The sequence below is a fragment of the Nonomuraea rubra genome (assembly GCF_014207985.1).
Taxonomy (GTDB): domain Bacteria; phylum Actinomycetota; class Actinomycetes; order Streptosporangiales; family Streptosporangiaceae; genus Nonomuraea; species Nonomuraea rubra.
Genome location: NZ_JACHMI010000001.1, coordinates 9,885,029 through 9,998,005, shown reverse-complemented (window position 1 = coordinate 9,998,005; position 112,977 = coordinate 9,885,029). Strand labels below are relative to the sequence as shown.

At 71.8% G+C, this 112,977-nt stretch carries 109 protein-coding genes (2 of these 109 only partly in view); 54 read left to right on the top strand and 55 right to left on the bottom strand.

Annotated features, from left to right (window positions below; translation table 11 throughout):
- The 10 genes from HD593_RS45515 to HD593_RS45470 all read left to right on the top strand — a co-directional run.
- Window positions 1-1,264 carry the 3' end of a 2Fe-2S iron-sulfur cluster-binding protein gene (locus tag HD593_RS45515; RefSeq protein ID WP_185109129.1) on the top strand. Its footprint begins 1,799 nt before the window's first position, so the window shows 1,264 of its 3,063 coding nt (coding positions 1,800-3,063); the start codon falls outside the window, past its left edge; it ends in the stop codon at window positions 1,262-1,264.
- Window positions 1,265-1,320: 56 nt separating this feature from the next.
- A complete protein-coding gene (locus tag HD593_RS45510) occupies window positions 1,321-1,998 on the top strand; it encodes an HNH endonuclease family protein (protein WP_312904195.1) in 678 nt (225 codons plus the stop codon).
- 33 nt (window positions 1,999-2,031) lie between these two features.
- Window positions 2,032-2,817 (top strand): endonuclease/exonuclease/phosphatase family protein, encoded by a 786-nt coding sequence (locus HD593_RS45505; RefSeq protein ID WP_185109128.1) that lies wholly within the window; start codon window positions 2,032-2,034, stop codon window positions 2,815-2,817.
- A gap of 115 nt (window positions 2,818-2,932) precedes the next feature.
- Window positions 2,933-5,101, top strand: a complete 2,169-nt coding sequence (locus HD593_RS45500; protein ID WP_185109127.1) for a septum formation family protein — start codon at window positions 2,933-2,935, stop codon at window positions 5,099-5,101.
- 61 nt (window positions 5,102-5,162) lie between these two features.
- Window positions 5,163-5,873 (top strand): FHA domain-containing protein, encoded by a 711-nt coding sequence (locus tag HD593_RS45495; protein WP_185109126.1) that lies wholly within the window; start codon window positions 5,163-5,165, stop codon window positions 5,871-5,873.
- On the top strand, window positions 5,870-6,562 hold the full coding sequence (locus HD593_RS45490) for a PP2C family protein-serine/threonine phosphatase (RefSeq protein WP_185109125.1): 693 nt from the start codon (window positions 5,870-5,872) through the stop codon (window positions 6,560-6,562). Before HD593_RS45495 ends, HD593_RS45490 begins: the two co-directional genes overlap by 4 nt.
- Window positions 6,540-7,568, top strand: coding sequence for a serine/threonine-protein kinase (locus HD593_RS45485; protein WP_185109124.1), 1,029 nt, complete (start codon window positions 6,540-6,542; stop codon window positions 7,566-7,568). Before HD593_RS45490 ends, HD593_RS45485 begins: the two co-directional genes overlap by 23 nt.
- A complete protein-coding gene (locus tag HD593_RS45480; protein WP_185109123.1) occupies window positions 7,565-8,062 on the top strand; it encodes a hypothetical protein in 498 nt (165 codons plus the stop codon). Before HD593_RS45485 ends, HD593_RS45480 begins: the two co-directional genes overlap by 4 nt.
- A complete protein-coding gene (locus tag HD593_RS45475; RefSeq protein ID WP_185109122.1) occupies window positions 8,055-10,517 on the top strand; it encodes an Hsp70 family protein in 2,463 nt (820 codons plus the stop codon). The genes HD593_RS45480 and HD593_RS45475 overlap by 8 nt, the downstream gene beginning before the upstream one ends.
- Window positions 10,514-11,530: a hypothetical protein gene (locus HD593_RS45470; protein WP_185109121.1), complete on the top strand. Its 1,017-nt coding sequence runs from the start codon at window positions 10,514-10,516 to the stop codon at window positions 11,528-11,530. The genes HD593_RS45475 and HD593_RS45470 overlap by 4 nt, the downstream gene beginning before the upstream one ends.
- A gap of 49 nt (window positions 11,531-11,579) precedes the next feature.
- Here HD593_RS45470 and HD593_RS45465 read toward each other — a convergent pair whose 3' ends face one another.
- From HD593_RS45465 to HD593_RS45455, 3 genes are read right to left on the bottom strand one after another with little or no spacing between them, the layout of a single operon-like run.
- Entirely contained in the window at window positions 11,580-11,945 is a 366-nt protein-coding gene (locus HD593_RS45465) for a PepSY domain-containing protein (RefSeq protein WP_185109120.1), read from the bottom strand.
- A gap of 46 nt (window positions 11,946-11,991) precedes the next feature.
- On the bottom strand, window positions 11,992-13,230 hold the full coding sequence (locus tag HD593_RS45460) for a sensor histidine kinase (RefSeq protein ID WP_185109119.1): 1,239 nt from the start codon (window positions 13,228-13,230) through the stop codon (window positions 11,992-11,994).
- The gene (locus HD593_RS45455; RefSeq protein WP_185109118.1) at window positions 13,227-13,907 is read right to left on the bottom strand and encodes a response regulator transcription factor; all 681 of its coding nucleotides are present in this window, start codon (window positions 13,905-13,907) and stop codon (window positions 13,227-13,229) included. Before HD593_RS45455 ends, HD593_RS45460 begins: the two co-directional genes overlap by 4 nt.
- Before the next feature lie 93 nt (window positions 13,908-14,000).
- Here HD593_RS45455 and HD593_RS45450 point away from each other — a divergent pair, with 93 nt between their 5' ends.
- Entirely contained in the window at window positions 14,001-14,423 is a 423-nt protein-coding gene (locus HD593_RS45450; protein ID WP_185109117.1) for a hypothetical protein, read from the top strand.
- Window position 14,424: 1 nt separating this feature from the next.
- Here the strand turns inward: HD593_RS45450 and HD593_RS45445 are convergent, their stop codons facing one another.
- The 8 genes from HD593_RS45445 to aceB form a co-directional block, all read right to left on the bottom strand.
- Complete coding sequence (locus HD593_RS45445) at window positions 14,425-16,329, bottom strand: hypothetical protein (protein WP_185109116.1); 1,905 nt, start codon at window positions 16,327-16,329, stop codon at window positions 14,425-14,427.
- Between the two features lie 63 nt (window positions 16,330-16,392).
- Window positions 16,393-16,605, bottom strand: a complete 213-nt coding sequence (locus HD593_RS45440) for a DUF2277 domain-containing protein (RefSeq protein ID WP_132596886.1) — start codon at window positions 16,603-16,605, stop codon at window positions 16,393-16,395.
- 4 nt (window positions 16,606-16,609) lie between these two features.
- Complete coding sequence (locus tag HD593_RS45435) at window positions 16,610-17,350, bottom strand: IclR family transcriptional regulator (protein WP_185109115.1); 741 nt, start codon at window positions 17,348-17,350, stop codon at window positions 16,610-16,612.
- Between the two features lie 42 nt (window positions 17,351-17,392).
- Window positions 17,393-18,133, bottom strand: a complete 741-nt coding sequence (locus tag HD593_RS64795) for an IclR family transcriptional regulator (protein ID WP_312904193.1) — start codon at window positions 18,131-18,133, stop codon at window positions 17,393-17,395.
- A gap of 64 nt (window positions 18,134-18,197) precedes the next feature.
- Window positions 18,198-19,400 carry a (Fe-S)-binding protein gene (locus HD593_RS45425; protein WP_185109114.1) on the bottom strand — a complete coding sequence of 401 codons (1,203 nt, stop codon included), beginning with the start codon at window positions 19,398-19,400 and terminating at the stop codon, window positions 18,198-18,200.
- The gene (locus HD593_RS45420; RefSeq protein WP_312904191.1) at window positions 19,400-20,551 is read right to left on the bottom strand and encodes an FAD-binding oxidoreductase; all 1,152 of its coding nucleotides are present in this window, start codon (window positions 20,549-20,551) and stop codon (window positions 19,400-19,402) included. The genes HD593_RS45425 and HD593_RS45420 overlap by 1 nt, the downstream gene beginning before the upstream one ends.
- An 8-nt stretch (window positions 20,552-20,559) precedes the next feature.
- Window positions 20,560-21,996 (bottom strand): FAD-linked oxidase C-terminal domain-containing protein, encoded by a 1,437-nt coding sequence (locus HD593_RS45415; RefSeq protein ID WP_185109112.1) that lies wholly within the window; start codon window positions 21,994-21,996, stop codon window positions 20,560-20,562.
- Between the two features lie 14 nt (window positions 21,997-22,010).
- The gene (gene aceB, locus HD593_RS45410) at window positions 22,011-23,588 is read right to left on the bottom strand and encodes a malate synthase A (RefSeq protein ID WP_185109111.1); all 1,578 of its coding nucleotides are present in this window, start codon (window positions 23,586-23,588) and stop codon (window positions 22,011-22,013) included.
- Window positions 23,589-23,731: 143 nt separating this feature from the next.
- Between aceB and HD593_RS45405 the strand changes: the two genes are divergently transcribed.
- The 6 genes from HD593_RS45405 (at window position 23,732) to HD593_RS45380 (ending at window position 32,811) form a co-directional block, all read left to right on the top strand.
- On the top strand, window positions 23,732-24,430 hold the full coding sequence (locus HD593_RS45405; protein ID WP_185109110.1) for a DUF4097 family beta strand repeat-containing protein: 699 nt from the start codon (window positions 23,732-23,734) through the stop codon (window positions 24,428-24,430).
- An 88-nt stretch (window positions 24,431-24,518) separates the two neighbouring features.
- Window positions 24,519-25,931 (top strand): GTPase HflX, encoded by a 1,413-nt coding sequence (hflX, locus tag HD593_RS45400; RefSeq protein WP_185109109.1) that lies wholly within the window; start codon window positions 24,519-24,521, stop codon window positions 25,929-25,931.
- 465 nt (window positions 25,932-26,396) lie between these two features.
- Complete coding sequence (gene hutI / locus HD593_RS45395; RefSeq protein WP_185109108.1) at window positions 26,397-27,605, top strand: imidazolonepropionase; 1,209 nt, start codon at window positions 26,397-26,399, stop codon at window positions 27,603-27,605.
- A gap of 82 nt (window positions 27,606-27,687) precedes the next feature.
- The gene (locus HD593_RS45390; protein ID WP_312904190.1) at window positions 27,688-28,545 is read left to right on the top strand and encodes a DegV family protein; all 858 of its coding nucleotides are present in this window, start codon (window positions 27,688-27,690) and stop codon (window positions 28,543-28,545) included.
- Window positions 28,546-29,366: 821 nt separating this feature from the next.
- The gene (locus tag HD593_RS45385) at window positions 29,367-29,912 is read left to right on the top strand and encodes a ComEA family DNA-binding protein (RefSeq protein ID WP_185109106.1); all 546 of its coding nucleotides are present in this window, start codon (window positions 29,367-29,369) and stop codon (window positions 29,910-29,912) included.
- Between the two features lie 244 nt (window positions 29,913-30,156).
- Complete coding sequence (locus tag HD593_RS45380; RefSeq protein WP_185109105.1) at window positions 30,157-32,811, top strand: ComEC/Rec2 family competence protein; 2,655 nt, start codon at window positions 30,157-30,159, stop codon at window positions 32,809-32,811.
- Between the two features lie 9 nt (window positions 32,812-32,820).
- Here HD593_RS45380 and HD593_RS45375 read toward each other — a convergent pair whose 3' ends face one another.
- Complete coding sequence (locus tag HD593_RS45375; RefSeq protein ID WP_185109104.1) at window positions 32,821-33,360, bottom strand: GNAT family N-acetyltransferase; 540 nt, start codon at window positions 33,358-33,360, stop codon at window positions 32,821-32,823.
- A 294-nt stretch (window positions 33,361-33,654) separates the two neighbouring features.
- On the opposite strand from HD593_RS45375, the gene holA reads away from it, so the two are divergent.
- Window positions 33,655-34,638, top strand: a complete 984-nt coding sequence (holA, locus tag HD593_RS45370; protein WP_185112524.1) for a DNA polymerase III subunit delta — start codon at window positions 33,655-33,657, stop codon at window positions 34,636-34,638.
- A 56-nt stretch (window positions 34,639-34,694) separates the two neighbouring features.
- Here the strand turns inward: holA and HD593_RS45365 are convergent, their stop codons facing one another.
- Window positions 34,695-35,180, bottom strand: a complete 486-nt coding sequence (locus HD593_RS45365; protein ID WP_185109103.1) for a MarR family winged helix-turn-helix transcriptional regulator — start codon at window positions 35,178-35,180, stop codon at window positions 34,695-34,697.
- A 67-nt stretch (window positions 35,181-35,247) separates the two neighbouring features.
- Between HD593_RS45365 and HD593_RS45360 the strand changes: the two genes are divergently transcribed.
- Window positions 35,248-36,678, top strand: coding sequence for an MFS transporter (locus HD593_RS45360; protein ID WP_185109102.1), 1,431 nt, complete (start codon window positions 35,248-35,250; stop codon window positions 36,676-36,678).
- A 12-nt stretch (window positions 36,679-36,690) separates the two neighbouring features.
- Here the strand turns inward: HD593_RS45360 and HD593_RS45355 are convergent, their stop codons facing one another.
- The 6 genes from HD593_RS45355 to HD593_RS45330 form a co-directional block, all read right to left on the bottom strand.
- Entirely contained in the window at window positions 36,691-37,383 is a 693-nt protein-coding gene (locus HD593_RS45355) for an ABC transporter ATP-binding protein (RefSeq protein ID WP_185109101.1), read from the bottom strand.
- Window positions 37,376-38,296, bottom strand: a complete 921-nt coding sequence (locus tag HD593_RS45350) for an ABC transporter ATP-binding protein (RefSeq protein WP_185109100.1) — start codon at window positions 38,294-38,296, stop codon at window positions 37,376-37,378. Before HD593_RS45350 ends, HD593_RS45355 begins: the two co-directional genes overlap by 8 nt.
- Window positions 38,293-40,869, bottom strand: coding sequence for an FtsX-like permease family protein (locus HD593_RS45345; protein WP_185109099.1), 2,577 nt, complete (start codon window positions 40,867-40,869; stop codon window positions 38,293-38,295). Before HD593_RS45345 ends, HD593_RS45350 begins: the two co-directional genes overlap by 4 nt.
- Window positions 40,866-43,919 carry an FtsX-like permease family protein gene (locus tag HD593_RS45340; RefSeq protein WP_185109098.1) on the bottom strand — a complete coding sequence of 1,018 codons (3,054 nt, stop codon included), beginning with the start codon at window positions 43,917-43,919 and terminating at the stop codon, window positions 40,866-40,868. The genes HD593_RS45345 and HD593_RS45340 overlap by 4 nt, the downstream gene beginning before the upstream one ends.
- A gap of 182 nt (window positions 43,920-44,101) precedes the next feature.
- Window positions 44,102-44,374, bottom strand: a complete 273-nt coding sequence (gene rpsT / locus HD593_RS45335) for a 30S ribosomal protein S20 (RefSeq protein WP_185109097.1) — start codon at window positions 44,372-44,374, stop codon at window positions 44,102-44,104.
- 109 nt (window positions 44,375-44,483) lie between these two features.
- Entirely contained in the window at window positions 44,484-45,470 is a 987-nt protein-coding gene (locus HD593_RS45330; RefSeq protein ID WP_185109096.1) for a glycoside hydrolase family 18 protein, read from the bottom strand.
- Window positions 45,471-45,484: 14 nt separating this feature from the next.
- On the opposite strand from HD593_RS45330, the gene lepA reads away from it, so the two are divergent.
- Together lepA and HD593_RS45320 are read left to right on the top strand one after the other, a co-directional pair.
- Window positions 45,485-47,356 carry a translation elongation factor 4 gene (gene lepA / locus HD593_RS45325; protein WP_185109095.1) on the top strand — a complete coding sequence of 624 codons (1,872 nt, stop codon included), beginning with the start codon at window positions 45,485-45,487 and terminating at the stop codon, window positions 47,354-47,356.
- Window positions 47,357-47,395: 39 nt separating this feature from the next.
- Entirely contained in the window at window positions 47,396-47,887 is a 492-nt protein-coding gene (locus tag HD593_RS45320) for a GNAT family N-acetyltransferase (protein WP_246547064.1), read from the top strand.
- Here HD593_RS45320 and HD593_RS45315 read toward each other — a convergent pair.
- A complete protein-coding gene (locus HD593_RS45315; protein ID WP_185109094.1) occupies window positions 47,875-49,431 on the bottom strand; it encodes a DUF6297 family protein in 1,557 nt (518 codons plus the stop codon). The two genes, HD593_RS45320 and HD593_RS45315, sit on opposite strands and share 13 nt — an antisense overlap.
- A gap of 124 nt (window positions 49,432-49,555) precedes the next feature.
- Window positions 49,556-50,179, bottom strand: coding sequence for a heme ABC exporter ATP-binding protein CcmA (ccmA, locus tag HD593_RS45310; RefSeq protein ID WP_185109093.1), 624 nt, complete (start codon window positions 50,177-50,179; stop codon window positions 49,556-49,558).
- Between ccmA and HD593_RS45305 the strand changes: the two genes are divergently transcribed.
- A complete protein-coding gene (locus tag HD593_RS45305; RefSeq protein ID WP_185109092.1) occupies window positions 50,163-50,627 on the top strand; it encodes a hypothetical protein in 465 nt (154 codons plus the stop codon). The two genes, ccmA and HD593_RS45305, sit on opposite strands and share 17 nt — an antisense overlap.
- Here the strand turns inward: HD593_RS45305 and HD593_RS45300 are convergent.
- The 3 genes from HD593_RS45300 to HD593_RS45290 all read right to left on the bottom strand — a co-directional run bounded on the left by HD593_RS45300 (window position 50,587) and on the right by HD593_RS45290 (window position 53,253).
- A complete protein-coding gene (locus HD593_RS45300) occupies window positions 50,587-51,324 on the bottom strand; it encodes a response regulator (protein ID WP_185109091.1) in 738 nt (245 codons plus the stop codon). The genes HD593_RS45305 and HD593_RS45300 overlap by 41 nt on opposite strands.
- A gap of 130 nt (window positions 51,325-51,454) precedes the next feature.
- Complete coding sequence (locus HD593_RS45295; protein ID WP_185109090.1) at window positions 51,455-52,714, bottom strand: sensor histidine kinase; 1,260 nt, start codon at window positions 52,712-52,714, stop codon at window positions 51,455-51,457.
- Between the two features lie 50 nt (window positions 52,715-52,764).
- Window positions 52,765-53,253, bottom strand: coding sequence for a hypothetical protein (locus HD593_RS45290; RefSeq protein ID WP_185109089.1), 489 nt, complete (start codon window positions 53,251-53,253; stop codon window positions 52,765-52,767).
- Between the two features lie 161 nt (window positions 53,254-53,414).
- On the opposite strand from HD593_RS45290, the gene HD593_RS45285 reads away from it, so the two are divergent.
- Complete coding sequence (locus tag HD593_RS45285) at window positions 53,415-54,038, top strand: MOSC domain-containing protein (RefSeq protein ID WP_185109088.1); 624 nt, start codon at window positions 53,415-53,417, stop codon at window positions 54,036-54,038.
- Between the two features lie 60 nt (window positions 54,039-54,098).
- On the opposite strand, the gene HD593_RS45280 is transcribed toward HD593_RS45285, so the two are convergent.
- Together HD593_RS45280 and HD593_RS45275 are read right to left on the bottom strand one after the other, a co-directional pair.
- The gene (locus HD593_RS45280; RefSeq protein WP_312904187.1) at window positions 54,099-55,346 is read right to left on the bottom strand and encodes a glycoside hydrolase family 18 protein; all 1,248 of its coding nucleotides are present in this window, start codon (window positions 55,344-55,346) and stop codon (window positions 54,099-54,101) included.
- An 80-nt stretch (window positions 55,347-55,426) separates the two neighbouring features.
- Complete coding sequence (locus HD593_RS45275; RefSeq protein ID WP_185109086.1) at window positions 55,427-56,239, bottom strand: styrene monooxygenase/indole monooxygenase family protein; 813 nt, start codon at window positions 56,237-56,239, stop codon at window positions 55,427-55,429.
- A gap of 87 nt (window positions 56,240-56,326) precedes the next feature.
- On the opposite strand from HD593_RS45275, the gene hemW reads away from it, so the two are divergent.
- Window positions 56,327-57,547: a radical SAM family heme chaperone HemW gene (gene hemW / locus HD593_RS45270; protein ID WP_185109085.1), complete on the top strand. Its 1,221-nt coding sequence runs from the start codon at window positions 56,327-56,329 to the stop codon at window positions 57,545-57,547.
- On the opposite strand, the gene HD593_RS45265 is transcribed toward hemW, so the two are convergent.
- Genes HD593_RS45265 through HD593_RS45255 form a run of 3 tightly spaced genes read right to left on the bottom strand, consistent with a single transcriptional unit; the run spans window position 57,544 to window position 59,707 of the window.
- The gene (locus HD593_RS45265; protein WP_185109084.1) at window positions 57,544-58,350 is read right to left on the bottom strand and encodes a DUF4870 domain-containing protein; all 807 of its coding nucleotides are present in this window, start codon (window positions 58,348-58,350) and stop codon (window positions 57,544-57,546) included. The genes hemW and HD593_RS45265 overlap by 4 nt on opposite strands.
- Entirely contained in the window at window positions 58,347-59,156 is an 810-nt protein-coding gene (locus HD593_RS45260; RefSeq protein WP_185109083.1) for a DUF3097 domain-containing protein, read from the bottom strand. The genes HD593_RS45265 and HD593_RS45260 overlap by 4 nt, the downstream gene beginning before the upstream one ends.
- 17 nt (window positions 59,157-59,173) lie before the next feature.
- Entirely contained in the window at window positions 59,174-59,707 is a 534-nt protein-coding gene (locus HD593_RS45255) for a hypothetical protein (protein ID WP_185109082.1), read from the bottom strand.
- A gap of 471 nt (window positions 59,708-60,178) precedes the next feature.
- On the opposite strand from HD593_RS45255, the gene hrcA reads away from it, so the two are divergent.
- The 3 genes from hrcA to HD593_RS45240 are packed head-to-tail and all read left to right on the top strand — an operon-like array spanning window position 60,179 to window position 63,065.
- A complete protein-coding gene (hrcA, locus tag HD593_RS45250) occupies window positions 60,179-61,192 on the top strand; it encodes a heat-inducible transcriptional repressor HrcA (protein WP_185109081.1) in 1,014 nt (337 codons plus the stop codon).
- Between the two features lie 11 nt (window positions 61,193-61,203).
- A complete protein-coding gene (gene dnaJ / locus HD593_RS45245) occupies window positions 61,204-62,343 on the top strand; it encodes a molecular chaperone DnaJ (RefSeq protein WP_185109080.1) in 1,140 nt (379 codons plus the stop codon).
- Window positions 62,340-63,065, top strand: coding sequence for a 16S rRNA (uracil(1498)-N(3))-methyltransferase (locus tag HD593_RS45240; protein WP_185109079.1), 726 nt, complete (start codon window positions 62,340-62,342; stop codon window positions 63,063-63,065). The genes dnaJ and HD593_RS45240 overlap by 4 nt, the downstream gene beginning before the upstream one ends.
- Window positions 63,066-63,074: 9 nt before the next feature.
- On the opposite strand, the gene HD593_RS45235 is transcribed toward HD593_RS45240, so the two are convergent.
- A complete protein-coding gene (locus HD593_RS45235) occupies window positions 63,075-63,728 on the bottom strand; it encodes a hypothetical protein (RefSeq protein WP_185109078.1) in 654 nt (217 codons plus the stop codon).
- Window positions 63,725-64,237 (bottom strand): SigE family RNA polymerase sigma factor, encoded by a 513-nt coding sequence (locus HD593_RS45230; RefSeq protein WP_185112522.1) that lies wholly within the window; start codon window positions 64,235-64,237, stop codon window positions 63,725-63,727. The genes HD593_RS45235 and HD593_RS45230 overlap by 4 nt, the downstream gene beginning before the upstream one ends.
- A 277-nt stretch (window positions 64,238-64,514) precedes the next feature.
- Between HD593_RS45230 and HD593_RS45225 the strand changes: the two genes are divergently transcribed.
- From HD593_RS45225 to HD593_RS45185, 9 genes are all read left to right on the top strand, one after another.
- A complete protein-coding gene (locus tag HD593_RS45225; protein ID WP_185109077.1) occupies window positions 64,515-64,859 on the top strand; it encodes a histidine triad nucleotide-binding protein in 345 nt (114 codons plus the stop codon).
- Window positions 64,860-64,976: 117 nt separating this feature from the next.
- On the top strand, window positions 64,977-66,020 hold the full coding sequence (locus tag HD593_RS45220) for a PhoH family protein (RefSeq protein WP_185109076.1): 1,044 nt from the start codon (window positions 64,977-64,979) through the stop codon (window positions 66,018-66,020).
- Window positions 66,017-66,493, top strand: coding sequence for an rRNA maturation RNase YbeY (gene ybeY, locus HD593_RS45215; RefSeq protein ID WP_185109075.1), 477 nt, complete (start codon window positions 66,017-66,019; stop codon window positions 66,491-66,493). Before HD593_RS45220 ends, ybeY begins: the two co-directional genes overlap by 4 nt.
- Window positions 66,490-67,785, top strand: coding sequence for a hemolysin family protein (locus HD593_RS45210; RefSeq protein WP_185109074.1), 1,296 nt, complete (start codon window positions 66,490-66,492; stop codon window positions 67,783-67,785). Before ybeY ends, HD593_RS45210 begins: the two co-directional genes overlap by 4 nt.
- A gap of 328 nt (window positions 67,786-68,113) precedes the next feature.
- Window positions 68,114-68,746, top strand: a complete 633-nt coding sequence (locus HD593_RS45205; RefSeq protein ID WP_185109073.1) for a hypothetical protein — start codon at window positions 68,114-68,116, stop codon at window positions 68,744-68,746.
- 9 nt (window positions 68,747-68,755) lie between these two features.
- A complete protein-coding gene (locus HD593_RS45200; protein ID WP_185109072.1) occupies window positions 68,756-69,067 on the top strand; it encodes a cytidine/deoxycytidylate deaminase family protein in 312 nt (103 codons plus the stop codon).
- Window positions 69,068-69,075: 8 nt separating this feature from the next.
- A complete protein-coding gene (locus HD593_RS45195) occupies window positions 69,076-69,552 on the top strand; it encodes an NUDIX domain-containing protein (RefSeq protein ID WP_185109071.1) in 477 nt (158 codons plus the stop codon).
- 17 nt (window positions 69,553-69,569) lie between these two features.
- The gene (gene era, locus HD593_RS45190) at window positions 69,570-70,478 is read left to right on the top strand and encodes a GTPase Era (protein ID WP_312904185.1); all 909 of its coding nucleotides are present in this window, start codon (window positions 69,570-69,572) and stop codon (window positions 70,476-70,478) included.
- Between the two features lie 64 nt (window positions 70,479-70,542).
- Window positions 70,543-72,285: a protein kinase domain-containing protein gene (locus HD593_RS45185; protein ID WP_185109070.1), complete on the top strand. Its 1,743-nt coding sequence runs from the start codon at window positions 70,543-70,545 to the stop codon at window positions 72,283-72,285.
- A 6-nt stretch (window positions 72,286-72,291) separates the two neighbouring features.
- Here the strand turns inward: HD593_RS45185 and HD593_RS45180 are convergent, their stop codons facing one another.
- The 7 genes from HD593_RS45180 to HD593_RS45150 are packed head-to-tail and all read right to left on the bottom strand — an operon-like array spanning window position 72,292 to window position 77,274.
- Entirely contained in the window at window positions 72,292-72,768 is a 477-nt protein-coding gene (locus HD593_RS45180; protein ID WP_185109069.1) for a hypothetical protein, read from the bottom strand.
- A gap of 4 nt (window positions 72,769-72,772) precedes the next feature.
- Window positions 72,773-73,570, bottom strand: a complete 798-nt coding sequence (locus tag HD593_RS45175; protein ID WP_185109068.1) for an urease accessory protein UreD — start codon at window positions 73,568-73,570, stop codon at window positions 72,773-72,775.
- The gene (ureG, locus tag HD593_RS45170) at window positions 73,570-74,244 is read right to left on the bottom strand and encodes an urease accessory protein UreG (protein WP_185109067.1); all 675 of its coding nucleotides are present in this window, start codon (window positions 74,242-74,244) and stop codon (window positions 73,570-73,572) included. Before ureG ends, HD593_RS45175 begins: the two co-directional genes overlap by 1 nt.
- 19 nt (window positions 74,245-74,263) lie before the next feature.
- Complete coding sequence (locus tag HD593_RS45165; protein ID WP_185109066.1) at window positions 74,264-74,962, bottom strand: urease accessory protein UreF; 699 nt, start codon at window positions 74,960-74,962, stop codon at window positions 74,264-74,266.
- Window positions 74,962-76,671, bottom strand: a complete 1,710-nt coding sequence (locus HD593_RS45160) for an urease subunit alpha (protein WP_185109065.1) — start codon at window positions 76,669-76,671, stop codon at window positions 74,962-74,964. The genes HD593_RS45165 and HD593_RS45160 overlap by 1 nt, the downstream gene beginning before the upstream one ends.
- Window positions 76,664-76,975 (bottom strand): urease subunit beta, encoded by a 312-nt coding sequence (locus HD593_RS45155; protein ID WP_185109064.1) that lies wholly within the window; start codon window positions 76,973-76,975, stop codon window positions 76,664-76,666. Before HD593_RS45155 ends, HD593_RS45160 begins: the two co-directional genes overlap by 8 nt.
- A complete protein-coding gene (locus HD593_RS45150; protein WP_185109063.1) occupies window positions 76,972-77,274 on the bottom strand; it encodes an urease subunit gamma in 303 nt (100 codons plus the stop codon). The genes HD593_RS45155 and HD593_RS45150 overlap by 4 nt, the downstream gene beginning before the upstream one ends.
- A 206-nt stretch (window positions 77,275-77,480) precedes the next feature.
- Between HD593_RS45150 and urtA the strand changes: the two genes are divergently transcribed.
- The 5 genes from urtA to urtE are packed head-to-tail and all read left to right on the top strand — an operon-like array spanning window position 77,481 to window position 81,941.
- Complete coding sequence (gene urtA / locus HD593_RS45145; RefSeq protein ID WP_185112520.1) at window positions 77,481-78,671, top strand: urea ABC transporter substrate-binding protein; 1,191 nt, start codon at window positions 77,481-77,483, stop codon at window positions 78,669-78,671.
- Complete coding sequence (urtB, locus tag HD593_RS45140; protein WP_185109062.1) at window positions 78,671-79,519, top strand: urea ABC transporter permease subunit UrtB; 849 nt, start codon at window positions 78,671-78,673, stop codon at window positions 79,517-79,519. The genes urtA and urtB overlap by 1 nt, the downstream gene beginning before the upstream one ends.
- On the top strand, window positions 79,516-80,538 hold the full coding sequence (urtC, locus tag HD593_RS45135) for an urea ABC transporter permease subunit UrtC (RefSeq protein ID WP_185109061.1): 1,023 nt from the start codon (window positions 79,516-79,518) through the stop codon (window positions 80,536-80,538). Before urtB ends, urtC begins: the two co-directional genes overlap by 4 nt.
- Window positions 80,522-81,274 carry an urea ABC transporter ATP-binding protein UrtD gene (gene urtD / locus HD593_RS45130; protein ID WP_185109060.1) on the top strand — a complete coding sequence of 251 codons (753 nt, stop codon included), beginning with the start codon at window positions 80,522-80,524 and terminating at the stop codon, window positions 81,272-81,274. Before urtC ends, urtD begins: the two co-directional genes overlap by 17 nt.
- The gene (gene urtE, locus HD593_RS45125) at window positions 81,252-81,941 is read left to right on the top strand and encodes an urea ABC transporter ATP-binding subunit UrtE (RefSeq protein ID WP_185109059.1); all 690 of its coding nucleotides are present in this window, start codon (window positions 81,252-81,254) and stop codon (window positions 81,939-81,941) included. The genes urtD and urtE overlap by 23 nt, the downstream gene beginning before the upstream one ends.
- 11 nt (window positions 81,942-81,952) lie before the next feature.
- On the opposite strand, the gene HD593_RS45120 is transcribed toward urtE, so the two are convergent.
- Both HD593_RS45120 and HD593_RS45115 read right to left on the bottom strand, forming a co-directional pair.
- Window positions 81,953-83,107: an NADH:flavin oxidoreductase gene (locus tag HD593_RS45120; protein ID WP_185109058.1), complete on the bottom strand. Its 1,155-nt coding sequence runs from the start codon at window positions 83,105-83,107 to the stop codon at window positions 81,953-81,955.
- 13 nt (window positions 83,108-83,120) lie between these two features.
- Complete coding sequence (locus tag HD593_RS45115) at window positions 83,121-83,840, bottom strand: Mut7-C RNAse domain-containing protein (RefSeq protein WP_379478775.1); 720 nt, start codon at window positions 83,838-83,840, stop codon at window positions 83,121-83,123.
- Window positions 83,841-83,875: 35 nt separating this feature from the next.
- On the opposite strand from HD593_RS45115, the gene HD593_RS45110 reads away from it, so the two are divergent.
- Entirely contained in the window at window positions 83,876-84,784 is a 909-nt protein-coding gene (locus HD593_RS45110; RefSeq protein ID WP_221525312.1) for a TAXI family TRAP transporter solute-binding subunit, read from the top strand.
- Here HD593_RS45110 and HD593_RS45105 read toward each other — a convergent pair.
- The 6 genes from HD593_RS45105 to HD593_RS45080 all read right to left on the bottom strand — a co-directional run bounded on the left by HD593_RS45105 (window position 84,775) and on the right by HD593_RS45080 (window position 91,737).
- A complete protein-coding gene (locus HD593_RS45105) occupies window positions 84,775-86,103 on the bottom strand; it encodes a sensor histidine kinase (RefSeq protein WP_185109056.1) in 1,329 nt (442 codons plus the stop codon). The two genes, HD593_RS45110 and HD593_RS45105, sit on opposite strands and share 10 nt — an antisense overlap.
- A complete protein-coding gene (locus HD593_RS45100; protein WP_185109055.1) occupies window positions 86,100-86,765 on the bottom strand; it encodes a response regulator transcription factor in 666 nt (221 codons plus the stop codon). The genes HD593_RS45105 and HD593_RS45100 overlap by 4 nt, the downstream gene beginning before the upstream one ends.
- 9 nt (window positions 86,766-86,774) lie before the next feature.
- A complete protein-coding gene (locus HD593_RS45095; RefSeq protein WP_185109054.1) occupies window positions 86,775-88,088 on the bottom strand; it encodes an MFS transporter in 1,314 nt (437 codons plus the stop codon).
- A 211-nt stretch (window positions 88,089-88,299) separates the two neighbouring features.
- Window positions 88,300-90,420 carry a glycoside hydrolase family 6 protein gene (locus tag HD593_RS45090; RefSeq protein WP_185109053.1) on the bottom strand — a complete coding sequence of 707 codons (2,121 nt, stop codon included), beginning with the start codon at window positions 90,418-90,420 and terminating at the stop codon, window positions 88,300-88,302.
- A 34-nt stretch (window positions 90,421-90,454) separates the two neighbouring features.
- Window positions 90,455-91,447 (bottom strand): GNAT family N-acetyltransferase, encoded by a 993-nt coding sequence (locus HD593_RS45085; RefSeq protein ID WP_185109052.1) that lies wholly within the window; start codon window positions 91,445-91,447, stop codon window positions 90,455-90,457.
- Between the two features lie 44 nt (window positions 91,448-91,491).
- On the bottom strand, window positions 91,492-91,737 hold the full coding sequence (locus HD593_RS45080) for a DUF2630 family protein (RefSeq protein WP_185109051.1): 246 nt from the start codon (window positions 91,735-91,737) through the stop codon (window positions 91,492-91,494).
- 38 nt (window positions 91,738-91,775) lie between these two features.
- On the opposite strand from HD593_RS45080, the gene ddaH reads away from it, so the two are divergent.
- From ddaH to HD593_RS45055, 5 genes are all read left to right on the top strand, one after another.
- Window positions 91,776-92,522 (top strand): dimethylargininase, encoded by a 747-nt coding sequence (gene ddaH, locus HD593_RS45075; RefSeq protein ID WP_185109050.1) that lies wholly within the window; start codon window positions 91,776-91,778, stop codon window positions 92,520-92,522.
- A gap of 182 nt (window positions 92,523-92,704) precedes the next feature.
- The gene (gene leuA, locus HD593_RS45070; RefSeq protein WP_185109049.1) at window positions 92,705-94,411 is read left to right on the top strand and encodes a 2-isopropylmalate synthase; all 1,707 of its coding nucleotides are present in this window, start codon (window positions 92,705-92,707) and stop codon (window positions 94,409-94,411) included.
- 175 nt (window positions 94,412-94,586) lie between these two features.
- Window positions 94,587-95,963, top strand: coding sequence for an MFS transporter (locus tag HD593_RS45065; RefSeq protein ID WP_312904180.1), 1,377 nt, complete (start codon window positions 94,587-94,589; stop codon window positions 95,961-95,963).
- Window positions 95,960-98,566: a PEP/pyruvate-binding domain-containing protein gene (locus tag HD593_RS45060; protein WP_185109048.1), complete on the top strand. Its 2,607-nt coding sequence runs from the start codon at window positions 95,960-95,962 to the stop codon at window positions 98,564-98,566. Before HD593_RS45065 ends, HD593_RS45060 begins: the two co-directional genes overlap by 4 nt.
- A 10-nt stretch (window positions 98,567-98,576) precedes the next feature.
- Complete coding sequence (locus HD593_RS45055; RefSeq protein ID WP_185109047.1) at window positions 98,577-99,176, top strand: TetR/AcrR family transcriptional regulator; 600 nt, start codon at window positions 98,577-98,579, stop codon at window positions 99,174-99,176.
- Between the two features lie 204 nt (window positions 99,177-99,380).
- Here the strand turns inward: HD593_RS45055 and HD593_RS45050 are convergent, their stop codons facing one another.
- From HD593_RS45050 to HD593_RS45040, 3 genes are read right to left on the bottom strand one after another with little or no spacing between them, the layout of a single operon-like run.
- The gene (locus tag HD593_RS45050; RefSeq protein WP_185109046.1) at window positions 99,381-100,271 is read right to left on the bottom strand and encodes a hypothetical protein; all 891 of its coding nucleotides are present in this window, start codon (window positions 100,269-100,271) and stop codon (window positions 99,381-99,383) included.
- Complete coding sequence (locus tag HD593_RS45045) at window positions 100,268-100,591, bottom strand: PadR family transcriptional regulator (protein WP_185109045.1); 324 nt, start codon at window positions 100,589-100,591, stop codon at window positions 100,268-100,270. Before HD593_RS45045 ends, HD593_RS45050 begins: the two co-directional genes overlap by 4 nt.
- Window positions 100,592-100,615: 24 nt before the next feature.
- Window positions 100,616-101,308, bottom strand: a complete 693-nt coding sequence (locus HD593_RS45040; RefSeq protein WP_185109044.1) for a TetR/AcrR family transcriptional regulator — start codon at window positions 101,306-101,308, stop codon at window positions 100,616-100,618.
- 115 nt (window positions 101,309-101,423) lie between these two features.
- Here HD593_RS45040 and HD593_RS45035 point away from each other — a divergent pair, with 115 nt between their 5' ends.
- The 3 genes from HD593_RS45035 to HD593_RS45025 are packed head-to-tail and all read left to right on the top strand — an operon-like array spanning window position 101,424 to window position 103,602.
- Window positions 101,424-101,777: a YrdB family protein gene (locus HD593_RS45035; RefSeq protein ID WP_185109043.1), complete on the top strand. Its 354-nt coding sequence runs from the start codon at window positions 101,424-101,426 to the stop codon at window positions 101,775-101,777.
- Between the two features lie 2 nt (window positions 101,778-101,779).
- On the top strand, window positions 101,780-102,691 hold the full coding sequence (locus tag HD593_RS45030) for an NAD-dependent epimerase/dehydratase family protein (RefSeq protein WP_185109042.1): 912 nt from the start codon (window positions 101,780-101,782) through the stop codon (window positions 102,689-102,691).
- A complete protein-coding gene (locus tag HD593_RS45025; RefSeq protein ID WP_185109041.1) occupies window positions 102,688-103,602 on the top strand; it encodes a Gfo/Idh/MocA family protein in 915 nt (304 codons plus the stop codon). The genes HD593_RS45030 and HD593_RS45025 overlap by 4 nt, the downstream gene beginning before the upstream one ends.
- A 46-nt stretch (window positions 103,603-103,648) precedes the next feature.
- Here HD593_RS45025 and HD593_RS45020 read toward each other — a convergent pair whose 3' ends face one another.
- The 4 genes from HD593_RS45020 to HD593_RS45005 are packed head-to-tail and all read right to left on the bottom strand — an operon-like array spanning window position 103,649 to window position 108,031.
- The gene (locus HD593_RS45020; RefSeq protein WP_185109040.1) at window positions 103,649-104,473 is read right to left on the bottom strand and encodes a trypsin-like serine peptidase; all 825 of its coding nucleotides are present in this window, start codon (window positions 104,471-104,473) and stop codon (window positions 103,649-103,651) included.
- A 55-nt stretch (window positions 104,474-104,528) separates the two neighbouring features.
- A complete protein-coding gene (locus HD593_RS45015; RefSeq protein WP_185109039.1) occupies window positions 104,529-105,536 on the bottom strand; it encodes an acetamidase/formamidase family protein in 1,008 nt (335 codons plus the stop codon).
- Complete coding sequence (locus HD593_RS45010; protein WP_185109038.1) at window positions 105,533-106,900, bottom strand: APC family permease; 1,368 nt, start codon at window positions 106,898-106,900, stop codon at window positions 105,533-105,535. The genes HD593_RS45015 and HD593_RS45010 overlap by 4 nt, the downstream gene beginning before the upstream one ends.
- 51 nt (window positions 106,901-106,951) lie before the next feature.
- On the bottom strand, window positions 106,952-108,031 hold the full coding sequence (locus HD593_RS45005) for a substrate-binding domain-containing protein (RefSeq protein ID WP_312904178.1): 1,080 nt from the start codon (window positions 108,029-108,031) through the stop codon (window positions 106,952-106,954).
- A 47-nt stretch (window positions 108,032-108,078) separates the two neighbouring features.
- Between HD593_RS45005 and HD593_RS45000 the strand changes: the two genes are divergently transcribed.
- The gene (locus HD593_RS45000; RefSeq protein ID WP_185109037.1) at window positions 108,079-108,525 is read left to right on the top strand and encodes a MarR family winged helix-turn-helix transcriptional regulator; all 447 of its coding nucleotides are present in this window, start codon (window positions 108,079-108,081) and stop codon (window positions 108,523-108,525) included.
- A 173-nt stretch (window positions 108,526-108,698) separates the two neighbouring features.
- On the opposite strand, the gene HD593_RS44995 is transcribed toward HD593_RS45000, so the two are convergent.
- Entirely contained in the window at window positions 108,699-108,902 is a 204-nt protein-coding gene (locus HD593_RS44995; protein WP_185109036.1) for a hypothetical protein, read from the bottom strand.
- Window positions 108,903-108,976: 74 nt separating this feature from the next.
- Window positions 108,977-110,254, bottom strand: coding sequence for a Glu/Leu/Phe/Val family dehydrogenase (locus HD593_RS44990; protein WP_185109035.1), 1,278 nt, complete (start codon window positions 110,252-110,254; stop codon window positions 108,977-108,979).
- A 216-nt stretch (window positions 110,255-110,470) separates the two neighbouring features.
- On the opposite strand from HD593_RS44990, the gene HD593_RS44985 reads away from it, so the two are divergent.
- The 3 genes from HD593_RS44985 to HD593_RS44975 all read left to right on the top strand — a co-directional run.
- Complete coding sequence (locus tag HD593_RS44985; protein ID WP_185109034.1) at window positions 110,471-112,018, top strand: alkaline phosphatase D family protein; 1,548 nt, start codon at window positions 110,471-110,473, stop codon at window positions 112,016-112,018.
- Window positions 112,019-112,022: 4 nt separating this feature from the next.
- Window positions 112,023-112,739: a class I SAM-dependent methyltransferase gene (locus HD593_RS44980; protein WP_185109033.1), complete on the top strand. Its 717-nt coding sequence runs from the start codon at window positions 112,023-112,025 to the stop codon at window positions 112,737-112,739.
- Window positions 112,740-112,819: 80 nt separating this feature from the next.
- Window positions 112,820-112,977 carry the beginning of an RNA polymerase sigma factor gene (locus HD593_RS44975; RefSeq protein ID WP_312904176.1) on the top strand. Its footprint extends 418 nt past the window's final position, so only the first 158 of its 576 coding nucleotides appear in the window; the start codon lies at window positions 112,820-112,822; its stop codon lies beyond the right edge, outside the window.

Here is a 112,977-nt window from a genome sequence, read left to right as displayed (position 1 = left end):
CGAGGACCACTTCCTCATGACCACCACCACGGGCAACGCCGCCATGGTGCTCGACTGGCTGGAGGAGTGGCACCAGACGGAGTGGCCCGGCCTGGACGTGTCGTTCACGTCGGTCACCGACCACTGGGCGACCGTGGTGGTGGCCGGGCCTCGCGCCAGGCAGGTGATCGCGGCCGTCGCGCCGGGGGCGCTCGACCTGGCGTTCATGCGGTACGCGGCCACTGACGTGCTGGGCGTGCCTGGCAGGGTGTTCAGGATCAGCTTCTCGGGGGAGCTGGCGTACGAGGTGAACGTGCCGTGGGCCTACGGGCGGGCGCTGTGGGAGGCGGTGCTGGAACTCGGGGCGGTGCCGTACGGGACCGAGACCATGCACGTGCTGCGGGCCGAGAAGGGGTTCGCGATCGTCGGGCAGGAGACCGACGGGACCGTCACGCCGCAGGACCTGGGCATGTCGTGGATCGTCTCCCGGCGCAAGCCCGACTACGTGGGCAAGCGCTCGCACGCCAGGCCCGACACCGCCAGGAGCGACCGCAAGCGCCTGGTCGGCCTGCTGCCCGACGACCCGGCGGCCCTGGTGGAGGAGGGTGCCCAGCTCGTCGCCACCGCCGGAGGCACTCCGATGCTCGGTCACGTGACGTCCAGCTACCGCAGTGCCGCGCTCGGCCGCACGTTCTGCCTGGCCCTGGCCAGGGAGGTGGCGCCCGGCGCCCGGCTCACCGCCGTGTCGGGGGAGGCGGCGCACCCGGTGACCGTCGTGGAGCCGGTCTTCTACGACCCGGGCAACGCCCGCCGTGACGGCGAGCCGCTGGCCGGGGCGCGGGTTCCGTGGGACCGGGAGGTGCGCGCCGAGAGCCCGGCCGCCGCGTTCGCGGCGCGGTTCGAGGCGGCGGGCGGTGCCGGGGTGCGGCTGCGCGAGGTGCCGTTCGAGCCCATGTGGGAGGTGCGGGGCGCGGATCCGGGCGTGGGGTTGCGGCTGGGGCCGTCCTGGTGGCTGGTGTCCGGAAATGTCGGGACGGTGCCGCCGGGCTGGGTGGACGTGTCGGGCCAGCGGACGATCCTGGAGCTGTCGGGGCCGGCGGCCGAGGACGTCCTGATCACCGGCTGCCCAATCGACCTGCACCCGGACGTCTTCCCCGGTCACGCCCAGACCCTGCTCGGCAAGACGGCGGTCATCCTGGAGCGGCGCGCCCCCGGCCTCTACCGCATCTACGTGCGCTCATCCTTCACCCGATACCTGGCCGAGTGGCTGCTTGACGCGATATAGGCCGATATTTGGGCATTACCTAGACTTTACGAAAAAACGGAAGTCTGGGGGCGGGCGTGCGGGTGCGGGCGTTCATGGCCGGTCTGGCCACGGTGGCGATGCTGACCGGTTGCGGCGGGCTCGATGTGGCACAGTCGTCGCGCGGCGACGGCGAGGCCGCCAAGCCGGATTCGGCGTCGATCTCCGACGCCAAGGAGAAGCTGGCGAAGCTCGCCGTCAAGGGCCGTGCCCCGAAGACCGGCTTCGACCGCGACAAGTTCGGCCCCGCCTGGTCGGACGTGGACCGCAACGGCTGCGACACCCGCAACGACATCCTCAAGCGCGACCTGGAGGACGAGACGTTCAGGCCCGGCACCCACGACTGCATCGTGCTGACCGGCACCCTGCACGACCCGTACAGCGGCAAGACCATCAGGTTCAAGCGCGGCCAGGACACCAGCACCGACGTGCAGATCGACCACCTCATCCCGCTCTCGGACGCCTGGCAGAAGGGCGCGCAGCAGTGGTCGGCCACCAAGCGGAAGGAGTTCGCCAACGACCCGATGAACCTCATGGCGGTGGACGGCCCGCTGAACGGCCAGAAGAGCGACTCCGACGCCGCCACCTGGCTGCCGCCCCGCAAGTCCTACCGCTGCACCTACATCGCCCGCCAGATCGACGTGAAGGCGAAGTACGGGGTGTGGGTGACGTCGGCGGAGAAGCAGGCAATGGAAGGCATCCTGGAGAACTGCTGACTATCACGTGATGTGCCCGTAAGATCACGGGTCATGCGAGTGACCAGGCGTAGTCAAGCGATCGCAGCGTTAGTCCTCCTCACCGCCGTCGCCTCGCCGCCACCGGCGCAAGCCCGAGCCGCCGACGTCGTGGTGCTCAGCTGGAACATCCACGGCGAGGACGCCGACATCGAGGCCATGGCCCAGGTCATCCGCGACAGCGGCGCCAACGTCGTCACGTTGCAGGAGATCCACCGCAGGCCGGACGCCGATCAGGTGCGCCTGCTCGCCGACGAGCTCGGCTGGGACATCACGGACAACGCCCACTTCGGAGCGGGTGATGACGTGGGGCCCTGCGACGATCCGCAGCCAGGCAAGGCGGGCAACGCGATCCTGTCCTCGTACAAGATCGTCGAGCGGGTGACGATCAAACTCACCGACTTCGCCACCTGCCCCGTCAACCGCTCCATGGCCGGGGTCAGGCTCGACCTCGGCGGCGGCGCCCAGGTCCGGGTGTTCACCACGCACCTGTCGCCCGGACTGTCGGCGACCTCGGTCAGCCGCCGCGAGGCCCAGGCCGCCAAGGTGCTCGACTACTTCGGCACCCGGACGGGGCTGATCCTCACCGGCGACTTCAACGCGCTGCCGACGGACGCGCTGTCGAGGCGGTTCGTCAGCGCGGGCTGGGCCGACACCGGTGCCCGGTACGCGAACAAGCCCACCCACGGTGACGCCCGCATCGACTACGTCTACACGCGCGGCATCACGACGACCAGCGGGTCCGTGCTCCCCACCACGCTGTCCGACCACCGGCCACTCGTCATGAGGATGGTGCGCTGAGCGTCCGGAGGGGCGCGCGTACGCCCATCTGGATTCCATCCACCTGCCATGGAGATCGGAACGGGCCTCGGCCAGGCTCGGACCAGGCGGATACCTCGGTCGTGATGGGGAGGAAATGTTCGGCGCAGGCGAGGCGAGCGGGCCGGGTGACGCGACGGGGCGGGCCTTGCAGGAGGTGGCCGGGGCCGAGCTCTACCGGCGCAACGCGTTCCGGATCACGGGGCTGTCGACGTACGCGGACCGGCGCGCCATCCGCGAGCGCAGGCAGAAGGTCAACACGGCGCTCCAGGTGGGAGCCGACGTCGATCTCGGTCACGACCTGCCCGTGGAGGCCGACGAGGTGCGCGCGGCCTTCGACCGCCTGCTCGACGACCCCCGCAGGCGGCTGGTCGACGAGCTGTTCTGGCTCTGGGACACCCCCGACGCCACGTGCCCCTGCGTACGGAGCCTGCACAAGGACCACGACGCGGCCGTACGCGCCCACAGCGCCGCGCTCGACCTGGAGGTCGGTGGGCCGTCCTCCGGCCGTCTGGAGCTGGAGAAGCTCTGGACCGAGGCGGCCGCGCAGTGGAAGGCGATCCTGCGCCGGGCCGCGTTCTGGGAGCACGTCAGGCACCGGCTGGCGGCGCTGGACGACCGGCAGCTCGACGAGTCAGCCGTGGACGTGCTCCGCAGGGAGCTGCCTTCTGCGCTGGTCAGGCCGCTGATCGAGCTGGCGGGCCGGCCCGGCGACCAGCAGGGCCGCCGGGCCGACCTGGCCCGCCGCTGGCCGGCCCCCGAGCTGGTCGTCGACGACCGGCTCGAGGAGCTCGCCGCGCCGATGTACGAGACGCTGCGCACGACGCTGAACGCCGCGGGCGGGTTGCTCGACGACGGCGAGCCGGAACGCGCGGCCGGGCGGGTGTACGGCAAGGTGCTGCCCGGCCTGAACCGGCTGAACGCGCTGGTGCCCCACGCCCGGCACCGCCGCACCCGCGCCCTGCGCGAGGACGTCGCCATCCTCCTCAACAACTGCGCCATGGCGCTGCTCGACAGCGAGGGCCCCGCGGCGGGCCAGCGAGGCCGCAGGTGGCTCGACACCGCCCGCGACCTGACCACCGACCCGGGCACGGTGGAGACCATCGAGCAGAACCGCAACGTGCTGAGCCAGGTCACCGAGACCTTCCAGACGATCAAGGATGAGGCGACCGCCCTGGTGAGGACGGGTAGGCCCGAGGTGGCCCGCGCCTACCTGGACTACATCGAGGAGCAGCTCGGCGACGTGCCGGGCATCGAGCGGGTCGCCCGGCTGCGCCTCGACCTGGGCCTCACCCGCGTCTCGCCCGGACCGGGCCCCCGGTACACCTCGAGCGTCCCGTACGTGCCGGCGCCGCGTCGCGGGCGCGGGCTCAGGGTGGCCTTCTGGGTGGCCGTCCTCGCCGGGGCCGGTCTCCTGCTGGGCCAGTGCTCCGGCACGTTCTCCGGCTGGTCTTCATCGGCGGCGAGCGAGAGCGGGCGGAGCACGGTGTTCGCGGACGCGGTGGCGGACAATGTCCCCGCAGGCTCCTGCGTGTCGAGCCAGGCGGGCTGGGAGTCGGGCGAGACCGGGATCCCGACCGTGCCCTGCGACGAGCCGCACTGGGGCGAGGTGCTGGGCTACGTGCCGCTGGGCGAGGCGGTCTCGCCGTACCCGGGCGGCGACCAGGTCCGCGCCACGGCCGAGCTGGAGTGCAGGAGGCTGCAACTGCGCCAGGAACGGCTCCCGCCGAACCAGTACAAGATCGGCTACCTGCTGCCCGGCGAGAAGCGCTGGAACAAGGGCGGGGGCCGGTACGAGAACTACGCGCCCTGCGTGGTGAGCCGCATCGGCGACGAGCCCTACGCGGACAGCCACGTGGAGGATCCGCCTCCCCTACCGCACGGGGTGGTGGTGTGGATGGATCTGTTCGGGGAGCGCATCGCGGACAACCCGCCGGTGGGCAGTTGCGTGCGGTCCAGGCGGACGTGGGGGGCTTCGCCGCAGAGCGTGGACATCGTGCGCTGCGAGGAGCCCCACTGGGCGGAAAACGGGGCCTACGTGAAGCTGTACGACCCGGAGGACCGGTGGCCGGGCGACGCGAGGGTGTTCTTCAAGGCCGAGGACGAGTGCGCCGAGGCGACGTCCGGCATCGCGCCCGTCGCCCTCTACCGGATCGACACCATCTGGCCCCGCAAGGACCGGTGGGAGAAGAAGAACGGGCAGATCTACGCCGTGTGCCTGGTCAGCCGTGCCGACGGCCAGGAGCTCACGGGCCGGCTGAGTTGAGCGGGAGGAACGGGAAGTGGTACGGGCGGTGACCCTGCGCATCAGCTCACCGGACGGAGTCATGACCGGCATCGAGCTGGGCGGCGGGCCGATCACGGTCGGGCGGGCCTCACCGGAGCACGCCCCGGACGTGGAGCTGGGCCCCGACCCGCAGCGCTGGGTGGGGCGGCTGCACTGCACGCTCGACTTCGCCGACGGCATGTGGTCGGTGACCGACAACGCCAGCGTGAACGGCACCCTGCTGCGCCACGGTGACGTCACCGAGCGGCTGCAGGGGCGCAAGCGCCTCCAGCACGGCGACACGCTGCTGATCCTCGGCGACATGACCGCCGGCGGCGAGCCGCTGTACTGGGAGCTGACCTTCCTCGACCCGCACACTACGCAGCCCGCGCCGTTCGGCCCGCCGACCCCGGTCCGCCACACCGGCCCCGCGCTGCGCTACGACTGGGTGGCCGCGCGCGCCTACCGGGTCGAGAACGGCGTGGAGACGCCCATCACGGGGCTGCGCCCGCAGGGCCACCAGCTCCTGCGCTACATGGCCGGGCGCAGCACGGGCGGGGCGTCCGTGGCCTGCGACCACCAGGCGCTGATCACGGCGTTGTGGGGGCCGCGGGAGGAGTGGGCGCCGCACCGCTCGTACACCAGGTCCGACCTGGCGGGCGTGGTACGCGCGGTGCGCCGCTGCATCGAGGTGGACCCGTCGCGCCCGAGCATCCTGGAGACGGTCACGGGCATCGGGTACCGGCTCAACGTCAGCGGGCCCGCCACATGATCACGTACGCGGCGGGCACCCGGACGGGCCTGCGCGGCGAGAACCAGGACCGGCTGGCGGCCGACCCGGGCAACGGCACGTTCGTCGTGGCCGACGGCATCGGCGGCCTGGCCGACGCCGCCGTCACCGCGCGGACGGTGGTCGAGCAGTTCCCCCGCAGGGTGCGCGAGCGCGTGGCCGCCCTCGCCGCCCCCGGCGTGGACCGCGCGGTCACCGTGGCGACGGCCCAGCTCAACGAGCAGATCAGGGACACGGCCAGGAACGGGCCTGGCACCACCGGTGCCGCCACGGCCCTGCTGCTGGTGCGCGCGGGACACGCGCTGGCGGTGCACCTGGGCGACAGCCGCATCTACCTCGCCCGCGCGGGCGGGCTCGCCCTGCTCACCCAGGACCACGTGCGCGAGGGGCGGCTGACCAGGTTCGTCGGCATGCCGGGGGAGGTGCTGCCGGGCGTGTCGGTGCACGAGCTGAGCGGCGGCGACCGGCTGCTGCTGTGCACCGACGGGCTCACCAGGGGCGTCGGCGAGGAGGAGCTGCGCACCGTCCTGAACGGCGCCGGCGAGATCGAGGGGGCGTGCGAGCTGCTGATCGGCTCGGCCGCCGCGAGCGGGGTCACCGACGACATCACGGTCATCGCGGTGCAGTACGGCGTGAGGGGGCGGGGCGATGGCGCTGCTCAACAGCGGTGACAAGGTCACCGACACGCTCGTGATCGACCGGCTGCTCGGCGAGGGCGCGTTCGCGGAGGTGCACCGGGTGCGGCACGCGTACCTGGGGCTGCAGGCGATGAAGCTGTTCAAGCGGGTCGCGTCGCTGGAGGAGACGGACGACATGCTGGGTGAGGCCCGGCTGCTGTCCACGCTCGGCCACGCCAACATCGTGCGGTTGTTCGACGCCGGGACCGTGCAGACGCCCGAGGGCCTGCGCGGCTTCTTCACCATGGAGTACGTCCCGGGCGGCAGCCTGGAGCGGCTCACCACGGCCTACCCGCGCGGCGTTCCGACGGACGTCGCGGTGGACGTGATGGAGCAGATCGCGGGCGGTCTGGCGGTGGCCCACGAGCAGGATCCGCCGATCGTGCACCGCGACGTCACGCTGGCCAACGTCCTGGTCGGTTACGACGGCAGCGTCATGCGGGTGCGGGTCAGCGACTTCGGCCTGGCCAAGCGGGCCGACCCGTTCACGCTCATGGCCAGCGCGCGGGGCACGCTGGTGTTCATGGCACCCGAGGTGCTGGGCAACCAGGGATACTCGTGCGCCAGCGACGTGTGGTCGGTGGGCACGATCGCGTACCTGCTGCTCACCAACCACTTCCCGTACGAGGACGGCGTCCGGTTCTCCTCCTACTCCTTCTCCCGCTTCAACCGGCCGCTGCTGCCGCCCAGCAGGTACAACGACGACGTCGATCCGCGCCTGGACGAGATCGTGATGGCCACGCTCGAACTCGACCCGCGCAACCGCCCCGCCACCGCCGGGGTGCTGGCCGGGGCGCTGCGCGGGCGGCGCGAGTCCGGCTCCAGGCCATCCGAGGAGCGGGCCCGGCGGCTGGCCGCCGAGGCGCTGCGCCTGCACCGTGTACCCGGCGAGCTGCCGCGCGCCACCGAGCTCATGGAGGAAGCCATCGACCTTTGGCCGCCACTGCGCGAACACCATCAGCCCAGGGTGCGGCTCTGGCGCCGGGGGGTGGTCATGTGAGCCTCCTCCCGTGGTTCCGCCAGCTCCGCCACCATCCCGCCTTCCGCGTCCCGCCGCCCGACTGGGCCGAGCCCGTCCAGGAGCAGCTCGCGGCCCTGCTCGCCGCCCTCGCCCCGTCACGGGACATCCCGGACGCCCCGGATGCTCCGGACGACAAGGCGCTCGCGACCGCCGCCACGAACCTGTGGCGGGCCGAGCGCAAGCTCGCCAAGCAGGGCAAGGACGCCACCAGCCGGCAGGCGGGCCGCTACCTGCGCACCACCCGCGACGCCCTGGCCGAGGCCGGGCTGGTCGTGCAGGACCACGACGGCGAGGAGTTCCACTCCGGCCGCTCCATCGAGGTCCTGCTGTTCCAGGACGACCCGTCCCTGACCGCGGAGACGGTCCTGGAGACCGTACGACCGTCGATCTACCTGCGGGACCGGCACATCCAGATGGGCCAGGTGATCGTCGGCTGCCCGCCCCGAGACCACGTGAGGAACGAGCATGCGTGACACCATCGATTTCGGCATCGACCTCGGCACGACGAACAGCGCGATCGCGGTGGCCGAGCACGACGGCGTCTCAGTGATCAAGAACAACGACGGCTGGGACGTCACGCCGTCCGCTGTGTGGCTGCCGAAGCCGGACCTCGTGCACGTCGGCCGGCGGGCCAAGGAGCGGGTCGAGACCGACCCGGAGAACGCCGCGTCGGAGTTCAAGCTGGAGATGGGGCTGGCCGACGCGCGCACGAGCTTCGCCAGGGCCGGGGTGGAGCTGTCGCCGCAGCAACTGTCGGCCGAGGTGCTCAAGTCGCTGCGGGCGGACGCCGCACACCACACCGGCACGCCGCCGGACGCCGCCGTGATCACCGTGCCGGCCGCGTTCACGCTGAACCAGAACAAGGCCACCACCGACGCCGCCGTGCTCGCCGGGTTCACCACTGCATGCCCGCTCGTGCAGGAGCCGACGGCGGCGGCGTTCGCGTACGGGTTCAACGACGCCGAGGATCGGGCGTACTGGATGGTGTTCGACTTCGGCGGCGGCACCTTCGACGCGGCCGTGGTCAGCAAGCACGACGGAGACCTGCGGGTGCTCAACCACGCGGGCGATCCGTACCTGGGCGGCAAGCTGATCGACTGGGCGCTGGTCGAGCGCGTTCTCGTGCCCGCCGTCAGCCGCGAGCTGGGGCTGAGCGACTTCCGCAGGGACAACCCGCGCTGGCGGTTCAACTTCGCCAAGCTGAAGGCCGCCGCCGAGGAGGCGAAGATCCAGCTCTCCCGGTCCGAGCGCGCCGACGTCACCGTGGATCTCCTGGGAGAGGACGGCGGCACCGAGACCTTCGAGTACCTGCTGACCCGCGGCGAGCTCGACTCGACCGCCGAGCCGTTCTACGCCCGCGCGATCAACCTGTGCCGGCGCGCACTTCAGGAGGCCTCGCTGGGCCCCGCCGACATCGACCGGCTGCTGCTGGTCGGCGGCGTCACGCTGTCGCCCGGGCTCAGGGAGCGGCTGTCCGACCCGCGCCACGGCCTGGGCATCGAGCTGGACCTCAGCCTCGACCCCACCACCGTCGTCGCGCGCGGGGCCGCCATCTTCGCCGGCACCCTGCGCCGGCCGCAGCCGGTCAGGAGGGCGGAGGGGGAGTTCGGGGTCGAGCTGGCCTACGAGCCCATCGTCACGACGACCACGCCCACCGTCGCGGGGCGGGTCAGCGGCCCGGCCACCGAATGGACCGGCTACTCGGTGATCCTGAGCAACCCGGCCGGCCGGCCGCCGTTCACCACCGGCCGGATCCCGTTGAACGCCTCCGGCTCCTTCGCCACCGAGGTGGACCTCGACAGGGGGCAGACCTCGCGGTTCACCGTCGAGCTGATCGACGACCAGGGCGCGCCCAGGCCGCTGACGCCCTCCACCCTGTCGATCAAGCACGGCGAGGTCGAGTTCGGCGGGGTGCGGCTGGCGCACTCGCTCGGGATCCAGCTCGCCGACCGGGCGTTCGCCCCGATGCTGCGCAAGGGGGTTACGCTGCCGACCTCCGTACGCGAGGTGTTCCACACCGCAGCCGCCCTGCGCCGCTCCGACGCCGAGGCCGCGATCCGCATCCCCGTCCTGCAGGGCGAGCGGAGCCGCGGCGACCGCAACCGGGAGGTCGGCATGCTGGAGATCAGGCCCGTCGACGTGACCATCGACCTGCCCGCGGGCACCGAGGTCGAGGTCACCTTCGAGGTGGACGAGTCCAGCCTGGTCACGGTGGTGGCGGACGTGCCGCTGGTGCAGACGCAGTTCGAGGCCGAGATCAACCTGAGCGACGTGCTCACGCCGGACCCGGAGAAGCTGCAGACGCTGCTGGCCGAGACCGAGCAGCGGCTGGACTCCCTGCGGGCGTCGGCCCAGGGCTCGTCCGACGCCTCCCGCCGCCTGGCCAAGATCGAGTCCGAGGGTACGGTCACCACCGCCCGCGAGCAGGTGCAGGCCGCCAGGGTGGACGGGGGCGCGGCGGCCACGGCCGAGGAGCGGCTGCGCGAGCTCGGGGCAGAGCTGGACGACGTCGAGGACGCCGTGAAACTGCCCGCCCTGGTGGAGGAGCTGGAAGGGCTGCTGGCCGAGACGGAGCGGCTGGTGAACGCGGTGGGCGACACGGCGGACCGGCAGGAGCTGGCCGGGCTGCGGCAGCGCTCGCGCGAGGCCATCCAGGCGCAGGACTCGGCGGCGGTGCGGGCTCAGATCGACCGGGCCTACCTGCTGCTGATGGAGCTGGAGCGGCGCGGCCCCGACTGGCCTGTCAAGCTGTTCCAGGCGCTGCGGGACGCGCTGGAGCCGGCGGGGCAGGCAGGCGCGCTCATCCGGGAGGGCATGCAGGCCATCGCCGATGGTGACCAGCGCGCGCTCGAGGGGGTCAACCAGCGGTTGATCCGGATGCTGCCCAAGAACGAGCAGGACAAGATCATCGGGCTGGTCAGGCGATGAGCGATCCGCTGCGGGTGCGGCTCGTCGTGAACGGGGCGCGGTCGGCCGCGCGGGCGGGCGACCTGGACGGGGCCGTACGCCTCCTGGACGAGCTGGAGCTGCCCGACCTCGCCGTCCGGGCCACGCCTGACACTTCCGGCACACCGGGCACCTCCAGCGCGCTCGACGCGGATGCGGCTGCCGTGGTGGCCGCGCTCGACCTGCGGGCCAGGGTGCACGCCCAGCGCGGGGAGCTGGAGGAGGCGGACCGGTGCTGGGCGGCCGTGCAGGAGGTGTCGCCCGACGACCAGGGAGCGGAGGCGGGGCGGCGCACGATCGAGGAGATTCGCCTCGGCCGTCGCCGCTCGAAGCCCCTGCTCCACACCGGCTGGCTCGGGGTGGCCGCGGCGGCGGTAGCCGTGGTCGCGCTGGCCGCAGGGATCGTCGTCCTGAGCCCGGACCCGGCCGCACAGGGACAGGTGGCCGCCGGAACGGCGCAGCCGGCCGGCCCCGCCGCCTCACGGCCCGGCTCCTCGGCCGAGGCCGACGCGCTGCGCGAGCACGTCGCGGCCGTGGAGGCCAGGAAGGCGGCGGAGTCGGAGCGCAAGGCCAGGCAGGCAGCCGATCGCAAGCGGGAGCTGGTCGTGATCGCACGGAGGCTGGCCATGCCGGGGCTGATCGTGCAGCGCCGGTCCCAGGACGTACGGGTGCGTTTCAAGACGGGGCTCTTCCCGGCCAGTGCGGACATCGGCGCCGCGGGCCCGCCCCTGCTGCGCGCGCTCGGCCGCCGGATCGCGGGCATGCAGGTGGACACCACCGTGGTGGGCCACGCGGTGCCCGTCCCCGGAGGGCGGACACGAGGCGGCTCCGTGGTCGCGCTGGGCCGTGCCCTCGTGGCGGCCCGCTACCTGGCGGAGGGCGGCAGGCTGCCGATCACCGCCTTCACCCTGGTCAGCGCCGACCAGTCGGACAACCCGTTCCGCGACCCCCGCCGCAACCGCACGGTGACCCTCCTGATCGCCCCCAGGACCTGAGAAGGCCGGCCCGCTGACCGCGGGCCGGCACCATCACCACGTCGCAGGATCAGTCGTCGTCGCCGTCGTCACCGTCGTCGTCCCGGTCGTCGTCGTCCTGGTCGGCCTGCTGCTTGGTGACCTTGCCCGAGGCGGCGTCCACGTCCACCTCGTGCCGCTCGGTGCCCTTGGTCAGCTCCAGCTCCCAGACGTCGGCCTGCTGGCCCCGGCTGTCGAAGTCCAGCTCGCTGACCCAGGAGCCCGGCACCTCCTTCAGGGCGATGCCGATGGCCTGCTCGGCCGTGACCTTGGGGGCGACGGCCGGAGCGGCGGTCCCGGCGGACTCCGCGGCGTAGGCGGCGGTGGCGTAGACGGCGCCGCCGGTGGCGGCGAGGGAGACGATTCCGGCAACGAGGAGCTTCTTCGTGATTCGCATGGGTCCAGGTAATCGCGATCTCCGGTAACCGGGCGCTAAAGGCCGGTTAAGGCGACGAGAAGGTGACGTCCACCCGGGCCCCGCCCTCCGCCGACCTGGAGACGGCCAGCCCGCCACCCGACGACTCGGCGGTACGCCGCGCGATGTCGAGCCCCAGCCCCGTCGAGCCGCCCCCGCTGGCCCCCCGCTCCAGCGCCGCGGCGTCGAACCCGGGCCCGGCGTCCTCCACGACCAGCAGGGCGCCCTGGGGGCGAGGCTGGAGCCGTACGGACATGGAGGCCCCTTCGGGGGTGTGCGCGAAGACGTTGCCGAGCAGCGCGTCCACGCACGCCGCCAGTTCCTCGACCCCCACCGCTACCGGCAGCGGCCCGTCGGGCACGGAGATCGACACCTCCCGCCCCTGGTCCTCGGCCAGCACCGACCAGAACCGCACGCGCTCGCGCACCACCGCCGCCGCGTCGCACGAGCCGCGCCCGGCCGAGCGCCGCCGCGCCTCCGTGATCACCGCGCTCACGGCCCGCTCCAGCGCGTCCACCCTGGCCTGCACGCGCGCCGCCTCCTCAGGGTCGCGCAGCGACTCGGCGTCCAGCCGCAGGCCCGTCAGCGGCGTGCGCAGGCGGTGAGAGAGGTCGGCCACGGACTCCCGCTCTGCCGCCAGCAGCTCGTCGATCCGCCCGGCCAGGTGGTTGAGCGCCAGCGCCACAGAACGCACCTCGGGCGGCCCGCCGGGCTCGGCCCTGGCCGTCAGGTCGCCTCCGGCCAGCCGGTGCGAGACCCGCGCCAGCCCGTCCACCGGCCGCGTCACCGCCAGCGCCAGCCGGTCCGCCAGCACGATGCCCAGTGCCACCAGCCCGATCCCTAGCAAGGCCAGCGCCAGCCACGCCTCCCTGACACCCCGCATGAGCTCGGCGTCCGGCACGAACACCCTGATCACGGCCGTCCCTCCGGGCGACTGCGCCGAGACCAGCACCTCCCTGCCCCCGTCGGCCTCGGCGGTGACGCTGCGCCCGGTGGCGGCCAGGCGTACGGCGTCGGACCGGGCGGCCCGGTCCCCGACCGTCCGCCCGTCCGGCAGGAACACCGTCACGGGCCGCGACACCTGCTCCACCGCCAGCCCCAGGTCGGGCGTGCCCACCGCGACCGCCACGGACTCCGCGGCGGCCGTGGCCCGGCTCATCGCCCCGTTCTCGGCCACCGCCCGGATCAGCAGCGCCATCGGCACCAGCAGCGCGATCAGCACCAGCGACGTCGTGGCCGCGACGAGCAGCGCCAGCCACCGCCTCACGACGGCTCGACCAGCTTCACCCCGACGCCGCGCACCGTGTGCAGGTACACGGGCTCGGCGGCCGTCTCGCCCAGCTTCCTGCGCAACCACGACAGGTGCACGTCCACGGTCTTGTCGGCACCCCCGTAGGGCAGCTGCCACACCTCGGTCAGCAGCTCCCGCTTGGTGACGACCTCGCCCGGCCGCGCCGCCAGGTAGTGCAGCACGTCGAACTCCCGCGGCGTCAGGTCCAGCGCGGCCCCGTCCAGCGTCGCGGTCCGCGCCCGCGGGTCCACCCGCAGCGCCCCCACCTTCAGCGGCTCCTCGGGCGCCGCGCCGCCGGCCCGCCGCAGCACGGCCCGCACCCGCGCGTCGAGCTGCGCCGCACTGTACGGCTTGACCACGTAGTCGTCGGCCCCCGCGTCCAGCACCGGCACCATCTCGGCGTCCCCGTCGCGGGCCGTCGCCACGATGACCGGCACCCGGCTGACCGCCCGCAACATCCGCAGCAGCTCCACCCCGTCGAGATCGGGCAGCCCCAGATCCAGCACGATCAGGTCCGGCCGGTCCTGTACGGCCAGCCGCAGCCCCTCCAGCGCCGTGGGCGAGGAGGAGACGGCGTGGCCGAGGTCCCGCAGCCCGCGGCTGAGCGCTGTACGGATCGCCACGTCGTCCTCGATGAGCAGGATGTCCGCCATATACAGAAACGTAGACGGTCATCGCCGCTGTCCAGGGCAGCCTTAGCGTCGCCTTAACCTGGCCTTAGCCGTACGTGGGGAAATCTGAGTGGCATGAAGAAGCTCGTCGTCGCCTGGGTGGTCACCGCGCTCGCGGCCACCGGCGCCGCGGTGGCGGTGCTCGGCCTGCTCGGCAACGGCCTGACCGGCACCGACAGCCACGTGCTCAGCCGTGACGACGTCCGCGCCGCCCTCGCCACCGCCACCACCCGCGCCGCCGTCACCGCGAGCGCGGCGCCGTCGGGGACCTCGCAGGGCAGGCTGATCCGCAGCGCGGGCGGCACGGTGATCGCCTCCTGCGACGGCGACCTGGTCACGCTGCGCTCCTGGAGCCCCGCCCAGGACTACTCGGTGGACGAGGTGGAGCCGGGGCCGGCGCGGGAGGCGAAGGTCGAGTTCGAGCCGGACGAGGGCGAGGAGCTCGAACTGAAGATCACCTGTGCCGGCGGCGTGCCGGTCTCCCGTACCGGCGGCTAGCTCAGGAGAGCTCGGCGCTGAGCGCGGACTTCGTCAGCTCGGCCTGGCGGCGGATCTGCCCCAGGACGATCTCGTTGACCCCCTTGGCCTCGAACGTGGCGACCATCTTGTCCATGACCGCGTTGGCCCGCACGATGTCCCCCTGCCGCGCCTCCGCCCGGGCCAGCCGCCGCATCGCCAGGTTCAGCGTGATGTTGTCGATGCCGGCGTCCCTGGCCACGGCCGTCAGGTGCTCGATGCCCTGCTTCGGGTCCGGCGGGCGGACGCGCAGCCGGTTGCCGGCCGTCAGCTCCTTGAACTCCCGTTCCGCGTTGAGCCCCTTGACCAGGCGGGCGTAGACGGCCAGCGGGTGGTCGCCGTAGCGGCCGATGACCTCGTCCAGCGCCTCGTTGCCCGCGCGCAGCGCCGGCGAGTCGGACCCCATCAGGGAGAACAGCTTGCCCTGGTCCTCGCCCAGCATCAGCTCGGCCACCAGGTGGTCGTCACGGCTGACCGGGAAGCGCACCCTGATCGGGCAGACGGGGGAGACGATGCGGGAGCCGTCGGCGGCGACGTACTGGGCGCGGATCTGGTACTCGCCGGGGAGCTGGAAGTAGTGGCCGTCCCGGCCGTGCCCGATGTACGCGCTGCGGTAGATGGCCGGGTTGCCCGGGTCCAGGCGGATCTCGGGGGAGGTGTCCACGCAGTGCCGCATCATCGGCCGGTACAGCACGGTCCTGCCGCCCGGCTGCGTGATCGACACCTGGGTGAACTCCGTGTCGGGGTGCAGGTGGCCGTGCGTCGTGCGCGGCTCGTCCACGTACGCGAGCTTGAGCTCCAGCACGACGGGCTCGCCCAGCTCGTACGAGTCCTTGGCCCGCAGCTCCAGCCGCAGCCCCGAGTGGTCCTCGACCGGCTGCTCGAAGGGGTCGATCTCGGCGGCGCCGGTGCCGAAGGCGTTGGCGCCCATGGCGACGTCGCGGTAGAAGCCGTGGCGTAGGTGGATCAGCTCGGCGTCGGTGAACTGGAAGGGGAAGGCGGCCCAGTAGCCCGGCTCGCCGCCGGGCTGGTAGTTCTGCACGTAGTTCATCCACGACAGGTCGCCGAAGCCGCCGTGGGGGCCGAGGGGCTGGGGCGGGGTGGCGAGGTTCTTCTGCCAGGAGTGGAGCAGGTTGAAGGCGTGGCCGAGCTCGTGCACGTACGTCCGTAACTGCGCCCGCTGGGCCTGCGGCGTGTCACCCTTGATCGCGTCGTAGAAGACCGCGGCGCCCTGCCGCTGGTGCGCGTCGTTGTAGTCGAACATGATCCCCCGGTAGCCGCCCACGTGCTTGCTGGCCACCAGCAGCCACAGCCGCCACGCCACCGCGTCCCCGAACGCGCCGAAGTGCCGCGTCATCGCGTGGTGCAGCTCGGCGTCGTCCCACGCCAGGTCCGTGCCCGACCCCTCGACGGGGATGACGCCCGGCTCTGCCAGGGTCAGCTCGATGCCCGCCTCCGCGTACGCCGACACCACGTTCAGCTCCCGGTCCGGCGACCCGGCGGGCCCGGGCAGCGACCCGGTGCGGTACGCCACGAACGGCGCCGTCCCCACCACGGAGTCCTGCTCCAGCAGCACGCTGCGGAAGTGCGGCGAGACGAACGACACCTGGTAGGTGCGCCCCGCGACCGCCGCCGTCACGGCGTCCCCGGTGATCGTGATGCTCACGTCGCGCGCCGGGGCGGCGAACGTGAAGTCTCCCCGCCCCTGGATCAGCCCGGCCCGCACGGCGGGGGCGTGGACCACGAACGAGCCGACGTAGGAGGTGGTCGCCCCGGCCACCGTGAACAGGTCGCCGCTCACCCGGCCCATGGGCCTGGCCCCGTCGACGTCGATGCGCAGCGCCAGCCGAGAGTCGCCGTCCTGTCCCTGGTACAACCCGCTGATCATGGGAGCTCCCTGGGGGATCGCTGGGGGTTACACCGGGGAGACTTCTCCGACGCGCAGGCCCTGTCAACGACTCCCGCGAACTTGGAGCGCCCCCAGCAGCTCCTCGGAGGCCCTGGTGATCGTCTCGACGGCCCGGTCGAACGCCTCCGCGTTGTGCGCCGCGGGCGCGCGGAAGCCGGAGATCTTCCTGACGTACTGCAGCGCCGCGGCCCGCACGTCCTCCTCGGTCACGCTCTCGGTGTACGGCGGGCGGAGGGTCTTGATGCTTCTACACATGCCACTAACCGTAATATCCGATGCGCTGGCTTATCTCCCTCGCGCCCGCGACCAGGGCCGCGCCCACCTCTGCCAGCCGGTCCGGCGTCAGCCGGTAGGAGGGCCCCGAGGCGCTGACGGCGGCCACCACCGACCCGTCGGCGCCCCTGATGGGCGCCGCCACCGCGTTCAGCCCGACCTCCAGCTCCTCCACCGTGGCCGCCCAGCCGCGCTCCCTGATCTCCTCCAGGCGCAGCTCCTCCGGCGCGGTGATGGTGTGCGGCGTGTAGCGCTCCAGCTCGGGGCCGAGCTGCAGCACGCCGTGCGCCAGCAGCACCTTGCCGCTGGAGGTGGCGTGGGAGGGGGTGCGCTGCCCGACCCAGTTGTGGCCGCTGATCGCCGCGGGGCCGCGTACCTGGCTGACGTTGACCGCGTCGCCGCCCCGGCCGACCGCGATGTTGACGGTCTCGCCGATCGCCTCCGCCAGCCGCAGGCACACCGGGCGGCTCTCGCGCGACAGGTCGAGCTGCGCGGTGGCGGCCCCGGCCAGCCGTACGACGCCGAAGCCGAGCCGGTAGCGCCCGCGCTCCCCGGTCTGCTCCACCAGCCCGCCCCGCTCCAGGGCCGCCAGCAGCCGGAACGCCGTGGACTTGTGCACGTCGAGCTCGGCCGCCAGGTCCGTCACGCGCGTGGCCCCGTCACGGGCCAGGATCTCCAGGATCGCGATGGCACGATCGACGGACTGAACCGACGTGCTGTTGCCCATAGCGCAACACAATAGCCTCAGCCCGCCGCCGCTCCGCCGGCCTCAGCCCGGAGCCAGCTCGCCGCCGAAGTCGAGCGCGATCTTGCGCATGCGCTCGGCCAGGTCGTCGCGGTCCAGCGCGTCGATCCGCTCGGCCGGCCCCGACACCGACATCGCGGCCACCACCCGGTCGCCGTCCCACACGGGCACGGCCAGGCAGTGCACGCCCAGCTCCTCCTCGCCCAGGTCCATGGCGTAGCCGCGGCTCCTGACCATCCCCAGCTCGGCGAGCATGGAGGACACGTCGGTGATCGTGTTGGGGGTGCGGCGCGGCATGCCGGTGCGCTCGAACACGGCGACCGCGTCCGAGGCGGGCCGCCCGGCCAGCAGCACCTTGCCCACCGCCGTGCTGTGCGGCAGCACCCGCCGCCCGACCTCGGCGAACATCCGCAGCCTGCGCGGCGAGGGCACCTGCGCCACGTAGACGACGAAGTCGCCTTCGAGCACGGCCAGGTTCGCGGTCTCGCCGGACAGCTCGACCATCTTGGTCAGGTACGGCTGCGCCCACACCCCGACCATGCTCTCCGCGATGCCGCCCAGCCGTACCAGGCCGCCGCCCAGGGCGTAGCGGCGGTCGGACTCCTGGCGTACGTAACCGCGGGCGAGCAGGGTCTGCAGCAGCCGGTGTATGGTCCCGTACGGCAGCCCGGTCCTGGCGGCGATCTCCGACAGCCCGGCCTCGCCGCCGTGCTCGGCCAGCGCTTCGAGCACGTCCAGCGCCCGCTCCACGGACTGGACACTCACCGACCCTCCTCCGTCGGGCCGGCGAGCAACTCGCTGCGTCTGATGGTTCGCTCCCTGCGGTCGCTCACAGCATCACTCCACGCAGGGAGGCGTCCAGGACCTCGGCCGTGTGCGCCACCCTGATGGTGCCGCCGGCGCGGCGCATGGCGGCGGCGATCTGCATCGTGCAGCCGGGGTTGGCGGAGACCAGCAGCTCGGCGCCGGTCGTGCCGACCGCCGAGGCCTTCCTGTCCCCGAGGTCGCGGGCGGCCTCGGGCTGCAGCAGGTTGTACGTGCCCGCCGACCCGCAGCAGATGGCCGACTCGGGGATCTCGCGCAGCACCAGCTCCGGGATCGCGCCCAGCAGCCCGCGCGGCTGCGCCCGCACCCCCTGGGCGTGGGCCAGGTGGCAGGCGTCGTGGTAGGCGACGGTGAGCGGCAGCGGATGCCGCTTGGCCACCGGCCCCAGCTCGGCCAGGTACTCCGACAGGTCCATGACCCGGAACCCGGGCTCGTACCCGAGCAACTCGGCGTACTCCTTCATGGAGGAGCCGCACCCGGCCGCGTTCACCACGACGGTCTCCACCCCGGCCCGCTCGAACGCCCTGACCGTCCGGCCCGCCAGCCGCCTGGCCTGCGCGTCGCGCCCGGAATGCACGCTGAGCGCCCCGCAGCAGCCCTGCTCGGGCGGGACGACCACGTCGCACCCCTCCAGCGCCAGCACCCGCGCGGTGGCCGCGTTGACCTGCGGGAAGAACTCCCGCTGCACGCAGCCGAGCAGCATCCCCACGGTGGCCCGGCGCTCCCCCCTGGCCCTGACCAGGCGCGGCAGGCGCTGCCGGTGCTCCACGCGCGGCGCGAGCGCGGCCATGGCGCCCAGGCTCGGGTTCGCGCGGGTGAGGAACGGCGCCATCCGCTCGGCCAGCCACATCGTCGGCCGCAGCAGCCGCAGCCGACGCGGGTAGGGGAACAGGTTGAACACGATCCCGCGCACGGCCCGGTCCTCAGGCTCGCGCACGTGCTGCCGCTCCACCTCGACCCTGGTCAGCTCGATCAGCCGGTCGTACTTCACCCCGGACGGGCAGGCCGTCACGCACGCCATGCAGCCCAGGCAGGCGTCGAAGTGCCCGGCCATCTCGGGCGTGATCGGGGTGCCCTCGACGTGCTGCTTCATCAGGTGGATGCGGCCGCGCGGCGAATCCATCTCCTCGCCCCACAGCGCGTACGTCGGGCAGGTCGGCAGGCAGAACCCGCAGTGCACGCAGTCGTTGATCAGTTTCGGGTCCATCAGATGCCTCCCACGAACCGTCCGGGAGACATCCTGCGCCCGGGGTCGAACCGTTCCTTGACCCGCCGCATCAGCGGCAGCCCGCTCACCCGCCCCCACCGGTCCAGCCCGTCGTACGGCGCGGCGAGCACGTGCGCCCGCGCCCGTTCCCTGAGCCGCGCCACGGCGGCGGCCAGCTCATCCTCTGTCAGGGCCCCGCGTGCCTCCAGCAGCACCCGCCCGCTCACGGCGGAGCCGCGCAGCGCCAGCCCGGTCCCGGCCACGGCGTCGAGCACGGCCGCGGTGTCCTTCGGGAGGAACCGCAGCTCGACCAGCACCTCGTCCCGCTCGATCAGCCCCCACCAGGAGGGCTGTTCCGTGGTCGGGGAGCCGCCGCCGATCAGCTCGCGCAGCGCCCCGGCCCTGGCCTCGGCCGCCGTGCCCTCCACCAGCGCCGCCAGCGTGAGGGGCCCGCCGGGATCCGGCCAGTCCACCTCCACCGCGCTCGGCTCGGCCTGCGAGGCCGCCAGCCGCGCGGCGACCGGCGCCACCTCGGCCCGATCCAGCTCGGCGACGACCCAGCGGCGGTCCGCGGGCAGCGGGTGCAGGCGGAACGTGGCCTCCGCGATGACGCCGAGCGTGCCGTACGAGCCGGTGAACAGCTTGCCCAGGTCGTAACCGGCGACGTTCTTGACCACCTTGCCGCCTGAGCAGGCGATCGTGCCGTCGGGCAGCACCACGGTGATGCCGATGAGCAGGTCGCGGGCGGTGCCGTAGCGGAAGGAGCGCGGGCCGGGCAGCGAGGCGGCCAGCGTGCCGCCGACCGTCGTGCCCTCGGTGAACGGCACGTCGAGCGCCAGCTCCTGCCCCTTGGCCGCGAGCATGCCCGCCAGCGCGTCCATGGTCACGCCGGCCTGGGCGCGCACCACCAGGTCGCCCGCGGCGTGCTCCAGGATCTCGTTCATGCAGCACAGGTCGAGCAGCACGTCGCACCGCTCGGGCGGCGGGCCCCAGTGCAGCTTCGTGCCGCCGCCGGTCGGCACCACCGCCAGGTCCTGTTCAGCGCCGGCGCGCAGCACGGCCGCGATCTCCCCGACCGTCTCGGGCAGCGCCACCCAGCGGGGCCGCACGCCGTTCACCGCGTCGCCGGGGCCGGCCTCCCTCACCGTCACGCCCGCGATCAAAACTGCTCCGCCTTCCCCGACTCGACCAGCGGATGCACGCCCTTGCGCACGCCGGGCACCTCGCCGCACAGGCGCGGGGTGGGGAACACCTTGCCCGGGTTCGCCAGCCCCTGGGGGTCGAACGCGCACCGGACGAGCTGCATGGTGTCCAGGTCGTCCTCGCTGAACATCTTCGGCATGTACCGGGACTTGTCCACGCCGACCCCGTGCTCGCCCGTGATCGAGCCGCCGTGCTCGATGCACAGGTCGAGGATCGCGCCCGACACCACCTCGGCCCGCTCACCGGCGCCCGGCTCCGCGTCGTCGAACAGCACCAGCGGATGCAGGTTGCCGTCACCGGCGTGGAAGACGTTGGCCACCCTGATGTCGTGCTCCGCCGACAGCCGGTCGATGGCGGCCAGCACGGCGGGCAGCGACGTGCGCGGCACCACGCCGTCCTGCACGATGTAGGCCGGGCTGATGCGCCCGACGGCCGCGAACGCCGACTTGCGGCCCTTCCAGATCGCCGCCCGCTCGGCCGGGTCGGCCGCCACGCGCAGCTCGAACGCGTTCGCGCAGATCTCCCGGAGCTGCGCGAACTGCCGCTCCACCTCGGCGGCGGGCCCGTCCAGCTCCACGATCAGCACCGCGCCCGCGCCCGCGGGGTAGGAGCAGGCCACCGCCGCCTCGGCAGCCTCGATGGCCAGCGCGTCCATCATCTCGATCGCGGCCGGCACGATGCCCGCGCCGATGATCGCCGAGACGGCCTGCCCGCCCTGCTCGATGCTCTCGAACGCGGCCAGCACCGTGGTCACGGCCTCGGGCGCGCGGCACAGCCGTACCGTGATCTTGGTGGCGATGCCCAGCGTGCCCTCCGAGCCGATGAACGCCCCCAGCAGGTCGTAACCCGGGTCCATGCGGTCGAGCGTGACCAGGTCGCCGTCCGGGGTGACGATCTCGCAGGCCTCCACGTGGTTGACGGTGAAGCCGTACTTGAGGCAGTGGGCGCCGCCGGAGTTCTCCGCGACGTTGCCGCCGATCGAGCAGACCTGCTGGCTGGAGGGGTCGGGGGCGTAGTAGTAGCCGCGGTCGCGGACCGCCTCGGTGATGGCCAGGTTCGTGACGCCGGGCTCCACGACCGCCCGGCGGTCGTCGAGGTCGATCTCCAGGATCGCGCGCATCTTCGAGGTGACGATCAGCACGCCGTCCTCGCGCGGGAGCGCGCCCCCCGACAGGCCGGTGCCCGAGCCCCTGGCCACGAACGGCACGCCGTGCTCGTTGCACAGCCGTACCACCTGGGCGACCTGCTCGGCCGTGCCGGGCAGGACGACCACGCCGGGAGTCGCCCGGTGGTAGGTGAGGCCGTCGCACTCGTACGTGCGCAATCGCACCGGATCGGTGATGACCGAATCGGCGGGCAGGAGCGAACGCAGAGCCGCGACCAGCGTGTCCATCATCATCAGAATATTTACGGCATCCGGGCGTAGGCGGGAAGGGTCAGGAACTCGGCGAAATCATCGTCCAGCGCCACTTCCTTGAACAGGGCCGTCGCCTGCGCGAAGAGCTTCTCGTCGTAGCCCGGCTCCGTGGCGATCTTCGCCACCTCCTCGGTGATGATCCGCTCGACCAGCTCCTTGGTCACCTGCTGGCCGGTGTCGGCGAGCGTGATGTCGTTGTGGATCCACTGCCAGATCTGAGACCGCGAGATCTCGGCCGTGGCGGCGTCCTCCATGAGGTTGTGGATGGCGACCGCGCCGAGCCCGCCCATCCAGGCGGCCAGGTACCGCAGCGCCACGTCCACGTTGTTGCGCAGCCCCGCCTCGGTGATGTCGCCCGGCGTCTCGGAGACGGCCAGCAGCTCGCCGGCCGTGACGCTGACGTCCTCGCGCAGCCGGTCGAGCTGGTTCGGCCGCGAGCCGAGCACGCCGTCGAACACCTCCCGGCAGATCGGCACCAGGTCAGGGTGCGCCACCCACGACCCGTCGAACCCGTCGCCGGACTCGCGCGTCTTGTCCGCCCGCACCTTCTCCAGCGCCACGGCGTTGACCTCGGGGTCCCTGCGCGAGGGGATGAACGCCGCCATCCCCCCGATGGCGTGCGCGCCGCGCTTGTGGCAGGTGCGCACGAGCAGCTCGGTGTACGCGCGCATGAACGGGGCCGTCATCGTGACCGCGTTCCGCTCGGGCAGCAGGAACTCACGGCCCCTCGTACGGAACTTCTTGATCACGCTGAACAGGTAGTCCCAGCGGCCCGCGTTCAGCCCGGCCGAGTGGTCGCGCAGCTCGTAGAGGATCTCCTCCATCTCGAACGCCGCCGGGTACGTCTCGATCAGCACCGTCGCCCTGATCGTGCCGTGCGGGATGCCGAGCAGTTCCTGGGCCCTGGTGAACACGTCGTTCCAGAGCCGCGCCTCCAGGTGCGACTCGATCTTGGGCAGGTAGAAGTACGGGCCCTTGCCCTTGTCGAGCTGCCGCTGGGCGCAGTGGAAGAAGTAGAGCCCGAAGTCGAACAGCGACCCCGAGACGGGCCGCCCGTCCACCTGGGCGTGCTTCTCGTCCAGGTGCCAGCCGCGCGGGCGCACGACCACGGTGGCCAGCTCGCCGTCGGGCTTGAGCGCGTACGCCTTGCCGCCGGTCTCGAAGTCGATCGTGCGGTCGAGCGCGTCGCGCAGGTTGAGGTGGCCGGACACGCAGTTCTCCCAGAGCGGGGAGTTGGCGTCCTCGAAGTCGGCCAGCCACACCTTGGCGCCGGAGTTGAGCGCGTTGATGGTCATCTTCTTGTCGACGGGGCCGGTGATCTCGACGCGGCGGTCCTCCAGGCCGGGCGCCGGGGGCGCGACCTGCCAGTCGCTCTCCCTGATCTCCTTCGTCTCGGGCAGGAAGTCGAGCATGCCGCCCGCCGACAGCTCCGCCTGGCGCGCCTGGCGGGCCTCCAGCAGCTCCAGCCGCCTGGCGCCGAACTCCCGCTGGAGAGCCGCCACGAAATCGAGCGCCTCCGGCGTGAGGATCTCGTCGAACCGGTCGAGCATCGGGCCGGTGATCTCCATGGGACCTCTTTCCGTATTGTGGAAAATGAGTTCTGGATTGTGGAAGTGAAGTTACCCCCCTGACCCTCAGGGGTCAAAGGTTGGGGTTCGCCTGGGGTCATCCCCGATGTGGGCCAGGGGGATCGCGCGACACCATCTCTTCCATGAAGACCATCGCGCTCGCGGCCGGACTGCTGGCCTCCGCCGCGCTGCTGACCGGCTGCGGGCTGGCCGACCTCGCCCAGCCGGGCACCTCGGAGTCGGCCTCGTACCAGGTGACGGAGAAGGTCACCAAGCTCCAGCTCAGGAGCAACTCGGGCGACGCCGTGATCACCGAGACCGGCGGCACCGCCGTACGCGTCGTCGAGACCCTGCACTGGCGCGGTGAAGGCAGCAAGCCCAAGCCCGAGCACAAGGTCGAGGGCGAGACGCTGCTCATGTCGTACACGTGCCCGTCGGACTGGGGCGGGGGCTGCAGCGTCGACTACAAGATCGAGATCCCCAAGGGTCTCTCGGTCGACCTGGAGACCGGCTCGGGCAACCTGACGCTCAGGAACCTCACCGGGCCGATCGACGTGAACGCCGGCTCCGGCGACGTGGACGCCGCCGGGCTGGCGGGCAAGCAGGTGTTCGCGGAGACGGGCTCGGGGAACCTCGAGCTCAAGTACGTCACCGCGCCCGACAGCGCCGAGCTGGAGGCCGGATCGGGCGACATCACGCTCAGCGTCCCCGACGGCGCCTACGACGTGAAGTCCGAGGTGGGCTCGGGTGACACCGCCGTGACGGTCAAGAACGACACCTCCTCCGCGCACAAGATCTCGCTGACCGCCGGTTCGGGGAACATCACCGTGAAGCCCGCTTGATTAACCAGATGATTGCGCCGCGGATGTCGTGCCACCATCGTGGGAAGACACCGAGGTGTCCAGACGTTCCCTCATAGAGATGACACGAATGCACGAATACTCCGAGCTCGACGCGTTCGAGACCGGCGACATGGACCTAGAGGATCGCCAGGCGCTCCGCCGCGTGGCGGGACTCTCCACCGAACTCCAGGATGTCTCCGAGGTCGAGTACCGTCAGCTGCGGCTCGAACGGGTCGTCCTGGTCGGCGTCTGGACCTCCGGCACCGCGGAGGACGCCGACAACTCCCTGCTCGAGCTGAAGCTCCTGGCCGAGACGGCCGGGTCGCAGGTGCTCGACGGGCTCATCCAGCGTCGCCAGAAGCCCGACCCGGCCACGTACATCGGCTCCGGCAAGGCGCTGGAGCTGCGCGACGTGGTCGAGTCCAGCGGCGCCGACACCGTGATCTGCGACGGTGAGCTGACCCCTGGCCAGCTCCGCCAGCTCGAGGACATCGTCAAGGTCAAGGTCATCGACCGGACCGCGCTGATCCTCGACATCTTCGCCCAGCACGCCAAGAGCCGCGAGGGCAAGGCCCAGGTCGAGCTGGCGCAGCTGTCGTACCTGCTGCCGCGCCTGCGAGGCTGGGGTGGCAACCTGTCCCGGCAGGTCGGCGGTCGCGCCGCGGGCGGCGTCGGCATCGGCGGCCGCGGCCCCGGTGAGACCAAGATCGAGCTGGACCGCCGGCGGATCCGCGAGCGCATGTCCAAGCTGCGCCGCCAGATCAGCGGCATGTCCACCTCGCGCGAGACCATGCGCTACCGGCGCCAGCGCCGTGAGGTGCCCGCCGTGGCCATCGCCGGCTACACCAACGCCGGCAAGTCCTCGCTGCTCAACCGCGTCACGGGCGCGGGCGTGCTGGTGGAGGACGCACTGTTCGCCACCCTCGACCCGACCGTGCGCCGCGCGCGCACGCCGGAGGGCAGGCTGTTCACGATCGCCGACACCGTCGGCTTCGTCCGGCACCTGCCGCACCAGCTCGTGGAGGCGTTCAGGTCCACGCTGGAGGAGGTCGCCGACTCCGACCTGATCCTGCACGTCGTGGACGGGTCGCACCCCGACCCCGAGGGTCAGCTCGCGGCCGTGCGTGAGGTGTTCGCCGACATCGAGGGCGCCTCCGAGATCCCCGAGATCGTGGTGATCAACAAGGCGGACGCGGCCGACCAGGAGGTGCTGGACCGGATCGCGCGGCGTGAGCGGGACAGCATCGTGGTGTCCGCCCGCACGGGCAAGGGCATCCCCGCGCTGATGCAGCTCATCGAGGAGCGGCTGCCGCGGCTCGATCACGAGGTGCATCTGCTGGTGCCGTACGAGCGGGGGGATCTCATCTCCCGGGCCCACCGGGAGGGCGAGGTGCTCTCCGTGGACCACGTGGGCGACGGGACGATCCTGCACGCCAGGGTCCTGCCCAGCCTGTCGCAGGAGCTGCTGCGCGTGGGCAAGCCGGTAGAGCGCGTCTCCTAGGAACCTGTCGGGTGGCCCGGCCGTCATGGCCGGGCCACTTCGCGCATTACTCGCCGCAAAGCGCGCACAGCTACCCAAAAGCGGCAGTGGTCCCAGAACCCTGGGATTGCTAGGATTGGCCAGACCTAACGTTGGTCTGGTTTTGGGTTTGGGTTCTGGTCTCATGGTGGCTGAGGGTGTGAACGTCGTCAGCGGTAACCATGGTGACAAGGTAGGGCTGCGTGATGGTTGGGATGAATGGTCTTTCTTCCGAATAACCCTGTACAGCAGCCCAACATGTGAAATAACGTAACTGAACTGAAATCGCCGGATCATGGCTCCGGCGATACGGTCACCGCACAACTCGATGCGGAAGAGCAGGAGACCCCCCATGTCGTCCGGACCCGGAGCGGACTCAGTGGGCGCGGCACAGGCCGTGCGCTGGGCTGCGCGCTCGTGCGGGGGGTCGTACGGGGTGGTGATGCGGTGACCGTCCGACTCCTGACCAACATCGGCCGCCTCTGGACCGGCAACGAGGTCCTCAGCAACGCCGCCATCCTGGTGCACAACGACCGCATCGCCTGGGTCGGCCGCGCGCCGGACCTTCCCCAGAGCGTGCCCGGCGTGGTCGATGACATCGTCGACGTCGACCACGTCGAGAACCTCGGCGGCGCACTCGTCACGCCCGGCCTCATCGACGCCCACACGCACCCCGTCTACGCCGGCAACCGCTACGCCGAGCTGGCCATCCGCACCGGCGGCTCCACCTCCGCCTCGATCACCGCGGCGGGCGGCGGCGTGGGCTCCACCGTCACCGTGACCCGCGGCACCGACCCGTGGACGCTCTGCAACGGCGTGCGCGAGCGGCTGCGCGGCTGGCTGCTCAGCGGCACCACGACCGTCGAGGCCAAGACCGGCTACCACCTCACCCGCGACGGCGAGCTCGCCGACGTGCGGCTCCTGCGCGAGCTGGAGAAGGAGCCGATGATGCCGCGGGTGCACGTCACGTTCCTGGCCGCGCACGTGGTGCCGCCGGAGTACTTCGGCAGGCAGCGCGAGTACGTCGAGGCCGTGGGCGCCTGGTGCGCCGACGCGGCCGCCGCCGGCGCCGACAGCGTGGACGTCTACTGCGACGAGGGCTACTTCACCACCGAGGAATCCCGCTGGGTCCTGGCCTCCGGCCGCAACGTGGGCCTGCTGCCGCGCATCCACGCCGGCATCTTCAGCCGCCGCGGCGCCGTCCAGCTCGCCGCAGAGCTCGGCTGCGCGTCGGCCGACGGGCTGCACCACATGTCCGACGAGGACATCGCGATCATGTCCCGCTACGGCGTGCCCGCCGTCGTCTGCCCCGCCACCGCCCTCCAGCGCGGCCACCTCCCGCCGGTCCGCCAGATGATCAAGCACGGCGTGCAGATCGCCCTCGGCAGCGACCACAACCCCGGCTACTGCGGCATCACCTCGATGTCCCTGGTCGTGGCCATGGCGGTGTCGGCGTTCGGGATGAGCGTCAACGACGCCCTGCGCGCGGCCACCCTCGGCGGCGCCACCGTACTCGGCGCGCCCGACCGCGGCGTGCTGGCTCCCGGCCGGCTGGCCGACATCGTCCAGTGGGACGCCGACCACGAGGGCGCCTTCGCCTGGTCGTTCGGGCTGAAGCCGCGGCGGGTGTGGCGGGGTGGAACGCCGGTTCAGTAGCTAATCTCGGGTTATGTCGCCATCGGTTGCCGTGGTTACGGATTCGACTGCTTATCTGGGGGCTGTGGCTGGGGTGGCGGTGGTGCCCGTACAGGTGATCGCCCAGGGTCCCGGCCCACGCGTCACCACGGCCGGCGGCGGCCCTTCAAGCGGGTCTTCAGGCGACTCTCCAAGCGGCCCTTCAGGTGGCCATACCTTCGACGAGGGGTCCTTCACCGGCGGTCGCACCTTCGACGAGGGATCCTTCACCGGAGACCTCGCCCACGCCACCACCTCCCGCCCCGCCCCCGCCCGCTTCGCCGCCTGCTACTCCGACCTGGCTGCCGGCGGGGCCACGGCCATCGTCTCGATCCACGTCTCGGGCGAACTGTCGGGCACCATCGAGTCCGCCAGGACCGCCGCCCGCGACGCCCCCGTACCGGTGGACGTGATCGACAGCCGCTCCATCGCGATGGGCCTGGGCTACCCCGTCCTGGCAGCCGCCCGCGCCGCCGCGTCCGGAGCCCCGCCGGACGAGGTCGCCGCCGCCGCCCGCCGCAGCATGCGCGGCACCCGGACGTTCTTCTACGTCGACACCCTCGACTACCTTCACCGCAGCGGCCGCATCGGCGCGGCAGCCTCCCTCTTCGGCTCCGCCCTCATGATCAAGCCGCTCCTGCACCTCGCCGACGGCCGCATCTCCCTCCTGGAGAAGGTCCGTACGTCGTCCCGCGCCATCGCCCGCCTGGAGGACCTGGCGGTGGAGGTGGCGGGGGAGAGGCGGGTAGAGGTGGCGGTGCAGCATCTGGCGGCGAGGGAACGAGCGGAGGCGTTGGCGGAGCGGTTGCGGAAGCGGGTGCCGGGGCTGAGGGATCTTCGGATGGTCGAGGTGGGGGCCGTGATCGGCGCCCACGTGGGCCCAGGCCTGCTCGGCCTGACCATCACCTCACCTGACCTCTAGCCACACCTTCCCCGACCCACCGACCCAGCCCTCTCCTCCGCCCACCTGGCTCTCCGCACTGTCCACAACCATCCACCCCGCTGCCTCCTCCATCCACAGAACCCCGCTCGGTCCCCGCCAGCCAAAGCTCAAGCCATACATTCTCCGCCGTGCGAACCCCCGACCCCACGGCAGAGCGCGCCATAGCCGAGTCCCGGCTACGGTCGATCACCACCCCTGCCCGCCGCCCCCGCCGCCTCCTCGGCCGCCCTCCGTGGGGCACGGCAGCCGTCCCGGCATACCCACCGAAGCGCCGCCCGACCTCGCCGCAGGAGCCACCGGAGCGCGCCCAAGCGGCCGACACCCCCTTCGGGCCACCACCTCAAACGCACACCTCTCGCGTCAGCGCTGCGATCACCGAGCACACCAGCGGGGACGGCACCGACTTCCTCCTGCATCAGCCCCTACCACCAGAGCGCCCGCATCCGGCTGGGCGGTCCCCAGCCAAGCAGGACAAGCCGTCGGTCGAGCGGCGGCCGACCGCCCCGTCCTGGTCGCCGGCTGACCAGGACGCCCCGCCGGCCCAGCGGTGGCCAACCACCCCACCACCCAGTCCCGCCTCCCCAAACACTGACCCCGCCCCCACCGCTACCTCCGCCCCCGCCTTCGTCAAGGCCCCCGCCTTCGTCAAGGCCCCCGTTGGCGTTCCTGCCCCCGGCCCGCCGCCCACTTCATCGCCATCACCATCGCCCGCCGCCCTCCAGGCACTACGCAAACTCGTGGCCACCCAGGGCGAGACGGCCCTCGACCCAGGCAAACCCGGCCTACGCGTCCTTCTCGCCGTGAGCGTGCTGGCAACCGCCGTGGCCATCTTCTTCATCTGGCAGTCGAAACCCTCATCACAACCCCTGCCACCACCCACTCCCATGAGCCCGATGGCACCCACGCCCCCAGCGACCACGTCAACCAAGGTCACCGTCCACGTGACCGGCAAGATCCGCCACCCCGGCGTCTACCGGCTCCCCACGGGCGCCCGGGTAGCGGACGCGGTGACAGCCGCGGGAGGCGTGTCCCGCAGAGCCTCCACAGGCTCACTCAACCTGGCCAGACGCCTGATCGACGGCGAGCAGATCGTGGTGGGCGCCACCTCCCCCGAAGCAGCCCAACCCGGCCTTCCAGCCACCGACCCCGCCGCCACGATCCTGGACCTCAACTCCGCCACCACCGACCAACTCGAACAACTCCCAGGCGTGGGAGAGGTCCTGGCAGCCCGCATCACCGAGTTCCGCACAACCCGCGGCGGCTTCACCAGCATCGAACAACTCCGCGAAGTCACTGGCATCGGCCCAAGAAAGTTCGAGGAAATCAAGCCGAAGGTCCGGGTCTGACATGCCCGACCCCCACCCCGGCAACAGCCGCCACCCCACGGCCCGGCCTCAACCTGCGCACCGCACCGGCGTACACACCAGTGAGCAGACCGACGCTGCACGGGCCTGCAGCGGCCCGAGGCCTGACCCTGCTCAGGAACACCAGCAAACCGCCAGGCAGGCGCATGCCTGGCCCCTGGTCCTCCCGGCCCTGACAGCGTGGGCCAGCGCCCTGATCCTCCTCGCCTGCCCACCCCTCATCGGCATGATCGTCGCCACCTCCGCAGCCCTCGCCGCCGCAGCCACAGCCTGGCTCACAAGAACACCCGCGACGTCCCGCCAACAATCACGCCCAACGCCATCCACCACACCACCCGGCCCCGCCCTCCCCTCCCCGCCACGCTTCGCATCCGACCCACCCTCGCCATCCGGGCGCGCCGGATGGCGCAACATCCTGCTGGCCACACTCATCTGCACAGCAGCGGCCTCAGCCTCGACAGCCCTTCGCATCCACGCCCTCACAACGGGCCCGACAGCAGACCTGGCCAGCAAAAACGCCTTCATCGCCGCCCACATCACCCTGACCGGCGACCCAAAGCGCAGATCCAACAGAAACGCCCGCTTCACCCAGGAGAGCTACGTAGTCTCCGCGAACCTCAAACTCATCCAAACCCCCACAACCAGACAAGCCGTCAACATCCCCATCACGGTCTTCGCCACAGGCCAAGCCTGGTCCACCCTCCTGCCCACCCAGGACGTAGAAGTCACCGGCCGCCTGGCGAGACCAACCCCCGGCACCCTGGAAGCGGCAACCCTGCTCGTCCGAAGCCCGCCGCGCGTCCTGACACGCCCATCCACCCTGCACACAGCGGCAGGCGCATTCAGATCGGGCCTCCGATCCGCCGCCGACGTCCTCCCTCCCGACCAGCGCGGCCTCCTCCCCGGCCTCGTCGTGGGCGACGTCTCCCGCATGGATCCCCAGGTGACCTCCGACCTCAGAGAAGCGGGTCTGAGCCACCTGAACGCCGTTTCAGGCGCCAATCTGGCGATCGTCGCAGGCGCGGTGCTCGCCCTCTCCCGCCTGATCGGCCTCTCCCTTCCCGTCAGGGCGGGCTTCGCCGCCGTAGCGATGCTCGCGTTCACGGTGGTCGCCCGGCCGTCCCCGAGCGTGCTCCGCGCTCTTCTCATGGGTCTCGCCGCAGCCATCGCCATGGGTACGGGCCGCTCGAAGGACGGCTTCGCAGCCCTGTCGGCCACGGTCCTCTTCCTCGTCCTGTTCGCCCCCGACCTGGCCCGCTCGTACGGCTTCGCCCTCTCGGTCACGGCCACCGCCGGCATCCTCCTCCTCGCCCCGCACTGGCGAGACAAGCTGTCAGGCACAAACCAGGAAACCGGCCTCCCGGAGAAGCCCGGCCACACCCCTGACCTGGAGCAACCCCGCCTGCCTGGTGTGGAGCACGAGCATGTGCCCATCTCCGAGCAAGTCCGCATACCCAGGCAGGAAGGAAACCGCATCCCCGGACACGCACAAGATCGCGAAAACTCCGAATTCTGCGACCAGCCTCCCCCCGACGAGCTTCCCCCCGACCGGCCGTCCCTCGACCGGCTCCCTCTCGGCCGAGAGTCTCTTGACCGGCTGCCCCGCGATGGGCCTTCCAGTGATCGGCTTCCCCGTTACCATCTTCCGCGTTTCCGGCTTCCTCGCTGGCTGGCTGAGGCCGTGGCCGTGCCGGCGGCTGCTCAGGTGGCCGTGACGCCTGTACTGGTGCTGATGGCGGGCCAGCTGACGCCCGTAGCGGTGATCACGAACCTGCTCGTCGCGCCGGCGGTGGCACCCGCGACCCTGCTCGGCTTCGGTGCCGCGCTGGTGGCGCCCGTGTGGCCGGACGCCGCCAGGCTCCTGGTGATCCCCGCAGGGTACGCGGTCGGCTGGATCATCATGGTCGCAGGCTGGGCGGTCAACCTGCCCTTCGCCACCATGCCCTGGCCTGCCGGCCTGCCAGGGCTCGGCCTGCTCCTGTTGACGGTGATCGTGGCGATCCCCGTCCTGAGACACCGTGCCTGGCGCGCCATCGCACTGACGGCCGCCGCAGCCGCTCTGGTGGCGGTCCTGGTGGTCCGGCCCATCGTCGGCCCGTGGCCGCCCAAGGGATGGCTGATGGTGATGTGCGACGTAGGGCAGGGCGATGGCCTCGTCGTCTCGGCCGGGCAGGGACGGGGAGTCGTGGTCGACGCAGGCCCGGACGCGGTCGCGATGGACCGCTGCCTGCGAAGAGTCGGCGTCCAGGACGTACCTCTGCTCGTCCTCACCCATCCCCACGCCGATCACGTGGACGGCCTGCCAGGTGTCCTCAGGGGCCGGCGGGTCGGGGCGGCGGTCATCAGCCCACACCGGCCGGGCTCGCGCTCCGAAGCCCGGATCTCGGCCACCCTGGCGCGCCACCGGATACCCGAATGGACGGCCCCGCCGGGCACCCGCTGGCGCTTCGGCCCATCAGAGCTGACCGTACTGGCTCCGGATCCTGCCGATGGTGACATGAACGGGCAGGGCGAGGGCAGCGCGATCAACAATTCGAGCGTGGTTCTGCACGTACGCTGGCGCTCCGGCTCGATCCTGCTCAGCGGCGACCTCGAAACGGAGGCACAGGATGACCTGCTGCGCCGGCTCCCCGTACGAGCCGACCTGCTGAAGACGCCGCACCACGGATCGAACAGGCAGTCGCCCGCCTTCCTGGCTTCGCTCGGCGCCCGAGCGGCGCTGATCAGCGTGGGAGCCGACAACGACTACGGCCATCCCGCCACGTCGACACTGGGTCTTCTCCGCAGCCTCGGACTCACCGTCTACCGGACGGACCAGTCAGGGGACCTCGCGGTCGTCGAACGTGAAGGAGGCATGGTGGTGGTCCCTCGCGGCCCCTGACGAGGCGGTTCAGCCAGGCAGGTTCTTCGCGAAGATCCAGTCCGGGCCGTCCTCGCCGGTGGTGTCGAGGTGTTGAGCCCGTACCAGGCCGGCGCGTACCGCCTCTCGTTGAGAGGCGGTGTTGGCCGGGCGCACGCGAGCGATGACGGGCAGATCGGGAACGCGTTCCGTTACCCACTCGACCACCGCGGTCGCGGCCTCGCCGGCCACTCCCTGGCCCCAGGATGAGGCTTCGAAGCGGTAGAAGAGATTGAGCACGCTCAGGTTGTTAAGGTTCATGACCTTGGTCCCGCAGAAGCCCAGCCTCCGGTATGAGTCATGGCGTCGCACCACCCAGTAGCCGTAGCCAAAGCGTTGCCAGTGATCATTCCAACGTTCGAAGAGCTCCACCGCCTCCTCACGCTTGGACAGGGCGTCGGAGGGGTTGTGCCGGCAGGTGGCGGGGTCGCTGTGGATGGCGAAGATCGCGTCGATGTCATCCGGCGCCGGGCGTCGCAGTGACAGTCGCGTGGTCAGCAGTTCTTCGATGCGACCGGTTCGATCAAGCATGCGGTGATCGTAGGGCGAAGCCTTCCGACTGTTTCGGTGGGGCCAGTGCCTGGCGGTTCATCGCTGTGCGTAACTGGATCGAGTAGATGGAGCGGGCTGGCGTGGCACGCGGTTCGGGGTGGGCTAGCGGGTGGTGCGGCTGGCGTGGCATGTGGCTCCGCCTGGGCGTGGCATGTGGCTCCGCCTGGGCTTGGTAGGTGGTGCGGGTTGGCGTGAGACGTGGCTCCGCCTGGGGTGGCGGGTGGCTGGTGAGGAGTCAGGGAGTTGAGTACCAGGTTGTCGGCGGCGCATGGCATGCTGCCTGACATGGCGGGAACCGATCCAGCACCTGTGACCTTGGTTGTCGGCGACGAGGAGTTGCTGGTTGAGCGGGCGGTGAGCGGTGTCGTGGCGGCGGCGCGGGCGGCCGATCCCAGCACCGAGGTGCATGACCTCCTCGGCAGCAAGGTCACGACCGGCGAGCTCACGCAGCTGACCTCGCCGTCGCTCTTCGGGGATCGTTCCGTGGTGGTGATCAGGTCCGCCCAGGATCTGCCCAAGGAGGTCATCACCGAGATCGTGACGTACGCCAAGCAGCCTTCCGAGGACACCGTGATGGTCCTGGCGCATCCGGGTGGGGTGAAGGGGAAGGCGCTGGTCGACGGGGTGAAGAAGGCCCGGGCCGCAGTGATCACGGTCAACAAGGTCACGAAGGCGGGGGAGCGGCTGGACTTCATCAAGGGGGAGTTCAAGCGGGCCGGGCGGAACATCTCCGGCGACGCGGCGCAGGCGTTGCTCGACGCCGTGGGGAACGATCTCCGCGAGCTGGCCGCCGCGTGTAACCAGCTGGCGTTCGACACAGAGGACAAGACGATCAGTGCGGCTGCGGTGGCCCGGTATCACAAGGGGCGGGCGGAGGTCACCGGGTTCAACGTCGCCGACTCGGCCGTCGAGGGGCGGCTGGCGGACGCACTGGAGCAGTTGCGGTGGGCGCTGGGCACGGGGGTTGCTCCGGTGCTGCTGGTGAGCGCGCTGGCCGGTGGGTTGCGGTCGCTGGCGAAGGTCGGCAGTGCGCCGCGCAATCTGCGGGGCGGGCAGCTGGCCAGTCATGTCGGGATGCCGCCATGGAAGGTGGATCGGGTGAAGCGCCAGCTCAACGGCTGGGGGCCGGAAGGGCTGGCGAGGGCGATCCAGGCTGTGGCCAGTGCGGATGAGCAGGTCAAGGGTGGGGGAGCGGACCCGGCGTACGCGTTGGAGCACACGGTGCAGGTCATCGTGGCCAGCCGCACCGGACGATAGCCGAGGCTGTCCGGCGGAGTAGGCGGGCTCTTCGGCTGTTGGTACGCCGGTGAGGGTCAGCGGGCTGTCTCTGCCTTCAGGAGGAGTTGTTTGAGGAGGGTGTCCAGGAGGGCCTGATCCGCTGGGGTCAGGGCGTTGACCATGGACGCCTCCACCTCGGCGCGGATGGTCATCGCCTCGAACCACAGGTTCTTGCCCTTCGAGGTGAGCTCGACGTCCACCCGGCGGCGGTCCTCGGTGCTCCGGACCCGGCGTACCAGACCCGTGCGCTCCAGCGTGTCCAGGCGTCCCGTCATGCCGGCCGGTGAGAGCAGCAGGTCGGCTGCCAGTTCGGACGGCGTCGCCGAGCCGCCGCGTGCCACCAGGCGGTGCAGCGTCTCGAACTCGTAGTCCTGCATGCCCACCTCCGCCAGAGCCGCCTCCTTGGTGTGGGACAGGTGCTTCACGAGGAACTGCATCCGCGTCACGATCGCCTCCACCCGCTCGTCGAAGGGCGCCTTGCCGCGCCAGCGGGCCAGGTGGCGATCGACCGAGTCCTCCATGCCACGGATCATACGGCAGCAAGTATTTTGTTGACGAAACATTCGCCAGCGAAATATCGTCTCGCCCATGATGCATCGGCTTCTGATCGGACGTTGCCTGTCGGCCCTGGCCACGGCACTCATCCCGACGACACTCACGCTGGCGGTCCTGCGGGTGGGCGGCGACGGCGGGGAGCTGGGGATCGTGCTGGCGAGCGAGCTGGTCCCGCTGCTGGTGCTGTTGCCCGTCGGCGGGGTGCTGGCCGACCGGGTCAGGCCGGGGCGGCTCGCCCTGGCCGCCGATCTGGTCCGATGCCTGTCGCAGGCGGCCATCGCCGTCGAGCTCCTGCTCGGCATGAATCGGCTGCTCGACCTGGCCCTGTTGTCTGCCGTGTCGGGGGCGGCCATCGCGTTCGGCAGCCCGGCCGTGCCGAGGCTGGTGATCGCGGTGGTGCCCGGGCCGGACCGGCTGCGGATGAACGCGCGCATCGGCGTGGCGACGAGCCTGTCCAGCGTCGCGGCCCCCGCCCTCGCCGGGACGGTCACCGTGGCCGCCGGGCCAGGGTGGGCGGCGGGGCTCACGGCGGTGCTGTTCGCCTGCTCGGCGTTGACGCTCGGTGGTGTCCGAACGCCAGCCGGCTACTCGGCGGCGGCCGGAGAACGGGGGTCCACACCTGCCCGGCGGGGGTCCGAGTCGGTTCGGCGGGGGTCCACACCGGCTCGCCGGGCGTCCGAGCCGGTTCCGGGCGGGGGCGGTACAGGCGGGGGCGGTGCGGGCGGTGCAAGCGGTCCAGGGCGAGGCGGGCGGCGCGGCGGTTGGGCGTCGTTCCGGGAAGACCTCGTACAGGGATGGCGGGAGATCAGGGTACGCCCCTGGTTCCTGGCGTGCGTGCTCGGCCACGGCGTCTGGCACTTCGTGGCCGGTCTGTTCCTAACACTCGCCCCCGTGACCGCCGTACACCACCTGGGCGGCGAGACCGGCTGGATGGTGATCGTGCAGAGCGGGACGGTGGGGATGGTACTGGGTGTGTTCGCCGCCCCCAGGCTGCCGATCCGGCGTCCGCTGGCCGTGGTCCAGGTCGGTGCCGCGAGTTACCTGCTGCCCATGGTGGCTCTGGCCGTTCCCGCGCCGGTCGCGGTGCTGGCGGGGGCGTACTTCGTGGCGATGTTCGGGCTGGGGCTGCTCAGCCCGCTGTGGGAGACGGTGGTGGCGGAGGAGGTTCCCGAGGGCGCGCTGGGGCGGGTGCGGTCGTTCGACCAGCTGATCTCGTTCGCGTCGCGGCCGTTCGGGCTGGCGGTGGCGGCGCCGCTGGCAGGGATGACCGGGGTGACGGCGCTGGCGGTGACGGGTGGCGTGCTGGTCGCCGCCGCCAATCTCGTGGCGATCGCCTGGCAGCCACGCGGCCGGCGCCAGGCTCAAGCGCCCGCAGCGCCCGCAGCGCCCGCAGCGCCCGCAGCGCCCGCGGCGGGCGCCGGGCCCAAGCGCCCGCGGCCGGCGCCGGGCTCAAACGCCCGCTAGCGCCGCGACGAACTAGGCGAGCGCGGCCTCCCGCACCACTCCGTCGCTGATCTCCAGCACCCGATCCGCCAGCGTCATCAGGCTGGGATCATGCGTCGCCACCAGCGCCGTAACCCCCTCACTCCGTACGAGCGCCCGCAACAACTCCATGATCTGCCGCCCCGTCTGCGAGTCGAGCTGCCCCGTGGGCTCGTCGGCCACCAGCAACCGAGGCCGGTTGGCCAGGGCCCTGGCGATGGCCACCCGCTGCCGCTGCCCCCCGGACAACTCGTACGGCCGCTGGTTGACATGCTGCTCCAGCCCCACGAGCGCGAGCAACATCCGGATCCGGGACTCCCGCTCCTCCACGGGCGTCCGCAGCAGCCGCATCGGTACCCCCACGTTCTCCGCCGCCGACAACACGGGGATCAGCCCGAACGACTGGAACACGAACCCGATCACGTCCCTGCGTACGGCCAGCAGCCCGTCCTCCGACAGGGACGTGATCTCCCGCCCGTCCACCACCACCCGCCCGGCGTCCGGCTTGTCGAGACCGCCGATCTGGTTGAGCAGCGTCGTCTTCCCCGACCCGGACCGGCCGCGGATGGCGACCAGCTCTCCGGGCAGCACGGAGAACGACACGTCCCGCAGCGCCACGACCTCCTTGGGCCCGGTCCGGTAGACCTTGCGCAGCCCTTCCACCACGACCAGGGGCGAGTCAGTCATTCGAGGGTTCCTCTCGGGCGGGCCACACGCCGATGTGGTCGGATTCGAGCTCCAGGCGCACCCGGCGTTCCATGTCGAGGGCGTTCATGAAGTCGCGTGGCAGTTGCAGGCGCCCCACGCGGTCGAGCACGGCGTACTCCTCGGCGATGATCTGCCCTTCCGCGCCCTCGCGCCGCAGCGTCTCGCTGCTGGTGCGCCCGTCGCGGATGCCCACCGTCCGGTCCACCTGCTCCGACACCAGCGGGTCGTGCGTCACGATGACCACGGTCACGCCCAGCTCCCTGTTGGCCTTGCGCAGCGCGTCGAACACCTGCTCCGACGTCTCGCTGTCCAGCTCGCCCGTCGGCTCGTCGGCCAGGATGAGCTGCGGGGAATTGGCCAGGGCGACGGCGATGGCCACGCGTTGCTGCTCGCCGCCGGACATCTCGGGCGTCCTGCGGTTGGCGCAGGAGCCGACGCCGAGCAGTTCCAGCAGCTCCAGGGCGCGTCCCTTGCGCGCGGAGCCGGCCAGCTTCATGGGCAGCTCGACGTTCTCCCGGCCGGTCAGGTACGGCAGCAGGTTCCGCGCCGTCTGCTGCCAGATGAACCCCACCACGGACCGCCGGTACCGCAGCCGGTCCTTGGCGCTCATCGACAGCAGGTCCATCCCGGCCACCCTGGCCACGCCGGCGGTCGGCACGTCCAGCCCGGACAGCACGTTGAGCAGCGTCGACTTGCCGGAGCCCGACGCCCCGACGATGGCCACCAGCTCGCCCTTGTCGATCACCAGGTCCAGGCCCTGCAGCGCGACGACCTCGACCCCCTCGGTCTTGTAGATGCGGACGAGGTTGTCGCAGACGATGTGCGCGTCGCCGCCGAACGCGGCGGCCGGCCGCCTGGCCTTGGCTTCCAGCTCTGACAGGGTCGGGTTCATGGGAGGTCTCCCACTCGGAGTACGGCGCCGAGGCTGCGGCGACGGCTGATGGCGGTGTGCGCGTACGCGCCGAGCACGGCGACGGCGGCCAGCCCGGCCGTCAGCGCGCTGGGCAGGAACAGATCGAGCGAGTAGTCGCCCACGGGCAGGTCGCCCGCGTACGACGACAGGTCCACGCCGGGCCCGAGCGCGGCGGGCAGGCCGAGGCCCAGGCCGAGCCCGACCAGCGCGGTGACGAGGATCATGGGCAGGATCTCCAGCACGGTCAGCCGCTGCGCCTGCCGCTCCGACAGGCCGAGCGTCCGCAGGAACGATACCGCCCGCGCCCGTTCGGCGGCCCCGATGACCAGTGACAGGACGACGGCGATCAGCGCGTACGCCGCCAGCGCGACCGTCACGACCACGAGCGTCCAGCGCACCGTGCTCGTCAGCGGATCGTCCTGGATGGCCCGCAGAGCGCTCTCCTGGGAGGTGACGACGGCGGACGGGACCAGCCGCGACAGCTCGGAGAGCGCGGCGTCGCCCTGGATCAGCAAGGTGTTCACGGCGGGCCTGACCTGCACGCCGATGGGCACGACCAGGAACTTGCCCTGGGTGTAGAAGCCGGGCACCGACTCGATCACGCCGCGCGTGGCCAGCTTCACCCGCGACTGCCACCCGATCTCGAACGTGCCCCGCCCGCGCAGTTCGGGCGAGACGAGCGCGCCGTCGGACAGCGGTGGCAGGCCGACGGGGGCGTCGCCGAGGATCTGCCGCCACTGGGCCACGTCCACGGCGATGGCCTCGGCCCGTTCGGCGCCGTACCCGACCTGGACCCGTCCCGTCTGGGCGAGCACCACCCGCTCGACCCCGGCCAGTCGGCGCACCCGCTCGATCACCGCGGCCGGGATCTCGCTCTCCGCGGTCACCCTGATCGGCGCGCCGACCTGCTGCCAGGACGCCGTCCGCTGCGTGGTCGCGATCCCGTCGGAGACCACCGCCGCGAACACCGACACCCCCAGCGCGGGCAGCAGGATCAGCACCGGCAGCAGGCTGCCGGAACGTGCCCTGGCCGCCCTGGTCAGCCCCAGGAACGCCACCGCCGCCCGGCCGCGCGAGGCCAGCCGGACGAACAGCCGCAGCGGGTACGGGTAGCAGCGCAACGTGATCAGCGCCGCCGCCGCGGTCAGCGCGATCGGCACCACGAGCAGGAACGGATCCTGCCCGCCGGACGCGCTCAGCCCCCGGGCCCGCAGCAGGTACGCCCCCGCCAGCGCGAGCACCACGACCAGCACCTCCAGCGTGATCCGCTTGGCGGAGGGCCGGGCGGTGGCCACGTCGTCCCGCGAGCCGTGCAGCGGCGTGCGGTGCACGAGCGCCAGCCGTACGGCGGCGAACCCGACGGCCACGACCACCACGATCGCCGGCCCGGCGTGCACGATCGGCAGCGCGGGCCCGCGCACGAGGAAGGACAGCGCGTACCCGAGCAGCGCCGCGGGGGCCACCGCCAGCCCGGTCAGGGCCGCGGCTGTGCCCGCCACCTGCGGCAGCGACCCGCCGCGGGCCCGCGCCAGGGTCAGCGTGTGGTCCAGCTTGTCGGCCAGGAGCTGCACGGCCAGCACGATCACGCCGAGCGCGACCGCCAGCAGCCCGCCGAGCACCAGGTACATCACGGTCTGCGCCGTGGACAGCGCGGCCAGGAAGTCGCCGAGCAGCTTGGCCAGCGCGGTCTCGACGCGGTACGGGCTGCCGGTGGTCTGCAGCCCCACGACCCGGTCGAACTCGGCGACCGCCGCCCGCAGGCCGGGCACGTCCAGGGCGCTGGCGGCCCGCGCGTCGAGGGGCAGGACCCAGCGGTAGGACAGGTTGCGCCCCTCGCCGCTGAGCGCGGTCAGCCCGGCGTCGGACATCAGCGTGGTGATGTGCTTGACGTGGTCCTGGCCGCCGGGTGGTTGCTGCTCGATGACGTGGAGGATGTCGGACTCGTGCGACCAGTAGCGGTCGCCGGGGTCCTTCGCGCGGAAGACGCCGACGATCTTCGCGGCGGCGTAGTCGTTCTCGCCGAGCATGATCGTCTGGCCCAGCTTCAGGCCCATCTCGGGCAGGGCCTCCTCGACGACCCCGACCTCGAAGACGGGGATCGTCTCGCCTTCGTAGCGGCTCGTGGCGGGCGCGCCGGGCGGCCGCCCCTGGACCCAGTCCACGCGCTGGTCCGCGTCGGAGAGCCAGCCCAGGTTGACGTACGCCCCGCCGCCGGTGCCCGTGATGGGCGTGAGCGACGTCTTGGCGCTCATGTGGCCGGCACCGGTGGTCAGCGGGCGCAGCGTGGCGGGCATGATCTCGCGCCAGAGGCGTTCGCGGGAGTCGAACTGGGCGCGTTCGCGCAGGTCCTCGGCCCGCCCGTGGGATTCCACGGCCACGGTGAGGTCGGCCTGCGCGGCGGGGGCGGTTGTCAGCGCGCGCTGCAGGGCCTCGTCGTACGAGGCCTGCATCGCCCTGGGCAGGCCCGCGACCAGCAGGCACGCGCTCAACGTGAGCACGAAGAGCACGGCCACCGTGCCCAGGTGCACCCGGGCGAGCAGCCAGGTCCTCACTGTTCCTCCCGAAGGCCGTGCCCCTGACGGCGGACGTTGCGTGCCAGCCCGGCGACGATCGCGAACAGCAACGCGGCCACCAGCGCCAGCATCAGCCCGGTGGCCGCCCACGGGATGTCGAGCACCACCCCCGGCGTGACGGCCGCCGCCTGCCCGGTCAGCACGATGTGCGGCACCACCAGCACGCCGACGACGACCGCCAGCCCGGTGCCCGCCGCCAGCGACAGCCCCACCACGAACGCCTGCTCCACGGCCAGCATCCCGAGCACCTGCCTGGAGCTCACCCCGAGCGCCCGCAGGATCGCGAACTCCGCCAGCCGTTCCCGCGCCGCGACCGTCGCGTTGACCAGGAACCCGAGCGCCGCGAACACCAGCGCGGCCATGAACCCCAGCATCAGCGCCCCCTGCAGCCCGCTGGCCAGCGGGTCGTCGCGCAGCGTGGCCGCCAGCGCCCGCTGGTCGAGCGCGGTGACGTCCCACTCGGGATGGCCGCCGAGCGTGGCCGCGGCGCCGGAGGTGTCTCCGGCGGCCAGCCACCACTCGGTGGCGGGCCGGGGGAGCCGCGCCGCGGCCAGCTCGTGCGCCTGCATGGTCGCCCAGTCGACGAGTACGGCCTGCTGCCCGGCGGCGGTCGTCGGCATCGTCTCCACCACGCCGACGACCTTGACCGGCATGACGCGGCGGTCGATGGACGCCTTCCCGGTCTGCCCGACGCCCAGCTTGAGCGAGGCGGCCAGGTCGGTGGTGAGCACCACGGGCATCGGGCCGGGCTCCGCCCGCCGGACGAAGGGAGCCGTCGTGTCGCCGCTGACGCTCATCGTGAGCGGGGGCGCCGGCACCTGCCGCCCGTCGGCGGTGACCGCTTCGAGCGTCAGGCTCGCGGGGCTGTCCTGGGCGCCGGCGACCAGGCCGAGCAGCGACACCGGGTACGTGATCGTCCCGCTGCGTCCCGCCAGCGCCCGCAGGTCCACCTCGACCCGGTTCGTGCCCTTCTTGAGCAGGCCGAGCGACACGTCGCGCCAGACGCCGAGCCCGTCGGACAGCACCAGCCGCAGCGGCAGGTCCGCGCTCGCCTCGGCGGTCAGAGTGAGCGTGGCCGGCCGTCCCGGCAGGGCCAGCCCCTCCGCCCGGTCGCCGGCCAGCGCCCGCGACAGCTCGCCGACGCTCTGCGCCGACAGGTCGGGACGCAGGTGGAACAGCTCGTTCAGCTTGCCGGCGTCGAGCGCGAGCAGCATCGCGTTCTCGCCGCCCACGTCGGTCTGGCCGCGGAAGCCGGGCGAGGCCGCGGTGACGCCCGGCAGCGCGGCGAACGCGGTGCCGCGCCCGAGCGCTCCCAGCTCGGGTCCCTCCGCGGGCCCCGACAGCCGGAGGTCGGCCCCTGCCTGGTGGCGGGCCTGGTCGAGCTGCGAGGAACGCCAGGTCGAGGCGGTGGCCAGGGAGACGATGCCGATCGCGATCGCCATCGTGAGCAGCAGCGCGGGCCCGGCGTACTTGAGCGGCCGCCTGCTCACCTGCCACGCCCCGAGCGCGGGGGCGAGCGTGGGCCGCCTGGAGGTCACCCGCTCGGCCAGCCGCGACAGGCGCGGCACCAGCCGCAGCCCCAGCATGCCGCCCGTGAGCAGGGCCAGCGCGGGCCCGGAGATGATCAGGGGGTCGATGCCGAGCCCGCCGGCCGCCGTCACGGTCACGGGCGCGCCGTACCGCTGGAGCTGCCAGATGGCCAGCCCGGCCACGACCAGCAGCGCCAGGTCCGCGCCCGCCCGCTCGATCAGGCCGCGCCCGCCGCCGCGCCCGCGCGCCGACTGCTCCTCCACGTACGTACGCCGCGCCCCCGCCAGCGCGGGCAGCACCAGCAGCACGGCCGCGGCCAGCGCCACCCCGAACGAGACGAGGAACGTCCCCGCGTCCGCCACCGGTGCCAGCCGCACCCCAGAAGCCCTGATCCACGGAAGCCGGCTGACCAGCGCGAGCAGCGGCGGCCCCAGGAACGGCGCCACGACCGCGCACGGCAGCGCCACCAGCAGCGCCTCGCCGCCCGCCAGCGCCGCCAGCCGGATCGTGCCCGCGCCGCGCGAGCGCAGCAGGGCCACCTCCATGCGCCGGTGGTCGGCCAGCAGCCGCGCGGTGAGCATCAGCGCGTACGCGGCCAGCAGCAGCAGTTGCAGCACCGGGATCAGCATGGTGGAGCGTGCCACCAGCGAGGCGGTGTCGAGCTGGGTGAGCATCTCGGGCAGGTGGCTCGTGGCCACGCAGCTCGCGCAGCCGCCGGCCTTCAGCCGCTCCTCCACCCGCGCGATCGCGCCGGCCAGCGGGCGCAGCTGCTCGGGGGTGAGCGCGCGCAGGTCGGGCACGGCGGTCCAGGTGGCGTTGACGTTCGTGGCGAAGCGGGCCAGGAAGGTCTCGCGGGGCACCATGAGCGGCCCGTACGTGGTGAAGTCGCCGCGCTCCACGCCCCTGCTGAGCAGCTGCTCGCCGGCCCAGCGCTCGCCGAACGGGTCGTTGAGCTGGAAGACGCCGGCCACGCGCACCCTGACCGGGCGGGGGTCGAGCCGCCCCCGCGTGGTGAACTCCTGCCCCGTCTCCAACCCGGCCGCCGAGGCCGCCGACAGCGAGATCGCCACCTCGACCGGGTCGTTCCCGGGTTTCGGCCAGGCCCCCGAGATCAGCTTCGCGTGCCGGTCGAGCCCGTCGTAGCTGCCGAACCTGAGCAGCTCGGGCCGCTGCTCCTTCTCCTGGCCCGGCATGGTGTAGGAGTCGGAGCGGAAGCTGGTGGTCAGGGCCGGCTCGCCGGCGTAGGCGCGGGTGAGCTCGGCGCGTACGGACCGGTCGAAGCCGGGGAACGTCTCGGCCGTCACGGGGGCGCTGATGGTGGCGGCGGTCTGCGCGTACGAGGCCGTCTCCATCGTCCGCCGGACTCCGGCGTCGGCGATGGAGGAGGCGTACATGGTCAGCGCGACCAGCGTGGTGGTCGCCAGCAGGATCGAGCCGAGGGCGGCCAGGAGGAGCAGCGGCTCGCTGAACGCCCTCTTGACGACCAACGGCCCCCGCATGTGTCCCCCTTCACCCGTTTAGTGCACCTTCGGGCAGGTGGCGGAGCGGGAGCAAGGGATCTTTGGAACGGTGACGCACCCGATACGGCCGTGTGATATCGAAACTGTGACAAACTTCGGCAAAAAACAACGCCGCACCTCCGTAGGGAGGCACGGCGTTTCGGGCAGCCGAAATTACCGGCTTACTTGGCGCCCGCGAGGGCCGCAGCCTGCTTGGCGATCGCGGACTTGCGGTTGGCGGCCTGGTTCTTGTGGATGACGCCCTTGCTGACGGCCTTGTCGAGCTGACGGGCGGCGGCGCGCTGCAGCGCGGTGGCCTGCTCGACGTCACCCTGCTCGGCGGCCTCACGGAACTTGCGGACAGCCGTCTTCAGCGAGGACTTGACTGCCTTGTTGCGCAGACGAGCCTTCTCGTTCTGCTTGTTGCGCTTGATCTGGGACTTGATGTTCGCCACGAAGAAGCCTCGGTGAAAGTCTGAAGTGATGGACGGGGCGCGCGGGCTCGAGAGAGGGCGCGCCACACGCAGTTGCCCAGGTTACCAATAACTCAGGCGGCTGCTCAAATCAACGCCACCGCGTCATGTACTCGTGCCAATCCTCTTCGGTGGCCGCGAAGTCGACGTAGAGGGCCAGCCCGAACCGCTCGCGGCGGCCGTGGTCCGACAGCGCCAGCCTGGCGCCCTCGGCGGCCATCGCGACGCTCTCCGCCTGATCCAGCCATGGTAGCCCGTGGTCATGGTAGGCCGGGGCGCCGATGAACAGCGCCTTGGAGCCGGGGACCAGGTCCAGCGCGAGACCGGCCTGACGGGCCACGTGACCGCCGTAGAGGGACTGCGCCGGGGTGCCCGAGTCGTACGTCATGATCGCCACCTGGTCGACGCGGTCCACGACCTGGCGGAAATAGCCCTCCGACCAGTACTTGTCGTGGCCCAGCAGGGCCCTGGCGGTCAGGCGCATGCCCAGGTACGGCTCGATCTGCGGGGTGGAGGTGGACAGGAGCCTCGTGTGCTGCCGGGTCCTCTCCAGGAGGTCGAGGAACTCGGTGTCGCCGTCGCCGATGGGCTCGAAGTTGTAGTGGATGCCGTCGTAGCCCTGCTTCATGATGGCGGCGACGCCTGCCAGGACGTTCTCGCGGGAGCGGGGGTCGTCGAGGTCCAGGCCGTTCTTGACGGCCTGGCCGAGCCAGGCGGAGATGCGGACGTCTGGGAGGTGCTTCCGCATCCATTGCACGAAATTTCCGGCGCTGGGGTATTTAGCGGGATCTAGGCGGCCGTCCCACTCGAAGGGGCCGGAGTGGACGTACACGTCCTTGATGCCCGTGGTACGCAGCCGTACCGCCAGCTTCTCGACGTCCTGCTCCGTACGGCGGCCGTCCACCCAGGCGTGGCCCAGCCACATGGCGTCGTTGCCGGTGCTCTTCGCCCAGGCCGCCGGGGCACCGGTAAACTGGATACGGAGCGCCGCGGCGAGGAGGCCGCACAGCGCGACCACGACGGCCAAGGCAAGCGCGAGCACGCGCAGGCCGCGGCGGATGACGGTTCGGGCAATCACCCGGGCATGTCACCATGGAAGACTGCTTGTCCTCAACCCTGTCGAAACGGACTTCGGTGCGCACTCAGCCTGGCCAGACCGACCCCGCGTTGATCCGCAACTTCTGCATCATCGCGCACATCGACCATGGCAAGTCGACCCTTGCCGACCGGATGCTGCAGATCACCGGCGTGGTCGACGACCGCTCCATGCGCGCCCAGTACCTCGACAGGATGGACATCGAGCGGGAGCGCGGCATCACCATCAAGTCCCAGGCGGTGCGCCTGCCGTGGGACGGCCACGTGCTCAACATGATCGACACCCCCGGGCACGTCGACTTCACCTACGAGGTGTCCCGGTCGCTGCAGGCGTGCGAGGGCGCGATCCTGCTGGTCGACGCCGCGCAGGGCATCGAGGCGCAGACGCTGGCCAACCTCTACCTGGCCATGAACGCCGACCTGCACATCATCCCGGTCCTCAACAAGATCGACCTGCCGGCGGCGCAGCCGGAGAAGTTCGCCGAGGAGCTGGCGGGGCTGATCGGCTGCGACCCGTCCGACGTGCTCAAGGTGTCGGGCAAGACCGGCGAGGGCGTGCGCGAGCTGCTCGACCACGTCGTGCAGACGATCCCGGCCCCCGTGGGCGTCGCCGACGCCGCCGCCCGCGCGCTGATCTTCGACTCCGTCTACGACACCTACCGCGGTGTGGTCACCTACGTCCGCGTCGTGGACGGCCACCTCGGCAAGCGTGAGCGCATCCTCATGATGTCCACCAACGCCACCCACGAGACGCTGGAGATCGGCGTCATCTCGCCCGAGCCGAAGACGTCCGAGCTGGGCCTCGGCGTCGGCGAGGTGGGCTACCTCATCACCGGCGTGAAGGACGTGCGCCAGTCGCGGGTGGGTGACACGGTCACCTCGGCGGCCAAGGGCGCCCAGGAGATGCTGGCCGGCTACGAGCACCCGAAGCCCATGGTGTTCTCGGGGCTCTACCCGATCGACGGCGACGAGTATCCGGAGCTGCGCGAGGCGCTCGACAAGCTGCAGCTCAACGACGCCGCGCTGATCTACGAGCCGGAGACCTCGGCGGCGCTCGGGTTCGGGTTCCGCGTCGGATTCCTCGGCCTGCTGCACATGGAGATCGTGCGGGAGCGGCTGGAACGCGAGTTCGGGCTGTCGCTGATCTCCACGGCGCCCAACGTGGTCTACCGCGTGATCATGGAGGACGGCAAGGAGCTGACCGTCACCAACCCGTCGGAGTTCCCCACCGGGGGCAAGATCGCGCAGGTCTTCGAGCCGGTGACGAAGTCCACGATCCTGGCGCCGGCGGAGTTCATCGGCGCGATCATGGAGATCTGCCAGGGGCGGCGCGGCCAGCTCCTCGGCATGGACTACCTGTCGGAGGACCGGGTCGAGATCCGCTACACGCTGCCGCTCGGCGAGATCATCTTCGACTTCTTCGACCAGCTCAAGTCCCGCACCCGCGGCTACGCCTCGCTCGACTACGAGCCGGCGGGCGAGCAGGAGGCCGACCTGGTCAAGGTCGACATCCTGCTGCAGGGCGAGGCGGTCGACGCCTTCAGCGCCATCGTGCACAAGGACAAGGCCTACGGCTACGGCGTCGACATGGCCAAGAAGCTGCGCGAGCTGATCCCCAGGCAGCAGTTCGAGGTGCCGATCCAGGCCGCCATCGGCGCCAGGGTCATCGCCCGCGAGAACATCCGCGCCATCCGCAAGGACGTGCTGGCCAAGTGCTACGGCGGTGACATCTCCCGTAAGCGGAAGCTGCTGGAGAAGCAGAAGGAAGGCAAGAAGCGGATGAAGATGGTCGGCCGGGTCGAGGTGCCGCAGGAGGCCTTCGTCGCCGCGCTGTCCACGGACTCCAGCGCCGACAAGGCCAAGAAGTAGCCGCTTTCCGGGGCGGGGGCGCCTGAATACCCTGAAAGCATGGAAGTGGTGCAGACGGCGCGGCTGGTCCTATCTCGGGTGATGCCGGACGATCTGGACGCCGTTCACGAGATCCATTCCGATCCGCGCACCAGCGTGTACCACCCGGACGGCCCCGTCACCGACCTGGAGGCCAGCCGGGCCATGCTCGACCTGTGGCTGGCCGACTGGGACGAACGCGGGCTCGGCTACTGGGCCGCGCGCCTGCCGGGCGACCCGCGCGTCCTCGGCTTCGGCGGCCTGCGCCACGCGGTCGTGGACGGAGCCGAGGTGCTGAACCTGTACTACCGCTTCCGGCCGTCGGCGTGGGGCCACGGGTACGCGGTTGAGCTCGCCAGGGCGGCGCTGCGGGTGGGCAGGAGGCTGGGCACCGTGGTCGCCGTGATCAGGGACGTCAACCTGCCGTCGCATCGGGTGGCGGAGCGCGCCGGGATGCACAAGGACCGGACGATTCCGTACGGCGGGGTGCCCAGCGACGTCTACGTCGCCTGACGTGCCTTTGTGAGGCTCGCCCGCCACAGGAACCCCGCCAGCACCGCCACGCTCATCACTCCCTGAGCCACCAGGAAGGGGGCCAGGGGCGCCGGCTGGGAGGCCAGCGCGGCCGCGGTGGGGAGGCAGCCGAGCAGGGCCAGGTCCGGGCCGGTGGCCGCCCAGAACAGCGGCCCGGTCGGGATGGCGCCGCCCGGGGTGTCGATGACCGGCATCGAATGGTCGACCGGAGCGCGCCTGGCCATCCGCAGGGCGGCGGCGGCCAGCGCCGGCGCGGCCAGCGGCCCGAACAACCACCACCACGCCCCACCGGCCTGGGCCGTCGCGACGGCCTGGGCCATGGCACTACCGGCCTGTGCCATGGCACCGCCGGCTGCCAGGCCGGTGAGTGCCAGGGCCGTCCAGGCGCCCGCCAGCAGTCCAGGCAGGACCGCACGGGCCGCCAGGGCCTTCCGGTGGCTCACCCCGATGAGCCGGGCCAGGGAGGGGTTGTCGGCGTCCCTGCGCGCTCCTGACGTGCTGATGGACGCCACGGCCAGCGCACCCCCCAGCACGGCCAGCCCCAGAGCCACCGGCGAGCCCCCGGCCTGCGCCAGGACGGCGGGCAGCGCGGCCGTCGCCGTCACGCCTGCCAGCCGCCCGCGACGGCGGCCCAGCCGCCGCCAGTCCTGCCAGGCCGCCGCGAACGACGCGGGCAGCGCCGGCCAGCGCCGGGAGGTGAGCTTCCTGGCCCGCCAGTGGTTGTCCTCGGCGATCCAGGTGAGCGCGCCGGGGTCGAGGGACACGGCCGCGCCGGCCACGTGCCCGGCCCGGGTGGAGGAGGTCACGAGCGTACGGGTGGGGATGCGTTCGAGCGAGACCCACGCCTGCCGTACGAGCAGGGCGGAGACCACGGCGGCGCAGGAGACGGCGGCGGTGAGTGCGGGCAGGGGTGCGCTCGCCGCGATGGCCAGCACCGTACGGAGGCGGCCGGTCACCGCCACCACCGCCAGCACGAGCAGCACGGCCATCGCGCCGGTCAGCCACAGCTTCCACGACGTGGACGCCTGCCCCAGCACGGCCAGCGCCATCCCGCCCACCGCCGCGGCCACCCCCACAACCAGCGCACCCAGCACCCGCCACACGAGCTGGTCCGGCGCGCCCAGCACGGCGAGCAACCCCACCCCGAGCACCACACCCGCCACCGCCGCGATGCCGAGCAGCAGGCGAGCCGCCCGGCCCAGCACGTGCCGCCGGTTGAGCGGGGAGAGCAGCAGCCAGGAGGCGTCGGCTCCGGGCAGCAGAACGGGCCCGGCAGCGCGGGCCGCGGCCAGGAACCCCGCCAGGCCGAGCGCGAGCAGCGCCACCCCCGCTCCCATGCGCGCGGGCTCACCCGGCACGGCCAGGCCGGCGAGCACGTCGGACAGCGGCTTGCCCGTCACGGCGATGAACATGGCCAGGCAGAAGAGGGAGACGTAGCGGTCCATCACGCTAGCGGGGGTACGCCTGCGCGACCGCAGGTACGCCCGCACCGTCCGCACACCGGCTCCCGACTCCCCGCTCATCCGGCCACCTCCAGACGCTCCGGCCGTGCGACCCGCGCCCGGCTCATCCGGTCACCTCCTGGCGACCCGGCTGTACGACCCGCGCCCGGCTCATGCGGCGGCCTCCACGCGTTCCGCGCGCGGCTCATGCGGTCACCCCTGAAGGGGTGACCTGGCGGCCGGTCGTGGCCAGGTCCTGGTCGTGGGTGGCCATGACGACGGTGCCGCCCTCGTCGGCGTACTCGGTGAGGAGGCCCGCGAGTGCGGCGCGGAAGTCCTGGTCCAGGCCGCGTTCCGGCTCGTCGAGCAGGAGCAGCGTGCTCGGTCGCAGCAGCGTGGCGGCCAGGGAGAGGCGCTGGCGCTGACCCGTGGACAGGTTCAGCGGCGGCGCGTCCGCCCGCTCCTCCAGCGCGAACAGCTCCAGCGCCGCGTCCACCGTCATCCTGGCCTCGGTGTGCACGGCTCCCATCAGTTCCAGATGCTCGCGTGCCGTGAGCCCCGGGTACCAGGCCGGCTCGTCGCCCAGCAGCGCCACGCGGCCCCAGAACCCGGCGTCGTCGGCCGGGGGCCGCCCGAACACGCGTACCTCGCCGGAGGTCACTGGCTGCAGACCGGCCAGGCAGCGCAGCAGGGTGGACTTGCCCGAGCCGTTCGGGCCGACCACGGCCACGATCTCACCCGGCGCCACGGTCAGGTCGAGGTCCCGGAGCACGGGGTTGCCGCCGAGCTCCACGGTGAGGGCGTCAACGTCGATGATCGAGTCGTACACCGTTCGAGCGTATCCGCGGCCGGCCGTGAACGCGTACCCCGCCGAGCCTGCATGCCCGACGGCGCAAGGGATTCTGTCGGTGCCACCGTCTACCTTCTATACCCGAACACCTGTGCGACTGGAGGGTGACGTGATTGCTTCTGAGCGATTCGAGCGTGCCGCGGTGCTGGGGGTGGCTGTGGCTGAGGAGACTCGGCGGTTGCTGAGGCGCCACTTGGAGGAAGGGGAGGAGGGGGCCGACGGCACCGTCCTGGTGGATGTGCCCTACCCCGACGCGGCCGTCGTGACGGCGCTGCTCGACGTGGCGGCCGAGTGTTTCGGCGAGCGCGGGAGCTCGGTGGAGGAGGCCCGGCAGGCGGCGCTGGAGACGTTGTTACAGCTCGCGGGCTTCGATGAGGAGTCGCAGCTCAACCGGGGTGCGCCAGGCCGTGACGATAGGCGTAGGTGACGGCCTGGGCGCGGTCACGCAGGTGCGCCTTGGCGAAGAGGTTGTTGATGTGGGTCTTGACGGTCGCCTCGGTGATGTAGAGGCGGGTGGCGATCTCCGCGTTCGACAGGCCCTCGGCGATCAGGCGCAGCACCTCGGTCTCACGCGGGGTCAGACCGTCGGGTGACCGGCTGTCGCCGCCGGCCGGCCGGTGAAGCCCGGCGGGCGGCTGGTCGCGCCTGGCGGGCTCGCGGTGCTGGGTGTGGGGCGGGGCCGGCTGAGCGGGCGCCGGCGGGGGTGGAGGGGGCATGGTGTCGAGGAGGAGGCGTTGCACCGTGGGGTCGAGCTGGGCGTCACCGCGCATCACCGTGGCCACGGCCGAGGCGAGGTCGTCGGCGTCGGCGTCCTTGGTGAGGAAGCCGCGCGCGCCCGCGCGCAGTGCGGCGAGGACCGACTCGTCGTCCGAGTACGTGGTGAGCACGACGACCTGGGTGCCCGGGTACGCGGCGCGGATGCGGGCGGTGGCCTCCACGCCGTCCATGCGGGGCATGCGCAGGTCCATGAGCACCACGTCCGGCCGCTCGGCCTCGACCACGCGCAGCGCCGCCTCCCCGTCGCCCGCCGAGCCGACCACCTCGATCCCCGGCAGCAGGCCGAGCAGCAGCACCAGCCCCTCACGCACCACGGCCTGGTCATCCACCACGACCACCCTGGTCATCCGGGCAACCTCCTGGGCTTCGAGCGGGCCTCGCCGCTGTTCATGCGGGAAGGCGTCACCGACGGCTCGCGGCCGGCGTGGTGCGGTGGTGTGCGGCCTGTTCCCGGGTATGCGGCCGGCGGGTGCGGGGTCATGCCGGGACCCTCAGATGGACGAGGAAGCCGCCGTCGTCCCGCTCTCCGGCGGTCAGCGTGCCACCGAGGAGTTCGGCGCGTTCCCGCATCCCCATGAGGCCGTATCCGCCACCAGCCGCGCCCTTGAGGCCGTGAGTGTCTGCCCGCGTGTCCGTGAGGTCGCGAGCGGCCGACGACGTGTCCGTGAGGTCGGGAGCGTGCCCGGACATGCCATCGAGGTCGTGAAGGTCTCCAGAGGTGTCATCCACGCGGATGGTGGGGTTCGTGATGCGTAGGTCGCAGTGGCCGGGGGTGAAGGTCAGGGCGACATGGGCGGGGCTGCCGGGGGCGTGGCGGCGGATGTTCGTGAGGGCCTCCTGGGCGGTGCGCAGGAGGGCGAGCTCCGTTTCCGGGGTTAGGCGCTGCTCGGGGCCCGAAATGCGGAGCGTGCAGGGCTGGTGGGTGGTGGTCTCGAAGTCGGCGGCGAGCGTGCGGAGGGCCACGGGGAGGGCGGGCGGGTCCTCGCGGAGGGCCGAGACCGCGCGTCTGGCCTCCTCCAGGCCCGACTTGGCCAGGTTGCGGGCGTGGGTGACGCGGTCGAGGGCCTCGGCCGTACGTTCGGCGCGCAGCAGCAGCTTGGCGCCCTCCAGGTGGACGAGCTGGGCGGAGAGCGAGTGGGCGAGGATGTCGTGGATCTCCCTGGCGATCCTGGCCCGCTCCGCCAGCACGGCCTCCCTCGCCTCGGCGGCCCTGGCGGCCTTGCGTTGCTTCGCCGCGTACGTGATCAGGAAGATCAGGCAGACGCTGAGGACGAGAGGGAGGACGTCGGCGGGGCCGCCGGCGAGCTCGCCCGCCACGACGAGCCCCGCGACGGCCAGGAGCCCGACGGCGCTCGCCTGCCGCAACGGCAGGCGGCTCACCGCCAGGCTGACGCAGACGAGCAGGATGCCGATCGTCACCCCGCTGCGCGTGATCGAGTTGAGAGCGATGGACAGGACCACCGCCGGCCCGAGGGAGATCAGCATGACGGGCTGCGGCACCCTGCCCAGCGCCCCGATCCCCTTCCACCAGGCGGTCCCCCGGCGCGGGGTGGCCCCGCCGGGGGAGTGCGGGTGCGCGGTTCCGCTGCCGGAGCCCGGCGGCCTCTTACGGAGCGGCGGGAGCAGGGGGACGAGCAGGGCGAGGGACAGCGCGACGGTGAGGATGGTGACAGCCAGGGCGGCGCCGGTGAGGCCGGGTGCGGGGGTGGCCCGCACCTGGGTCACGACCAGCAGCACGACCACTCCCAGCCGCAGGGCATGGGGAACGAATCTGGGCAGGCCACGCATCACTCCACGAAAGTATCCGGTTGCCTGCCGGCGCCGGTAAGCGCACGGCCCCTGCGGGCGACGAGGTACGACTGGATGCCGATCGTGAGGCCGAGGAACAGCAGGACGCTGCCGGCGGAGACGGTCAGGCCGGCGGCGGCGCCGGCGAAGTAGAGGCCGGCGCGGGCCGCCACCGAGGCCAGCCATGCCAGCAGGGTCCAGCCCGTGGCCTTCGACCAGGCGACGCCGGCGGAGTCGACCCAGATGCGTACGGTTCGGGCGCGCCAGGCGCCGAGCGCCAGGGCGGCCACGGCCTCCACGGCGAAGAGGACCACGCTGAGGGCGAGGTGATCGGGGTCGAAGAGGCCGCCCGTGACGAGGCCGAGCAGCACCATGGCGGCGGCCGTGTAGAGGGTCCAGGTCCCTTCGGCGGGGCGGGTGCGGAGTTGCCGATAGATGACGAACGCGACGGCAAGGAGGACGAGAAGGGAGGTTTGCAGAGTTTCCACGGGGCTCGACCGTAGGGAGACGGTCGCCGTACTGGATCGGCCTGCGGGTTGAGGTGGTGAAATGTCCACCAGTGTGTGGATTCTCCACCCTGGGGTGGAGATGGGGGAGCCTCTCGATATCGGTTCGCTTCTGTAAAGAATGTTCGGTTATCGTCCCATTTATGCGCATTCTCTCCGTGAACGTGGGTACCGCGTGCGACGCCGAGTGGGCGGGGAGCCTGAAACGTACGGCGATCGACAAGCGTGCGGTGGGGCATCGGGTCGCCGTGCGGGCCAACGGGCTGGACGGAGACGAGCGGGCCGACCGGAAGCACCACGGGTCGCCGGATTCCGCCGTCTACTCCTATGCCAGGGAGGACTACGACTGGTGGGAGCGGGAGCTGGGGAGGGAACTGCGTGACGGCCGGTTCGGGGAGAACCTGACCACTTCGGGGATCGACGTCAACGGCGCGCTGGTCGGCGAGCGGTGGCGGGTGGGCAGCGCCCTGCTGGAGGTGACCAAGCCGAGGACGCCGTGTGTGGTGTTCCGCAACTGGATGGACGAGCCCGGCTGGGTCAAGCGGTTCACGCACGCGGAGCGGCCGGGGGCGTACCTGAGGGTGGTCGAGCTCGGCGAGCTGGGGGCGGGGGACGAGGTGGAGGTCGTCTCGCGGCCCGAGGTGGGCGTGAGCGTCGCCGACTGGTTCAGGGCCCGCAACGGGGACCGGGACGCGCTGCGCCGCATCCTGGACGTGCCCGGACATGACGCCAAATGGGATGCGATGGCCGAGCGGGTCTTCGGCTGAGGCGGGGCGTTCGACCGAGTGGCCGGGCGGGTGGGATGCGCCGCGCCCGGCCACAGGTGGTCAGCGCAGGATCGAGTACAGCGCCGAGGTGAGTGAGGCCTTGGCGTCGTCCTGGTCGATCGACCACATCATGGAGCCGCCGAGCCCCTTGAGCCGGATGTAGGCCGCCTTCTGCACCAGCACCGCCGGATCGTCGTACGACCAGAACTCGTTCCCGTCGTACAACCACATGGCGCCGGTCCGCAGGTCGCGGTACCGCTTCCCGGGCTTGGACACCAGGTCCTTGTAGTCCTCGGCCCCCGGCGCCCACTTACCGGGCGCGGGGCCCGTGGCCGGCTTGTAGAGGCCGTCCCCGCCGCCGGTCACGCCCGTCCAGCCCTGGCCGTACGCGGGCACGCCGACCACGAGCTTGCGGGCGGGCGCGCCGCGCGAGAGGTAGTCGCGCACGGTCTGGTCCACGCTGTAGCGGACCGGGTTCGGGTCGCGGCGGTCGGTGAAGAGGTTGCCGTTGTGCCCGGTCTGCGGCTCCCACGTGCCGTGCAGGTCGTAGCCCTGCACGGTGGCGAAGTCGAGCTGCCTGAAGACGTCCCGTACCTCGAACCCGGCGTCGATCTTGGCGGCGGCGGCCGGGAGAAACGCGGTGAGCTGCGCCGAGGAGGAGAAGGCCCGCAGTTGCGCGCGCAGCTCGCGCACGAACAGCGTGAAGTTCCGCTTGTCCTCGGGCCGGATGACGTTGCCCTCGGCCCCGGACGAGCCCGGCCACTCCCAGTCCAGGTCGATCCCGTCGAACACGCCCGCGCCCGCACCCGGCTCCAGGCCCGGCAGGTTGCCGCGCAGCCACAGGTCGATGCAGGAGCTAGCTAGCGCGGCCCGGGACTCGGGGGTGAGGACGGCGTCGGAGAAGTACTTGGAGCCGGTCCAGCCGCCCAGCGAGATCATCACCTTGAGGCCGGGGTGCTTGGCCTTGAGCTTGCGGAGCTGGTTGAGGTTGCCGTTGAGCGCCTGCCCCGGCGCGTCGGCGACCCCGTCCACGCTCTGCTCCGCCGGCACCGGGCGCTGCCAGTCGGCCCACGGGTCGGAGGAGTAGCAGCCGCCCTCCGCGTTGACGAACCCGAACGCGTAGTTGAGGTGCGTGAGCTTGGCCGCGGCACCGGTGACGTCCACGTCCTTGACGTGGTAGTCGCGGCCGTAGACGCCCCACTGGATGAAGTACGCGACCCGCTTGAAGCCGGTGCGGGCCTCGGCGGGCACGGCGAACGCGGTGAGGCCGAGTAAGAGCGACAGTGCGATCAGGATCTTCTTCTTCACGAGCGGCTCCCGGAACGCGCACATTTATAGGAAACTTTCCTATAAATTAGTCGCGATCGTAGAGCGGCTGCCCGCCCCCGTCAACGATCCGGGCGATCTCCTCGGGGCTCGACAGCAACCTCCACGCGTACGGCGGATCGGAGAACAGCGACAACACCAGATCGGCGACGTCCTGCCTGCCGGCGGCGGCCACGAGCAGCTTCACGACGTGCTCGGGCGGCGGCTGCAGGAACGCGTTCGTCCAGTCGGTGACCGGCCTGCCGGGCCTCCCACATCCGATCCGCCGTGGCCCTGGCGAAGGCGGCGTCGTACGGGCCGCCCGCCGCGATGGCCTCGGCAGCGATCCACGCGCATCTGGAGCCCAGGTTCGCGCCCTGGCCGGTGATCGGGTCGTTGACGATCCAGGCGTCGCCGACGGCCAGCGCGATCCGCCCGCTCGGCAGCTCCGCCACCGGCCGCCGTACGGTCGGGGTGACCGCGCCCTGCAGCAGGTCGTCCGGCCCGAGCAGTTCGAACGCCGCCGGATCCGCCACCTCGGCCAGGCGCGGCGCGTGCTCGCGCAGCAGCCCGAGCAGCGTGGCGCCGACCTCGTGCCACGGCACGCGGGTGACCGGCTCCAGCGGCCCGCCCGGGATCGCCTCGACGAGCAGGGCCGGCACGATGGCCTCGCGCGTCATCATCGGCGCGCAGAAGATCTCTCCCGCGCCGCCGGAGATGTTGTACGAGAAGAGCGTCCCGAGGTCGAGCCCCCGATACAGCCCGGCGGCCAGGAGGCGCTGCGGCCGGTCGTACGGGGAACGCCCGGCATCGCGCGGGAACGGCTCGGTCACCGACCGCCTGCCCGCCGCCACCACCATCAGCTCGTGCTGCGCGGACCAGCGATCGACCTGCACCGCGTTTGTGGCCGGTAGGCCTTCAGTGGAACCCGCTGGACTTGTGGGTGGATTGGAGCACCCTTGGGAGCCGGGCAAACTGGAAGCGTGCCATCCACCCTGCCTGACGGCGATCCCGCGCCCATCTCGGGCGAGCTGCCCGACAGCGCCCTGAGCGGCCTCGGCGAGCGCCCGTTCGGCTTCTACGTGCACGTGCCGTTCTGCGTGACCCGCTGCGGCTACTGCGACTTCAACACCTACACCGCCTCCGAGCTGGGGCCGGGCGCCTCGCACCGCGACTACGCCGACACGGTGGTGGAGGAGATCCGGCTGGCGCGCCGCGTCCTGGGCGAGGCGGACCTGCCGGTGGAGACGGTGTTCTTCGGGGGCGGCACACCCACGCTGCTGCCGCCGGAGGACCTGGCGAGGATCCTGGCCGCGATCGGCTCGGAGTTCGGCCTGCGGCCGGGGGCCGAGGTCACCACGGAGGCCAACCCCGAGTCCGTCGACCCCTCCTACCTGGAGAAACTCCGTCACGGCGGCTTCAACAGGATCAGCTTCGGCATGCAGAGCGTGCGCGAGCACGTGCTGCGGGTGCTCGACCGCCGGCACACGCCGGGCCGGGCCGCGGCGGCCGTACGCGAGGCCAGGCAGGCCGGGTTCGAGCACGTCAACCTCGACCTGATCTACAGCACGCCGGGCGAGACCGACGACGACTGGCGGGCCTCCCTGACCGCGGCGATCGAGGCGGGGCCCGACCACGTGTCGGCGTACTCGCTGATCGTCGAGGACGGCACCAGGCTGGCGGCCCGCATCCGCCGCGGCGAGCTGCCCATGCCCGACGACGACGTGGCCGCCGACCGCTACCTGATCGCCGACGAGCTGCTGGCCGAGGCCGGGTTCCGCTGGTACGAGGTGTCCAACTGGGCTGTCTCCGACGAGGCCCGCTGCCTGCACAACCTGCTCTACTGGACCGGCGGCGACTGGTGGGCGGCCGGCCCCGGCGCCCACAGCCACGTCGGCGGCACCCGCTGGTGGAACGTCAAGCACCCCGCCGCCTACGCCCAGCGGCTGGCCGCCGGCGCCTCGCCCGCCCATGCCCGCGAGGTGCTCGGCCAGGACGACCGCGACGCCGAGCGGCTGATGCTGGAGCTCCGGCTCGACTCCGGCTACCCGCTGGCCGATGTGGCCCCGGCCGCGCGCACCACCGTGGCCGGCGCGCTGGCTCGCGGGCTGCTGGAGCCGGAGGCGTTCAAGCGCGGGCGGCTGGTGCTGACCCTGCGGGGGCGGCTGCTGGCGGACGCGCTCATCCGCGACCTGCTGGTCTAGGTGATCATCCGGATGGAGAACGGGTAGCGGTAGCGGGCGCCCTTGTTGGTGGCCATCGCCGCCTGGATGTGGAAGATCAGCGACAGGATCCAGATGATCGGCAGCAGCACGATGCCGACGATCACGATGGTCAGGATGCCCGAGATGAGGTAGCCGATGAACATCGTGATCTGGAAGTTGAGCGCCTCGGCCGCCTGGTCCCTGACGTAGGGGGACTCGTCCTTCTTCATCAGGTAGATGATCAGCGGGCCGATCCACGAGACCAGCAGGCCCAGGAGGTGGGACAGCATGGCCATCTGGGTGTCGTCGGTGCCGGGGCGGGGGCCGAACCTGCCTGGGACGTACGGCTCACCCCGGCCGGGGGCGTAACCGTAGCCGGGCGGCTGGTTCGGCGGCGGCGGGTAACCCCCGGGCGGGGCGTATCCCCCAGGCTGGGCGTAACCGCCGCCAGGAGGGGCGTAACCGCCGCCGGGCGGGGGGTACCCGCCGGACGGGGAGTAGCCGCCGGGCTGGCCGAAGTTCGGCGCGGAGCCGGGCTGCTGCCCGTACGGGGTCTGCTGGCCGTAGCTCGGCGCCGAGCCGGGCTGCTGTCCGTAACCGGGCAGTGAGCCGGGCTGCTGTCCGTAACCGGGCAGTGAGCCGGGCTGCTGTCCGTAACCGGGCTGTGGGCCGGGCTGCTGTCCGTAACCCGGTTGTTGCCCGTAACCCTGGGGACCGGAGCCCTGGGCCGGTGGCAGGTCCTCGGGTGTGACCCTGCGCGTGGCGTCGTCGTCGGGCGGTGGCTGGGACGGGTCCTGGCTCATGGTGCCTCCGTAACGAAGTCGATCAGTTCCTCGACCCGGCCGAGCAGCTCCGGCTCCAGGTCCGTGTACGTCGAGACGGCGCCGAGAATCCGCCGCCACGCCTCCGCCGGCTCCATCCGCCAGCCCAGCGCGGCGATGACGCCTTCCTTCCACGGCACCCCGCGCGGCACCTCGGGCCAGGCGGGGATGCGCAGCACGGACGGCTTGACCGCCTGCCAGATGTCGATGTACGGGTGCCCCACCACGAGCACGTCCGGCGAGGTGATCCCGGCGGCGATCCTGCTCTCCTTGGACCCGGGCACCAGATGGTCGACCAGCACGCCCAGCCGGCGCCCGGGCTCGGGGCCGAACTCGGCCACGATGGCCGGCAGGTCGTCCACGCCCTCCAGGTACTCGACCACGACCCCCTCGACCCGCAGGTCATGGCCCCAGATCTTCTCCACGAGGGCGGCGTCGTGCACGCCCTCCACGTAGATCCGGCTCTGCCTGGCGACCCTGGCGCGCAATCCCTCCACGGCGATCGAGCCGGACGCGCTGCGCCTGGGCCCGGAGGCGGGGGCCGCCGCCGGCCGTACCAGCGTCACGGGCTTGCCGTCCAGCAGGAAGGCGGCGGGCGCGAGCGGGAACAGGCGGCGCTTGCCGAACCGGTCTTCCAGCGTGACGGCCTCCTTGTCGCAGGCCACCACGGCGCCGCAGAAGCCGCTGTCGGCGTCCTCGACGACGAGGTCCGGCTCGGCGGGCACTTTCGGGATCTTCCCCTTGCCCGGCCGCCGCCAATTTCCCGCCAGTACATCGCCCTCGTACACACGGGGACCGTAGCAAATCACCCGCCGACCGCAAGGCGCTTGCGCGCACCGCTGCGCCGGACCAGGACGGTGATGGTGCCGCCGATCGCGAGGAGCAGCCCGGCTCCCGGGACCAGGAACAGGGCGGCGAGCCCGCCGGTGATGCCGCCCACGGCGGAGAAGGCGTCGCGGCCCACGCCGTACCTGACGGTGGCCTGTTCCTGGTTGGTGCAGGTGAGCTGGTAGTCGCCCTTGGCGGGCGCGTTGATCACGAGGAACTGCTCCCACACGGCGCCTCCCACCGTGACCTTCTGGGATCCCGTGGTCTTGGCGAGCCTCGCCTGCCCGGGGCCGCCGGTAATGGCGCAGTCGTAGCTGACCTGGGTGTCGCTGGCGATGTACACGCCGGGCTTCTCGGCCGGGTCGATCGGCACCGTGACACTTTCGCCGGACGCGAACGTCCTGGTCGGGGCCAGGTCGGACACGCTGCTCACCACGCCGCCGGTGAACATGAGCGCCCCGGCCACCCCGCACGCCAGAAACACGCCCCAGACCGCCGCGAGCCACCACAAACTGGGCTTTATGGCTTTGGGGTTGATTCGTGGAGGAAATTGGGCTTGTTGGCCGTATTGTCCGTACTGAGGTGGCGGGCCGAACTGGGTGGCTCCGCCGTACTGCGGCGGGACCGGCCCGGGCTGCGGCCCGGACGGCGGCTGCCAGTGCGGAGGAGGCGCCTGGCCCGGGCCGGGCTGCGAGCCGGGTTGGGGACCGTAACCCGGCTGGGACCCCGGCTGCGGGCCGTACTGGGGAGGCTGCGGCTGACCGTGGTAGGGACCCTGCCCAGGCGGGGGGCCGTACGACGGGGGCCGGGATTCGTCGGTCATATGGGCAAGTGTGAGGCCTGTCGCTTCCAAGAAGCTAGAAGCAGGATGTGGGACGCGGTGTTATCGCACCTTGTGGGCGAGAGCCGTACACTTGGCACTCGGGAACACAGAGTGCTAGACCTCGCGTTCCTGATATGGACAGAGGCAGGAGGTGAGCACGTGCTCGACGATAGGAAACTGGCGGTGCTCCGCGCCATTGTCGAAGACTACGTGTCCACCAACGAACCGGTGGGCTCCAAGGCACTCGCCGAGCGCCACAATCTGAAGGTCTCCCCGGCGACGGTCAGGAACGACATGGCCGCGCTGGAGGAGGAAGGCTACATCACCCAGCCGCACACCAGCGCGGGCCGCGTGCCGACGGACAAGGGATACCGCTTGTTCGTCGACCGGCTCTCGCAGGTCAAGCCGCTGTCGGGAGCCGAGCGCAGGGCGATCGAGACCTTCCTGGCCGGCGCGGTCGACCTCGACGACGTGGTGACCCGCACCGTCCGGCTGCTCGCGCAGCTGACCAGGCAGGTGGCGGTCGTGCAGTACCCGACGCTGACCCGTTCCACCGTGAGGCACGTCGAGCTGGTCCCGCTCAGCGACCGGCGGGTCATGCTCGTGCTGATCACCAACACCGGCCGCGTCGAGCAGCGCGTGGTCGAGCTGCCGGAGGCGATCGACGACGCCCGGATCGCGCACCTGCGCGCCGTGCTCAACGCCTGCCTCGACGGCTGCGGCCTGAGCAACGTGCCCGAGCTGGTCGCCGATCTGCCCGAGCGGCTGGCTCACGAAGACCGGCCCGCCGCCGCGACGATCCTGTCCGTGCTGCTGGAGACGCTGGTCGAGCGGCACGACGAGAAGATCGTGTTCGCCGGCGCGGCCAACCTCGCCGGCGCCGACTTCGCCACCGGCCTGCGCGACGTGCTGGAGGCGCTGGAGGAGCAGGTCGTGCTCATGCGGCTGCTCGGCGAGACGACCAACGACACCCCGTCCGCGCTCACCGTGCGCATCGGCTCGGAAAACCCGTACCTGCGGGGGACATCCATCGTCGCGACCGGATACGGTTCTGGCGACAACCAACTGGCCCGGCTCGGTGTGCTGGGGCCGACCAGGATGGACTATCCCGTGACGATGGGCGCCGTACGCGCGGTGGCACGCTACGTCAGCCAGATCCTGGCTGCATCATAAGAGGTCGATAAGTGGCAAACAGCGACTACTACGCCACCCTCGGGGTGCGCCGTGACGCAAGTCAGGATGAGATCAAGAAGGCTTACCGCCGACTCGCCCGCGAGCTGCACCCCGACGTGAACCCCGATCCTGAGACCCAGGAGCGGTTCAAGGAGATCACGCAGGCCTACGAGGTGCTGTCCGACCCGAACAAGCGCCAGATGTACGACCTGGGTGGCGACCCCTTCGGCGGCGCGGGAGCGGCGGCCGGCGCCGGCGGCTTCGGCGCGGGCTTCCCGTTCAGCGACATCATGGACGCCTTCTTCGGCACCGCGACCGGCGCCAGAGGGCCGCGCTCGCGGGCCCGCAGGGGCCGCAACGCGACCATCCGGGTGGAGCTCGACCTGCGCGAGACCGCGTTCGGCACCACCCGCGAGCTGGTCGTCGACACGGCCGTGCTGTGCGAGGTCTGCCACGGCGCGGGCGCCGCGCCCGGCACCCACCCCGACACCTGTGACATGTGCAACGGGCGCGGCGAGATCTCCCAGGTCACCCGCTCGTTCCTGGGCCAGGTCATGACCTCGCGCCCGTGCCCGCAGTGCGGGGGCTTCGGCACGATCATCCGCCACCCCTGCCAGGAGTGCTCCGGCGACGGCCGCGTCCGCACCCGCCGTACGATCAAGGTCCGCATCCCGGCGGGCGTCGAGGACGGCACGCACATCCAGCTCGCCGGCGAGGGCGAGGTCGGCCCGGGTGGTGGCCCGCCCGGAGACCTGTTCCTCGAGATCGTCGAGCGCAACCACGAGATCTTCGAACGGCGCGGCGACGACCTCCACTGCACCGTCCAGATCCCGATGACGGCCGCCGCTCTCGGCACCATCCTCACGGTCGAGACCCTCGACGGCGCCGAAGAGGTGGACGTCCGCCCCGGCACGCAGTCCGGCCAGGTCATCACCATGTACGGCCGCGGCGTCCAGCGCCTCAACGAGTCCGGCAGGGGCGACCTGCTGATCCACGTCAACGTCGAGACCCCGACCCGCCTCGACACCGCGCAGGAGGACCTGCTGCGCGAGCTGGCCAAGCAGCGGGGCGAGGAGCGGCCGCCGGGCAAGTTCGCGCCGGGGCAGCAGGGCTTCTTCTCGCGGTTGCGCGACGCCTTCAACGGCCGGTGACGGTCCCGGTCTTCCTCGCTCAGGGTCTCGACGGCCCTGAGCTGACCCTCGACGGCCCCGAGGGGCGGCACGCGGCCTCCGTGCGCCGCCTGCGGCCCGGAGAGCGGGTCGACCTGACCGACGGCGCCGGCGCGGTGGCCGAGTGCGTCGTGCGCGAGACGCTGAAGGACGCGCTCCGCCTCGACGTGCTGCGCCGCTACGACGTCGAGGCGTCCAGGCCCAGGCTCGTCGTCGTCCAGGGGCTGCCCAAGGGCGACAGGGGCGAGCTGGCGGTCGAGATGATGACCGAGGCCGGCGTGGACGTCATCGTCCCGTGGGCCGCCGCGCGCAGCATCACGCAGTGGAAGGGCGACAAGGTCGCCAAGGCGCTGGGCCGCTGGCGTTCCACCGCCCGCGAGGCGGGCAAGCAGGCCCGCCGCTTCCACCTGCTCGAGGTGGCCGACCTGGCCTCCACCAGGCAGGTCGAACGGCTCCTGTCGGAGGCCGCGCTGGGGCTGGTGCTGCACGAGGAGGCGGCGGAGCCGCTGTCCGGCGTGCCGCTGCCCGCGGGCGGCGACATCGTGGTGGTCGTGGGGCCGGAGGGCGGCGTCTCGGAGGAGGAGCTGGCCGGGTTCAGGGCCGCGAAGGCGACGTCGGTGCTGCTCGGGCCGACGGTGCTGCGTACGTCCACGGCCGGGGTGGCCGCGGCGGCCGTGCTGCTCAGCCGTACGGGACGCTGGTAGGAGCCCGGCTCAGGGAGTGGTCTGGGAGTTGTCCAGCAGGGGGCTGGCCAGCTCGGTGGGCGTCTCCGTCACCTCGTCGGGAGGCGGGCACTCCTCGGGCGGGCACGCCGAGGGCTGCCCCGTGGCCGGCTCCTCCGCGGTCGGCGTGGGCGTGGGCGAGGCTTCGGGGCAGTCGGCGGGCGGCTCGGTCTGCTCGGCGAGCGGCGAGGGGCAGTCGGTCGGCGTCGGGCTGGGGGAGGGCGACGGCCTGCTGGTCGAGCCGGCCTTCCGCGTGGGCTTGGGGGAGGGTGGTGCCGACGATTCGGGGACCACGACGACCGGCTGCGACTGCTGGGGAGCCGGTTCCTTCTCCGGCGGCTGGTGGGAGCGCGTGGTGGAGGAGTTGGACGGGGCCTCGGAAGACGTCGAGACGTCTATGGGGGTGACGGTCTGCTCGATGATCTGGGAGCGCAGGTTGGGGATCGCCATCACGATCGCACCGGCCACCAGGACCGCGCCGACCCCGGCCGCACCGGCGCGCCACCAGAACAGGTTGCGTACGCCGCGCCGCGAGATGCGGGCACGGATGATCTCCAGTCCTTCCGGCGAGGGCACGACCGCGTCCGCCTCCGCGCGGAGCGCACGGCGCAGGAGGTCGCCGTACTCGTCGGGGGGCTGGGTCATGACATCTTCTCCAGGACCGATCGCAGGGCGGCCATGCCACGTGCGGTGTGGCTCTTGACCGCGCCCTTGCTGATCCCCATGGCGTGGGCTATCTCAGCTTCGGACAAATCACCGTAATAGCGTAGGACCAGGGCTTCTCTCTGTCGGGTCGGCAGGGCGCGTAACGCCTCGATGACGGCGGAGCGTTCCAGCTCGCCGATCGCGCCGTTCTCGGCGCTCGGGGCGTCAGGCAAGCCCTTGGGGGCGTACTTCTCGACGACCGCGCGGTGACGCAGCACGGACCGGGACCTGTTGACGACAGATTGACGTAGGTAGGCAAGTGCTTTGTCGGGGTCACGCAGCCTACGCCAGGCACCATGGATGGCGACGAACGCATCCTGCACGACTTCCTCAGCTGTTGCAATGTCGCGCACCAGCAACACAGCGAGACGCACCAACGACCGAAAGTGCGCGCTGTACAGCGCGGTCACGGCCATGTCGGCATCCCACCCGACCGGCACCCCGCCCATCGACCTGTCGGCCAGAAGGGTTTCGGTGGTCACATCAGTGGGACGCGCGGCCTTCCCAGAGGGTTTACGCTCTTCCGGTTCTTGAGGTTTCCCCGGTTCGTTAGGGTGCATTACCCAGTCGTGTCCTCGCCAGGTGGCGCTCGCCCGACCCTGAATCGTCTTTTTAGCTGAAGTGTCGCACACTCACCCTAACCGTGTGGATCATCCTGCGCACGACACAGGTGATTACCGATTCGCAACGGACTTGCTAACGGCAGGGGCTCGATAGGGTGATCGGGTGAGCGAATGTCTCTTCTGCCAAATCGTCGCCAAGGAGATTCCCGCCGAGATCGTTTATGAAACCGGCAGGACCCTGGCGTTCCGCGACATCAACCCGCAGGCGCCCACCCACGTGCTCGTCATCCCGAAGGGGCACCACGCCGACGCCGCGGCCCTCGCCCGGGCCGACGACGGCCTCGCCGACGAGGTGCTCAAGGCCGCCCACGAGGTGGCGGTCATGGACGGCGTGGCCGAAGGCGGCTACCGGATCGTGTTCAACACCGGCGCCGGCGCCGGGCAGACCGTCTTCCACGTGCACGCCCACATCCTCGGCGGGCGCGACCTGACCTGGCCGCCCGGCTAGAACAGGGGGACGAGGGACGCGGGTGATATTGGCGAGAGCAATCGGCCTGCTCCCGGATACGATGGGCGGAGAAGAACTCCGAAAGAGACCGGGAGGCATCAGGCCGCTGGCCTGCCCATGTCCGAACTACACGAAACCCGACGCACGGCACCTCCCTCGCGGACTCAAGCGAAGGTGCTGATACCGGACGAATACCCGATGGTCAGCCTCCTGGGCTCCCGCGACGAGCTGCTGCGTGTCATCGAGGGCGCCTTCAGGGCCGACATCCACGTGCGCGGTAACGAGATCACCGTCACCGGCAGCCCCGACGAGAGCGGCACCGTCGTGCGGCTCTTCGAAGAGCTCGTCGAGGTCCTGCGCAGCGGCGGCGAGCTCACCCCCGACGCGGTCGAGCGCAGCATCGCCATGCTCCGCATGACCTCCGACCGCCCCGCCGAGGTGCTGTCGCTCGACATCCTCTCCTCACGGGGCCGGACCATCCGGCCCAAGACCGTCAACCAGAAGCGTTACGTCGACGCGATCGACAAGCACACGATCGTGTTCGGCATCGGCCCCGCGGGCACCGGCAAGACGTACCTCGCGATGGCCAAGGCCGTGCGCGCGCTGCAGGAGAAGCGGGTCAACCGCATCATCCTGACCCGCCCGGCGGTCGAGGCGGGCGAGCGGCTCGGCTTCCTGCCCGGCACGCTGTACGAGAAGATCGACCCCTACCTGCGGCCGCTCTACGACGCGCTGCACGACATGGTCGACCCCGACTCGATCCCCAAGCTCATGGCGGCGGGCACGATCGAGGTCGCGCCCCTCGCGTACATGCGCGGCCGTACGCTGAACGACGCCTTCATCATCCTCGACGAGGCCCAGAACTCCTCGGCCGAGCAGATGAAGATGTTCCTGACCAGGCTCGGCTTCAACTCCAAGATCGTGGTGACCGGTGACGTCACGCAGGTGGACCTGCCGTCCGGCACGGTGAGCGGGCTGAGGGTGGTGCAGGAGATCCTCGACGGCATCCCCGACATCCACTTCTCCCGGCTGACCAGCTCCGACGTCGTACGTCACAAGCTCGTCAGCGAGATCGTCGACGCCTACGGCCGCTACGACGCCACGCAGCAGGCCGGTCAGGAGCCGAAGGCCATTCAGCATCGGGGGAAGCGCCGGCCATGAGCATCGAGATCAACAACGAGTCCGGCGTGGGGGTCGACGAGGAGAGCATCGTCGCCCTGGCCGCTCACGTGCTCGGCGAGATGGGCATCAACCCGCTCGCCGAGCTGTCCATCGTGGTCGTCGACGAGGACGCCATGGCGGAGCTGCACGAGAAGTGGATGGGCGAGCCGGGCCCGACCGACGTGCTGGCGTTCCCGATGGACGAGCTGCGTCCCGGCGGCGGCGCGCGCGGCGAGTCCGACGGGCCCGCCGATCCGGCGCTGCTCGGCGACGTCGTGCTCTGCCCGCAGGTCGCGGCCAGGCAGGCGGAGGAGGCGGGCCACAGCACGGCCGACGAGCTCGAGCTGCTGTGCACGCACGGCATCCTGCACCTGCTCGGTTACGACCATGCCGAGCCGGAGGAGCACAAGGAGATGTTCGGCTTGCAGTCCCGGCTCCTCGAGTCGTGGCAGGAGGTGCGCAACCCGCGGTGAACGCCTGGTTGCCGTTGGCCATCGTCCTAGTCGTCATCGGTGGCCTGATCGCCAGCGCGGAAACGGCGCTGACGCGGATCTCCAGGGTGCGCGCCGAGGAGTACGCGCGTGACGGCCGCCGCGGTTCGGCGCGGCTGCAGGCGATCGTGAACGATCCGCCGCGCTACCTGAACCTGCTGCTGCTGCTGCGGCTGAGCTGCGAGCTGGTCGCGACGGTGATCGCGACGCTGCTGTTCATCGATCTCCTGCACGACCAGGGCTGGGCCTACGTGTGGGCGGCGGTCGTGATGATCGTGATCAGTTACGTGGTGGTCGGGGTCATGCCGCGCACGCTGGGCCGCCAGCACGCCGAGCCGGTGGCGCTGGCCAGCGCCCCCATCGTGTACGGCCTGACGCGCATCTTCGGCCCCCTGCCCAAGCTGCTCATCCTCCTCGGCAACGCGCTCACGCCCGGCAAGGGTTTCCGCGACGGCCCGTTCACCTCGGAGGCCGAGCTGCGTGACCTGGTCGACCTGGCCGAGGAGCGCCGGGTGATCGAGCCGGACGAGCGCGAGATGATCCACTCGGTGTTCGAGCTGGGCGACACGCTGGTGCGCGAGGTCATGGTGCCGCGTACCGACATGGTCTACATCGAGCGCGGCAAGACGATCAGCCAGGCGCTGTCGCTGGCGCTGCGCAGCGGCTTCTCCCGCATCCCGGTCGTGGGCGAGAACGAGGACGACGTCATCGGCATCGCCTACCTCAAGGACATCGCCCGCAAGATCCACGAGTCGGGCGAGGGCGGGGGCAAGGGAACGGTCGAGTCGATCATGCGGCCGGCCGCGTACGTGCCGGAGAGCAAGCCGATCGACCAGCTCATGCGGGAGATGCAGGCCCGCCAGATCCACATGGCCATCGTCATCGACGAGTACGGCGGCACCGCCGGTCTGGTCACGATCGAGGACGTGCTGGAGGAGATCGTCGGCGAGATCACCGACGAGTACGACCAGGAGGCGCCCCGCGTGGAGCCGGTGCCCGACGGCGGGCTGCGGGTCACGGCCCGCATGCCGGTGGACGAGCTCGGCGAGCTGTTCGACACCGAGATCGAGGTGGACGACGTCGAGACCGTGGGCGGGCTGCTGGCGCACGCGCTGGGGCGGGTGCCGATCGCCGGGTCGCAGGCGGAGGTGGCAGGGCTGTCACTGACGGCGGAGACGCTGGCGGGGCGGCGCAACCGGATCAGCACGGTGGTGGTGCGGCGGGTCACGCCTCCCGAGGACGAGGTGGTCCCGGCCGCCGCGGAGCGTGACTGATTCCCCCTGGGGGACGAATGCGGTCGCAAGCCGCAAGCGTTCTACAAGTCTTCTGCAAGCCCCGTCCGGCACTCTCTAATCACGACATCCAGTGCGGTGGGTGTCACAAGGGGAGGCATCCGAAGGCCGGGTGGGGTTCGCGGCCGGAGGATGGCGTTCCTGGGGGGACGACAGCGTCTCGGCCTGCTGAGCCGGTCGCGACGCTGATCGGCGTAAAGGGTGTTCTCGTCCGGAAAACCGGATGGGGGCACCCTTTTTGCGTGTTGGTGGACACTCCGGTGGATTGCCGCATTCGTCGGTTGGGGAGGCTGCGATCCAAGGGGGGATCATGAAACGACAACCATGGATCATCGCTTCCGTGCTGGTGACGGGCCTCCTGGCGGGATGCGGCGGAGAGGGAGCCGAGAGCTTCATCGACGCGCAGGCCATGGCGCAGTTGCGCGAAGTGCTCAGCAAGGAGCCGCCCTTGCCCGACGGCTTCACGGTCAGGCCGGAGCAGGCGTGGCGGATGCCGTTCGGGCAGGCGGACAGGAACTGCAGGGCCGTGCTGGAGCCGGCCGGCGGGCGGGCGCCCGGGCAGGCGCTGACCGCGCAGGCCGCCGTCAGCTACCACGGCGACGGGCTCGGCGAGCAGGCCGGGGTGGGTCTGGCCAGGTACGCCAACGAGGAGGCCGAGGGGCACCTCGACGCCCTGGCTGAGGCGATGGGGGCCTGTCATGCCGTACGCACCTCCAGCGGCACCGATCTGCGGCTGCAGGAGCTGCCCGTGCGGGGCGCGGGGGACGAGGCCGTGGGCGCGACGCTGCGCGGGCGGCTCAACGGCTACCCGTACGCGATGGACGTCGTGCTGTCCCGCGTCGGGGACACGCTGGTGTCCGTGGTGCACACGGGCATGAACGACGTGGATCCCGCCCGGACCAGGAAGGTGGTCGAGGCGGCGATCTCCATGGTCAGCGCCTAACCTGGTTGGGTGAATCCTGAAGACAGCAAGATCATCACCCTGGCCCGCGCCGCCAGGGCGCGCAACGGCTCCGCCGAGGGGGCGGCCGTGCGTGACGAGACCGGCCGTACCTACTCCGCGACGAACGTGAGCCTGTCCGCGCTGACGCTGTCGGCCGTGCAGGTGGCCGCGGCGATGGCGATCTCCAGTGGCGCGCAGTCCCTGGAGGCCGTGGCGCTGGTGAGCGAGGGCGACCCGAGCCCCGCCGACGAGGCCGTGGCGGCCGAGCTGGGCGCCGGCAAGCTGCTCGTGGCCGGCCCCGACGGCACCCTGCGAGGCTGACCATGCCGATGTCGCCGTTTCTGGCGAAAATTCGGGAGAAGATCGGCGGCGATCTGATCATGCTGCCGTCCGTGTCGGGGTTCGTGTTCGACGACGAGGGCCGGCTGCTGCTGGCCCGGCACGGCGACGTGGGGCTGTGGGCGGCCCCCGGCGGCGGCGTGGACCCTGACGAGCGGCCCGAGGACGCCGTGGTCAGGGAGCTGCAGGAGGAGCTCGGCATCGACATCGAGGTGCGCGGCCTGATCGGCGTCTACGGCGGGCCCGAGTTCCGCACCCGCTACCCGAACGGGCACGAGGTCGGTTACGTCATCGCCGCCTACGGCTGCGCCCTCGCCCCCGGCTCGGGCCTGCCCAGGCCCGACGGGGTGGAGATCAGCGACTTCCGCTGGGTGCCGGAGGCGGACCTGCCCGAGCTGGACACGACACCCTGGACACCCGGCGTGGCGCCCCTGGCGTTCGCGTGGTGGCGTGAACACGCTCGATGATGGGACACAATGCACATGTGACTTCGCCAGACAACCATCGCGCCGGATTCGCCTGTTTCGTGGGGAGGCCGAACGTCGGCAAGTCCACGCTGATGAACGCCCTGGTCGGTACGAAAGTGGCGATCACCTCGTCCAAGCCGCAGACGACCAGGCGCGTCATCAGAGGCATCGTGCACCGCCCCGACGCCCAGCTCATCATCGTCGACACTCCCGGCCTGCACCGCCCGCGTACGCTGCTGGGCGAGCGGCTCGACAGCCTCGTGCTGTCCACGCTGACCGAGGTCGACGCGATCGGCTTCTGCGTGCCGGCCAACGAGCCCATCGGCAAGGGCGACCGGTTCATCGCCGACAAGCTGGCGGCGGTGAGGAAGACGCCCGTCATCGCCGTGGTGACCAAGTGCGACCTGGCGAGCAAGGAGCAGGTCGCCGAGCAGTTGCTGGCGGTGTCGCAGGTGGCGGAGTTCGCCGCGATCGTGCCGGTGTCGGCGCAGTCGGGCGACCAGCTCGACGTGCTCGCCGACGTGCTGATCGAGCACCTGCCCGAGTCGCCGCCGCTCTACGAGGGCGGCCAGCTCACCGACGAGCCGGAGCAGGTGCTGGTGGGCGAGCTGATCAGGGAGGCGGCGCTGGAGGGCGTACGCGACGAGCTGCCCCACTCCATCGCCGTGGTCGTGGACGAGATGCTGCCCCGCGAGGGGCGCGACGACCTGCTCGACATCTACGCCCACATGTTCGTGGAGCGGCCGTCGCAGAAGGCGATCGTCATCGGGCACAAGGGGGAGCGGCTGCGCGAGGTGGGCACCAAGGCCCGCAAGCAGATCGAGGCGCTGATGGGCACCCGGGTCTACCTCGACCTGCGGATCAGCGTGGCCAAGGACTGGCAGCGCGATCCCAAACAACTGCGTCGGCTCGGGTTCTACGACTGAGCACGCCCTCTTTTTGAGATCATCGACACCGACCGGCGAAGACCCCCCACGCGGAAGCGGTGCCATGGCCAACCCCCTACGCGACGGCGACCCCACCCACCTCGGCCCCTACCGGCTGCACGCCCGGCTGGGCGAGGGCGGCATGGGGCAGGTGTTCCTGGCCCGCTCCCCCGGCGGGCGCCTGGTCGCGGTGAAGGTGGTGCGGCCCCAGCTCGCCGACGACACGCAGTTCCGGCGCCGCTTCGCCGCCGAGGTGGACGCGGCGCGCAAGGTCGGCGGGTTCTACACCGCGCAGGTCGTGGACGCCGACACCGACGCCGACCCGCCGTGGCTGGCCAGCGCCTACATCCCCGGCCCCTCCCTGTACCAGGCCGTCCACGACCACGGGCCGCTCCCGCCGGAGTCGGTCGCGGTGCTGGGAGCCGGGCTGGCCGAAGGGCTGGCCGCCGTGCACGCCTGCGAGGTGGTGCACCGCGACCTCAAACCCGCCAACGTCATCCTCGCCGAGGACGGCCCCCGCCTGATCGACTTCGGCATCGCCCGCGCCCTGGACGCCACCAGCCACACCCAGACCTCCGCCGTGCTCGGCACCGCCGCGTACATGTCGCCGGAACAGGCCGCGGGGCAGCGGGTCGGCCCGGCCTCGGACGTGTTCTCGCTCGGCTGCGTGCTGGCCTTCGCCGCGACCGGCCGCAGCCCCTTCGGCGAGGGGCCCGTCCACGCGGTCGTCTTCCGCGTCGTGCACGCTGAGCCCGACCTGAACGGGCTGCCCGCCCCGCTGGCCGGCCTGGTGGCGGCCTGCCTGGCCAAGGACCCCGCCGCGCGGCCCGGCCTGGAGCAGGTGCTGGCCCACCTCACCGGGCTCGCCTCGCCCGGCGGAGTCCCCGGCCAGGGGTCGTGGCTGCCCGAGGCGCTCACCCACGTCATCGCCCAGCGCCGCACCCTGGCACTGACCGCCCTCGAACAATCGCCGGGGGGCCCGGACGGCGGCGGCCTCCGAACGACGCCGCCGGCACCGCTCGGCGGTGACCCGCGCACGACGGCGCCGTCACAGCCCGGCGGTCCGCGAAGCGCGGAGCCGTCACGGCCCGGGGCAGCGCAGCCCCTGCTGGCCGACGAGCGCCGGCGCATGCGCGGCGCCGGCCCGCTGCACCCGGCCGCCGCCTACCAGATCGCCGTCTACGTGATGCTCGCCCTCTTCGGGCTGATCTCCATGGGTGTCGTGGTCCACCAGCTCGCAGCCTTCGACGACGTGGGGCAGATGCGACCGAGCGATACGTACTGGGACATCGACGACTCCAACGAGGAGAGCAGCCTCATCATGCTGGTGGCCCAGATCGTCTCCGGCGTGGGGCTGGTGCTGTGCTGGCTGCTCTGGTTCCACCGCGTGCGGGCCGTCGCCGAACGGCTCGCGCCCGGCCGGCTGCGCTATCGCCCCTCCATGGCGGTGTACGGCTGGTTCATCCCGATCGCGAACTTCTGGCTGCCCAAGCAGATCGCCGACGACGTCTGGCACGCCTCCAGCCCACCCGGTCGCGGCGGCGCGATGGCGCCGGCCGGTCTCCTGCACACGTGGTGGGTCCTGTGGCTGGTCACCCTCCTGACCTGGCCCCTCTTCTGGCTCGACTGGACGGAGTTTCTCAGCACGGAGAGCGAGGAGATCGACGGGGAGACGTATCGGGCGTACGAGTACACGACAGAGATCTGGGGCATCCTGGCCGTGCACGTCCTGGCCGTACCGGTGGTGATCGTCACCGCCTGGTACGTGCGGCGGCTGAGCGCCATGCAGGCGGCCAAGCTCGGCTGATCGCCGTCACGACCCGCGGAACAGGGTCAGGACCGACAGCACGACGAGCACCAGCGCGCAGCCCAGCGCGGCGAACCAGCCGAACCTGATCACCGGCTCGATCGACAGCAGGCCGCCGAGGTCGAAAGAGATCCGGTCGCGCAGGTTGCCACCACCGGCGATCACGAACCTCACCAGCACCACCAGGGCCACGCCGCCCGGGACGGCGGCCAGGGCGGCGAGCCTGGGGTGGGACGACAGCAGACCCGCCAGCCCGCACCCCAGCGCGACCAGCCCGGCCACCAGCGTGTAGACGCCGAGGGGGTCGTCGATGCCGCGGATGTCGCTGACCACCCCGCCGGCGATGAGGCTGCTCGTCGCCTGGACCGCGGCCCACGGCAGCACGGCGCAGAACACGAGCAGGGCGCCGGCGGCGGCCACGGCCAGCGGGTAACCGCGGCGCACTCTCCGGCCGGCGGGCGTGGGCTTGAGGTCGTCGGCCACACGATCACTGTATGCCGGGGACGGGAGACTCACCACCGTACGCAACGGAGTCGTCACCAAGGCGGGGAGCGGCCATGGCGGTGCGCTCACCCCATTCCAGGCGGGCGCGGAGCTGGACGGCGTCGGCGGCCAGCGCCGACACCAGCGTGCCGGGGGCGGCCAGCGGGAGCACCGCGACCCCCTCGGCCACCGCCGCCTCCTTCGCCGCCGCCGTCAGGAACGTGGTGCCGGCGCAGCGGGCCGGGCCGTACACGGCGGGGGAGGTGTCCAGCTCCGGGTCGCCCACGGTGAACTCCTGCCTGAGCAGCGGCAGGCCGTCGCGGGTGGCGTCGAAGCGGGCGTGGCAGCGGCCCGGGGCCTCGCCGTGGCGGCCGAAGACGAGCTCCTCGCGCCAGAGCACGTTCGCGTCCGCCTCCAGCGCGAGGCGTACCAGGAGGCGGTGGTCGCAGCCGGCGGCCAGCACCGTCGGCTCCGGCGCGAAACGCAGCGTGGCGCCCGCGCCGACGCGCGCGGTGACCAGCAACTCGGACACGCCCTCGCCGGGCAGGACCAGCGTGGCCGCCACCGAGCCCAGCTCCAGCGTGGTGCGCGGGGCGACGTCCAGGTCGAGGGCCAGGCGGTCGCCGCCGAGCGGGCCCGCGGCGGTGGAGACGAGATGGACGGTGTGCGGGCCCGTCTGCCGCAGCGTCAGCGGCGGCGCCGAGGCCAGGCGGCTGACCACGGTACGGCCGTCCGCGGCGAGGCTGGTCGCGACGGCGGCGCAGGCCCGCATGGCCCGGCGGCCGTCCGCGCGGGCGGGCATTACGAGACGGGGGTCGCGTGGGTGTGGGACCAGGTGTGCACCTGCTCGGAGACCCAGGTCGCGACCGTGGCGGCGGTGGGCTCATGGCGGATCGAGGTGAACAGGACCGGGCGCTCGCCGCGTACGGCCGCCGCGTCGCGCGCCATCACGTCGAGGTCGGCGCCGACCATCGGGGCCAGGTCGGTCTTGTTGATCACCAGCAGGTCCGCCGTCGTGACGCCGGGGCCGCCCTTGCGCGGCACCTTGTCGCCGCCCGACACGTCCAGCACGAAGATCTGCCGGTCCGCCAGCCCCCGGCTGAACGTGGCCGTCAGGTTGTCGCCGCCGCTCTCCACGATCACCAGGTCCAGCGGGCCGAACCGGTACTCCAGGGTCTCCACGGCGTCGAGGTTCGCGGCGATGTCGTCGCGGATGGCGGTGTGGGGGCAGCAGCCGGTCTCGACGGCCAGGATGCGCTCCTGGTCCAGCACGCCGGCGCGGCGCAGGAAGTCGGCGTCCTCGGTGGTGTAGATGTCGTTCGTCACCACGCCCAGGGACAGCGACGGGCCCAGCGTGCGGCACAGGGCGGCCACCAGGGCCGTCTTGCCGCTGCCCACCGGGCCGCCGACGCCGAGGCGCAGCGCCCGGCCGCGGCCGTCGGGGGCGTGGTGGTGGTCGTCGTGAACGGCTCCCATGTCGGGGTCCTTCCTTCGTTCATGAGATGAACAGCCGGACCTCGGCTCGCGCGTGCTGCTCGGCCAGGAGGTCCAGGGCTGGTGACGAGAAGGCGGGCAGTGCCTCCCAGCCAGGGGAGGCGCCGGCCCGGCAGGCTTGGGCGGTGAGGGCGGGGGTGAGGGTGGCGAGCAGGGCGTGCACGGCCACCGGGTCCAGGCCCAGGAGCCTGACCGCCGCCGTGGCCGGGCCCGTGATCGCGTGGTAGGCCGCTGCCAGGGCCGCCTCCTCGGGGGTGGCGCCGGCTGCGTGGGCGGCTGCGCCCAGGGCCATGGGGTGGTGCGGGTTCGGGGTGATGGTGGCCAGGTCGTCCAGGACGGAGGACGGCCAGACGCGGCGGGCGACCCGGAGGAGGAGGCGTCCCTGGGTGCGGGAGGCGTCGCGCTGGGCCGGGGAGGCGGTCCTTGCGTCCACCTCGGCGTCCAGCACCAGCCAGCGGTGTGGCTCCGGCTCGTCCTCAGCGGCGGAGGGGGTGGCGAGGCGGGCCGCCTCCGCGCAGGCCGCGGCGGTGAGGGCCGCTGACTGGGCGCCGGCGGTGTGGAGGCGGCCGTGGAGGAAGGAGGACAGGGAGGGGACGTCGTGGACCGCACCCGACGCGACGGCGCGTTCGATGCCGCCCGAGTGGGCGTGGCCGCCGGCCGGGAGGCGGGAGTCGGTGAGGAGCAGCAGGGAGGGGTGCATCAGAAGAGGAAGTAACGCTGGGCGAGGGGGAGGGTGGTGGCGGGGGCGGGCTCGACGAGGTCGCCGTCGATGCGGACCTCGAACGTGTCCGGCGCCACCTCGATCCGCGGCAGCGCGTCGTTGAGGGGCATCGACGACTTGCCCCGGCGCCGTACGTCGGCCACGGGCGCGAGCCGGCGGCGTACGGACAGCCGGTCGGCGAGCCCGGAGTCCAGGGCGAGCGGCGAGACGAAGTGCAGCGAGGTGGCCGCGGCGGTGACCGGTGAGGCGCCGAACATGGGGCGGGGCAGCACCGGCTGCGGGGTCGGGATGGAGGCGTTGGCGTCGCCCATCTGCGCCCAGGCGACCACGCCGCCCTTGAGCACGAGGTCGGGCTTGACGCCGAAGAAGGCCGGGTCCCACAGGACGAGGTCGGCGAGCTTGCCGCGCTCGACCGAGCCGAGCTCGGCGTCCAGGCCGTGCGCGATGGCGGGACAGATGGTGTATTTCGCGATGTAGCGGCGGGCGCGGAGGTTGTCGGCGGGGCCGGGGCCCAGCTCGCCGCGGCGGGCCTTCATGACGTGCGCCGTCTGCCACGTACGGATGATCGTCTCCCCGATCCGCCCCATGGCCTGCGAGTCCGAGCCGATCATCGAGATCGCGCCCAGGTCGTGCAGCACGTCCTCGGCCGCCATGGTCGTCGGCCGGATGCGCGACTCGGCGAAGGCCAGGTCCTCGGGGATCGACGGGTTGAGGTGGTGGCAGACCATCAGCATGTCGAGGTGCTCGTCGAGCGTGTTGACGGTGTGCGGCCTGGTCGGGTTGGTGGAGGAGGGCAGGATGTTGGGGTAGGAGGCCACGCGGATGATGTCGGGCGCGTGCCCGCCGCCCGCCCCCTCCGTGTGGTACGCGTGGATCGTCCGGTCGCCGATCGCCTTGAGCGTCGACTCGACGAAGCCGGCCTCGTTCAGCGTGTCGGTGTGGATCGTGACCTGCACGCCGGCGGCGTCGGCCACGCTGAGGCAGGCGTCGATCGCGGCCGGGGTGGTGCCCCAGTCCTCGTGCAGCTTGAAGCCGGAGGCCCCGGCGCGCAGCTGCTCCATGAGCCCGTCGGTGCTGACCGTGTTGCCCTTGCCGAGCAGGGCGAAGTTCAGCGGGTACGCGTCGAGCGACTCCAGCATCCTGCCGAGGTACCAGGTGCCGGTGACGGTGGTGGCCTTGGTGCCCTCGACGGGCCCGGTGCCGCCCCCGACCACCGTGGTGACACCGGACCCGATGGCCTCGTCGAGGAGCTGCGGGCAGATCAGGTGGACGTGCGAGTCGACGGCCCCGGCGGTGAGGATCTTGCCGTTGCCGGAGAGCACCTCGGTGGACGGGCCGATGACGATGTCCACGCCGTCCATCGTGTCGGGGTTGCCCGCCTTGCCGATGACCGAGATGCGGCCGTCGCGGACGCCGACGTCGGCCTTGACCACGCCCCAGTGGTCGAGGATCACGGCGCCGGTGATGACCAGGTCGGCGGCCCCTTCCGCGCGGGTGGTCCTGGCCTGGCCCATGGACTCGCGGATGACCTTGCCGCCGCCGAAGACGGCCTCGTCGCCGGGGCCCGCCGGGCCCATGGACCGGTCCTCGGTGACCTCGATGAACAGGTCGGTGTCGGCCAGGCGGATCCGGTCGCCGGTCGTGGGGCCGTACAGGGCGGCATATCGGGCGCGCGAGATGTCAGCCATCGAGCGGACCCGCCCACTCCGGCCGCAGGCCGGGCACCACGCGCAGGCCGGCCAGCGGCACCAGCGTCACGTCACGCTCGACCCCCGGCTCGAACCTGATCGCGGTCCCCGCGGGCACGTCCAGCCGCATCCCCCAGGCGGCCTTCCTGTCGAAGTCCAGCCCCGGATTGGCGGCGGCGAAGTGGTAGTGCGAGCCCACCTGCACCGGCCGGTCGGCCGTGTTGACCACGCGCACGGTGACCCGCTCGCGCCCGGGGTTGAGCGTGATCGTGCCCTCGGGGTGCGCGTACTCGCCGGGGATCACGGGATGGGCCTGTGGACGGTGACCAGCTTCGTGCCGTCGGGGAACGTGGCCTCGATCTGCACGCTCTCCAGCATCTCCGGCACGCCCTCCATGACGTCGGCCCGGCCGAGCACCGACCGCCCCGCCTCCATCAGGTCGGAGACGGTGCGCCCGTCCCTGGCCCCCTCCATGAGGAACGAGGCGATGATGGCGGTAGCCTCTGGGTGGTTGAGTCGCAGGCCCCTGGCCTGCCGCTCGCGCGCCACACCGGCGGCGACGTGGATGAGCAGCCGCTCCTGCTCGTGTGAGGTAAGCCGCATGGCCGGACCCTAGGAACCGGCCGTTTCCACGCTGTTGCGGGCGGATGTCGTGTTGGTTTCGCGCCGCGCGGATGAATTTCCCGTGTCTCTGTGAACGTCCGGCAATCGCCAATTAACAAACGGGATCTTCAAGTGAAATGTCCCGGAGTCACCTTTCTCGCAGAACCGGTCGGCAGGAAGGAACTCCTGTGCGCATCTCCCGCCCGATGGTGTCCGCGATACTCGTCCTGGCCCTGGCGGCCTGCGGATCCGACGCCGAACCCGCCGCCTCCTCCAACGAGATCAAGGTCGGCCTCCTGCACTCGCTCAGCGGCACGATGGCGATCAGCGAGGTCACCGTGCGCGACGCCGAACTGCTCGCCATCGACGAGATCAACAAGGCCGGGGGCGTGCTCGGCAAGAAACTCGTGCCGGTCGTGGAGGACGGCGCCTCCGACTGGCCCACGTTCGCCGAGAAGGCCACGAAGCTGATCAGGCAGGACAAGGTCGCCACCGTCTTCGGCGGCTGGACCTCGGCCAGCAGGAAGGCGATGCTGCCGGTCTTCGAACGCTACAAGGCGCTGCTGTGGTACCCGGTGCAGTACGAGGGGCTGGAGAGCTCGCCGTACATCTTCTACACCGGCGCGACCACCAACCAGCAGATCATCCCCGGCCTCGACTACCTCAAGGAGCAGGGCAAGAAGCGGCTGTTCCTGGTGGGCAGCGACTACGTCTTCCCGCGGACCGCGAACAAGATCATCAAGGCGTACGCGGCGGCGAACGGCATGGAGATCCTCGGCGAGGAGTACACCCCGCTCGGCCACACCGAGTACTCCACGCTGGTCAACAAGGTCGTGCAGGCCAAGCCCGACGCGGTCTTCAACACGCTCAACGGGGACTCCAACGTGGCGTTCTTCAAGCAGCTCAAGAGCGCCGGAGCGACGGCCGAGGCCATGCCGGTGCTGTCGGTGAGCGTCGCCGAGGAGGAGGTCACCGGCATCGGCGTGGACAACATCGCCGGTCACCCGGTCGCCTGGAACTACTACCAGACCACCGAGACGCCGGCCAACGAGGCGTTCGTGAAGGCGTACAAGGCCAAGTACGGCGCGACCAAGGTCACCTCCGACCCCATGGAGGCCGGCTACAACGCCGTCTACCTGTGGGCCGAGGCCGTCAAGAAGGCAGGCACGACCGAGGTCGAGGCGGTCAAGAAGGCCGCGCCCGGCATCGCGCTCGAACGCCCCGAGGGCCTGGTCACCATCGACGGCGAGAACCAGCACCTGTACAAGACCGCCCGCATCGGCATCATCCAGCCGGACGGCCTGATCAAGCAGGTGTGGGACTCGGGACAGCCGATCAAGCCGGACCCGTACCTCAAGGGGTACCCGTGGGCGGCCGGCCTGGCGGCGGGGCAGTGATGTCGGCCTTCGTCAACCAGCTCCCCATCGGCCTGTCGATCGGGGCGGTGCTGCTGCTGATCGCGCTCGGGCTGACGTTCACGTTCGGGCAGATGGGCGTGATCAACATGGCGCACGGCGAGTTCATCATGGCCGGGGCCTACACGGCGTTCCTGCTGCAGGACCTGGTGCTGGCGCTGCCGGTGGCGTTCCTGGTGGCCGGGGTGATGGGGCTGATCCTGGAGCGGGGCGCGATCCGGCACTTCTACGGCCGGCCGCTGGACACGCTGCTGCTCACCTGGGGCGTCAGCCTGGTGCTGCAGCAGCTGGCCCGCGACCTGTTCGGGGCGCCCAACGTGCAGGTGCCCGCGCCGTCCTGGCTGGCGGGCGGGGTGGGCATCCTGCCCTACAACCGGCTGTTCATCATGGGGCTCGCGGTGGCGGGCGTGGTCGCGGTCTGGGTGTACCTCACGCGGACCGGGCTGGGGCGCCGGACGCAGGCCGTGGTGCAGAACCGGCAGCTCGCCGCCACCAGCGGGATCGACACCGGCCGGGTGGACATGCTGACGTTCTTCATCGGCTCCGGGCTGGCGGGCGTGGCCGGGGTGGCGCTGACGCTCATCGGGCCCGTCGGGCCGGCGCTCGGCACGTACTACATCGTGGACGCCTTCCTCGTCGTCGTGGCCGGCGGGCTCGGGCAGCTGCGCGGCGCGGTGCTCGCCGCGATCGGGCTGGGGCTGCTCAACTCCTACGCGGAGTTCTGGTCGGACGCCTCGCTGGCCAAGGTGATCGTCTTCGCCGTCGTCATCGCGTTCCTGCAGATCCGGCCGCAGGGGCTGTTCGTGCTGAGGTCGAGGGTGCTGACGTGATCAAACGGAACCTGCCCTTCGCGGCCGTGGCGGTGATCGCGCTGGTCGCGGCGCCGCTGCTGCTGGAGCCGTTCCGGCTGGGGCTGCTGGCCAAGTACCTCTGCTACGCGATCGTCGCGCTCGGGATCGGGCTGGCCTGGGGGAAGGGCGGCATGCTCACCCTCGGGCAGGGCGTCTTCTTCGGGCTCGGCGGCTACTCCATGGCGATGTACCTCAAGCTGCAGGAGGCCGGGCCCGGCGGGCTGCCGGACTTCATGGTGTGGAGCGGGGTGGAGAGCCTGCCCGCGCTGTGGACGCCGTTCGCCAACCCGGTCTTCGCGGTGGGCATGGCGGTGCTCGGGCCCGCGCTGCTCGCGGTGATCCTGGGCACGCTGGTGTTCCGGCAGCGGGTGCGCGGGGCGTACTTCGCGATCCTCACCCAGGCGCTGGCCGCCGCGATGGTGATCCTGTTGGTCGGGCAGCAGGGGCTGACCGGCGGCACCAACGGCATGACGAACTTCTTCGAGCTGTTCGGCCAGGACCTCGCCGACGACTCCACGCAGCGCGGGCTCTACATCGTCGTGGCGTCCGTGCTCGGAATCCTGTACCTGGCCACCCGCCAGCTCGTCGGCAGCCGGTACGGCCGGCTGCTCGTCGCCGTCCGCGACGGCGAGGACCGGGTGCGCTTCCTCGGCTACGACCCGGCCCTGGTCAAGACCGTCACCTTCGCCGCCTCGGCGGGCATGGCCGGGCTGGCGGGCGCGCTGTTCGTGCCGGTCGTCGGCATCATCTCGCCCGCGCTGCTCGGCGTCGTGCCGTCGCTGGAGCTGGTCGTCGCGGTGGCCGTCGGCGGGCGGCACGCGCTGGCGGGGGCCGTGCTCGGCGCGGTCGTCATGGGGTACGCCAAGACGGCGTTCAGCGAGCAGTTCGCCGACGGCTGGCTCTACCTGCAAGGAGCCCTGTTCATCCTGGTCATGACGCTGGCCCCGAAGGGGATCGTCGGGATCGTGGGGAGGTTGCGCCGTGCTCGAACTGCGTGACGTACAGGTGGTGTTCGACGGCTTCCGCGCGCTCGACGGCGTGGACCTCACCGTGCCCGAGGGCGAGCTGCGCTTCCTCATCGGGCCCAACGGCGCCGGCAAGACCACCCTCATCGACGTGATCACCGGGCTGACCAGGCCGGCCGCGGGCACCGTACGCTTCGGCGGCCTCGACCTGGTCGGCAGGAAGGAGCACCAGATCGTCCGGCTGGGCGTGGGCCGCACGTTCCAGACCTCGGTGGTGTTCGAGGAGCTCACCGTGGTCGAGAACCTCGACCTGGCCGCCAGCTTCCGCAAGCCGCTGTGGTCGCTGGCCAGGCGGCGCAGGGGCGTCTCGGAAGCGGTCGAGGAGGCCCTGGCCAGGACGGGGCTCGAAGAGCTCGCCGAGCGTTCAGCGGGCGTTCTCTCGCACGGCCAGCGCCAGTGGCTGGAGATCGGCATGCTGCTGGCGCAGCGCCCGAGGCTGCTGCTCCTGGACGAGCCGGTGGCGGGCATGTCCAAGGACGAACGCGAGCGTACGGGCGAGCTGCTCACCCAGATCGCCGACGACCACACGGTGATCGTGGTGGAGCACGACATGGAGTTCCTGCGGCGGCACGCCTCGACGGTGACCGTGCTGCACGAGGGCAAGGTGCTCGTGGAGGGGTCGGTCGAGCAGGTCAGCGCCGACCCGCGGGTGCAGGAGGTCTACCTGGGGAGGAGGAAGGCCGAGGATGCTGTCGGTAACCGGCCTTGAGTCAGGGTACGGGCGGGCACGCGTGCTGTTCGGGGTCTCGCTGGAGGTCGGGCCCGGCCGGCTCGTGTGCGTCATGGGACGCAACGGGGTCGGCAAGACCACGCTGCTCAACACCGTCATGGGGGTGCTGCCCGCCACCGCGGGCACGGTCACGTTCGACGGCCGGGACGTCACCCGGCTCAAACCGCACGAGCGTGTACGGCTCGGCATGGGCTACGTCCCCCAGGGCCACCAGTGCTTCCCGCAACTCTCGGTCCTGGGGAACCTGCTGGTGACCGTGGAGGCCGCCAAGCAGCCCGGGGAGGCCATCGACGAGGCCCTCGACCTCTTCCCGGCGCTCAAGCCGCTGCTCAAGCGGAGCGCCGGGCACCTGTCGGGCGGCCAGCAGCAGCAGCTCGCCATGGCGCGTGCCCTGGTGACGCGGCCCAGGATGCTCATCCTCGACGAGCCGACCGAGGGCATCCAGCCGTCGATCATCCTGGAGATCGAGGCGGCCATCGAGCGGCTGCACGCGGCCGGGCTGGCCGTGCTGCTGGTCGAGCAGTACCTGGACATCGCGCTGCGGCTGGCCGACACGTTCGTCATCCTGGACGGCGGTCACGTCGTACGGACCGGGACCGCCGAGGAACTGCACCGGGAGGACGTGCAGCGGCTGCTGGCCGTCTGACGGCGGCGCCTTCAGGCGAGCACGCAGCGGGTGCCGGTGTAGATCGTCGGCATGCACTTGTTGCAGTGGGTGCACAGCGACGGGGTGCCGGGGTCGGTGCGGATGCGGTTGATCAGATCGGGCTCGCGCAGCAGGGCGCGGGCCATGGCGACGAACTCGAAGCCCTCTGCCATGGCCAGGTCCATGGTGGCGCGCCGGGTGATGCCGCCGAGGAGGATGAGCGGCAGCTTCAGCGCGGCGCGGAACCGGCGGGCGGAGTCCAGCAGGTACGCCTCCTCGTAGGGGTAGGCGCGCAGGAACCGGCCGCCGGCGAGCCTGAGCCCCAGGCGCGTCGGCTGCTTGAAGGTGGCGGCGAACTCGGCGATCGGAGCCTCACCGCGGAAGAGGTACATCGGGTTGAGCAGGGAGCTGCCGGCGGTCAGCTCCAGGGCGTCCAGGCTGCCGTCGCGTTCGAGCCACCGGGCGACCTGCAGGCTCTCCTCCAGCCGTAAGCCGCCGGGCACGCCGTCGTCCATGTTGAGCTTGGCCAGGATGGCGATGCGGTCGCCGACGGCGTCGCGGACGGCTCGGGCGACGCCGAGGGCGACCTTGGCGCGGTTGGCCAGCGAGCCGCCGTACTCGTCCTTGCGCTTGTTGAGCCTCGGCGACAGGAACGAGCTGGCGAGGTAGTTGTGGCCGAGGTGGATCTCGACGGCGTCGAAGCCCGCCTCCACGGCCAGCCCGGCGGCGGTGGCGTGGGCGGCGGTGATGCGTTCGAGGTCGGCGGCGGTGGCGCTGCGGGTCAGCTGCATCGCCTGCGGGTTGAACCGGGCGGACGGTGCCAGGGCGGGCAGGCGGTTGGACCTGCCGTTGGCCACCGGCCCGGCGTGACCGAGCTGCGCGGAGGCGGCGGCGCCCTCGGCGTGCACGGCGTCGGTGAGGCGGCGCAGGCCGGGCAGCGCCTCGGGGCGCATCCAGATCTGGCGGCGCTCGGTGCGGCCCTCGGGGGAGACCGCGCAGTAGGCGACGGTCGTCATGGCGACGCCGCCGGCGGCGTGGGCGCGGTGGAAGGCGATGAGGTCGTCGCCGGCCAGGGCGCCCCTGGTCATGCCCTCGAAGGTGGCGGCCTTGAGTATGCGGTTGCGCAGGGTGATGGGGCCGAGCCTGGCCAGGTCGAACACGTCCATGGCAACTCTCCGATCACGACATGCCGTGAGCCCAGGATCGCGCCGATCGTACGATCTCCTCAAGGTGGCCGCTGTGCGCGCCGTGCCAGTAGACCTGGCCGCAGGACGCGCACCGGCCGTAGACGTCGTAGCTGCGCCGCGTGCCCGCCTCCAGATGCGGCTCCACCTCGTCCTTGGTCACGGTCACGAGCACGCCGTTGCACGCGGTGCAGCGCGTCCACGGGCGCAGCGGCGGGGCGAAGCGTTCGAGCAGGTCGCGGAGCTGGTCGGCGGGGGCGGAGCCGCGGACGTACGCGCCGAGCCACAGCGCGCGGCGGCGCAGCAGGCCGCGATCCTGCGTGAGCAGCACCCGCCGCTCCTCGTTGGCCTGCACCACCAGCGCCGGGTCGTCCATGTCGTTGTGGTAGGCGGCGTCGATGCCGAGCAGGCGCAGCCGCCGCGCCAGCGTGCCCAGGTGCACGTCCAGCAGGAACCGCGGCTCCTCGGGGAGCTGCTGGGGGCGGGGGACCGGGTGCACGTCCACCACGTCGCCCGCCGCGAGCTGGTACGAGGGCGGCACGCCCCGGCCGTCGAGCAGCATGGGGCCGACCTCCGTCAGCGGGACGCCGACGGACTCGACGTGGTGGCCCAGGGTGGAGGTGTTGTCGGGGGTCACGTCCTGCCACTCGTGGCGGCGGGTCGCGGGCAGGAATATCCTCAGCTCTGGGGAGATGCGCAGGCGTGCGGTCGTCACACCGTCCATTCTGTTCCACCGGCTAACGTGAATTCATGTCCATATCCCGCCGTACCCTGCTGGGGCTCGCCGTGCTCGCGGCGGCCGGGTGCTCAGGGGCCGGGGACGAGGCGTTCGAGCTGCGGCTGGCCACCGGGCTGACCGGCGGGCCGTACCGGGAGCTCGGGGAGCGGCTCGCGCAGGAGCTGCGGCGCGGCGGGATGCGGGTGCGGGAGCTGCCGACCGCCGCGAGCGTGCAGAACCTCACGATGATGACCGACGGGCGGGCCGACGCCGGGTTCGCGCTGGCCGACAGCGCCGACGACGCGGTACGCGTCCGCCGCCGGCCCGTCGCCGCCCTGGCCAGGATGTACCTGAACTACGTGCATCTGGTCGTGGCCAGGGACTCGGCGATCACCACGGTGGGGCAGCTCGCGGGCCGGGCCGTGTCGATCGGCGTCGAGGGGTCGGGGACCGCGGTGACCGCCGCCCGGGTGCTGGCCGTCGCCGGGCTGAGCCGGGCGCCCGCGATCACCAGGCTCGACCTGGACGCCTCCGTCGAGGCGCTGCTCGGCGGGCGGATCGAGGCGTTCTTCTGGTCCGGCGGGGTGCCCACGCCCGCGCTGGCCTCGCGGGACGACGTGCGGCTGGTGTCGCTGGAGGCGATGGTGCCGGTGCTGCGGCGGCGGTTCGGGCCCGTGTACGAGGACGCGTCCGTGCCCGCGGGCACCTACGGCGGCACCAGGTCCGTCCGGACGGTCGGCACGCCCAGCTACCTGATGTGCCGCAACTCGCTCTCCGCCGACCTGGCCTACACGATCACCGAGACCCTGTTCAGCTCCCGCGACCGCCTCCAGGCCCCGTCGGCCCCCGGAGGGCGGCTGGACGAGCGGTACGCGATCGGCACCGGTGTCGTGCCGCTGCATCCCGGCGCCGCCCGCTACTACCGCTCCGTCTACGGCTGACAGGGCAGCCGGAGCTCCACCACCAGGCCGTGCGGTACGGCCGGCAGCAGCCGCAGCGTGGCCCCGGACGCCCTGGCCAGCTCGGTGGCGATGGCCAGCCCCAGGCCGCTGCCCGGCACGTTCGCGTGCGCGCCGGAACGCCAGAAGCGGCCCAGCGCCTCCGCGCGCTCCTCCTCGCTCAGCCCCGGGCCGTCGTCGGCCACGCGCAGCACGCCGTCCTCCAGGGTGACGGTGACCGTGCCGCCCGCGGGGACGAACTTCTGGGCGTTGTCGAGGGCGATGTCCGCGATCCTGGCCGCGGCCTCCGGAACGAGCGACTCCTCCGGAAGGTCGGCCAGCAGGCGTACGTCCTTGGCCGCGTACACCTCTCGCCAGGCCGCCAGCCGCGCCGCCAGGTCGGCCTCCTTGGCCGCGACGCCCGCGCCCGCCTCCACCTTCGCCAGCGCCAGCAGGTCCTCCACCAGCAGCGCCAGCCGGTCCAGCTCCGCCATCGCCTCCTCGAACTCGGCCGTCCCCTCCTCACGCAGGTGCGGCTCCAGGTTCTCCAGCCGCAACCCGAGCACCGTGAGCGGGGTACGCAGCTCGTGCGAGGCGTCGGCCACGAACGCCCGCTGCCGCTCCATCGCCCCCGCCACCGCGTCCGCCATCGTGTTGAACCGCTCCTCCAGCCGCCGCAACTCCGACGGGCCGGCCCCGGGAAGCGCCCGCGCGTCCAGCCGCCCCTGCGCGATGGCCCGGGTGGTGCGGTCGAGCTCAGTGACGGGGCGCAGGATCCAGTGGGCCAGCCGCCTGGCCGCCAGCATCCCGTACACCAGCGCGACCAGCGCGCCCAGCGCCAGCGAGCCCCACACCAGCGTCACGTCCCGCCGGGCCTGGTCGGCGGGCGCCTGCAGCAGCACCACGCCGGAGATCGCCGCGTCCCGTCCCGCCGGCTCCGCCAGCAGCACCGTGGCCGGGCCGAACGGGGTGATCGTGGGCAGGTCCTCGGTCGTGCGGCCCGACAGCGCCAGGCGCAGCGCGTCGCGGTCGTCGGCCTCGAACCGGCCGGCGGACAGCCTCAGGGAGCCGTCGCGGTCGCGTACGCGGACGGCGGCGCCGTACAGGTCGGCGTAGCGGTTGATCTCGGCGATCAGCCCCGTGCGGTCGTCGTCGCGGGCCGCCTGGTCCGCCAGCTCCGCGAAGCGGGTGGCGTCGGCGCGGCGGTCCAGCAGCAGGCGGTTGGTACGGTGAGCGGCGTACGCCAGGCCCAGCGGCACCGCCAGCGCCGCGACCAGGAACACGATCAGCGTCGTGAACGTGACCACGAGCCGCGAGTTCACGCTGTCGAGCCCAGCCGGTAGCCGGTCCCGCGCAGCGTCTCCACCAGCCCGGGGCGGCCGGTCTTCGAGCGCAGGTTCGCCACGTGCACATCCAGCGAGCGCGAGGCCGACAGCAGCGGGTCGCCCCAGATCTCGTCCAGGATCTCCTCCCTGCCGCGCACCACGCCGGGCTCGCGCGCCAGCATCGCCAGCAGGTCGAACTCCCGCCGCGTCAGCGTCACCGGCTCCCCGGCCACCGTGACCTGCCGCGACTCCAGGTCGATGCGCACGTCGCCGACGTTCACCACGTCGTCGCGCTGCGGGCGCGGACGCGTGCCGCGCCGCACCACCGCCTCCATGCGGGCCATCAGCTCCACCGTGCGGAACGGCTTGACCAGGTAGTCGTCGGCGCCGGACCGCAGGCCGCGCAGCACCTCCCGCTCCTCGGTACGCGCGGTGACCACGATCAGCGGCACCGCCGACACCCGGCGCAGGCGGCGCAGCACGTCCAGCCCGTCCATGTCGGGCAGCCCCAGGTCCAGCAGCACGAAGTCGACGCCCCCCGCCAGGCGGAGGGCGTCCACGGCCAGGCCCGCCCGGAACACCTGATGGCCGTGCCGGGCCAGGGCCTTGGTGAGGGCGGCGGCCAGCCGATCGTCGTCCTCGACCAGCAGAACTCGCATAACGCCAGGTTAGACGCGCGTGGGGACCGTTTCTCCCTGCGTGGCCAGCTCGGTGCGGGACAGCGCGGCATCCCGGGTCTCACGCATGGTGAGGTACACGACGAGGGACACGGCGGCGCAACCCGAGACGTACCAGAAGAAGCCGGACTCGATGCCGCTGTCCTTGAACCACAGCGCCACGTACTCGGCGGTGCCGCCGAACAGGGCGTTCGCGATGGCGTACGGGAGCGCCACGCCGAGCGCCCGCACGTTCGTCGGGAACAGCTCTGCCTTCACCACCGCGTTGATCGAGGTGTACCCCGTCACGATCACCAGGCCGATCAGCGACAGCACCAGCCCGCCGCCGAAGCCCTGCACCCCGCCCAGCGCCGTCATCAGCGGCACCGTGCCCAGCATCGACCCGATCCCGAACGTGATCAGCAGCGGCCTGCGCCCGATCCGGTCCGACAGGCCGCCCGCCAGCGGCTGCAGGCACATGAAGATGAACAGCGCGCAGAAACTCACCAGCGTGGCCGTCTCCTTGGGCAGGCCCGCGGTGTTCGACAGGTACTTGGTGAGGTACGTCGTGTAGGTGTAGTACGCGACCGTGCCGCCCATCGTCAGCGCGATGACCAGCAGCGCCTCCTTCTTGTGGCCCAGCAGCGCCCTGATCGTGCCGCGGCCCTTCGAGTGATCGCGCTCCTCCTCGTCGTACGCCTCCGTCTCCAGGAGGTTGCGGCGCAGGTAGAACACGACCGCGGCGGCCAGGGCGCCGACCACGAACGGGATGCGCCAGCCGTACGAGCTCAGGGCCTCCTTGGACATGGTGTTCTGCAGGATGATCTGCAGGCCCAGGCCGACGAGCTGGCCGGCGGTCATGGAGACGTACTGGAAGCTGGAGGCGAAACCGCGGCGGCCGCGCGGGGTGGCCTCCGTCAGGTACGTGGCGCTGGCCGCGTACTCGCCGCCCACCGACAGGCCCTGCAGCAGGCGGGCCACCACCAGGACCAGCGCGCCGAAGTAGCCGACCGCCTCGTACGTCGGGGCGATGGCGATCAGCAGGGCGCTGGCGGACATGAGGGTGACCGTGAGCGTCAGCGCCGCCTTGCGGCCTCGCCTGTCGGCGTAGCGGCCGAGCAGCCAGCCGCCGAGCGGGCGCATGAAGAAGCCGACGGCGAAGATGGCCGCGGTGTTGAGCAGCTTCGCCGTGTCGTTGCCCTCCGGGAAGAAGGAGGCGGCGAAGTAGATGGCGAAGCTGCTGTAGACGAACCAGTCGTACCACTCGACCATGTTGCCGATGGAGCCGCCGATGACGGCCTTCCACGGCACGCGTGCCTTGCTCACGTGACAACCTCCTGGGGGGAGTACCTGCTGGTCAGAGCCTCGTGGTGGAAGATTGTCCGGGCAAGGGAGCAGGGGGGAGATCTAACGTCCGCTTAACATGACTTCTTACGCGGCATTAACGCCGTCGCAACAGCGGGGTGGGAGTGGCGGCTGTTGCCGGCGGCGCGGCGCGGTGGTGCGGGTCGTGCGGCGGTGCGGTGGCAGGGTGGGGTCAGGTCAAGGGCGGGTTGGCGTTCTTCGCCCGTTCCAGCGCCAGGTCCGCCCACCACTCGCCGCTCGGCGGGGACACCACGCCGCGCTCGGGATCCCGCTCCCCGTCCGTGCCCCGCCTGCACCGGCCGCTGGAGGTGCCCGCGCGGGCGATCCACAGGTACGCGTCCACCAGCTCCTCGCCCGTCTCGGTCGTGGGACGGTCGCCGACGCCCCTGCCCGGCGGGTTGCACCAGGTCTGCGGGTCCTCGTAGTGCTTGTCCGGGGTCCAGGAGCCCTGGCCGTTCCTGCTGGTGTCGACCACGAAGTGCGGCATGGTCGCCGGGTCCACGTCGGCGTCGCGCGGGCAGGCCGTCCCGCCCGACCTCAGCCGTACGCTGATGCAGGCGGACAGGGCCTTGCCGTACTCGACGCTCTTGCCGGTGCTCTGGTAGCCGGCCGTGTTGACGAAGAACCCGTCCGCCTTGTCGATGCCCGCCCCGATCAGGCGCTCGGCCATGGTCTCGGTGCCGGGCCAGAAGTCCTGGCTGCCGTCCAGGTAGACGGCCGTGCCTGGGTTCGCCTTGAGGGTCTGTACGGCCTGGCGCAGGTCCCGGTAGCGCTGCTCCGGCGAGCCCTGCTGGGTGGGGCACTGTTCCGTGCCCGGGACCCTGACCAGGCTGCCCGGCTCCAGGATGACCACCGCCCTGGAGGTGCCGATCTGGCGGGCGATGCCGGCGAGCCACTCCCCGTAGGCGGGCATGGCCGCGGCGCTCGCCTGCCGGCACTCGTTGCCCGGGAGGTAGCTGACGAGGAACACCGGGACGCCGCCTGCCTGCTCCGCCGCGGTGACCGTCGCGTCCACCTTCGACCTGACCTCGGGCTGGTTGAGGCGGATGGCGTGCGGGATCCGGGCCAGCTTGCGCATGAGCTCGGCGTCCGCGGGGCGGTCGTCCTTCCACAGGGCTGCCTGGCGGGCGGCGCCTGGCTCTTCTGGGGCGTAGAAGGTGATGGGTTGTGTTGATCTGAGCGGGTTCTGGGAGGTGGTCGGCGGGGTGGCGGTGGATGGTGGTCTGCCGGAGGTCGCCGGGGGCTCGCGCATGGCCAAGGCCGCCGAGATCCCGCCCACCGCGACCAGCAGGGCGGCTGCCGTGGCCAGCAGCCTGCGCCGGCCGGGCCCTGCCGCCATCCGTGCCTTGCCGCCCGCGCCCGCGTCTGTGCCTGAACCTGCCTCCGTGCTCACGTGTGCACCCGTGCCCGCGTCCGTGCTGCTCGCGCTCGCGTCGCCTGCGGGTGCCACGCCTAGATTCGCGCCGCCTGAGCCCGGCACCTCCATACTCCCGGAACCCCCGGTGCTGAGGTGGTCCATGAGGGCCTGGGCGGTGGGGCGGTCTTCCGGGTTCTTGGAGAGGGCGGCCTGGACCAGGTCGTGGAGCAGGGGTGGGAGGCCGTTCAGGGCCGGGGGGTCGTTGGCGATGCGGAGGAGGAGGGTCGGGATGGAGCCCGAGCCGAACGGCGGGGTGCCGCAGGCGGCGAAGGCGACCGTGCAGCCCCAGGAGAAGATGTCGGAGGCCGGCCCGGCCGGATCGCCCGACACCTGCTCGGGCGACATGTACGCCGGTGTCCCCAGCACCGCGCTGCTCGCCTCGGCGTCGGCGAGCCAGGCGACGCCGAAGTCGATGACCTTGGGCCCCACCTGGGAGAGCAGCACGTTGGACGGCTTCAGGTCGCGATGGACCACCCCGGCCCCGTGGATGGCTCGCAGGGCCATGGCCATCGAGGCGGCCAGGCCGTCGAGGGCGGAGCCGCGCAGCGGGCCGGAGGTGTCGACGGCCTCCTTGAGGCTGGGGCCCTCGACGTACTCCGTCACCAGGTACGCGAGCCGTCCCTGCACGTCGGCGTCGAGGACGGGCGCGGTGCAGAAGCGGGCGACGCGCTGGGCGGCGGCGACCTCGCGGGCGAAGCGCCGCCTGAAGTCGGGGTGCGCGTCCATCCTGGCGTGCAGCAGCTTGACGGCCACCCGCGTGCCGGACGGGTCGCGGGCGAGGTAGACGACGCCCATGCCGCCCTCGCCCAGCCGGCCGAGGAGGGTGTACGGCCCCACCCGCGCCGGGTCGCCGTCCCTCAGCACCTCCAAGGTCATAGAGGCTCAGGTTAGCCCGGATGATCCATGGGCTCTACAGGGTCAGGCGCCACTCGCTCCACTCGTCGAAGAGCTCGAAGCCCATGGCCTCGTTGATGGCGAGCATGTGGCTGTTGCTGGTGGCGTTCCAGGTGATGATCCGTTCGAGGTGCGGCTCGCGCTCGCGCAGCCAGAGCAGGTTGGCGAGCTTGACCAGCAGGCCGAGCCGGTGGCCGCGGTGGGGGCGCAGGACCGCGGTGTCGCTCTGGTGAGCCCAGCCGTCGGAGCGGTCGGTGTCGAGGTAGACGCGGGTGAACGCGGCTGGAGCGCCGTCGGAGTGGCGGCGGGCGATCGTGGTGTAACAGGTCTGGCCGATGTCCGGCATGTTCTCCTCGCGGTAGCGCAGGCGTTCGAGGCTGTAGTTCTGGTCCTCGACGCCGCTGTCGCGCGGGGCGTCGTTCATGCCGCTCATGAGAGTGGCGAGGTCGGGCAACAGCTCGGGGGCGGTCGGGCCGATCCAGCGCTCCAGGCTGTAGCCCTCGACCTGGGGGACCATCCGCTCCAGAGCGGGCCAGTCGGCCTTGCGCAGGTCCAGCGTGCGGCGCGCCTCCGGCAGCGCCACGCTCATGCCGTGCTTGCGGGCGAAGCGGGCGCCCGTGCCGGTGGCAAGGGTTTCGGTGAGCAGGAGGGTACGGGCGTGCGCCCGCATGCGGCCGAGGGCGTGCTCGAAGAGCGCGGAGCCGAGGCCGCGCCCGCGGTGCGCGGGGTGCACGACCAGGGGGAAGATCCACCCCATGTGCCGGTTGTCGAGCTGGGGGAACCCGAGCGCGTAGCCACCGATGACCCGGTTGTCCTCGATCAGCGCCCACGGCTCCACCCGCCCGCCGAACGAGTGCGTGCAGAAGTCATGGCGGAACCGGGAGAGCGGGATCACGGGGCCCGCGTCCTCGTGGTAGCCGGCCGCGTACGCGGCGTGCAGGCCCGCGACCAGGGTGGCGTCGGCGGGCTCGCCCGGCCGGTCGGGAATCGCGATGGGCTGGATCCGCATGCCCCCAGCCAAGCGCACCCCCACCGGCCGGGGCGAATGGTTTTCTACTGGCGGTAGTTCTCCACCTCGCCCGCCGGGCGGGCGGCGGCGCCGTCGGGGTCGTCGCCGGCGCTGCGCCTGGCCCGGCGTTGCCTGAGCAGGTCCCAGCACTGGTCGAGGGCCGTCTCCAGCTCCTTGATGCGTGCGTGCTCCTGGTCGGAGGTCACCTGGCCGGCGGACAGCCTGTCGCGCAGCTCGTGTTCCTCGGTGACCAGAGCGCTGATCCTGGTGAGAATCTCGTCGTCCCGCATGCCCAAGACTCTAATCACCGCGTGATAGAACACGCCCTATGGGTGGTATGGCGCTGGTAAGGAAGCCCGGTCCGAGGATCTCCGAGGGCATCGTCACGCACATCGAGCGGCAGCCGGTGGATCACGAACGGGCCGCCGCCCAGCACGACGCCTACGCCGCGGCGCTGGCCCGGGCGGGCTGGCGGCCGGTGTACGTGCCGCGCGCCGACGACCTGCCCGACGCGCCGTTCGTGGAGGACACCGTGGTGGTGTCGGGCCGGCTGGCGGTGCTGACCAGGCCGGGAGCGCCGGAGAGGCGGCCGGAGGTGGAGCCGGTGGCGCGCGCCGTACAGGAGCTGGGCCTGAAGTCGGTGAGGATCGTGCCACCCGGCACGCTCGACGGCGGCGACGTGCTGCAGGCCGGATCCACCGTGTACGTGGGCAGGTCCGCCAGGTCCAGCGACGAGGGCATCGCGCAGCTGGCGGCCCTGCTGCCCGAGCGCCGGGTGGTGCCCGTGGAGCTGCGCGGCGTGCTGCACCTGAAGTCGGCGGTGACCGCGCTGCCCGACGGGACGCTCATCGGGGATCCCGCCTGTGTGGACCTGCCCGGAATGCTGGTGCCGGAGGAGGAGGCGGGCGCGCACGTGGTGGTGCTGGGCGAGGACCGCGTGCTGCTGGCCGCGTCGGCCCCGCAGACCGCCGTCATGCTCGAAAAACGCGGATATTTCGTGACGAAGGTAGATATCTCGGAATACGAGAAGCTTGAAGGTTGTGTGACCTGCTTGAGCGTGCTGGTGGCCGATTGACGGTTCTCAGATTCTGAGATCCGGGGCGGTGCATCCCGAGACGTCTGGTAGCGTGCATGTCATGCTGCGCGGGCTCCTTCTTAGCTGCCGCGGCGGGGGCCTGTAAGGCCGGCTCCCTCGCCGCGGAGCGAGTCATGCGCGTCGGCCGCTTCCTTCCTGAGACCGACGAGGAGCATCCGATCATGACCGCTCAGCAGCCCAGCCGCATGCCCGTCCATCGTTACCAGCCGTTCGAGCCCATCCGGCTGACCGACCGCACCTGGCCCGACAAGGTGATCACCAAGGCGCCGCGATGGTGCGCTGTGGACCTGCGTGACGGCAACCAGGCCCTGATCGACCCGATGGACTCGCACCGCAAGCTCCAGATGTTCGAGCTGCTGGTACGCATGGGCTACAAGGAGATCGAGGTAGGCTTCCCCGCCGCCTCGCAGACCGACTTCGACTTCATCCGGCAGATCATCGACGAGGGGCGCATCCCCGACGACGTGGTCATCCAGGTGCTGACGCAGGCCCGTCCCGAGCTGATCGAGCGGACCTTCGAGTCCATCGAGGGCGCCAAGCAGGCCATCGTGCACCTGTACAACTCGACCTCCACCCTCCAGCGCCGCGTCGTCTTCGGCCAGGACAAGGACGGCATCACCGCCATCGCTGTCGAGGGCGCCAAGCTGGTCAAGAAGCTCGCCGACGCCAGCGACGTGGACGTCCACTTCCAGTACTCCCCGGAGTCGTTCACCGGCACCGAGCTGGAGTACGCCGTCGAGGTGTGCGACGCGGTCAACGAGGTGTGGCAGCCCACGCCCGACCGCAAGGTGATCATCAACCTGCCCGCCACGGTCGAGATGGCCACCCCGAACATCTACGCCGACCAGATCGAGTGGATGCACCGCAACCTCAAGCACCGCGACTCGATCGTCCTGTCGCTGCACCCGCACAACGACCGCGGCAGCGCCGTGGCCGCCGCCGAGCTGGGCTACATGGCCGGCGCCGACCGCATCGAGGGCTGCCTGTTCGGCAACGGCGAGCGCACCGGCAACGTCTGCCTGGTCACCCTGGGCATGAACCTGTTCTCCCAGGGCGTCGACCCCGAGATCGACTTCAGTGACATCGACGAGATCCGCCGCGTCACCGAGTACTGCAACCAGCTGCCCGTGCACCCGCGCCACCCGTGGGGCGGCGAGCTGGTCTACACCGCCTTCTCCGGCTCCCACCAGGACGCCATCAAGAAGGGCTTCGAGCACCTGGAGCGCGACGCGGCCGTGGCCGGGGTGCCGGTGGACGAGTTCACCTGGGCGGTGCCGTACCTGCCGATCGACCCGAAGGACATCGGGCGCAGCTACGAGGCCGTCATCCGGGTCAACAGCCAGTCGGGCAAGGGCGGCGTCGCGTACATCATGAAGGCCGACCACCAGCTCGACCTGCCGCGCCGGCTGCAGATCGAGTTCTCCAAGGTCGTGCAGGCGCGCACGGACAGCGAGGGCGGCGAGATCAGCCCGGCCGCGATGTTCGAGATCTTCCGCGACGAGTACCTGCCCAACCCGGCCAACCGCTGGGGCCGGCTGAGCCTCATGGCGCACCGTCACGAGTCCACGGTCGACGACAAGGACCTCATCAGCGCCGACGTACGCCTCGACGGGGAGATTCGCGAGGTCGAGGGCAAGGGCAACGGCCCGATCTCGGCGTTCATCGACGCGATCGCGCGCGTCGGCATGCAGGTGCGGGTCCTCGACTACGTGGAGCACGCGATGAGCGCGGGCTCCGACGCCAAGGCGGCCTCCTACCTGGAGTGCGAGGTCAACGGGAAGGTGCTGTGGGGTGTGGGCATCGACGCCAACACCACGACGGCCTCGCTGAAGGCCATCATCTCCGCGGTCAACCGCGCCTCGCGCTGACGCGGCGTTTCCGACACGGGCACGGCGAGCGTTCTCGCCGTGCCCGGTTCTGACAGGGGTACGGCGAGTGTTCTCGCCGTGCCCCTTTTTTCGCGTCTTAGTGAACGTTGCGTTTCTCTGGGCTGAATTCTATGCTGCTTAGAGAACGTGCCGTTTACTAAGGAGGTGGTGGGCCGTGGGTCTCGTGCTGGCCGGGCTGATGCTGGCGATGCTGCTCGGCGCGCTGGACCAGACGGTCATGGCGCCCGCGCTGCCCGCCGTCGCCGGCGCGCTGGGCGGGCTCGACCGCATGCCCGCCGTCGTCACCGCCTACCTCGTCGCCGCCACCGTCGCCATGCCCGTCTACGGCAAGCTCGGCGACCGGTACGGCCGCAAGCCCATCATGCAGGCCGCCATCGTGATCTTCGTGACCGGAGCCGTGCTGTGCGGGCTGGCCACGTCGATGCCGCAGTTCATCGCCTTCCGCGCGATCCAGGGCTTGGGCGGCGGCGGGCTCATGATCGGCGCCCAGGCGATCATCGGGGAGATCGTGAGCCCGCGGGAGCGGGGGCGTTACCTCGGCCTGTTCGGAGCCGCGTACATCGTGGCCGCCGTGGGCGGGCCGCTGGTCGGCGGGTTCTTCGTCGACGGGCCGGGGTGGCGGTGGATCTTCGCCGTCCACCCGCCGCTCGGGCTGCTGGCGCTGGTTCTGCTGAGCGTGGCGCTGAAGCTGCCGCGGCCCCGTACGCGGGCGCCGCTCGACGTGGCCGGGGCCCTCACGCTGGGCGTCGCCGTGGTCGGCGTGGTCATGGTGGGGGAGAGCGGCAACCCCGCCTACCTGGCCCTGGCCGCCGCCGGCGTGGTGGCGTGGCTGGTCAGCGCCCGCTACGCGCGGGATCCGATCCTGCCGCTGCGGCTGTTCCGCGACCGGGCGTTCGCGGTGCCCGTGCTGATCAGCCTGCTCATCGGGTTCGCGCTGTTCGGGACGATCACGTACCTGCCGGCGTACGCGCAGATCGCCCTGCACACCAGCGCCACGCAGGCCGGGCTGCTGGTGACCGTGCTCATGGGCGGCGTGCTGCTCACCGCCGTCGTCTCCGGCCGGCTCATCACCAGGACGGGGACGTACAAGCCGTACCCCGTCGCGGGCACGGCCCTGTCGGCGGCGGGGCTCGGGCTGATGGGCCTGGCCGGGGCCGGGCCGGTCGTGCTCGTTCTCGCCCTGCTGCTGACCGGGCTCGGGGTCGGGCTGGTCATGCAGGTCATGGTGCTGGCCGCGCAGAACGCCGTGGACTACGCCGACCTCGGCACCGCCACCTCGTCGGTGACGTTCCTGCGCCAGGTCGGCGCGTCGGCCGGGGTCGCGCTGGTGGGGGCGCTGATCACGCTGCGATCGGGCCTCTCCAGCACCTCACCGGCGAGCCTGCCGGAAGGGGTGCGTGACGCGTTCGCCGCCGCCGCGCCCCCCGTGTTCGCGGCCATGGCGCCGCTGCTCGTCGTGGCGTTCCTCCTGGCGCTGGCCCTGCCCGTGCGCCCCCTCCGTACCACCGCTCATGTCGAGGAGAACCGGTGAAACTCGTCGCACCCCTGAACGCCTTCGGCCGCGCCGACCTGGCCATCGCCGGAGGGAAGGGCGCCAACCTGGGCGAGCTGGTCAGGAGCGCCTTTCCGGTGCCCGACGGCTTCGTGGTCACCACGCACGCGTACGAGCTGGTGGCCCAGGGCCGGTCCACGCCCGCCGGCTTCGAGCGGGTGGAGCTGCCCGCGGACGTGCGGGAGGCGATCACGGCCGCGTACGCGCGGCTCGGCGGCGGGCCCGTGGCCGTGCGGTCCAGTGCCACGGCCGAGGATCTGCCGGGCGCCGCGTTCGCCGGCCAGCAGGACACCTACCTCAACGTCGTCGGCGAGCGGGCCCTGCTCGACGCCGTACGCCGCTGCTGGGGGTCGCTCTGGACCGAGCGCGCCGTCGCCTACCGCGCCCGGCTGGGCATCAACGATGACGACGTGCGGATCGCGGTGGTCGTGCAGAGCATGGTGGAGGCGGAGACGGCGGGCGTCATGTTCACCGCGAACCCGGTCACCGGCGACCGCACGCAGCTCGTCATCGACGCCAGCAGCGGGCTCGGCGAGGCCGTCGTCTCGGGGCTCGTCACGCCGGACCACTACGTGCTGGACGCGCGCGGGCACGTCGACTTCACGCCCGGACGGCGGGAGGTGGTCATCCGCAGCGCGGCCGGTGGCGGGGTCGTCCGCGAGGACGGGGAGCCGGGCGCGTCGTCTGCGGATGGGGTGCTAGGGGAGCGGGGCGGGCGGTTGCCGGATGCCGTGGTGGCGGAGCTGGGGCGGCTGGGCCGTGACGTGGCCGCGCATTTCGGGCGGCCGCAGGACATCGAGTGGGCGTACGCGGGCGGGCGGCTCCACCTGCTGCAGGCACGGCCGATGACCGCGCTGCCGCCGCCTCCGTTGGGCCGGCTCAACCCGTTCCAGCGCCGCCTGGCCGCCGTCCTGCTGGAGTACCTGCCCGAACGGCCGTACCCGATCGACATGTCCACCTGGGTCCCGGACGGCCCGGCGGGGCTGATGCGCAACGTCCTGGGCAGCTTCGGCGTGCGGCACGCGTTCGAAGGCTTCCTCCAGGAGGAGGACGAGGTCGTCTACCGGCTGCTGCCCCCGGCCCCGAAGCCGGCCCCCAAGGTGCTCGCGGCGCCGTTCCTGGTGCTGGCCAGGGCCAGGCGGCACGACCCGGCGCGATGGACGCAGGACCGGCGCTTCCGCGACTACCTGGTGGCGATCGAGGCGCTGCGTGCCCGCGACCTGCGGGCGATGCCGTGGGACGAGCTGCTGCGCGTGCCCCGGCAGGCGCTCGACCTGGTCCCGCCCGTGGCCGACCTGCGGATCGACTACCTGCCGGGGACCGGGCTGGCGTTGCTGCGGTTGCTGGTGGCGGTCCGGCTGCTGGGGCGGCGGGAGCTGTTCGCGGATCTGCTGCACGGGGCGCGTACCCGGACCACGGACACCAACCGGGCCCTGGAACACCTGGCCGAGGTGGCCCGGCGCACGGGGGCGCTGGAGCCTGGCCCGCCGCCGGCCGAGTTCGCGGACGCGCTGGCGGCGTTCCTGGACGAGTACGGCCACCGCGAGACCTCCAGCCCCATCCTCGTCACCACACCCTCCTGGGCGGACGCCCCCGAGGTCGTCCTCGGCCTGGTGAAGGTACTGGCCGCGGGGCCGCCCCCGCCCACGGGTTCGCCCACGTCGGCGGGTTCGCCTATGCCGGCGGGTTCACCTACGTCGGCGGGGTCGCCCACGCCCACAGGGGCGACTACGCCAGCGGGGGCACCCACGCCCACGGGGGCACCCGCGCAGCCGGATGGGGCGCTTGAGCGGCTGCTCGCCCACCCCCTGCTGCGACGCTCGAAGGCCCGTCGTGCCCGGATCACGCGCTGGGTGGAGGCGGCGCGCGCGGGTGTCGCGTTCAGGGAGGACAGCCACTTCTACTTCATGATGCCGCAGCCCGTCCTGCGCAGGTCGCTGCTGGAGCTGGGCCGCCGCCTGCGCGACGCGGGCGCGCTGGCCGCGCCGGAGGACGTTTTCCACCTGCGGCTGGCCGAGCTGGAGGAGATCGAGGACGTGGCCGCCCTGCGCGGAGCGGACGCCGAGCGGCTGCGCGAGACCGTCAGCCGGCGGGCGCTCAAGCGGGAGGAGCTCTCCGGCGTACGGCTCATCGACCCGGCCGCGATCTTCCCGCCCACCGCCACCGGCGACGCGCTGCTCACCGGCGCCCCGGCGGGCGGCGGCACCGCCACCGGCCCGGTGAAGGTGATCGTCAAGCCCGCCGACTTCTGCCGGCTCGACCCCGGCGACGTGCTCGTCTGCCCGTACACGAACCCGTCGTGGACTCCGCTGTTCCAGCACGCGGCGGCCGTGGTCGTGGACGCCGGCGGCGCCGCCTCCCACGCGGCGATCGTGGCCAGGGAGTACGGCATCCCGGCCGTCATGGGCACCGGCACGGGCACCTCGGTGCTGGCGGACGGCCGGCTCGTCACGGTCAACGGCGACACCGGCACCGTCCACGACGCTGCCACGGCCACGGCCACGACCACGGGCACGGGCGCGGCCGCGGGCACGGCCACGGGCACCGGCACGGCGTCCGATGCCGCCACCGGCGCTTCCTAGAATGCATGTCATGGTCACCGACCACCGCAAGCTGCCACGACGCCGGGGCGAGGCCCTCAGCGCCGCGATCTACCAGGCCACGCTCGACGAGCTGGCCGAGGTCGGCTACGCCGGGCTGACCATGGAGCGGGTCGCCGAGCGCGCCAAGGCCAGCAAGGCCTCGCTCTACCGGCGCTGGCCCACCCGCATCGAGCTGGTGATGGAGGCGGTCTACCAGTCGCTGCCCAGCCCGGAGAGCTCGCCCGACACCGGCAGCCTGCGCGGCGACCTGGTCGCCATGCTCACCCGCACGGCCCAGGCCCTGTCGGGCCCGGCCGGTGAGGCGATGCGCGGGCTGCTGGGCGAGGCGCTGCGGGGCGAGTCGCCGCTGGGCACCATGCGCCGCAACTCCCAGGGCACGGCCAGGAAGCTGATGGAGGAGGTCGTGCGGCGGGCGGTCGAGCGCGGCGAGGTGGATCCGGCGGACGTCACCCCGCGCCGCCTCGACTCCGGGCACGCGCTGCTGCGCCACCACTTCCTCTTCGAGGGCCCGCCGATCCCGGAGCGGCTGGTGGTCGAGATCGTGGACGAAGTGCTCGTGCCCCTGCTCAAACCACACACCACCGGCTGACCGCCCCGGCACCGCCGGTGCAGCGAAGTGGGCGACGGCGCGCGCCCGAGGAAGGCGGCGCGCGCCTGAGGAAGGCGGCGCGCGCCTGAGGAAGGCGGCGGCGGCGCGCGTCCGGGGAAAGACGGCGATGACGCGCCTGGGGAAACCGGCAGTGGCGCGCCGCCGGGAAGCCGCCTGCCTGCGCCGCGCCGCCGCGAGGGCCGCTCAGATGCGGGTCGGGCCGAGCGGTGAGTGCCCGGGCAGGGCCGCCGGGTCGTCCGGGGACCGCCTGAGCGCGGTCCAAGCGACCAGCGCCGCCAAGCCGACGCTGATCAGCGCCCCGGCCGCCACCGCCGCCACGTGCCACGGCGACCCGTCCCGCACCCCCAGCACCATCAGCCCCATCACGGCCGGCCAGGCGATCGCGTTCAGCATGGCCGCCACCGCCAGCGACCTGCCGGCGGCCCGCGCCGCGCCCGCCATCAGCGGGGACGCCGCCGCGGCCAGCGGCAACGGCAGGACCAGCGCCATGAGGGCCGGCACGAAGAAGCCACCGGCCATGGCACTGCCGAGCGCGCCAACGGGACGCCCCCAGCCCAGCTCGACGCCGACGTACATCATCAGGACGAGCCCGATCGGGAGGGCCAGGATGAGCGCCGTCACCAGCACCCGCCGCCCCGTCGCCCGCGCCGCCGCACCGTAGGGCGCCCGCTTGCCCGCCGCGCGCGCGGCGATGCCGAGCTGCAACGGCGACAGCAGCGCCATCGCGCCCGCCGCGAGGAAGCACGACATGGCCGTCCTGAACAACCAGCCGGCCTCGGACGCCTGCTCCGACGAGAACACGAGGCCGGACGCGTCCCGCCCGGCCGGGCCCCACAGCAGCCACAGGGCGTAGACGCCGGCGACCAGGACCGCGGAGAGCGGCACGCGCAGCGGCCGGGCGCCGGGGATGCGGCGGTGGTGCAGCCACGCGTCGGCCGCCCCGGCGGCCAGGTCGGTCACCGTGCGCAGCCGCACCGGCCGCGCGGCGATCAGGTCGGCGACCTCCTCGCCGTACCGATCCCGCCAGGCTTTCGGGTAGAGCCTCAGCACGGCCCCCGCCACGCTCCGCATCATGCCTGCCCCCACGCCACTCGCCGGACTCCCGCCTGCTCCACCCGGCGAAGCGTGGCGAGCTGCTCGCGCAGCGCGTCACGCCCGCTCCCGGTGATCCGGTACGGCTTGCGCCGCTCCGCCGACTCGACCGGCTCGATCCAGCCGCGCTCCTCCAGCCGCATCAGCGCCCCGTAGAGGGTGCCCGGCTCCAGCGACGTGCCCGAGAACTGCTCGATGTCGCTGATCATCAAATATCCGTGTTTCTGCCCCTCTGCGAGGCTGATGAGCACCAGCAGCGCCACGTCCGTGAAGCGGCCGAGCTCCTGAGACTTCCGAGCCATGTATTCAGTAAAACTTAGTAAGTCTCACTGAGCAAGCCCGATCGTCCCCGCCGTCACCCGCATGCTGTGCCCGAAGGCGCCCCGCCGGTCCTCGATCGTGTTGTTGAACTGGCCGAACACCTCGAAGTTGACCCATCCGTACAGGGTCGTCCAGGCGGTGAGCGCGCGCCAGATCACGTTGTCGGGCACCCCCGGCATGAGCTCGCGGAACCCGGTCACGTCGGGTTCCAGCTCGCGCGGCGCCTCCTCGTCCGGCGCGCGCACCGCGCCCGCCTGCCAGGCGTCGGACATGAGCCGGCCCAGCACGGCCACGTCGCGGATGCGGGCCTCGACCGTGTCCTGCGGGGCCTGGTAGCCGGGGACGGGGGAGCCGTAGATCAGCGCGTACTCGTGGGGATGCGTCACCCCCCACTCGCGTACGGCGTGGCAGGCGGCCAGCCATCGCCCGAGGTGGTCCTCGCGGGAGACCGCGGCCTCGCCGCGCTCGACGGCCTCGCCGAGCGCGTTGTAGCCGTCGATGATCAGCGCGGTGAGCAGGTCGTCGCGGCTCGGGAAGTAGCGGTAGATGGCCGAGGAGACCATGCCCATCTCCCGTGCCACCGCCCGCAGCGACAGGCCGCCGGCCCCCTCGGTGGCGAGCTGGCGGCGCGCGATGTCGGTGATCTCTCTGGTGAGCTCGGCCCTGACGCGTTCTCTGGCAGTGCGGCTGGCTGTCATGAGCATCAGATTACCAGAGCGGTGCCAAAAAACGAGAGCACTGCTCTTGACGACTGATGCTCTCATGAGAGAGCATTGCTCTCGTAAGCGGAACATCCCCCACCCGGAGGCCCCCATGCTCACCCTTGCGAAGAACGCCAACGCGCTGCTGATGTTCCTGCTGGAGCTCGGCGTGCTGGCCGCCGTCGCCTACTGGGGCTTCACGGTCAGCGGCAACTGGGGCGTCAAACTGCTGGCGGGGCTCGGCGGCCCGGCGCTGTTCATCACGGCCTGGGCGCTGTTCGGGGCGGGTGGCGGCGCGAACGCCACGTACCCGCTCACCGGCCTGGCCCGCGCCGCGCTGGAGATCCTCTGGTTCGGCGGCGGCGCCCTCGCGCTCTACGCCTCCGGGCTGGTCACCTCCGCCGCCATCTTCTCCGCACTTTTCATCCTCAACGCGGTTCTCCGCATCGTCTGGAACGAGGTCTGATCATGGGTAAGCACGTCGTCGTGGGTTCAGGTCAGGTCGGCGCGCACCTCGCCGGCAAGCTTCTCGCCCAGGGCCACGAGGTCGTGGTGGTGACGCGGTCGGGCAGCGGCCCGGCCGGCGCGGTCAAGGTGGCCGCCGACGTCGCGGACCAGGACCGGCTGATCGAGGCCACCCGGGGCGCCGACGTCCTGTACAACTGCGTCAACCCGAAGTACCACCGCTGGCTCACCGACTGGCCGCCGATGGCCGCGTCGTTCCTGGCCGCCGCCGAGGCGAGCGGCGCCGTCTACGTGATGCTCGGCAACCTCTACCCGTACGGGCCCGTCACGGGCCCCATGACCGAGGACCTGCCGCTCTCCTCCCCGAACCCCAAGTTCCGGGTACGCGCCCAGATGTGGGCCGACGCGCTGGCCGCGCACGAGGCCGGCCGGATCAGGGCCACCGAGATCCGCGGCTCCGACTACTACGGCCCCGGCGCCACCGACCAGTCCTACCTGGGCGACCGCTTCACCGTGCCGCTCAGGGCCGGCAAGACGATCATGTCCGTCTGGCCGGTCGACCTGCCGCACAGCTGGACGTACCTGCCGGACGTGGCCGACACGATGATCACGGCGGGCGCGGACGAGCGGGCCTGGGGCAGGCCGTGGCACGTGCCCACCGCGGAGCCGCTGACCTTCCGTCAGATGGCGCGGCGCATGGCGGCCGTGGTGGGCGCCCCCGAGCCCCGGCTGCGTGCCATGCCGTGGCCGGTGCTCCGGGCTGCCGGGCTGTTCTCGCCCATGCTCGGCGAGATGAAGCACGTCCGCTACCAGTTCACCGCGCCGTACGTGCTCGACTCCTCGGCCTTCCAGCGGACGTTCGGCGCCGCGCCTACCCCGGTCGACGCGGCGCTCAAGGCTACGCTCGACGGATGAAGATAGCCATGATCGGTCTGGGTGACATCGCGGAGAAGGCCTACCTTCCCGTGCTGGCCGCCCAGCCCGCTCTCGACCTGCACCTCTGCACCCGCAACGAGGCCCGGCTGCAACGGCTCGGCGACACCTACCGGATCGCCGCCCGGTCCACCAGCGTGGACGAGGTGATCAAGGCCGGGGTGGACGCGGCGTTCGTGCACGCGGCCACCGACGCCCACCCGCAGATCGTCGAACCGCTGCTCAGCGCCGGCATCCACGTCTACGTCGACAAGCCGATCGCCTACACCCTGGCCGAGTCCGAGCAGCTCGTCCGCCTCGCGGAGGCGGAGGGCAGATCCCTGATGGTCGGCTTCAACCGCCGGCACGCCCCCGGGTACGCCGAGCTGGCCGCCCACCCCCGGAACCTCGTCCTCATGGAGAAGCACCGGCACAACCTGCCCGACTTCCCGCGCCGGGCCATCTTCGACGACTTCATCCACGTGGCCGACACGCTCAGGTTCCTCGCGCCGGGCCCGGTCACCGGCACCACGATCAGGACCCGCGTCAGGGACGGCCTCATCGAGCACATCGTCCTGGAGCTGTCGGGCGACGGCTTCACCGCCCTAGGGATCATGAACCGGATGAGCGGCGCCGCCGAGGAGAGCTGCGCGGCCATGGGCGACGGCGCCAAGCGGCGGGTGGTCAACCTCGGCGACGTCATCGACTACCAGGGCGGCGAGACGCTCGCCCGGCGGCCCGACTGGGTGCCGGTCGCCAGCCAGCGCGGGATCGAGCAGATCTGCCTGGAGTTCCTGTCGGCGGTGCGCGACGGGCGCCGCCTCGACGCCGCCGACGCGCTGGCCACCCACGCCCTCTGCGAGGAGATCGTCCGCCACGCGACCGAGACCGAGCAGGCCCAGGCGGCCGGCTGAGACCGTACGGGGACAGGCGGCCGGCTGAGCCGGGGCTTCGGCGGCGTCAGCCGGTGGGCCTGAGCCGCATCTCCCGGTCGGCCCTGGCGAACATCCGCTCGAACGGCCTTCCCCCCAGCCGGGTCAGCACCGTGTAACCCTTGTCGTCGTTCAGCGGGCTGGACGACGACACGACACCCGCCACCGCCCCGCCGTACAGGGCCGGGCCGCCGCTGCCACCGGCGGCGGCGTGGCAGTTGCGCGTGACCATCAGCCCGGGCCCCGCGGAGACCCCCTCGACCGCGTCACCCACGCACCGGTACATCTTCGTCCCCGGATACCCCCGCCCCGCCGGGTAGCCGAGCAGTTCGAGCCCGCGCAGCCCGGTGCCCCTGCTCGTGCGCATCGCCGACAACCCCCGCCCGGTGACCGACTCCAGCGGCCGCTTGCCGCCGGCGACGCCGACCAGCCCCACGTCGTACGGCAGCAGCTCCGACGAGTACGGCCTGCTGCGCCACCTGGCCGGCACCCACGCCCGCACGACCGGCCACACCCCCAGCGGCGGCCGCCCCCGGTCGAACCCGGGCAGGAAGGCCAGGTGCCTGAGCAGCCGCCCGTTGTGATACAGGCAGTGCGCGGCCGTCAGCACCAGGCTGCGGCTGCGCGAGCCGATCACCGTGCCACCGCACAACACGTCCGTCTTGGCGACCGGATCGTGGCCGAGCAGCACCCCGGTCAGCCGCCGCGCCCCCGTGTAGGGGCGCGGGACCGGCGCGTAGCCCAGGCGGTCGCCGTCAGGGGTGAGCACGCGGGGAACGGGGACGTTACGTTGGGACACCTCGGCGACGGCGGCTGGATCGAGCAGGGCGAGAGACAGAGCCAACCTGAGCACCCTGCCACTGTAGGCCGAAGATGATCAGCCCTCTGACCTGCGACATGAGGGTTTACTAAGTCGTGTACTGGGAACCCAGCGCGCGCAGCCGGGCGTGCGCAGACTCGTAGACGCCCGGCGCCCCGCCGAGATACGCCTTGGGCAGCTTGGCGACCATCGTGTAGTTCGTGTCGCACACGTTCCCCACGGGCGCCTGGCCCGCCTGGCTGACGAGCTGGTAGGCGTCGAGCGTGTCCAGGCCGGTCAGCTCGGAGGTCCAGGTGACCAGGTCGTGCTGGCTGATCCGGTACGCGTCCTCCAGCGGCCTGGCCGATCCGGTGGACATCAGGTGCAGGTCGTCCTCCAGGCGCGGCCACGGCGTGGCCACCCCCTTGATCAGCTCGACCGCGACCACGGTGTTCATGGCCGACTCCACCGCCGTCCCGCACACCTCGCCGTGGCCCTGCAGCCCGTGGCCGTCACCGATCGAGAACATCCCGCCCTCGACGTTGACGCCCAGGTAGACGGTGACGCCGGCGCGCAGCTCGGGGGTGTCCATGTTGCCGCCGTGCGCGTCGGGCGTGATCGTCATGCGGGCCTCGTTCGCGGCGGGGGCCACGCCGACCGTCCCGTGCATGGGGTCGAGCGGCAGCGCGACGCTGAAGTCGCTGTTGCGGGCGTGGTAGACGGCGACGTTCCTGTCGAGATCGATGTCGTAGCGCCAGACCCGCTCCTCCAGCGGCGGCTGCAGCATGGCCGTGGTGTGCGTGCCGGTCAGCGCGCCGAAGTGGGGGAACGTCGTGGAGACCGCCCAGTCCCTGGCCGGGGTGATCTTGATGAAGTGGAGAGCCAGCGTGTCGCCCGGCTCGGCGCCCTCGACGTGGAAGGGACCGGTCACCGGGTTCAGGTACGGGAACTCGCACACCCGGGACGGCAGGTCGTCCACGGTCTGGACCCGCCCGCCGAAGCAGTCCTCGGTGTAGAGCTCCAGGATCGTGCCGGGGCGTACCTTGCCGACGGCGGGCCGGCCGCCGAAGGTGTAGCTCAGCTCCTCCGGCTCGGGACGGAAGGAGACGACGTTCATTTGACCTCCGTGGGGAGTGCGGGCTTGCGGCCCATCAGGTACGAGCCGCCGAGGACGACCAGGCCGAGGGCCAGCCAGATGCCGCCGACCCACTGGGCCGCGACGTTCTGGTTGATCACGACGGCCACCAGGACGGCGAAGCCGATCACGGGCGCGACCAGGTGCGCCCAGTAGTTACGGCTGCGCTGCCTGATCAGGTAGTGGACGACCACGGCGATGTGCAGCAGCAGGAAGGCGCTCATGGCGCCGAAGTTGACCAGCGAGGCCAGCTCGCCGATGCCGTTCTCCCTGGTGCTCATGTAGACGCCGAGGATCAGCGAGATGGCGGCGACCGCGAGCGTGGCGTTGACCGGCACCTTGTGCTTGGGGTCGACGACAGCCAGGAAGCGGGGGAGCTGCCGGTCGCGGCCCATGGCGAACAGCAGGCGCGAGGTGGCCGCCTGGGCGACCAGGGAGTTGGCGAAGCCCCACGCGATGGCGGTGGCCACGGCGGTGAGCACCGACAGCCACTGCCCGCCCGCGAACGCCGCGGTGTCGTAGAACGCGCTGCCGGCGGCGTCGCCCTCGGCGATCAGCTTCGCCCGGTTCGGGGTGAGCAGTGCCGCCACCCACGTCTGCACGACGAACAGCACGGCCGCCACGCCGAGCGCCGCCACCATCGAGCGGCCGAGGCGCCTGGCGTCCTCGCGGTTCTCCTCGGCCAGCGTGGAGATGCCGTCGAAGCCGAGGAACGACAGCACGGCCACCGACGCCGCGGCGAGCACCACGCTCCAGGTGAAGGAGGAGGACTCGAAGAGCGGGGTGAGCGCGCCCGTCTGCGCCTTGCCCTGGGCCAGCGCGACGCCGCCGACCACGAGGAAGATCGCCAGCACGGCGAGCTCGGCGACCAGCATGATCCGGGTGATCCTGGCGGTCATCTGGATGCCCAGGTAGTTGACGACCGTGTTGAGCAGCACGAAGATCACGAGCCAGCCCCAGATGGGGATCACCGGCACGAACGAGTTCATGGCCGCGCTGGCCACCAGATAGAGCAGCGAGGGCACCAGCACGTAGTCCAGCAGGATCGCCCAGCCGGCGATGAAGCCGACCGGGGCGGCGATGCCACGTCCCGCGTAGGTGTAGACCGACCCCGCCATCGGGAAGGCGCGGGCCATCTGCGCGTACGACAGGGCCGTGAACGCCATCGCCACCAGGCCGATGACGTAGGCCAGCGCCACCATCCCGTGGGAGACGGCGAAGACGTTGCCGAAGATCCCGAACGGGGCGATCGGCACCATGAAGATCAAGCCATAGATCATCAGGTCGGCGAAGCCGAGGGAGCGCTGAAGCTCCTGGCGGTAGCCGAACTGCTCGACGCTGCTCATGTACGGCTCCTAGTGCTTGGGGGGCGATTGGCACCTTAGAGCCAAAGCTTTCTACTGAAAAGGTTTCTCCAGAAAGAAGTCCAGGCCATCGGCCCTGCCGAGGTGGACGGGCTGGCGTACCTGCCGGTCGAGCAGCGTCAGCGTGCCGCGGGCACTGGTGATCGTGGTGCCGTCGGCCACGGCGTCGAGCTCGGGCACCGCCAGCGAACCCGCCCGCGCGCACAGGGCCGCCAGCATCGCCACCGCCTCGTAGCAGCCGTGGCCGTGGGCGTTCAGCATGGGCGCGTCCTCGCCGAACCTGGCCGCGTACCGCTGGGAGAAGTCCAGGCTGGCCGGGGTCGGCAGGTCGCGGAAGTAGCCCATGGACGCGTACAGCTCGCCGGTCGCGTCGCCGCCGATGCCCAGCAGGCCGTGCTCCTCCAGCGCCCCGCACAGCCGGGCGGCTCGCAGCCCCGACGAGGTGAACGCCCGGTTGAAGGCCACCAGGTCGCTGCCGATCAGCGTCAGCAGGATGGCGTCGGGGCGGGCGTCGGCCACCCTGCCGAGCCGGCTCGCCGCCTCGCCGTACCGGACGAAACACTCGCCCACCACCGTCGCGCCCGCCGCGCGCAGCCGCCTGCGGGCGCTGGCGTGCACCAGGCGCGGCCAGACGTAGTCGTTGCCGAGCAGGTACCACCGTCGCGCCCGGCGCGGGCCCGCCAGGCGTTCGATGCCCGGCGCGAGCTGCCGGTCGGGGGTCTCACCGAGGAAGTAGACGCCCGGCGCTCGCCCGCCGCCCTCGTACGGCGGCGCGTACACGAACGGCACCCGCCCCGCGATCGCCGCCACCACCGCCACCCGGACGTCGCTCGCGTGCGCGCCCGCCACGCCCTGCACCGTGCCCGACCGGACCAGGCCGGCCACCTCGGCCGCGACCTGCCCGGCGGGCCGCCCGCCGTCGATCAGGACCAGCTCGACCGGCCGGCCCAGCACCCCGCCCCGGGCGTTGACCTCCTCGGACGCCAGCACGGCGCAGTTGATCGCACACGGGCCCATCAGGCCGAGCACCCCGGACACGGGGACGATCAGGCCGATCCTGATCGAGCCGGAAGGGAGGAGCCGCGCTTCGAGAGGATCGACGGTCGCCGCCACGCCGACGAGTATCCTCCCTTCTAGCTCCCCGTCGAAAGGACCTCACCATGACGACCTCTGGGCTCGGGTCCTCACTCGCCTACCTGCTCAGCCGTGCGGAGCGCGGCGTCAACCGGGGGCTGGCGGCGGTGCTCGCCGGAGAGGACGTGACGGTCGAGCAGTGGCGCATCATGCGGGCGCTGGCCGACGGCCGGGGCGAGTCGATGGGGGAGCTCGCCGAGGCCGTGCTGATGCCGCACCCGACGCTGACCAAGGCGGTGGACCGGCTGATCGACCGGGCGCTGGTGTATCGCGGGCCGGCGAAGGGGGATCGGCGCAGGGTGGCCGTCTTCGTGTCGGGCCGGGGGGTCGAGCTGCTGGCCCGGGTGGACGGGGCCGTCGCGGAGCAGCAGGCGGTGATCGCGCTGGCGTTCGGACGGGAGCGGACGGAGCGGCTGATGCGCGACCTGGAAAGCCTGGTCGAGGCCCTGGACTACGCCGAGCTGCGCATGTGAGGCGCTTTCAAAGCCACAAGCTCCTGGGAACCCCCACGGGCCGCCGCCGTCGCGGACGGTCACTTCGGCACGGCGGGACGGGATGCGTGACCTACGGTGAGCGCAGCGGGTCTCCGACACGCATATCGGCGCCTCGCCCGTGGGGGTTCCCAAAAGCCTGTGACCTTGAGCCCTCACCCCCGGTCGCGCTTCTTGGCGGTGTCCGCCCAGATCAGCGCCACCACCCCGGCCAGCGCCACCCCGAGGTAGGCGGGCAGGGGCAGCTCCACGAGCCGGTGCAGGAACCCCCACTCGTTGCCGAACCACATCCGTCCGATGAACCCGCCGAGCCCCTGGATGACGGCGATCACGGCGACGACTTGGATGATCCCTCTCATGCCGTCCACGATCGCAACGCGGGGCCCGCCCCGGCATCGAACCTTGGGCGAGCCCCGTGCTACTTAAGTAGCGCTCACGGGTAGAGGCCGCGCATCTGGTGCGCCTCGGCCACCCGGCCCACGCCGATCACGTGCGCCGCCTGCCGCAGCGTCAGGCCGCGCTCCGCGGCCAGCGAGGTGACCTCGGAGAAGGCGCCGAGCATGAGGTCGCGCAGCTTGAGCTCGATCTCGCCCGAGCTCCACGCGTACGCCTGCATGTTCTGCACCCACTCCAGGTACGACACGATCACCCCGCCCGCGTTGGCCAGGATGTCGGGCACCACCGTGGTGCCGTTGGCGGCGAGGATCTCGTCCGCCTCGGGCGTGGTGGGGCCGTTGGCGCCCTCGACGACGAGGCGGGCGCGGATCCTGGGCGCGTTGGCCTCGGTGATCACGCCTTCGAGCGCGGCCGGGACGAGCACGTCCACGTCCAGCTCGAACAGGTCGTCGTGGGACAGCGCGTCGGCGTGGCGGAAGCCCCGCACGCCGGCGGTCTCGGCCGCGTACGCGCGCAGCCGCGCCACGTCCAGCCCGCCGGCGGAGTACACCGCCCCCGTGACGTCGGACACCGCCACGACCTTGCACCCGGCGTCGGACAGGTACTGCGCGGCTAGCGCGCCCACCTTGCCGAAGCCCTGCACGGCGACGGTCACGCCCTCGGGCGAGCGGCCGAGCGCGGCCAGCGCCGCGATCTGCACGCCGCGCGAGGTGGCGCCGGTGCGGCCGAGCGAGCCGCCCAGCGTCATCGGCTTGCCGGTGACCACTCCGGGCACCGAGTAGCCGGCGCTGACGCTGTAGGTGTCCATGACCCAGGCCATGGTCTGCTCGTCGGTGCCGACGTCGGGCGCGGGGATGTCCTTCTCCGGGCCGATCAGCGGCAGGATCTCGCTGACGTAGCGGCGGGTCAGCCGCTCCAGCTCCCGGGTGGTGAGCCCGGCCGGGTCCACGGCCACGCCGCCCTTGGCGCCGCCGTATGGGATGCCGACCAGCGCGCACTTCCACGTCATCCACATGGCGAGCGCGGTGACCTCGTGGATGTCGGTGCCGGGATGAAACCGGAGGCCGCCCTTGGCGGGGCCGCGCGAGACGTTGTGCTGGACGCGGAAGCCCTGGACGACGTCCAGGCGGCCGTCCTCGCGCCGCACCGGGACCGAGACGGTCAGCGAGCGGCGGGGCGTGGCCAGCATGGTGCGGAGCCCGTCGTCGAGCCCGAGGTGCCCGGCGGCCTGGTCGAGTTGGTGGAGAGCGGAGTCGAGGGCCTGGCGGCCCGGGGTGATCAGGGCCGGCGTCGTTGACGGCACCATGATGCTCATGGAAGAGGTTCCTCCCGGTATGTACGCCCTATTTGCGGGAAAAGCGCCGTTGCCTTCCCCTTTTGGGCGTTGTTGTCACGATCATCCTAGAGCGGGGCGTTTGACGTTGCCTAGTTATTGGTAGAAATCCAAGCCGCTGATCGAGTGCTGTGGACCGTGCCACTCTGGCAGGCTTGCGGAGCGAGAGTGTGACGGTTCGACGAATTGAGGAGTGGAATGCCCGCACTGGTGGTGGGGCCGATGCTGAGATACGTCGATTCGGACAGCGCCTCGATCTGGGTGGAGACCGCCGAACCCTGCACGGTCACCGTGGAGGCGGACGGCAGGTCTTACCGGTCGCCTACCTTCACCGTGCACGGACACCACTACGCGATCGTGGATCTCGTCGAGTTGTCCCAGGATATCGCGTCGTACTCGGTGACGCTCGACGGGGAGCAGGTATGGCCCATGGCGGGTCGCCCGCCGAGCCGGATCCGGCTGCTGCCGCCCGAGGGGGTGCGCAAGCTGGCGTTCGGCTCGTGCCGTACCAGCGTGCCGCACGACGCCGCCCACGTACGCACCCACGGCGACGACGTGCTGCGCGCCTTCGGCGAGCACCTGCCGGAGGCGGGCGAGGAGGAGTGGCCCGACCTGCTGCTGCTCCTCGGCGACCAGGTCTACGCCGACAACCCCTCGCCCGACATGCTCGCCTACATCCGCTCCCGCAGGAGCACCGAGCCGCAGGGGGAGATCGCCGACTTCGAGGAGTACGCCGAGCTCTACCGCCAGGCGTGGACCGAGACGGAGATCCGCTGGCTGCTGTCCACCGTGCCGACCGCGATGATCTTCGACGACCACGACCTGCGCGACGACTGGAACACCTCGCAGCCCTGGCGCGAGCAGATGGCGAAGACTCCGTGGTGGCGGCACCGGGTGGTGTCGGGGCTCGGGGCGTACTGGGTCTACCAGCACCTCGGCAACCTCTCGCCCGCCGAGCGCGCCGGGGACGAGCTGCTGGCCAAGCTGATGGCCGGAGACGGCGGGGCGGCGCTCGACGCGTTCGCCGAGCGGGCCGACGCCGAGCCGAGCAGCAACCGCTGGAGCTACGCCCGCGACCTCGGCCCCGCCCGCCTGATCATGGTCGACACCCGCTGCGCCAGGCAGCTCACGCCCGGCGACCGGCGCATGCTCGACCCGGGGGAGTGGGCCTGGCTGGAGGAGCAGGTACGCCGGCCCGCCGAGCGGCTGATCATCGGTTCGTCGATCCCGTTCCTGCTCCCCGAGGGCGTCCACGGCGTGCAGAACTGGAACGAGGCCCTGAGCGACGGCAAGTGGGGCCCGCTGGTGCGCCGGTGGTCCGAGACGTTCCGCCAGGCGATCGACCTGGAGCACTGGGCGGCGTTCCGGCGCTCGTTCGACGACCTGGCGAAGCTGCTGATCGGGCTGGGCAAGCCGGTGCTGATCCTCTCGGGCGACGTGCACTACTCCTACCTGGCCAGGGCCGACAGGGGCCCGGTCTTCCAGATCGTCTGCTCGCCCATCCGCAACCCGCTCAGCCGCCTGCTGCGCTGGGCCAACGTCTTCACCCAGTTCTCGATCGCCACGCTGGTCGGCAGCCTGCTGGCGCGGCTGGCGGGCGTCCCGCGCCCGCCGTTCCGCTGGAAGATCACCAAGGGCCCGTGGTTCCAGAACGCGCTGGCCACGCTCACCCTCCCCGACCAGGTCACCTGGTACGGCTCCACCGGCGAAGTGGTCAAACCGATCGACACCGCCCGCCTACGCTGAGCCCATGCACGACGACACCTACGCCCCCGCCGTCCCCTTCTACGACCTCTGGCACGAGGACGGCCACGTGCCCGTCGTCCGCGAGCTCCTGCCACCGCTGCTGGCGGACGTGCGGCGGAGCGTCATCGAGATCGGCGCGGGCACCGGGCTGATCACCGAGCTGCTCCTCCGCGTCACGCCCGCCGAGATCCACGCCGTCGAGCCGTCGCTCGGCATGCGCTCCGTGCTGGTCTCCCGCCTGGCCACCGACCCCGAGGCGCTGCGCCGGGTGACGGTGCTGCCGTGCGGGGCGCTGGACGTGGACGTGGACGAGCCCGCCGAGGCCGTCGTGATGATCTCGGTGCTGCAGAGCTTCCCCGCCGCCGAGCGGGCCGGGCTGTGGCGGGTGCTGGGCAGTCAGCTCGAACCGGGCGGGCGGCTGGTGTTCAACTGGCGCGACCGCGCCCCCGCCGTGCCGGGGGAGCCGCGGGTCATGGGCTCCTACGAGGTCGGCAGGCACACGTACGAGATCGCCGGGCAGGTGCTGGAGGCCGAGGGGGAGCGGGTCACCTCGCGGTTCCGGTACCGGATCAGGCGGCGTGACGTGCTGATCAGCGAGGACGAGCTGGTCACCACCGCCCACTGGCCCTCCGGGGACGTGCTGGTGGCGGAGCTGAAGGAGGCCGGGTTCGAGCAGGGCGACGCCCCGGACGGCATGCAGGTCTGGCGGATGCCGAAATAGTGGGAACCGGTCTCCGGCGTGCGGCCAACAACAGGGTGACCGCACGAGAGAGGACCGGCCACGTGGTGGGAGTTCAGGATGTGCCTGACACGCTCGACGACTCGACGCTGATCGCCCGTTCGATCGGCGCGCCCGAGAGCTTCGCGGCGCTGTTCGACCGGCACGCCGACGAGATCCACAGGTACGCCGCCAGGCGCCTCGGGGCCGAGCTGGCCGACGACGTGACCGGCGAGGTGTT

Bases quoted from the DNA above. Each gene is read 5' to 3' on its own strand.
- lepA (WP_185109095.1), top strand. From the start codon at position 45,485: ATGGAAGACTGCTTGTCCTCAACCCTGTCGAAACGGACTTCGGTGCGC.
- HD593_RS45455 (WP_185109118.1), bottom strand. From the start codon at position 13,907: ATGGCGGACATCCTGCTCATCGAGGACGACGTGGCGATCCGTACAGCG.
- HD593_RS45315 (WP_185109094.1), bottom strand. From the start codon at position 49,431: ATGAGCGGGGAGTCGGGAGCCGGTGTGCGGACGGTGCGGGCGTACCTG.
- HD593_RS45475 (WP_185109122.1), top strand. From the start codon at position 8,055: ATGCGTGACACCATCGATTTCGGCATCGACCTCGGCACGACGAACAGC.
- HD593_RS45415 (WP_185109112.1), bottom strand. From the start codon at position 21,996: ATGGACACGCTGGTCGCGGCTCTGCGTTCGCTCCTGCCCGCCGATTCG.
- HD593_RS44995 (WP_185109036.1), bottom strand. From the start codon at position 108,902: ATGAGAGGGATCATCCAAGTCGTCGCCGTGATCGCCGTCATCCAGGGG.
- HD593_RS45015 (WP_185109039.1), bottom strand. From the start codon at position 105,536: ATGAACGTCGTCTCCTTCCGTCCCGAGCCGGAGGAGCTGAGCTACACC.
- HD593_RS45000 (WP_185109037.1), top strand. From the start codon at position 108,079: ATGACGACCTCTGGGCTCGGGTCCTCACTCGCCTACCTGCTCAGCCGT.
- HD593_RS45495 (WP_185109126.1), top strand. From the start codon at position 5,163: ATGACCGGCATCGAGCTGGGCGGCGGGCCGATCACGGTCGGGCGGGCC.
- HD593_RS44985 (WP_185109034.1), top strand. From the start codon at position 110,471: ATGCCCGCACTGGTGGTGGGGCCGATGCTGAGATACGTCGATTCGGAC.
- HD593_RS45340 (WP_185109098.1), bottom strand. From the start codon at position 43,919: ATGCGGGGGCCGTTGGTCGTCAAGAGGGCGTTCAGCGAGCCGCTGCTC.
- holA (WP_185112524.1), top strand. From the start codon at position 33,655: ATGCTGCCTGACATGGCGGGAACCGATCCAGCACCTGTGACCTTGGTT.
- HD593_RS45030 (WP_185109042.1), top strand. From the start codon at position 101,780: ATGGGTAAGCACGTCGTCGTGGGTTCAGGTCAGGTCGGCGCGCACCTC.
- aceB (WP_185109111.1), bottom strand. From the start codon at position 23,588: ATGGAGATCACCGGCCCGATGCTCGACCGGTTCGACGAGATCCTCACG.
- HD593_RS45435 (WP_185109115.1), bottom strand. From the start codon at position 17,350: ATGGGCAACAGCACGTCGGTTCAGTCCGTCGATCGTGCCATCGCGATC.
- HD593_RS45045 (WP_185109045.1), bottom strand. From the start codon at position 100,591: ATGGCTCGGAAGTCTCAGGAGCTCGGCCGCTTCACGGACGTGGCGCTG.
- HD593_RS45490 (WP_185109125.1), top strand. From the start codon at position 5,870: ATGATCACGTACGCGGCGGGCACCCGGACGGGCCTGCGCGGCGAGAAC.
- HD593_RS45080 (WP_185109051.1), bottom strand. From the start codon at position 91,737: ATGCGGGACGACGAGATTCTCACCAGGATCAGCGCTCTGGTCACCGAG.
- HD593_RS45425 (WP_185109114.1), bottom strand. From the start codon at position 19,400: ATGGACCCGAAACTGATCAACGACTGCGTGCACTGCGGGTTCTGCCTG.
- ddaH (WP_185109050.1), top strand. From the start codon at position 91,776: ATGGGTGGTATGGCGCTGGTAAGGAAGCCCGGTCCGAGGATCTCCGAG.
- HD593_RS45320 (WP_246547064.1), top strand. From the start codon at position 47,396: ATGGAAGTGGTGCAGACGGCGCGGCTGGTCCTATCTCGGGTGATGCCG.
- HD593_RS45185 (WP_185109070.1), top strand. From the start codon at position 70,543: ATGGCCAACCCCCTACGCGACGGCGACCCCACCCACCTCGGCCCCTAC.
- HD593_RS45230 (WP_185112522.1), bottom strand. From the start codon at position 64,237: ATGGGCGGGGTGCCGGTCGGGTGGGATGCCGACATGGCCGTGACCGCG.
- HD593_RS44980 (WP_185109033.1), top strand. From the start codon at position 112,023: ATGCACGACGACACCTACGCCCCCGCCGTCCCCTTCTACGACCTCTGG.
- HD593_RS45050 (WP_185109046.1), bottom strand. From the start codon at position 100,271: ATGATGCGGAGCGTGGCGGGGGCCGTGCTGAGGCTCTACCCGAAAGCC.
- ybeY (WP_185109075.1), top strand. From the start codon at position 66,017: ATGAGCATCGAGATCAACAACGAGTCCGGCGTGGGGGTCGACGAGGAG.
- HD593_RS45175 (WP_185109068.1), bottom strand. From the start codon at position 73,570: ATGCCCGCCCGCGCGGACGGCCGCCGGGCCATGCGGGCCTGCGCCGCC.
- HD593_RS45120 (WP_185109058.1), bottom strand. From the start codon at position 83,107: ATGGACGTGTTCGACCTGGCCAGGCTCGGCCCCATCACCCTGCGCAAC.
- HD593_RS45100 (WP_185109055.1), bottom strand. From the start codon at position 86,765: ATGCGAGTTCTGCTGGTCGAGGACGACGATCGGCTGGCCGCCGCCCTC.
- HD593_RS45285 (WP_185109088.1), top strand. From the start codon at position 53,415: ATGCGCATTCTCTCCGTGAACGTGGGTACCGCGTGCGACGCCGAGTGG.
- leuA (WP_185109049.1), top strand. From the start codon at position 92,705: ATGACCGCTCAGCAGCCCAGCCGCATGCCCGTCCATCGTTACCAGCCG.
- HD593_RS45165 (WP_185109066.1), bottom strand. From the start codon at position 74,962: ATGCACCCCTCCCTGCTGCTCCTCACCGACTCCCGCCTCCCGGCCGGC.
- HD593_RS45505 (WP_185109128.1), top strand. From the start codon at position 2,032: ATGCGAGTGACCAGGCGTAGTCAAGCGATCGCAGCGTTAGTCCTCCTC.
- HD593_RS45010 (WP_185109038.1), bottom strand. From the start codon at position 106,900: ATGAGCAGCGTCGAGCAGTTCGGCTACCGCCAGGAGCTTCAGCGCTCC.
- HD593_RS45055 (WP_185109047.1), top strand. From the start codon at position 98,577: ATGGTCACCGACCACCGCAAGCTGCCACGACGCCGGGGCGAGGCCCTC.
- HD593_RS45305 (WP_185109092.1), top strand. From the start codon at position 50,163: ATGATCGAGTCGTACACCGTTCGAGCGTATCCGCGGCCGGCCGTGAAC.
- HD593_RS45205 (WP_185109073.1), top strand. From the start codon at position 68,114: ATGAAACGACAACCATGGATCATCGCTTCCGTGCTGGTGACGGGCCTC.
- HD593_RS45110 (WP_221525312.1), top strand. From the start codon at position 83,876: ATGTCCATATCCCGCCGTACCCTGCTGGGGCTCGCCGTGCTCGCGGCG.
- HD593_RS45300 (WP_185109091.1), bottom strand. From the start codon at position 51,324: ATGACCAGGGTGGTCGTGGTGGATGACCAGGCCGTGGTGCGTGAGGGG.
- HD593_RS45485 (WP_185109124.1), top strand. From the start codon at position 6,540: ATGGCGCTGCTCAACAGCGGTGACAAGGTCACCGACACGCTCGTGATC.
- HD593_RS45040 (WP_185109044.1), bottom strand. From the start codon at position 101,308: ATGACAGCCAGCCGCACTGCCAGAGAACGCGTCAGGGCCGAGCTCACC.
- HD593_RS45350 (WP_185109100.1), bottom strand. From the start codon at position 38,296: ATGAACCCGACCCTGTCAGAGCTGGAAGCCAAGGCCAGGCGGCCGGCC.
- HD593_RS45365 (WP_185109103.1), bottom strand. From the start codon at position 35,180: ATGGAGGACTCGGTCGATCGCCACCTGGCCCGCTGGCGCGGCAAGGCG.
- HD593_RS45025 (WP_185109041.1), top strand. From the start codon at position 102,688: ATGAAGATAGCCATGATCGGTCTGGGTGACATCGCGGAGAAGGCCTAC.
- hflX (WP_185109109.1), top strand. From the start codon at position 24,519: ATGCACGAATACTCCGAGCTCGACGCGTTCGAGACCGGCGACATGGAC.
- HD593_RS45235 (WP_185109078.1), bottom strand. From the start codon at position 63,728: ATGACCCAGCCCCCCGACGAGTACGGCGACCTCCTGCGCCGTGCGCTC.
- HD593_RS45465 (WP_185109120.1), bottom strand. From the start codon at position 11,945: ATGCGAATCACGAAGAAGCTCCTCGTTGCCGGAATCGTCTCCCTCGCC.
- HD593_RS45160 (WP_185109065.1), bottom strand. From the start codon at position 76,671: ATGGCTGACATCTCGCGCGCCCGATATGCCGCCCTGTACGGCCCCACG.
- HD593_RS45195 (WP_185109071.1), top strand. From the start codon at position 69,076: ATGTCGCCGTTTCTGGCGAAAATTCGGGAGAAGATCGGCGGCGATCTG.
- HD593_RS45265 (WP_185109084.1), bottom strand. From the start codon at position 58,350: ATGAGCCAGGACCCGTCCCAGCCACCGCCCGACGACGACGCCACGCGC.
- HD593_RS44990 (WP_185109035.1), bottom strand. From the start codon at position 110,254: ATGAGCATCATGGTGCCGTCAACGACGCCGGCCCTGATCACCCCGGGC.
- urtE (WP_185109059.1), top strand. From the start codon at position 81,252: ATGCTGTCGGTAACCGGCCTTGAGTCAGGGTACGGGCGGGCACGCGTG.
- HD593_RS45090 (WP_185109053.1), bottom strand. From the start codon at position 90,420: ATGACCTTGGAGGTGCTGAGGGACGGCGACCCGGCGCGGGTGGGGCCG.
- HD593_RS45360 (WP_185109102.1), top strand. From the start codon at position 35,248: ATGATGCATCGGCTTCTGATCGGACGTTGCCTGTCGGCCCTGGCCACG.
- HD593_RS45500 (WP_185109127.1), top strand. From the start codon at position 2,933: ATGTTCGGCGCAGGCGAGGCGAGCGGGCCGGGTGACGCGACGGGGCGG.
- HD593_RS45375 (WP_185109104.1), bottom strand. From the start codon at position 33,360: ATGCTTGATCGAACCGGTCGCATCGAAGAACTGCTGACCACGCGACTG.
- HD593_RS45405 (WP_185109110.1), top strand. From the start codon at position 23,732: ATGAAGACCATCGCGCTCGCGGCCGGACTGCTGGCCTCCGCCGCGCTG.
- HD593_RS45380 (WP_185109105.1), top strand. From the start codon at position 30,157: ATGATCGTCGCCACCTCCGCAGCCCTCGCCGCCGCAGCCACAGCCTGG.
- HD593_RS45220 (WP_185109076.1), top strand. From the start codon at position 64,977: ATGTCCGAACTACACGAAACCCGACGCACGGCACCTCCCTCGCGGACT.
- HD593_RS45450 (WP_185109117.1), top strand. From the start codon at position 14,001: ATGAAGAAGCTCGTCGTCGCCTGGGTGGTCACCGCGCTCGCGGCCACC.
- urtB (WP_185109062.1), top strand. From the start codon at position 78,671: ATGTCGGCCTTCGTCAACCAGCTCCCCATCGGCCTGTCGATCGGGGCG.
- ureG (WP_185109067.1), bottom strand. From the start codon at position 74,244: ATGGGAGCCGTTCACGACGACCACCACCACGCCCCCGACGGCCGCGGC.
- HD593_RS45035 (WP_185109043.1), top strand. From the start codon at position 101,424: ATGCTCACCCTTGCGAAGAACGCCAACGCGCTGCTGATGTTCCTGCTG.
- urtA (WP_185112520.1), top strand. From the start codon at position 77,481: ATGGTGTCCGCGATACTCGTCCTGGCCCTGGCGGCCTGCGGATCCGAC.
- HD593_RS45445 (WP_185109116.1), bottom strand. From the start codon at position 16,329: ATGATCAGCGGGTTGTACCAGGGACAGGACGGCGACTCTCGGCTGGCG.
- HD593_RS45355 (WP_185109101.1), bottom strand. From the start codon at position 37,383: ATGACTGACTCGCCCCTGGTCGTGGTGGAAGGGCTGCGCAAGGTCTAC.
- HD593_RS45085 (WP_185109052.1), bottom strand. From the start codon at position 91,447: ATGCGGATCCAGCCCATCGCGATTCCCGACCGGCCGGGCGAGCCCGCC.
- HD593_RS45470 (WP_185109121.1), top strand. From the start codon at position 10,514: ATGAGCGATCCGCTGCGGGTGCGGCTCGTCGTGAACGGGGCGCGGTCG.
- HD593_RS45440 (WP_132596886.1), bottom strand. From the start codon at position 16,605: ATGTGTAGAAGCATCAAGACCCTCCGCCCGCCGTACACCGAGAGCGTG.
- HD593_RS45150 (WP_185109063.1), bottom strand. From the start codon at position 77,274: ATGCGGCTTACCTCACACGAGCAGGAGCGGCTGCTCATCCACGTCGCC.